The sequence below is a fragment of the Streptomyces griseoluteus genome (assembly GCF_004784465.1).
Classification (GTDB): Bacteria; Actinomycetota; Actinomycetes; order Streptomycetales; family Streptomycetaceae; genus Streptomyces; species Streptomyces griseoluteus.
The window spans coordinates 168,707-284,049 of record NZ_SRRU01000004.1 but is presented as its reverse complement, the minus strand read 5'-3'; the positions used below and the strand labels follow the sequence as shown (position 1 = coordinate 284,049).

Below are 115,343 nucleotides of genomic sequence, written 5' to 3'. Positions count from 1 at the left end.
GGCACACGCCAGCACACCGGTGGGCGACGCCATACTGGACGCACTCGGCAACGCGCTCCCGAAGATGGCCGGCCACGCCGCTCTGTACATCGGTCAGTTCTTGGACAGCGCCCTCGGGACGACTCCCGCGGGCGACAAGTGGAGGAACATCATGTCGTTCGTGAACCACTTCCCCGGTCGAGGCACCCTGCTGGAGCGCACGTTCAACGAGGGTGAGGCGATGGGTGAGGCGAAGGGCGTGCTACGGGTGCTGGAGGTGCGCGGCGTCCCGGTCCCGGACGATGTCCGCGAGCAGATCACCGCCTGCACCGACCTGGCCCGCGTGAGCGAATGGCTCGATCGTGCCGGGACTGTCGAACGGGCCGAGGATCTCCTCACCGACACCCCGGAGGCACCGGAGTCGGTCTGACCCGGTTCGGGTCTGGCAGAGTACGGGTGCCGTGAGCATCATCGAGACCCACGAGCGCCTCTTGGCCGACGTCGTCAGTGCGGGGAGCCCGTACGGGCTGGTGCTGGCCGGGGGGTATGCGCTGGAGGCGCACGGGGTGGTGGACCGGGGGCACGGCAATCTCGACTTCGCCACCGAGAGCGGCGAGGCGATGGAGGGGGTTGTCCGCGGGCTCGCGGCCGCGCTCGAGGCCCGGGGGCGGGCCGTGCGGGCCGGGGCCGTCGGGGTGCTCACCGGTCAGCTCGTCGTCGGTGATCCGCAGAGCGGGGAGGACCTCGACCTCGCGCTGCACAAGGAAGCCTTCTGGCAGCCGCCCGAGCTGACCCCGTACGGACCCGCCCTCTCGCTCGCGGACGCCGTCGGTACGAAGATCCGCGCGCTGTACGACCGGGGAGCCGCCGTGGACCTGATCGACGCCCGCGCCGCCGCCGAGCACTACTCGCTGCCCGAGCTGGAGGAGCTGGGCCGCAGGCACGCCCACGACGCCTTCGACCTGCCCACCCTCCAGTCCCGCCTCACCGGCACCGACTTCTACTCCGACTTCGAGTTCCTCCGTTACGGCCTTCCCCGTGAAGAGGTCGGCCCCCTGCGCGCCTGGGCCCAGCACTGGTCCGACGACATCGCGGACCGCCTGCTGGAGGACGGCGCCTCTCCGGACGAGGACGAGGAATAGAAACGGCCCGGCTCCCCAGAGGGGCCGGGCCGTCTCACACGCACCGCTTACTACTTCGGCTGCGGCTTCCTGATGCTCAGGTGCAGCTCGCGCAGGCGGGACTCGTCCAGCTCGGTCGGGGCGCCCATCATGAGGTCCTGGGCGTTGCCGTTGAGCGGGAAGGCGATGGTCTCGCGGATGTTGGGCTCGTCGGCGAGGAGCATGACGATGCGGTCCACACCGGGGGCGATCCCACCGTGCGGCGGGGCGCCGAAGCGGAATGCGCGGAGCATGCCGGCGAACTTGTCCTCGACCGTGTCCCGGTCGTAGCCCGCGATCTCGAACGCCTTGAGCATGATGTCCGGCTCATGGTTCCGGATGGCGCCGGAGGAGAGCTCCACACCGTTGCAGACGATGTCGTACTGCCAGCCCAGGATGTCCAGCGGGTCCTGGGTCTCCAGGGCCTCCAGGCCGCCCTGCGGCATCGAGAACGGGTTGTGCGAGAAGTCGATCTTCCCGGTCTCCTCGTCCCGCTCGTACATCGGGAAGTCGACGATCCAGCAGAAACGGAAGACGCCGTCCTCGAACTGGTCCGCGCGCTTGGCCGCCTCGACGCGCACCGCGCCCATGATCTTGGAGACCTCGTCGAACTCGCCCGCGCCGAAGAACACCGCGTGGCCGGGGGCCAGCGACAGGCGCTTGGTCAGCTCGGCGACATTGTCCTCGGTGAGGAACTTGGCGATCGGGCCGGTCAGCGAGCCGTCCTCGCCGACGCGCACCCAGGCCAGGCCCTGAGCGCCCTGCGAGACGGCGAACTCGCCGAGGCCGTCGAAGAACTTGCGGCTCTGGCCCGCGACGTCCGGCACCGGCAGGGCCCGCACGTGCTTGCCCGCGAACGCCTTGAACGCCGAGCCCTCGAAGACGTCGGTGATGTCCACGAGCTCCAGCTTGGCGCGCAGGTCCGGCTTGTCGGAGCCGTACTTGAGCATGGCCTCGCGGAACGGGATGCGCGGGAAGGGCGAGGTGACGTGGCGGCCGCCGCCGAACTCCTCGAACAGCTCGGTCATGAGCTTCTCGATCGGCTGGAAGACGTCCTCCTGCTCGACGAAGCTCATCTCGACGTCGAGCTGGTAGAACTCACCCGGCGAGCGGTCGGCACGCGCGTCCTCGTCACGGAAGCAGGGCGCGATCTGGAAGTACCGGTCGAAGCCGGAGATCATCAGCAGCTGCTTGAACTGCTGCGGGGCCTGCGGCAGGGCGTAGAACCGGCCCGCGTGGACGCGCGAGGGCACGACGTAGTCGCGGGCGCCCTCGGGGGAGGTGGCGGACAGGATCGGCGTGGCCATCTCGTTGAAGCCCATCGCGGACATCTTCTGGCGCATGGCGGAGATGACCGCCGTACGCAGCATGATGTTGCGGTGCATGCGCTCGCGGCGCAGGTCCAGGAAGCGGTACTCCAGGCGCCGCTCCTCGTTGACCCCGTCCTCGGCGTTGATCGTGAAGGGCAGCGGGGCGGCGGCGCCCAGCAGCTCGACCTCGGCGACCTCGACCTCGATCTCGCCGGTGGGCAGCTCGGGGTTCACATTCTCGGTTCCACGTGAAACAACGCGGCCGTCGATGCGGACCGTGGACTCCTTGGTGATGGAGTCCAGCGCCTCGTACGCGGGGGTGCCGGGGCGGGCCACGAGCTGCGTGATGCCGTAGTGGTCACGCAGATCGATGAAGAGGATGCCGCCCAGGTCGCGCCGATTGTGCAGCCAGCCACTCAGCCGGACGTCGGTACCGACGTCGGAGGCGCGGAGCTGGCCGCAGGTGTGGGACCTGTACCGATGCATCGTCGTTCATCGTCCTTCGTTGGGGGTTCTTCGCCGGGCTGTGCTCTCCCCGGCCAGAACGGGCACGGGGCCCGGACCCATCAAGGGTACCGGGCAGCCCATGATCGCCTCCCCACCATTACCACTGGCCGTACCAGGGTGGCAGTAGTGGGGACGACCTTCTTAAAGTGGGGCAATGCGTACAGGTGAGCCACTGCCGTCCCTGGGGGATGTCCTCGTCTCCCTCGCCACGGGGCTCTGGCAGTGGGACACGGCCACGGAGATGGTCACCGTGGACGCGGAGGCGGCGCGGTTGCTGGGGCTGCCGGCCCGCCCCACCACGCTCACCGAGAACCAGGCCCGTGCCCGGATGCACCCCTCCGACTGGCACGAGATCACCGGTGTCATCCCGCTCGCCGTGGCCCGCGGCACGCTCGCCGAGGTACGCATCCGGGTGGTGGACGCGGAGGGCCGTACCGTCCGGGTCGTGCGCAGCCGGTCGAAGCCCGCCTACGACCGGGAACGGGGGGCGTACGAGCTGGTCGGCACCCTTCAGGAGGTCATCGAGCCGGCGTCGGGCACGTCCTCGGCGCGCAGCGCGATCACCGGGGACTGGCGGCGCTCCCGCGAGGCGTTCCTGCTGGACGCGGGCCGGGCGCTGGCCGAGGCGCGGTCGACGGCAGAGGTGCTGCGGGTCGCGGCCACGCTGTCCATGCCGGGCTTCTCCCCGGACGGGCTCGCGGTGTTCGGCGTGGAGGGCGACCGGCTGACGATCATCGGCCAGCACGGCTACCTCCCCACCGACAGCGGCCCCTTCAGCCAGATGCCACTGAACACGGACTATCCGGCTGCCGAGGTGGTCCGCACCGGCCAGGCGGTCTATCTGTCCTCGCCCGGCGAGTACCGGGACCGCTATCCGACCACCTGGCCCCTGGTCGAGCGGTTCGGGCGCTGCTCGTGGGCGTTCCTGCCGCTGACGCTGGGCGGGCGGACGCGGGGCGCGTGGATGGCGGCGTTCAGCGACCGGGTGGCGTTCACCCCGGACGAGCGGGCGGTGCTGACCACGGTGGCCCGGATGCTGGCCCAGGCGCTGACGCGGGCGAGCGACGCGGAGACCCAGCGGGAGCTGTCCGAGGGGCTCCAGCGGTCGATGATGCCCTCGCTGCTCCCGGAGATCCCCGGCATGGGCGTGGCCGCGCGCTACATCCCGACCGGCGGCGGCCTCCAGGTGGGCGGCGACTGGTACGACATGATCCCGCTGCCCGGCGGGGTCTCCCCGACCACCGCGCAGGGCGGCAGGTTCGCGCTGGTCATCGGGGACGTGCAGGGGCACGACGTACGGGCGGCGGGCCTGATGGGCCAGCTCCGGATCGCGCTGCGGGCGTACGCGGCCGAGGGGCACCGCCCGGACGCGGTGCTCTCCCGCGCCTCCCGCTTCCTGCACGGCATCACCCATGGCGAGCACATGACCGATGTGCGCTTCGCCACCTGCCTGTACGCGGAGGTCGACCCCGCGACCGGGCGGCTGGAGGTGGCCCGCGCCGGACACCCGGAGCCGGTGATCCGCCTGCCCGACGGCACGGTGGTGCTCAGGCCGACGGCGGGCGGGCTGCCGCTGGGCGTCGACCCGGACGGGGACTACCCGACGACCCGGTTCACGCTGGAGCCCGGCGAGACGATGATGCTGTGCACCGACGGCCTCATCGAGACCGGCGGCCACGACATGGAGAGCGGCTGGCGGCGCATCCGGGCCATCCTGGAGCGGTACGGCGCCAAGGAGTCGGAGCGCGAGAACGGTCTGGAGGGGCTCGCGGACGCGCTGGTGCAAGGGGTGCACGGGCCTTCCTCCCACCACACCACCGGCCCGCTGACCGACCGCCGCGAGGACGACATCGCGGTGCTGCTGCTGTTCCGCTCCGGGGAGAGCTGGGGGCTCAGCGGCCCGGCGGCCACAGCCCGGAGCCGGGTGCGCAGCACGCTGCTGTCGGTGGCGCAGGACGAGCCGGAGCGGATCGCGGAGGCCCGCCAGCACCTGCGTGAGCTGCTGCACGACTGGACCCCGGCCGAACAGGTGGACTCGGCGGTGCTGCTGGTCTCGGAGATGACCACCAACGTGCTGGTGCACACCGACGACGACGCGCTGCTGCTCGCGGAGATCTTCGGCGAACACGCCCAGCGCCGGCTGCGCGTCCAGGTCACCGACGGCGGCGACGACCTCCCGCACAAGCGCCGCCCCGGCGAACTGGCCTCCTCCGGGCGCGGCCTGATGCTGATCGAGATGCTCGCCGACGCCTGGGGGGTCGAGCCGCGCGGCGAGGGCAAGAGCATCTGGTTCGAACTGTACGAGCGCCCCGGGGACGACGACGCGGACGAGACGGACGGCGCGGTCTAGGGCTGCTCGTGCGGGGTGCCGTACCGCTCGCGGAGTTCCTGGACGACGCCGAAGACGGCCGCGGTCAGGGGGACGGCGAGGAGCATGCCGAGGATGCCCGCTACGGAGGCGCCGGCGGTGATCGTCAGCATCACCACCGCCGGGTGCATCTGCACCGTGCGGCTCTGGATGGCCGGCTGGAGCACGTGCCCCTCCAGCACCTGGACCGCGAGCACCACCCCGAGCGCCCAGAGCGCGATCACGAAACCCCGGTCCGCGAGGGCGACCAGGACGGCGACCGCGCCGGAGAGGAAGGCGCCGAGGTAGGGGATGTAGGCGGAGACGAAGACGAGCGCGCCCAGGCCCACCGCGCCGGGTACGCGCAGGATCAGCAGGCCGACGGTGATGCAGACGGCGTCGATGAGCGCGATGATCGTCGTCCCGCGCATGAACCCCTCGACCGCCTCGAAGGCCCGGCGCGCCATGGCCTCCACCACGTCGGCGGTGCCCGCCGGGGCGAAGCCGCGCAGGGAGCGCAGGGCGCGGTGGGAGTCGCGGAGGAAGAAGAAGACCAGCAGCAGGGCGAGTACGGCGATGGCGACGGACTCGCCGACCACGCTGACGCCGCTGATGACGTTGGAGACGGCGGTGCCGCCGAACTTGCCCAGCAGTTCGCGGGCGTTGCCCGCCAGGTCGTCCAGGCCGGTGCCGGCGGCGCCGAAGTGCCGCGCGACGGCCTTGGCCGCCTCGCGGAGGGACGCCACGATCTCGTCGCCGGTGTCGACGAGGGCGGCGACCACGATGTAGACCGCTCCGCCGACGACTGCCACCACGGCCACGCAGGTCAGGGCGGCGGCGAGGCTGGCGTTCAGCTTCATCTTGAGCAGCCAGCGGTACAGGGGGCCCAGCAGGGCGGTACCGAGGAGAGCGAGCAGTACGGGGGTGACCGCGGTACGCAGCTCTCCGCACAGGCGGATGCCGACCCAGCCCAGCCCGGCGGCCAGCAGCAGTACGGCACACCAGGCGGCGAACCGGCGCACGGGTACGGGGAGAAGCTGCACGCTTCCAGCGGAGCACGCCGTGGGTTCGGGTGCCCTGCTGTGGCGGGCCGGGTGGGTGAGTGAAGCGGTGCCGGGGGTCCAGGGGGCTCCCGCCCCCTGGACCCCCGGCCTGTGCCCACCCACCACCCGAAACCGTCGGCCGAGTGGTGGGCGAACAGATCCAGGTCAGCCCTGCGGGCCCTTCTCCGTCATGCCGTGCACCGCCGGCACCGTGCCCAGGCGGCCCTTCTGGAAGTCCTCGAAGGCCTGCATGAGCTGGTCCTTGGTGTTCATGACGAACGGGCCGTAGTGGGCCATGGGCTCACGGATGGGCTGTCCGCCGAGAAGGACGACCTCGAGGTCCGGGGTGTGGGAGTCCTGCTTCTCGTCCGCGCGGACGGTCAGCGCGGACCCGGCACCGAAGACCGCGGTCTGCCCGGTGCGCACCGGACGGCGCTCCGCGCCCACCGAGCCGCGCCCGGCGAGCACGTAGGCGAGGCCGTTGAAGTCCTCGCGCCACGGCAGGGTGATCTCGGCGCCCGGCGCCACCGTCGCGTGGATCATGGTGATCGGCGTGTGGGTGATGCCGGGACCCGCGTGCCCGTCCAGCTCACCGGCGATGACACGCAGCAGCGCGCCGCCGTCGGGGGTGGTGAGCAGCTGGACGCTGCCGCCCCGGATGTCCTGGTAGCGCGGCGCCATCATCTTGTCCTTGGCGGGGAGGTTCACCCAGAGCTGGAGCCCGTGGAAGAGACCGCCCGACATGACCAGGTGCTCCGGCGGCGCCTCGATGTGCAGCAGGCCCGAACCGGCGGTCATCCACTGGGTGTCGCCGTTGGTGATGGTGCCGCCACCGCCGTTGGAGTCCTGGTGGTCGAAGATCCCGTCGATGATGTAGGTGACGGTCTCGAAGCCGCGGTGCGGGTGCCAGGGGGTGCCCTTGGGCTCGCCCGGCGCGTACTCCACCTCACCCATCTGGTCCATCATGATGAACGGGTCGAGGTGGCGGTAGTTGATCCCGGCGAAGGCGCGGCGCACCGGGAACCCCTCGCCCTCGAAGCCGCTCGGCGCGGTCGTCACGGTCAGCACCGGACGCGACACGGCATCGGCGGACGCGGTCACACGGGGCAGCGTCAACGGGTTCTCGACGGTCACTGCAGGCATGGTCGGTACCTCCTTGTGGACCCAGTTTAGTTGAGCGTTGAACTTTTCGCCAGCCACAACACGGGAGGCCCGGAGGTAATTCCCTCCGGGCCTCTCCACCGATGAGCAGGGGCTAGCCGTACATCCGGCGCATGGCGAACTCCACCATCTGCTCCACCGCCTTGGCGTCGAACACCATCCGGTGCTCGCCCTCCATGTCGACCACGAAGCCGTAGCCGGTGGGGAGCAGGTCGATCACCTCGGCGCCGGTGATCACGAAGTACTTGGACTCCTTGCCCGCGTACCGGCGCAGCTCCTTCAGCGAGGTGAACATCGGGATCACCGGCTGCTGGGTGTTGTGCAGGGCGAGGAAGCCGGGGGTGTCACCGCGCGGGCAGTACACCTTGGACGTGGCGAAGACCTGCTGGAAGTCCTCGGCGGGCATCTGCCCGGTGGTGAAGGCGCGCACCGCGTCCGCCAGCGAGGGTGCGGACGGCTCCGGGTAGAGCGGCGGCTGCTGGCCGTACCCGCCGACACCACCCGGCTGCTGCTGCGGCGGCACGTACTGCTGCTGGGCGCCCACGTTCTGGTCGTAGCCGTACATGGGCGCAAGAGTACCGAGCCCGGGCGGCGGGGTCAGGAGAGCGGTAGAGCCTTCTCACACCGGCCGGGGTTGCGTCTTATTACCGACGGGTAGCATCATCGTAGCCACTTGCTTGATACGTGATCAGCCGCGAGGAGTCAGTGCCTCGCCGAGTCCGTGATGGAGTCACCATGGGGCACTACAAGTCCAACCTGCGCGACATCGAGTTCAACCTCTTCGAAGTCCTCGGCCGCGAAAAGCTGTACGGCACGGGCCCGTTCGAGGAGATGGACACCGACACCGCCAAGTCCGTCCTCGCGGAGCTGACCCGTCTGTCGGAGAACGAGCTGGCGGAGTCCTTCGTGGACGCCGACCGCAACCCCCCGGTCTTCGACCCCGAGACCAACACCGCGCCGGTCCCGGCCTCCTTCAAGAAGAGCTACAAGGCCTTCATGGACTCGGAGTACTGGCGGCTCGGCCTGCCCGAGGAGATCGGCGGCACCAACACCCCGCCGTCCCTGATCTGGGCGTACGCGGAGCTGGTGCTCGGCGCCAACCCGGCCGTCTGGATGTACTCCTCCGGCCCCGCGTTCGCGCGCATCCTCTTCGAGGAGGGCACCGAGGAGCAGAAGCAGTGGGCGAAGATAGCGGTCGAGAAGACCTGGGGCTCCACCATGGTCCTCACCGAGCCGGACGCCGGTTCGGACGTGGGCGCCGGCCGCACCAAGGCCGTGCAGCAGGAGGACGGCTCCTGGCACATCGAGGGCGTGAAGCGCTTCATCACCTCCGGTGAGCACGACATGGAGGAGAACATCCTCCACTACGTCCTCGCCCGCCCCGAGGGTGCTGGCCCCGGCACCAAGGGCCTCTCCCTCTTCCTGGTGCCGAAGTACCACTTCGACGGCGAGACCGGCGAGCTGGGCGAGCGCAACGGCGTCTACGCCACCAACGTCGAGCACAAGATGGGCCTCAAGGCGTCCAACACCTGCGAGATGACGTTCGGCGACCGCCACCCCGCCGTGGGCTGGCTGATCGGCGACAAGCACGACGGCATCCGCCAGATGTTCCGCATCATCGAGTTCGCCCGCATGATGGTCGGCACGAAGGCCATCTCGACCCTGTCGACCGGCTACCTCAACGCGCTGGAGTACGCCAAGGAGCGCGTCCAGGGCCCGGACCTGGCGAACTTCATGGACAAGAAGGCGCCCAAGGTCACCATCACCCACCACCCCGACGTGCGCCGCTCGCTGATGACGCAGAAGGCGTACGCGGAGGGCATGCGCGCCCTCGTGCTGCACACGGCGTCCGTCCAGGACACCATCGCGGTCAAGGAGGCGAACGGTGAGGACGCCTCCGTCGAGCACGCGCTGAACGACCTGCTCCTGCCGATCGTGAAGGGCTACGGCTCCGAGAAGGGCTACGAGCAGCTCGCGCAGTCGCTGCAGACCTTCGGCGGCTCCGGGTTCCTCCAGGAGTACCCGATCGAGCAGTACATCCGCGACGCCAAGATCGACACCCTCTACGAGGGCACCACCGCGATCCAGGGCCAGGACTTCTTCTTCCGGAAGATCGTCCGCAACCAGGGCGCCGCGCTGAACGGTCTGGCCGAGGACATCAAGAAGTTCCTGGCGCTGGCCACCGGCGGCGAGGAGCTGGCGGGCGCCCGCGAGCACCTGGCCAAGGCGGCCGTCGAGCTGGAGGCGATCGTCGGCCTGATGCTGACCGACCTCGCGGCCACCGAGCAGGACGTCAAGAACATCTACAAGGTCGGCCTCAACACCACCCGCCTGCTGCTGGCCTCCGGTGACGTGATCGTCGGCTACCTGCTGCTGCGCGGTGCGGCCGTCGCCGCCGAGAAGCTCCAGACGGCCTCGGCGAAGGCTGTGTCTTCCAAGGATGTGGCCTTCTACACCGGCAAGATCGCGGCGGCGAAGTTCTTCGCGGCCAACGTCCTGCCCGGCGTCACCCTGGCCCGCAAGGTCGCCTCCGGTGTCGACCTGGACCTGATGGAGCTGGACGAGGCCGCGTTCTAGTCCGCGCCCTCCCTCCGAAGACCCCACGCGGGCCCGCTTCCTCCTTCCGGAGAGCGGGCCCGCGCTCGTCGTTAAGGTAAACGCCATGAGCGCACCGTCCCGTTTCGACCGCGGCCACACCGACGACCTGATGGCCTTCCTGGCGGCGAGCCCGACGCCGTACCACGCCGTGGCGAACGTCGCCGCGCGGCTGGAAGAGGCAGGCTTCACCCAGGTCACCGAGACCGAGGCGTGGGACACCCCCGCGGGCACCGGCAGCGGAGGGCGGTACGTGCTGCGCGGCGGCGCGGTCATCGCCTGGTACGTCCCCGAGGGCACCACCCCGCACACCCCGTTCCGGATCATCGGCGCGCACACCGACTCCCCGAACCTGCGGGTCAAGCCCGAGCCGGACAGCGGCGCGCACGGCTGGCGCCAGGTCGCCGTGGAGATCTACGGCGGACCGCTGATGAACTCCTGGCTCGACCGCGACCTCGGTCTCGCCGGCCGGCTCACCCTGCGCGACGGCAGCCCGGTCCTGGTCGACATCGACCGCCCGCTGCTGCGGGTGCCGCAGCTCGCCATCCACCTGGACCGCTCGGTCTCCGTGGACGGCCTCAAGCTCGACAAGCAGCGCCACCTCCAGCCCGTCTGGGGTCTCGGGAACGACGTCCGCGAGGGCGACCTGATCACCTTCCTGGAGGAGGAGGCCGGGCTGGAGCCCGGTTCGGTCGCGGGCTGGGACCTGATGACCTATCCGGTCGAGGCGCCCGCCTACCTCGGCCGGGACCGCGAGCTGGTCGCCGGGCCCCGGATGGACAACCTGCTCTCCGTGCACGCCGGTACGGCCGCGCTGATCGCCGCCGCCACATCGGGGGAAACGCTCACTCACATCCCCGTCCTGGCCGCCTTCGACCACGAGGAGAACGGCTCGCAGTCGGACACCGGTGCCGACGGCCCCCTGCTCGGCAGCGTGCTGGAGCGCTCGGTGTTCGCGCGCGGCGGCTCCTACGAGGACCGGGCCCGTGCCTTCGCCGGCACCGTCTGCCTCTCCTCCGACACCGGGCACGCCGTGCACCCCAACTACGCGGAGCGGCACGACCCCACGCACCACCCGCGGATCAACGGCGGCCCGATCCTCAAGGTGAATGTCAACAACCGCTACGCCACGGACGGTTCGGGCCGCGCGGTGTTCGCCGCCGCGTGCGAGCGGGCCGGGGTGCCGTTCCAGACGTTCGTCTCCAACAACTCGATGCCCTGCGGCACCACCATCGGCCCCATCACGGCCGCCCGCCACGGCATCAGCACGGTGGACATCGGCGTGGCGATCCTCTCCATGCACAGCGCGCGCGAACTCTGCGGCGCGGACGACCCGTTCCTCCTCGCCGAGGCCCTGACGGCCTTCCTGGAGGCGTAGTTGGCAACCCGGCCGGGTGGCTAACCGGCCGGATGGGGGGTACCCGCCGAACGGGACCGGAGATTCCGGAACCTTTTAGGGGAGGCAAGATCTCATGGGCCTCGGCGGATGCATCATCCTCATAGCCGTGGGAGCGATCCTCACATTTGCCACCGACTGGCACATGAGCGGCGTCAACCTCGACCTCGTCGGGGTGATCTTCATGGCTACCGGGCTCATCGGCCTGGTGACCTTCAGCGGGATCGCCCGGCGCAGGCGCGTGGTCGTGCCGCCCACCCCGGTCGTGGAGGAGGAGCGGCACCACCACACGCGCGACGGTTACACCGACGGCTACGGCGCCTGACTCAGCGCCCGTCGCCCGCGTCGAGCCCGGCCAGCACCAGCGGCAGCCGGTCCGCCGCGCCCGCGACGAGGCGCACCGGGACGCCCCAGTCCTGCTGGTGCACATGGCAGGCCGGGTACTCGTTCGCCGGGTCGTCGTCGCAGGAGGCGGCCATCGCGGAGACGTGCAGCACGCCCTCGGTGACGGCCGGGTCCAGCTCCAGCTCCCGGCTCAGGTCGGTGTCCGCGCCCTCGCCCTTGAGCAGCAGCTCGGGCGGGGTCGCGGAGACCAGCAGCCGGGTCGAGGGGCCGTAGCGGGTGTCCAGCTTCTGACCCGCCGGCGCCTGGAAGATCACGTCCAGCCGTAGCCGGCCGGGGGCCACCTCGGTGGCCGCGCGCTGCGTGCGGTGGGCGACGGCCTCCACACGCACCGCCTCCTCGGGCAGGCGCAGCCGGGTCAGCCGGTGGCGGGCGGACTCGACCACCACGATGTCGTCGCCGGCGAGCACCGCGTCGCTGGGCTCGCGCAGATCGGTGGCGAGCGTGGTGACCTCGCCGGTGGCGGGGTCGTAGCGGCGCAGGGCGTGGTTGTAGGTGTCGGCGACGGCGACCGAGCCGTCCGGCAGCGCGGTGACGCCCAGCGGGTGCTGAAGCAGGGCCTGCCCGGCCTCGCCGTCCCGGTGGCCGAAGTCGAACAGACCGGTGCCGACAGCGGTGTGCACGGCGCCGTCCAGGTCGACCCAGCGCAGCGCGGAGGTCTCGGAGTCCGCGAGCCACAGCCGTTCGCCGGCCGCCGCGAGCCCGGAGGGCTGCGCGAACCACGCCTCGGCGCCCGGCCCGTCCACCAGACCCTCGTTGGTGGTTCCGGCCGCGACCTGGACTGTCCCCGCCGCCGGGTCGTACGTCCAGAGCTGGTGCACGCCCGCCATGGCGATCCACACCCGGCCGCCGAAGAGGGCCACGTCCCAGGGTGAGGACAGCGCGACCTCGCGGGCCGGCCCCGAGGTGGGGGCGCCCTGCATCCACTGCCTGCCGGTGCCGGCCAGGGTGGTGACCGCGCCGGAGGCGAGGTCCAGGCGGCGCAGGGCGTGGTTCACGGTGTCGGCGACGACCACGGAGCCGTCGTCCAGCAGCGCGAGACCCTGCGGCTCGTTGAAGGACGCCTGCTCGGCGGAGCCGTCCGTGAAGCCGCGCGCACCGGTGCCGATCCGGCGCACCACGCTCTCGCCGTCCTCGGCCAGCTCGACCAGCTGGTGCCGGGTGGTGTCGCTGACCAGGAAGTTCCCCGAGGGGAGCAGCAGCGCCTTGCCGGGGAAGCGCAGCACGGTCGGCTCCGGCTCCGGCGCCACGTAGGGGCCGTCTCCCCGGCGCAGGGTGCCCTTGGCCTCGTGCTCGGCCTCCAGCTCCGCCACCAGCCGCTCGATGGCGTGCACATGCCCCTCACCGGCGTGCTGGGCGACCACGTACCCCTCCGGGTCGATCACCACCAGCGTCGGCCAGGCGCGTACCGCGTACTGCTTCCAGGTGGCCAGCTCCGGGTCGTCCAGTACGGGGTGCTCCACGCCGTACCGCTCGACCGCGTCCACGACCGCCTGGTGCTCCGCCTCGTGCACGAACTTCGGGGAGTGCACGCCGACCACGACCACGGTGTCCCGGTGCCGCTCCTCCAGCTCCCGCAGCTCGTCCAGGACGTGCAGGCAGTTGATGCAGCAGAACGTCCAGAAGTCGAGGATGACGATGCGTCCTCGCAGGTCGGCCAGGGTGTACTGCTGATCGCCGGTGTTCAGCCAGCCGCCCTTGCCGACCAGCTCGGGAGCGCGGACACGGACACGTCGAGAAGCGGAGTCGTTCATGCTCCAAGGGTGCCACCAGGAGGGGCGGCCATCAGTCCAGGGTGTGCCCGGTGGTGGCGTCCACATGATCCGGGACTTCTTCGTGTCGGTCGCCCACAGTCAGGGTGCCGGTGGGTTCGAGGAGCAGGATCTCGGTGGGGACCGGGGCGTACGGCTTGTGCTCGGTGCCGCGCGGGACGGTGAAGACCGAACCCTGACGCAGGACGACCGTGCGCTCACCGGCCGGCTCGCGCAGTGCGATGTGGAGCTCGCCGGTCAGGACGAGGAAGAACTCGTCGGTGTCGTCGTGCGCGTGCCAGAGGTGCTCGCCCTCGACCTTGGCCACGCGCACGTCGTAGTCGTTGACCGACGCGACGATGCGGGGGCTCCAGCGGTCCGTGAAGGAGGCGAGGACGTCGGGGAGGGAGCGGGGCTCTTCGGTTGCCATGTGCTCATCGTGGGGTGTGCGGGCGCCCCGCACGAGTGCTAGGAATCGCACATGGCGCAAGAATCCTCGCAGGCGCGGCGCACCCACCGGGTCGCCGTCCTGGTGGACGCCGGCACCAACCCGTTCGAGGTCGGTGTCGCCACCGAGCTGTTCGGCCTGCCCCGCCCCGAACTGGGCCTCGCCGCCCCGCTGTACGAGGTCACGGTGTGCGCGCCGACCCGTGAGGTGCGGATGAACCACGGCTTCTTCACCCTGACGGACGTGGCCGGGCTGGACACGGTGGACGGCGCGGACACCCTGATCGTGCCCGGCCGCCCGGACAACGTGGTCCCGCGCGAGGCCCCCGTACGGGACGCGATCCGGCGCGCGCACAAGCGGGGCACCCGGATCGTGAGCTTCTGCACCGGCGCCTTCGCGCTCGCCGAGGCCGGGCTGCTCGACGGGCGGCGGGCCGCCACCCACTGGCGCTGGGCCGACACCTTCCGGCGGCTGCACCCGAAGGTGCTGCTGGAGCCGGACGTGCTCTTCGTCGACGACGGGGACGTGCTCTCCGCCTCCGGCAGCGCGGCCGCGCTCGACCTCGGGCTGTACCTGTGGCAGCGGGACCACGGCGCCGAGATCGCCAACACGGTCTCCCGGCGCCTGGTCTTCGCCGCCCACCGGGACGGCGGACAGCGGCAGTTCGTGGAACGTCCGCTGCCCGAGGTGCCCGACGGCTCGCTCGGCCCGCTGCTGGCCTGGGCACAGGAACGGCTGGGCGAACCGCTCACCGTGGCCGACCTCGCCACCCGCGCGGCCGTCTCCCCCGCCACCCTGCACCGCCGCTTCCGCGAGCGCCTCGGCACCACCCCGCTGGCCTGGCTCACCGGCGAACGGGTGGCACTGGCCTGCCGGCTGATCGAGCGCGGGGAGACCAGGCTCGACGTGGTCGCCGCCCGCAGCGGACTGGGCACCGCGGCCAACCTGCGGGCGCGGCTGCGCCGGGAGACCGGACTGAGCCCCTCCGACTACCGGAAGCGGTTCGGACCCGCCCCTCGGTGAGGAACGCGTGCCACCGGGGAAGCGCTTCACCCATGAGACTCCTCGTGCGCGACCGGCTGCTGGGCATCGGCGACGACTACTGGATCGAGGACGAGAACGGCCGCAAGGTCTTCCTCGTCGACGGCAAGGCCATGCGGCTGCGGGACACCTTCGAGCTGAAGGACACCGCGGGCAACGTCCTGATCGACATCCACCAGAAGATGTTCGCCCTGCGCGACACCATGGTGATCCAGCGGGACGGCGAGGACCTCGCCACCGTCCGCCGCAAGCGGCTCTCCCTGCTGCGCAACCACTACCGCGTCGACCTGGTCGACGGCACCGAACTCGACATCAGCGGCAAGATCCTGGACCGCGAGTTCGCCGTGGAGTACCAGGGCGAACTCCTCGCGGTGATCTCCCGCCGGTGGCTCACCGTCCGCGACACCTACGGGGTCGACGTCGTACGGGACGACGCCGACCCGGCGCTGCTCATCGCGGTGGCGGTGTGCGTGATCCACCTGGCGGAGAAGGAACGGGAGGACGACTGAGGCCCATCGGCCGGGGCTCAGCGGCGGGGCGGTTCCAGGCCGAGGACACGGTCCTTCAGCGCGGGGAACTGCTCACGGGTCGCCGGGACCTTCGCCGGGTCGAACTCCACCCCCAGCACCTCCTCGTCCGGGCCCGCCTCGGCCAGCACCTCGCCCCACGGGTCCACCACGATGGAGTGACCCGCCTGGGGAACTCCGGCGTGCGTCCCGGCCGTTCCACAGGCGAGGACGTACGCCTGGTTCTCCACCGCGCGTGCCTGGGCCAGGAGCGTCCAGTGGGCGCGGCGGCGCTCGGGCCAGCCCGCGGAGACGACCAGGGTCTCGGCGCCGGCGTCGGTGAGGGCGCGGAAGAGTTCGGGGAAGCGGAGGTCGTAGCAGGTGGCGAGGCCGACGGTGGTCCCGGGCAGGGGGACGGTGACCGGTTCGCGCCCGGCGCCCATCAGCACGGCCTCGCCCTGGTCGAAGCCGAAGCGGTGGATCTTCCGGTAGGCGGCGGCGAGTTCACCGGAGGGCGAGAAGACCAGCGCGGTGTTGTAGAGGGTGCCGTCGGGGTCCCGCTCCGGGATGGACCCGGCGTGCAGCCAGACGCCCGCGTCCTTGGCCGCGCCCGCCATCGCCTCGTGGGTGGGGCCCTGAAGCGGCTCGGCCTCGGTGGCGAAGGTGTCGTAGGCGAATGCCCCGGTGGTCCACAGCTCGGGCAGCACCACGAGGTCCGCGCCCTCCTCGACGCGTACGAGATCCGCCGCGCGCGAACGCCGTTCGGCCACGGATTCGCCCTCGTCCACACGGATCTGGATCAGCGAGGCGCGCACACTACCACCGTCCTGGCATTCGAGTCGTTCCCACGGGCCTACGATCGTCACACGAAAGCACTGCCGAGGGGTATCGGAGCAGCGTAACTTGGGGGTCCCCCCTCCTCGCGCAAGCCGAGAGCGTGGGGGAGTTTCCAGACACCCGCCCAGTGCAGCCGCCGATTCTGCCCGTGTACCGACCGCCGAGGGGTCCTGTTCCGTGAGTCTGCATCCCACCCTCCAGCCCTACGCCGACGCCTGGAACCACTCGATCGACGCGATATCCGAGCTGGTGAACCCGCTGGCCGAGGCCGAGTGGAACCGGCGTACGCCGTGCCCCGGCTGGTCGGTGCGGGACGTGGTCTCCCACGTCATCGGGCTGGACTGCGAGATGCTCGGCGACCCCCGGCCGATCCACACGCTGCCCCGCGACCTCTTCCACGTCACCAACGAGGCGCAGCGGTACATGGAGATGCAGGTCGACGTGCGCCGCCATCACACGGCGCCGGAGATGACGTCGGAGCTGGAGTACACGGTCATCCGGCGCAACCGGCAGATCCGCAACGAGTCCCGGCAGCCCGACACCGTGGTCCGGGGGCCGATGGGCAAGGAGATCACCCTCGAACACGCCATGCGGATGCGGGCGTTCGACGTCTGGGTGCACGAGCAGGATCTGCGCACCGCCCTCGGGCGTCCGGGCAACCTCGACTCGCCCGGCGCGCTGGTCGCCCGTGATCTGCTGCTGGCCGGCCTGCCCATGGTGGTCGCCAAGAAGGCCGAGGCGCCGCGCAGTTCGGCGATCGTCTTCGACGTGCACGGGCCGGTGGAGTTCCTGCGCACGATCCGCGTCGACATCCAGGGCCGGGGCACGCTGGAGACGGCACCCGCGCTCGGGCCCGCCGCGAGCTTCAGCCTCGACTGGGAGACGTACTTCCGGCTGGCCTGCGGGCGGATCAGTGCCGAGGCGGCGGGCGACCGCGTCAAGACCGAGGGCGACCCGGACCTGACGGCGGCGATCCTGCGGAACTTCGCGGTCACGCCGTGACCCCTTAATCGGGTGCCGGTGGTCCGGGCCGCGGTTACGGTCCCCGCCATGACCACTCGACTCACCTTCCACGGCCCGCTCTCCTCCGCCCGCGCCGACACGATCGTCGGCCGCCTCTCCGCGAACCGCCCCCACACCGTCCTCGACATCGGCTGCGGCTGGGGGGAGCTGCTGCTCCGGGTCCTGGAAGCGGTCCCGGAGGCGCGGGGCACGGGCGTCGACCTGAACGAGACAGACCTCGGCCGGGGCCGCCGCTCGGCGGAGGAGCGGGGTCTGGCGGGACGGGTGGCCTTCCTGGCGGAGTCCGCCCGTGACACCGCCCACGGCCCCGCCGACCTGGTCCTCTGCCTGGGCGCGACCCAGGCCCTGTCCGACGCCGACTGCCCCACACCAGAAGCCCTGCGCTCCCTCCGCCGCCTGGTCACCGACCACGGCCGGGTCCTCCTGGGCGAGGGCGTATGGGACCGCCGGCCCACTCCCGCCGAGCTGGCAGGCATGTGGCCGGGCGCCGCCGAGTCCGACCACCTCACCCTCCCCGCCCTGCTGGACCTCGCGGTCGAGTCCGGCTTCCGCCCGGAGTGGACGGAAACGGCCACTCTCCCGGAGTGGGAGGAATTCGAGTCGGGTTGCCAGGCCGACCAGGAAGTCTGGCTGGCCGCCAACCCGGACGCGGTCGAGGTCCGCGAACGCCTGGACCGCCACCGGGCCCAGTGGATGAGCTACCGGGGAATCCTGGGAATGGCGTACCTGACGCTGGTCCCGGTCAGGGACTGGACCGCCTGACCGCCCGCAGTGGCGACGGCAAGCGCCCCTCACTCAGGCAGCAGCCACGGGCTCCGCACCCACCACCGCCGCACCCCATTGGGCCCCGTGCCACAGCGCGCCCGGCACGGCACCTCGCCCAGGGCCCGGCCGCGGGCCGGCAGCGGGCGGCGCAGCCCCGTTCAGCCCAGCCCCGCTGACATACCGGGCCCCGCCGAAGCCCCCCGCCGAAGCGCCGCAGGCTCACGCCGCGGGCACGTGCACGGTCTCCACCCTGCTCGCCACCAACCGCTCCCGCTCCCGGCGGGCCGCCCGGCCGCGCAGACGGAGGATCTGGGTGAGGCCGAGGGCCTGGACGACGAAGACGGCGCAGAAGGCCACGGAGTAGTCGTCGCCGGTGGCGTCCAGGAGGACGCCGATGGCGAAGAGGGTGGTCATGGAGGCGATGAAGCCGCCCATGTTGGTGATGCCGGAGGCGGTGCCCTGACGCTCGGGCGGGTTGGCGGGACGGGCGAAGTCGAAGCCGAGCATCGAGGCGGGGCCGCAGGCGCCGAGCACCACGCACAGCACCAGCAGCAGCGCCATCGGCGCGTGCGCGCCCGGCCAGGCGAGGGTCAGCGCCCACATGACGGCGGTCGCGGCGACCGTACCGAGGGCCAGCGGGAGCCGGGCCGCGTGGTGCCGGGCGACGACCTGGCCGTAGACGAGACCGACCACCATGTTGGAGAGCACGACCAGGGTGAGCAGCTCACCCGCGGTGGCCCGGCTGAGTCCCTGCGCCTGCACCAGGAAGGGCAGCCCCCACAGCAGCAGGAAGACCATCGCCGGGAACTGGGTGGTGAAGTGCACCCACATCCCCAGCCGGGTACCGGGCTCCCGCCACGCCTCCGCGATCTGCCGGCGTACGTACGCGGCGCCCTGGTGCGGGAAGGGCTCCGGCTCATGGCCCTCGGGGTGGTCCTTGAGGAACAGCAGCGCCAGCACCAGTACGACCGCGCCCGCGAGCGCGCTGCCCGCGAACGCCGGGGTCCAGCCGAGCCCGTGCAGGAGCCGGGCCAGCACCAGGGTGGAGACGAGGTTGCCCGCCATACCGACCAGCCCGGCGAGCTGCGCGACGAAGGGCCCGCGCCGGGCCGGGAACCACCGGGTGCCGAGCCGCAGCACGCTGATGAAGGTCATCGCGTCCCCGCAGCCCAGCAGCGCGCGGGACGCGAGGGCGGTGCCGTAGGACGGGGAGAAGGCGAAGCCGAGCTGCCCGGCCGTGAACAGCACCGCGCCCAGGCACAGCACCTTCTTCGTGCCGAGCCGGTCCACCAGCAGGCCGACGGGTATCTGCATGCCCGCGTACACGAGCAACTGCAGGATCGAGAACGTCGACAGCGCGGAGGCGTTCACATGGAAGCGGTCCGCCGCGTCCAGGCCGGCCACGCCGAGCGAGGTGCGGAAGATGACGGCGACGAAGTAGACCGCGACGCCTACGGACCACACGGCGACGGCGCGGCGGCCACCCGGAGGGTCACCCGGCAGGGTGGTCATGGCCCGGTTCACCGGACCTCCCCGCGCGCCAGCTCGGAGAACCAGCCGACGTGCCGGTGCACCAGCCCGACCGCCGCCTCCGCGTCCCCGGCACGCAGCGCGTCGAGGATCCCGGCGTGCTCGGTGAGGGTCTTGGCGATCCGGTCGGGGTGCGAGTGCATCACGGCGACACCCATCCGGAGCTGGCGGTCGCGGAGCTGGTCGTAGAGGCGGGAGAGGATCTCGTTGCCGCCGCTGCGCACGATCTCGGCGTGGAAGCAGCGGTCGGTGACGGCGGCGGCGGCGAAGTCGCCCGCCGCGGCCTGCTCCCGCTGCCGCTGCAGCAGCTCGGCGAGCCGGTCCAGCAGGGCGGGCGGCGCGGGCACCGCCTTGCGGGCGGCGTGCTCCTCGACCAGCAGCCTGGTCTCCACCACGTCGGCGATCTCCTGCGCGGAGACCGGCAGCACCAGCGCGCCCTTCTTCGGGTACAGCCGGATCAGCCCCTCGGCCTCCAGCCGCAGCAGCGCCTCGCGGACGGGGGTACGGGACACCCCCACCGCTTCGGCCAGCTCACCCTCGGTGAGGAGGGTGCCGCCCTCGTACCGGCGGTCGAGGACGCCCTGCTTGACGTGGGTGTAGACGCGGTCGGCGGCGGGTGGCTGCCTGGTGGCCGTTTGCATGCCTACAGGATAGATACAACAGACCGGGGCGGGACAACGCGGTCCAGCATGCGGACCCGACTGAAGGGGCGTCAGCGGAGCGCCGGAAATTTTCCTGTCAGGGGAGTGCAACCATGAGGGCCGATCACTTGTCACACAGGTGCGGCCCTCCTTTCAGGGCACCTCAACTAGGCCGCATTCCCAGGGCATTTCAGACAATCGAGGTATTTCGCTTTGATTACCGGCATCAAGGGCTCCTCCCTCCGCAGGGCCGCCGCCGTCGCCGTCGCGTCCGGCGCGCTGCTCACCACCAGTGCCCTCACCGCAGCGCCCGCGCAGGCCGCTTCCGCGCCTTCGATCGTGGCCGCGGGCGGTTACGCGATGAACAACTCCACCGGTGCGTCGCTGTACACCAAGGCCGCGGACACCCGCCGCTCCACCGGCTCCACCACCAAGATCATGACCGCGAAGGTCGTGCTGGCGCAGCCGAACCTGAACCTGGACGCCAAGGTCACCATCCCCAAGGGCGCCAGCGACTACATCGTCGCCAACAACGCGTCCTCGGCCGGCCTGATCGTCGGTGACAAGGTCACCGTCCGCCAGCTCCTCTACGGGCTGATGCTGCCGTCCGGCTGCGACGCCGCGTACGTCCTCGCGGACAAGTACGGCTCGGGCAGCACGCACTCCGCGCGCGTGACCTCCTTCCTCGGCAAGATGAACTCTGCCGCGAAGGCCCTCAACCTGAAGAACACGCACTTCGATTCCTTCGACGGCATCGGCAAGGGCTCGAACTACTCGACCCCGCGCGACCTGACGAAGATCGCCAGCAGCGCGATGAAGAACGCCAACTTCCGCGCCATCGTCAAGACCAAGTCATACACGGCGAAGACGGTCACCAAGACCGGCAGCACGCGCACGATGAAGGCGTGGACCAACACCAACACGCTGCTGAGCAGCTACAGCGGCGCCATCGGCGTCAAGACCGGCTCCGGCCCCGAGGCCAAGTACTGCCTCGTCTTCGCCGCCACCCGCAACGGCAAGACGGTCATCGGCACGGTCCTCGCGTCGTCCTCCGTCACCCAGCGCGGCACGGACGCGACGAAGCTCCTGAACTACGGCTTCACCAAGTAGGGCTGCGCCGCTTCGGCGAGACAGGGCCCGCCCGCACGGTTCACTCTGTGCGGGCGGGCCCTTTGCGTGGCGCTAACTCGCGCCGCTTCATGTGCTCAACGAGAGAATTCTGAGACTGTGAACGGGAGTCACAATCTCAGAATTCTCTGGCGACCAAGACCCTGACTGGAGGTCAGGGTCTCAGCCTTTCCGCAGGTGGAATGGCTCGCTACGCCCAGGAGATCAATCGCTTCGGCTGTTCCAGAATCGCCGCGACGTCTGCCAGGACCTTGGAGCCGAGTTCGCCGTCGACCAGGCGGTGGTCGAAGCTGAGGGCGAGGGTGGTGACCTGGCGGGGCTTGACCTTGCCCTTGTGCACCCACGGCTGGAGCTTGATCGCGCCGATCGCGAGGATCGCGGACTCGCCGGGGTTGAGGATCGGCGTACCGGTGTCGACGCCGAAGACGCCGACGTTGGTGATGGTCACCGTGCCGCCCTGCATCGCCGCCGGGGACGTCTTGCCCTCGCGGGCCGTGGTCACCAGCTCGCCCAGCGCCGCCGACAGCTGCGGGAGCGTCTTGTCCTGCGCGTCCTTGATGTTGGGCACGATCAGTCCGCGCGGAGTCGCCGCCGCGATGCCCAGGTTGACGTAGTGCTTGAGCACGATCTCCTGGGCGGCCTCGTCCCAGGACGCGTTGACCTCGGGGTTGCGCTTGATCGCGACCAGCAGGGCCTTGGCGATCAGCAGCAGCGGGTTCACCCGCAGCCCCTGGAACTCCTTGTCCTGCTTCAGCTCCTCGACCAGCTTCATCGTCCGCGTCACGTCCACCGTCACGAACTCCGTGACATGCGGCGCCGTGAACGCCGAGCCGATCATCGCCTGCGCGGTCGCCTTGCGGACCCCCTTGACCGGGATACGCGTCTCCCGCGCCGAGTCGTACCCGGCCACGGCGGGCGCGGGAGCGGGCACGGCAGCCGGGGCCGGGGCCTCCACCACGGGCTCCGCCGGAGCCACCGCCGCGTGCACGTCCTCGCGGGTGATGATGCCGTCCGGCCCGGACGGGACGACCCGCGCCAGGTCGACGCCCAGGTCCTTGGCCAGCTTGCGCACCGGCGGCTTGGCCAGCGGGCGCTCCTTCACCGGAGCGGGAGCGGGAGCGGCGGGGCCGTGCCCGTTCAGCTCGGCCGGTGCGGCGGCCACCGCCACCTCGGGTCCCTTGCGGGGACGCCGCTTGGTGGAGGAGGCGGCCACGCCGTATCCCACCAGCACCGGCGTACGGCCCTGCGGCTCGGCCTCTTCGGCGGGCGCGGCCGCGGGCTCGGCGGCCGCGGCCGGCGCCGGCCCGGGAGCCGCCCCGCCCGCCACGTCCACCGCGATGATCGCCGTACCCACGTCGACCGTCGTGCCCTCGGCGAAGCGCAGCTCGCGCACCACCCCGTCGTAGGGGATGGGGAGTTCGACGGCCGCCTTGGCGGTCTCGACCTCGCACACCACCTGGCCGTCGGTGACCGTGTCCCCGACCTGCACGTACCACTTGAGAATCTCGGCCTCGGTGAGCCCCTCGCCCACGTCCGGCATCTTGAACTCGCGCACGGAAGCTTCCGTCATCGTCGTCACGAAACCTTCCTCAGTACGCAAGGGCGCGGTCGACGGCGTCGAGCACCCGGTCCAGACCCGGCAGATACTCGTCCTCCAGGCGCGCCGGCGGGTACGGGGCGTGATAGCCGCCGACCCGGAGCACCGGGGCCTCCAGGTGGTAGAAGCACCGCTCGGTGATCCGCGCGGCGATCTCCGCGCCGGAGCCGAGGAACACCGGTGCCTCGTGGACGACCACCAGACGGCGGGTCTTCTCGACCGAGGTCTGGATGGTGTCGAAGTCCAGCGGGGAGACCGAGCGGAGGTCGAGCACCTCCAGGGACTTGCCCTCCTCGGCGGCCGCGTCGGCCACCTGCCGGCACAGCTTGACCATGGGGCCGTACGCGGCCAGCGTCAGGTCGGTGCCCTCGCGGACCACGCTCGCCCTGTGCAGCGGGCCGGGGATCAGCTCGGGATCGACCTCGCCCTTGTCCCAGTAGCGCCGCTTGGGCTCGAAGTAGATCACCGGGTCGTCGCTCTGGATGGCCTGCTGCATCATCCAGTAGGCGTCCGAGGAGTTGGACGGGCTGACCACCTTCAGGCCCGCCACGTGCGCGAACAGCGCCTCGGGGGACTCGGAGTGGTGCTCGACCGCGCCGATGCCGCCGCCGTAGGGGATGCGGATGACGACCGGCATCTTGACCTTGCCCAGCGAGCGGGCGTGCATCTTCGCGAGCTGGGTGACGATCTGGTCGTACGCCGGGAAGACGAAGCCGTCGAACTGGATCTCGACCACCGGGCGGTAGCCGCGCAGGGCGAGACCGATCGCGGTGCCGACGATGCCGGACTCGGCGAGCGGGGTGTCGATGACCCGCTCCTCGCCGAAGTCCTTCTGGAGGCCGTCGGTCACCCGGAAGACACCGCCGAGCTTGCCGACGTCCTCGCCCATGACGAGGACCTTCGGGTCGGTCTCCAGCGCGCGCCGCAGCGATTCGTTGATCGCCTTGGCCAGAGCCATTTTCTCCGCCATGTCAGTTGCCCCCCTGAGCGTCCGCGAACGACGCCTGGTAGGCGGCGAACTGGGCGCGCTCCTCGTCGACGAGCGCGTGCCCGTCCGCGTACACGTTCTCGAAGATGGCGAAGCGGTCCGGGTCCGGCATGGCGCGGACCGCTTCCCGCACCCGCTTGCCCAACGCCTCGGACTCGCTCTCCAGCTCCGCGAAGAATCCCTCGTCCGCGTGGTTCGAGGACTCCAGGTAGGCGCGCAGGCGCAGGATCGGGTCCTTCGCCTCCCAGGCGACGCGCTCGTCGTCATGGCGGTAGCGCGTGGGGTCGTCGGAGGTGGTGTGGGCGCCCATCCGGTAGGTGAACGCCTCCACGAGGGTCGGGCCCTCGCCGTTGCGGGCGCGTTCCAGCGCCCAGCGGGTCACGGCGAGGCAGGCCAGCACGTCGTTGCCGTCCACCCGGACGCCCGGGAAGCCGTAGCCCTGGGCGCGCTGGTAGAGCGGGACGCGGGTCTGCTTCTCGGTGGGCTCGGAGATCGCCCACTGGTTGTTCTGGCAGAAGAACACGACCGGGGCGTTGTACACCGCGGAGAAGGTGAACGATTCCGCCACGTCGCCCTGGCTGGACGCGCCGTCACCGAAGTAGGCGATCACGGCCGAGTCCGCGCCGTCCTTGGCCACACCCATCGCGTAGCCGGTGGCGTGCAGCGTCTGCGAGCCGATGACGATCGTGTACAGGTGGAAGTTGTTGCCGTTGGGGTCCCAGCCGCCGTTGTTCACACCCCGGAACATGCCGAGCAGGTTGGTCGGGTCGACCCCGCGGCACCAGGCGACGCCGTGCTCGCGGTAGGTCGGGAAGACGTAGTCGTCCTCGCGGGTGGCGCGGCCGGAGCCGATCTGGGCGGCCTCCTGGCCGAGCAGCGAGGCCCACAGGCCCAGCTCGCCCTGGCGCTGGAGGGCGGTCGCCTCCGCGTCGAAGCGGCGGGTGAGCACCATGTCGCGGTACAGACCGCGCAGCTCGTCGGGGGTGATGCCGGCGACGTAGGCGTCGAACTCGGCGTTCTTGACCCGCTTGCCCTCCGGCGTCAGGAGCTGTACCAGCTCCGGCTCGGTGCCCTGCTTCACGGTGCTGCGGGTGCTGCGCCCGGTACCGGCGGTACCGGTCTTGCCTGCGGCGCTGCGTCGCGGCTTGCGCGCGGCACTGCTCTCCACGGTCACGTGTGCTCCTCCGTCGTTCCGGCCCACGGGGTTGCCGGTGAGCCTGGGTTCCCCCTTGCTCGGTCGGAGCCGGGGGGAGCGGCCACCTCTTCTCGACCACCGGGCACGGGGTGGGTGCCGCTCGGCCGGGAACAGGCGTGACAGGTGCCCCGGCGAGCGCCTGCGGCTTTTAACGTTACCCAGTGCTCCACATTTCTGTGAAACCCCACCTGACCTGCGTTTTTGCTTGGATTTCCAAGTAAATCCACAAGTCCCGGAAGTTCGCTGGTCACAGCCTTGCAGGAGGCCGGAGCAACGGCACGTTATCCCGCCCACCCAGCTCAAAGGAAGAGTCCCGGCGCGTCACCGGGGACGGGCGGGGATTTCTTTCGCGCCGCGCGCGAATTGCACTTCCGTGTGCACCCGGACGTTCACCGGGGCACGCCGGGTGACCGAATGCGACCGCCGACGACTGCCTGTGACAACCCCCAGCTCACGGGGTCTTTTCGTGCCCTAGCATCGGCGCGTGCAGCGCCTCCGTGTACCACCCGCAGTGCCCCACGCGCCCCCGCTCGGCGCCTTGTTACCCCTGTACGAAGCCGGTACGGCCCTCGCCTGCGAACCGGTCGACCAAGGCCTGCTCAACCGGGGCTACCGGGTGCGCACCACGCGGGGCCGGTACTTCCTCAAGCACCACTTCGACCCCGACACCGCCGATCCCGACGCCATCGAGCGCCGTCATCTGGCCACCCAGCGCCTCGCCGAGGTCGGCGTCCCGGCCGTCCCTCCGCTCACCCACCGCGAGGGCCGTACGGTCGCGGTCGTCGGCGGACACGCCTATGCCCTGCACCCCTGGATCGAGGGGGGACATCTGCACGGCGGTCAGCTCACCCGCTCCGAGAGCGCGCGCCTGGGCGCGCTACTGGGCGCCGTGCACGCCTGCCTGGAGCGCGTGATGCCGCCGAAGGGGCGCACCCGCCCGGCCACGAGCCCGCACCCGGTGGAGAGCGCCGACCCGGCCGACACCTTCGCCCTCATCGACGACCTGCTCGGCCACGTCCACCGGCACAAACCCGCCGACGCCTTCGACGACCTGGCCCGTCACCGCCTGCTGGAACGCCGGTCGCTGCTGGAGCAGCACGCCCACCACCGCCCGCCGCGCGGCGGCCCGGTGGGCTGGGTGCACGGCGACTTCCACCCGTTCAACCTGCTCTACCGGGGTGGCACCCCCGCCGCCATCGTCGACTGGGACCGCCTGGGGGTGCAGCCCCGCGCCGAGGAGGCCGTACGCGCCGCCGCGATCTTCTTCGTACGGCCCGCGGGGATGCTGGACCTGCCCAAGGCGCGGGCGTACGCGCGGGCGTACCGCCGCGCGGCGCGCTCCACCCCCTCGGAGCTGGCGGCGGCCGTGCACCGGGTGTGGTGGGAACGCCTGAACGACTTCTGGATGCTGCGCTGGCACTACGAGCGCGGTGACACCCGCGCCGACTGCCAGTTCCCGGCCGCCTCCGCGCTCGCGGTGTGGTGGACACGGGAGTACGACGCGGTGTGCGACGCCTTCACGGGCTGAGCCGCCTCGGCCCGGTCAGCCGACGGGCCCGTCCGGGCCCGTTCCGGGGGCCGGCGACGTCGGCCTTCAAGTGCCGTTCGCGCCGGCCGCGTCCGCCCCGGCCGCCGCACCGGCGTCCGCACCGCCGGCACCGGCCGTGGTGCCCTGGTCGGTGCCGCCCGCGTTGCCCGTGCCGTCCGTGGTGCCCGCGTCCGTGCCGCCACCGCCGGACGCGTCGCCCGTGGCGGGCGGCGAGCTCTGCGGGGCGCTCGGCTGCTCGGAAGTCTGCTGGCCGGTCGGCTCGTCCGTCGGCTGGGCCGTACCGCGGTCGGTCGGCTGGTAGGACGGGGTGTAGTCCGAGCCGTTGTTCCAGCCCGAGCCGCCCTGGGTGGCCGGGTCGTCCGTCGGCTCCTTGGAGGTGTCGTCGGTCGGCGTCTTGGACGCCTTGTCGTCCTTTTGCGTCCGGGAATGCGTCGGGGTCGGCTTGGGGCCCTTGCCCTCGTCGCCGCCGGTGTTGTTCAGCGCGAGGGCGACACCGGCCACGACCGCCACCAGGGCGAGCGCGGCCAGCACCAGGAGCTTGCCCTTGCCGCTGCCCCTGTTGCCGTGGCCCTCGAAGCCGCCGTCGTCGCCGCTCCCGTACCCGCCGGGCAGGATCGGCTGCGGGATCTGCGTGGTGCCGCCGCCGTAGCCGCCGGACTGGGGCATCACGGTGGTGCCCGCGTAGCCGCCGGGCGGGGCCGGCGCGCCCGCGGCGGCGTCCACCGGGCCGGTGTTCCAGGTGCCGGAGTGGGCGCCCTGGTCGTACAGCATCTGCAGGCCGTACTGGATCAGGCCGCGCATCTCCTCGGCCGTCTGGAAGCGGTCGTCCGGCTCCTTGGCGAGGGAGCGCATGACCAGGCCGTCCAGCTCGGGCGGGCAGCCGGCGGTGACCTGTGACGGCGGCACCGGCATGTCCTGGACGTGCTGGTAGACCACCGACAGCGGGGTCTCACCGGTGAAGGGAGGCCGCAGCGCGAGGAGTTCGTAGAGCAGGCAGCCGGTGGCGTACAGGTCGGAGCGGTGGTCGACCGCCTTGCCGAGCGCCTGTTCCGGCGAGAGGTACTGCGGTGTGCCCATGACCATGCCGGTCTGGGTCATCGTCGTGGAGGCGCCGTGCAGGGCGCGGGCGATGCCGAAGTCCATCACCTTGACCGCGCCGTTGTCGGTGATGATGACGTTGGCGGGCTTGATGTCGCGGTGCACGATGCCGTGCTGGTGCGAGTAGGCGAGCGCGTCCAGCACCCCGGAGACGATGATCAGGGCCTGCTCCGGGCCCGGCGCGTCCGCGTCGACCAGCAGCTCACGGATGGTGCGGCCCTCGACCAGCTCCATCACGATGTACGGCACGGCCTGGCCGTTCACCTGGTCCTCGCCGGAGTCGTACACGGCGACGATCGAGTGGTGGTTGAGCCCGGCCACCGACTGGGCCTCACGCGTGAAGCGGGCCTTGGAGGTGGGGTCCTCGGCGAGGTCGGCGCGCAGCAGCTTGACCGCGACCGTGCGGCCGAGCCGGACGTCCTCGGCCGCGAACACCTCGGCCATGCCGCCCCGGCCGAGCCGGTGGGTGAGCCGGTAGCGGCCGTCGCCGACGAGCCCGCCGTTGCCCCAGTTCTCCGGCGCCTCCGCCATGCCGCCGCCGGCCGCCGCCTCGGGGTCGGACGGGCCTTGGGCGCCGTGCGTCTGTGCCATCGGTCCTCGCCGTCGTTTCTGCCCGCGATGCGCGCGGTGTTGATACGGACTCCGTCGGCCACGCTACAGCCTCGCCGGTGGCCGCCGGTCCCGATCCGGCACCGGGACGGGCCCAGGACGGACCGGCCATGAAACCCGCAGCACAGGCCCTCGTGCAAATTCCGTGCACCGGTCGTACCCCTGCTGTAACGCTTGCGCGACGCTTCTTTCGCGTACGGTCACGGAACGGGCACCGGGCTTGACGTGTCCGTGCCCTCGGGCAGACTTGGCCGGGAATGACACATTCGATCAAGACAGGTGCCGCGCGGCGCGTGTCCGGTCGATGACGGCTCCGACGGGCCAGTGGGGGACACGGAACGATGAGCCAGGACGGCGCACAGGGCGGCCGGTACACGGGGCGGGCACTGGCCGGTGGCCGTTACCGGCTCCAGGACCTGCTCGGCGAGGGCGGCATGGCCGCCGTGCACCTGGCCCACGACTCGGTGCTGGACCGCCAGGTGGCCATCAAGACCCTGCACACCGAGCTGGGCCGGGAGCAGGCGTTCCGCGAGCGGTTCCGCCGCGAGGCCCAGGCCGTGGCCAAGCTCACGCACACCAACATCGTCTCCGTCTTCGACACCGGCGAGGACGAAGCGGACGGCATGCCCTACATCGTCATGGAGTACGTGGAGGGCCGCCCGCTCGGCTCCGTGCTCGCCGACGACGTACGGCAGTTCGGCGCGATGCCCGCCGACAAGGCCCTGAAGATCACCGCGGACGTGCTGGCCGCGCTGGAAATCAGCCACGAGAAGGGGCTGGTCCACCGGGACATCAAGCCGGGCAACGTGATGACCACCAAGCGCGGCGTGGTCAAGGTGATGGACTTCGGCATCGCGCGGGCCATGCAGTCCGGGGTCACCTCGATGACGCAGACCGGCATGGTCGTCGGCACCCCGCAGTACCTCTCCCCCGAGCAGGCCCTCGGCCGCGGGGTGGACGCCCGCTCCGACCTGTACTCGGTCGGCATCATGCTGTTCCAGCTCGTCACCGGCCGGCTGCCGTTCGACGCGGACTCGCCGCTGGCCATCGCCTACGCGCACGTCCAGGAGGAGCCGGTCGCGCCCTCCTCGATCAACCGCGCGCTGCCCCCGGCGGTGGACGCCCTGGTGGCCCGCGCGCTGAAGAAGAACCCCAACGAACGCTTCCCCACCGCCGAGGCGATGCGCGAGGAGTGCCTGCGGGTGGCCGCCTCGCTCCAGCAGGCGGCGCCGAGCATCGTGCCGGGCGCGGGTCCGGCGCAGAGCGGCTCGGGCGTGGGCTCGGCGGTGTTCCCGCCGGTCGATCACACGGCCCCGCAGCCCCACCCCGGCCAGGTGCAGCAGCCGTACCAGCCGACGCCGAACCCGTACGGCACCCCGCCCCCGTCCTACGGCTACCCGCAGCAGGGCGGCTACCCCACCCCGCCCGTGTACGGCGGGCAGCCGGCGCCCGCCTACGGGGCCCAGCCGCCGACCGCGGTGCCCGCCTCCGGGGGCGGCGGCGGGCGGAACAACAAGCCGGTGCTGATCGGCTCGGTCGCGGTGGCCGCGGTGCTGATCGCGGGCCTGCTGATCGCGCTCAACATGAACAAGAAGGACGACACCACGGCGGGCGGTGACGACTCCCCCAGCGCCTCCATCTCCTCGCACGCCTCCGGTTACCGGGGCCCGGACACCTCGCGCACGATCGACGACACCGAGTGCACCGAGCCGCAGGAGTCGTACAACGACGAGAAGAAGATCCGGCTGCCCGACTTCCGGTACAAGAACATCGACTCCGTGAAGGCGTGTTTCCAGGCCGCGAGCTGGCAGTACAAGGTGAAGAAGGAAGACAACAACACCTGGGGCGACGGGACGGTCCTCGACCAGTTTCCCGCGCCTGGCACGGACGTCGACCCGAAGAACATGGGCGAGGTCTCGCTGAACGTCTCCACGGGCGAGCCGCCGCAGTAGGCGTCACACAAGAAGGGCCCGCCGGATCGCTTCCGCCGGGCCCTTCTCGTAAGACGTGTCTACAGGTACGGTCCGCCCGAGCGGCCGCCGGTGTGCTGCTCCTCGGGGCCGTCGGGGACACTGCCCGGCGGGAGCGCGCGGCGCATCTGCTCCAACTGGGCGCGGGCGGCCATCTGCTGGGCGAACAGCGTGGTCTGGATGCCGTGGAAGAGGCCCTCCAGCCAGCCGACCAACTGGGCCTGGGCGATCCGCAGCTCGGCGTCGCTCGGCGTCGCGTCGTCCGTGAAGGGCAGCGACAGCCGCTCCAGCTCCGCCACCAGCTCCGGCGCGAGGCCGTCCTCCAGCTCCTTGACCGAGCTGGCGTGGATCTCCTTCAGCCGGACCCGGCTCGCCTCGTCCAGAGGAGCGGCGCGCACCTCCTCCAGCAACTGCTTGATCATGCTGCCGATCCGCATGACCTTCGCCGGCTGCTCCACCTGGTCCGTCACCGGGATCTCGCGGGAGCCCCCGTCCGTGTCGCCACCGAGCGCCATCCCGTCCTGGCCCACGACGAGGATCTGGGGGTTCTCGGGCGACCGTTCGTTCCTCGGCATCTCCATGCCGTCATTCTCTCGCACCCGCCCACCCCATCGCCGCCGCACCCCCGCGCGCCGGTGATCCGGCGTACCGCCCCGTACGGCCCAACCCGGAATGCCGGGTGCGCCATGAAATGTGAGGCTGGATTCCTTCTTCCCCGGCATTTCCCCGGAGGTCACCGACGTGACTCCATGGCTGCGACTCATGCTCCGCATGGTGCGGGTGCTGCTCGTCCTGGCGACGACGGCCGCACCCGTGTGCGGCACCGCGACCGCGTACGGCGCGGAGAGCGCCCCGCCGGGTTCGCCCACCCCGTCCGGTCGCCCCTCCGTCCCCGCCGTGCGGGCCCGGAACGCCGCCGAAACCGCCTCGCCGTCCCCGACCGTCTCCAAGCCCGCGCGAGCCGGGAGCCGGGGCGGGGAGGGGCGGATGCGGCCGGGCCGCCCCGAACTGCCCGACCCGGCCCAGGACCCGACAGGCAGCGCCACACCCGCCACCCCGGAGGCCGCCTACCCGGAGGAGCCGGAGACCGCCGACAGCCCCGCCGCGCCCACGCCGACCGCCACCGCCGCCCCGGCCTCGCGGCCGGCGGCCGTACGCCAGGGGGAGAGCACCACGGCACGGGCGCCGCGTGTCCTCCCCCTGGGCAGCGGCCTGGTCCTGCTGGGCCTCGGCCTCGCGCTGGCCCGGCTGGGCCTGCGCATCCGCCGCACCTGAGGTTCAGTGAGGTTACGGCGCGACCAGCAGCACCTTGCCGATGTGGCCGCTGTCCTCCACCACCCGGTGTCCCTCGGCCGCGTCCGTCATCGGCACCTCGCGGTCCACGACGGGACGGACAACGCCCGACGCGATCAGCGGCCAGACATGCTCGCGTACGGCCGCCACGATGGCCGCCTTCTCGCTCAGCGGGCGGGCCCGCAGCGAGGTCGCGCTGACCGCGCCGCGCTTGCCCAGCAGCAGGCCGATGTTCAGCTCGCCCTTGGTGCCGCCCTGCATCCCGATGATCATCAGGCGCCCGTTGACAGCCAGTGTCTCCACGTTGCGGCCCAGGTACTTGGCGCCCATGTTGTCGAGGATGACGTCGGCGCCCTTGCCGTCCGTGGCCCGCTCGATCTCGGCGACGAAGTCCTGGTCGCGGTAGTTGATCAGGATGTCCGCGCCCAGCTCGGCACAGAAGTCCAGCTTCTCCTTGGTCCCGGCGGTCACCGCGACCCGCGCCCCGATGGCCTTGGCCAACTGGATCGCCATGGTGCCGATGCCGCTGGAACCGCCGTGCACCAGCAGCAGTTCGCCGGGCCGGAGGTGAGCCAGCATGAAGACGTTGGACCAGACCGTGCAGGCCACCTCGGGCAGCGCCGCCGCCTGCTTCAGGTCGATGCCCTCGGGCACGGGCAGCAGTTGCCCGGCCGGGACGACGACCTTCTGCGCGTAACCGCCGCCCGACAGCAGCGCGCACACCTCGTCGCCCACGGCCCAGCCGGAGACACCGGGGCCGAGGGCGGCGATCCGGCCGGAACACTCCAGGCCGGGGTAGGCGGGGGCGCCGGGCGGCGGGTCGTAGTGGCCCTGGCGCTGCATGATGTCGGCCCGGTTGACGGCGCTGGCCACCACCTCGACCAGCACCTCGCCCTCGCCGGGCACCGGATCGGGGACCTCGGTCCAGGTCAGGTTCTCGGGCCCGCCGGGTTCGGAAATCGTGATCGCATGCATGCCCGCGACGCTACTCCCCCGACCGCGCCAGGGGCCTGACGGCCCGCTCAGTCGCCCGGCAGTGGACGCGCGTGCGGGGCGACGTGCTCGGTGGGGGTGGCTCGCACGATGGTGATCAGCCGGTCGGTGAGCTGCAACTCCCCGATGGCCGGGTCGTCGTAGCCGAGGACACGGTGGCCGCGTACGACGCTGACGACGAGGTCCTCCGTCTCGCGCGGGCTGCGGCCCACCTCGGAGCGGACCACCGGGCGGTCCACGATGTCCAGGCCGCTGCCCTGCTGGATCAGGTCCTCCATCACCATGCCGGCGGCGGGGCTGAGCACGGAGAGACCCAGCAGCCGGCCCGCCGCTCCGGAGCTGGTGATGACCGCGTCGGCGCCGGACTGCTTGAGCAGCGGGGCGTTCTCCTCCTCGCGGACGGCGGCCACGATCTTGGCGCTTCGGTTGAGCTGGCGCGCCGTCAGGGCGACCAACACCGCGGTGTCGTCGCGCTGGGGGGCGATGATGATCTGCCGCGCCTTGTGCACCTCCGCGCGCCGCAGCACCTCACTGCGGGTCGCGTCCCCGGTGACGCCCGCGTACCCCTCGGCCGTGGCCGCCTCGATCGCCTTGGAACTGGGGTCGACCACGACGACCTGTTCCTTCTTCAGTCCGGTCGCGCAGACGGTCTGGACCGCCGAACGCCCCTTCGTACCGAAGCCGATGACCACGGTGTGGTCGCGCAAGGTGGACCTCCAGCGGTTGAGACGCCATTCCTCACGGGTGCGTTCGGTGAGGACCTCCAGCGTGGTGCCGACCAGGATGATCAGGAAGAGCACGCGCAGCGGGGTGATGACGAGGATGTTGATGAGCCGGGCACCGTCGCTGACCGGGGTGATGTCGCCGTATCCGGTGGTGGAGAGGGTGACCGTCGCGTAGTAGAACGCGTCGAGCAGGTCGACGGGACCGTCGGAGTTGTCGTGGTACCCGCTGCGGTCGGCGTAGACCACGAACGCGGTGGCCACCAGCACGACCAGCGCCATCACCAGGCGCTTGGCGACCTGGCGTATGGGGCGTTCCACCGCCTTCCTCGGCAGCTTCACCCGCGAAGGCACCAGATGTTCGCCGGCCTGGCGGGCTATGGCGTCATGGCCCGGAAGTTTCACGTGAAACACACCCCGATTCCGGCCGTGTCCCACGGCAGATCCAGCAGTTCCAGTCCGGCACCCTGCGCCGCCCCGCCCGGCGGGACGACGGCCAGCGCGTCGGCGGTGGCGATCCCGCGCAGCATGGCGGGCCCGCTGTAGCGCAGAGGGACGGCCCGCTCCCCACGCAGCACCACGGGCACCAGCCGCGTGTCGTGCGCGTGCCCCTGCACCGCTTCCCTGAGCGGCATCCGGTACGCCTCGGGCGCCGGGTGGGCGGCCAGCGCCCGCAGCAGCGGCTCGGCCAGCGTAAGCAGCCCGGAGACGGCCGCGAGCGGATTGCCGGGCAGCCCGACGAGGTGCTGGTCCGCCTTGGTACGGGCCAGCAGCATGGGGTGGCCGGGGCGCACCGCGACGCCGTCGACGAGGAGTTCGGCGCCGATCCGCGCCAGCGTGGGGTGGACGTGGTCCACGGGTCCGGCGGCGGTGCCCCCGGTGGTGACGATCAGGTCGGCGCGGGAGGTGGTGATCGCCCTGCGCAGCGCCTTGGCGTCGTCGCCGAGCCTGCGGACGGCGATGACCTCGGCGCCCAGTGCGCGCAGCCAGGGCGCAAGCATCGGGCCGAGCGCGTCCCGGATCAGCCCGTCGTGCGGGAGTCCCTCGGTGAGGAGTTCGTCCCCGAGGACGAGGACTTCGGCGCGCGGGCGCGGGACGACGGTGAGGGTGTCGTACCCGGCCGCCGCTGCGAGGCCCAGCACGGCCGGGGTGACCAGGGTGCCGGTGGGCAGCAACTGGTCGCCGCGGCGGCACTCCTGGCCGCGCGGGCGGATGTCCTGGCCGTGGCTCATCTCGCTGGTGGAGTGCAGCCGGTCCTGGGGCCCGGTGCGGCCGTGCTCGCTGCGCAGGACTGCGGTGACGCCGGTGGGGACGCGGGCGCCGGTGGCGATCCGCACCGCCTCGCCGTCGGTGAGGGGCTCGGGGGGCGCGTGTCCGGCGAGTACTCCGCCGTCGCGGATCTGCCAGGGTCCGGGTCCGGCGACGGCCCAGCCGTCCATCGCGGAGGTGTCGAAGGAGGGGAGGTCGCTGAGGGCGTCCAGGGGGGCGGCGAGGACCAGGCCGAGGGCGTTGCCCAGGGCGACGGAGACATGCGGGCGCCGTGTGGACCGGCGGGCGGCTCGGGCGGCGGTCTCGCGGGCCTCGGGCCAGGGGGTGGCGTGGCGGTGCGGGTGCTCGTGCCCGGCCGGGCGGGCGGGCACGTGGTCCGCCCGGCCGGTCCGGTCGGCCCGGTCGCTCTGGGGTGCACGGACGAGCGCCAAGGCCTCCTCCACGTCGAGGTCGTCGGCGTCGCCGCGCCCGGCGTGCGGTCCCGCGTGGGTGCCGGAGGCGGTCATCCGGCGTCCGGGGCGGACCCGCCCCCGCCGTGCTCGGCTTCCCAGCGGGTGGCCAGGTCGGCGACCTTGGCGGACGCCTCGGCGACGGACTCGGGGTCGCCCTTGCCCTGGGCGGCGGCGTAGCCGATGAGGAAGGTGGTGAGCGGGGCGGCGGGGCGGGCCACACCGTGGGCGACGTCGCGGGCCGCGTCCAGGAGGACGCGGGTGTCGACGTCGAGCTCGATGCCCAGCTCGTTCTTGACTGCGGTGATCCATTCGTTCAGCACGTGCCCATGCTCCCTGATCCGTGCCCTGGCGTGGGCGATGTCTTCCCAGGTGTCGCAGTCGAAGGAGGCCAGCGGGTCGGTGAGCCGGGTCAGACGCAGGGCGCCGGTCAGGCGGCGCAGGGGCAGCCCGGTCAGGCCGCCGTGCTCGGCATGCCCGCCCTGCCTGGCATGCTCGCCCTGCCCGGCGTGCCCGGCGTGCCCGGTGGCCAGGTCCGCGAGGGCGCGGCGCAGGGAGGCGGTGCGGTACGCGGCCACCAGCGGCTGGTCGCGGCCGTCGTCGTCGGTGAGCATCGCCCCGTCGGCATCGCCGTCCCGCAGAGCGGCCAGCAGCCGGTGCACGGTGTCCGCGCCGAGGAACGGCAGGTCGGCGGAGAGCACCACCGCGTACTCGGCCGTGGTGAGCCGCAGCCCGGCGTCGAGCGCGGCGACGGGTCCGCCACCGGCCGGCTCCTCCCGCGCCCAGCGCACCGGCCGGGCGGTGGCACGGGGGTCGGCCACGACGACGGTGGTGGCCGCGTCCGCGCAGGCGGCCAGCACCCGGTCGAGCAGCGCCCGGCCGCCGACCTGGACACTGGGCTTGTCGGCCCCGCCGAGCCGCCGGGCCCCGCCGCCGGCCAGCACGACAGCGTCGTACGGGGCGCCGGCCGCCGGGCCGGACCCGCTGGACGCGGAGGAGGCGGCCGGCGGGGGGCCGGCCGGGGCGTTGTCGGTCACCCTTCGAGTATGGCTGGTGGACCCTCGGGAGCGGATGCCGCCCGGCGGGAACCGGGCGGCGGGTGTCGAACGGCCGGGCTCACACGGTGCGCAGCAGTACGGCCGGCTGTTCCACGCAGTCCGCCACGTACCTCAGGAAGCCGCCCGCCGTGCCGCCGTCGCAGACCCGGTGGTCGAAGGTGAGCGAGAGCTGCACGACCTGGCGCACCGCCAGTTCGCCCTCGTGCACCCACGGCTTGGGGACGATGCGGCCGACGCCGAGCATGGCCGCTTCGGGGTGGTTGACGATCGGGGTGGAGCCGTCGACCCCGAAGACGCCGTAGTTGTTCAGCGTGAAGGTTCCGCCGGTGAGTTCACCCGGCGTCAGCCGCCCGGCGCGGGCGGCCTCGGTGAGCCGGGCGAACTCGGCGGTCAGCGACTCGGCGTCCCGCCTGTGCGCGTCCCGGACGACGGGCACGACCAGCCCGCGCTCGGTCTGCGCGGCGAACCCCAGGTGCACGCCGGGCAGTTGGACGACCTCACGGGCCTCGGTGTCGACGTAGGAGTTCAGCTCCGGGAACCGGGCGAGGGCCGCCGCGCAGATACGGGCGAGCAGGGCGACCAGGGAGATCTTCGGGGTTCCGGCGGCGTTCATCGCGGCCCGCGCGCGCAGGAGTTCGGTCGCGTCGGCGTCGACCCAGCAGGTGGCGTCCGGGATCTCCCGGCGGCTGCGGCTCAGCTTCTCGGCGACGGCGCCGCGCACGCCCTTGAGGGGGATGCGGGTGCCTTCGGGGTGGGCGTGGGTGGTGGGGGCCGGCGCCGGCGCGGTGGCTTCCACGCGGAGGGCCGCTTCGACGTCCGCGCGCAGGATGAGGCCGTCCGGGCCGGTGCCGCGCAGGGTGTGCAGGTCGACGCCGTTGTCACGGGCGAGCTTGCGGACGAGGGGGGAGATGACGGGGACGGGGCCCGAGGGGGTGGGGGGCTCCGGTGCGGCCGGTTCCGGCACGGGTGCGGGTGCCGGGGCCGCCGGTGCGGTGCCGTTGGCCGCGGTGAGCTGGGTGCGTACCCGGCGTCGGCGGCGGGCGGGGGCCTGGGTGCCGTAGCCGACCAGGACATTGCCGGAACCCTCGGCGGCGGCTTCCCCGGCCGGGCCGACGGAGTCGGGGGAGCCGACCGCGACGGTGATCAGCGGTGCGCCCACGGGCAGTTCGGTGCCCTCCTCGCCGTAGCGGGCGGTGACCACGCCGCCGTAAGGGCAGGGGACCTCCACCATCGCCTTGGCCGTCTCGACCTCGACGACCGGCTGGTCGACGGCGACCACGTCACCGACGGCCACCAGCCAGCGCACGATCTCCGCCTCGGTGAGCCCCTCGCCGAGGTCGGGCAGCTTGAACTCCAGGACCTGGGCCATCAGTTCTCCGCCTCCCACTGGAGACGGGCCACCGCGTCCAGTACGCGGTCGACACCGGGCAGGTGGTGCCGCTCCAGCATCGGCGGCGGGTAGGGCAGGTCGAACCCGGCCACACGCAGCACCGGTGCCTCCAGGTGGTGGAAGCAGCGCTCGGTGATCCGGGCCGCGATCTCGCCGCCGGGACCGCCGAACCCGGTGGACTCGTGGACGACGACCGCGCGTCCGGTGCGCCGGACGGAGGCGCAGACCGTCTCGTCGTCGAAGGGCACCAGCGAGCGCAGGTCGACGACCTCCAGGTCCCAGCCCTCGGCGCGGGCGGCCTCGGCGGCCTCCATGCAGACCGGCAGGGACGGCCCGTAGGTGATCAGGGTGGCGCTGGTGCCGGGGCGCCGGACGACCGCGCGCCCTATGGGCTCCACCTCGGTGGGGTGGTCGGCGTTCCAGGCGTCCTTGGACCAGTAGAGCCGCTTGGGCTCCAGGAAGACCACGGGGTCGTCGGAGGCGATGGCCTGCCGCAGCAGCCCGTAGGCGTCGGCGACGGTGGCCGGGGTGACGACGTGCAGGCCGGGCGTGGCCATGTAGTACGCCTCGGAGGAGTCGCTGTGGTGCTCGACGCCCCCGATGCCGCCGCCGTACGGGACGCGCACGGTGATCGGCAGGGGCATGCGGCCCCGCGTGCGGTTGCGCATCCGGGAGACATGGCTGATCAACTGCTCGAACGCCGGGTAGGCGAACGCGTCGAACTGCATCTCCACCACGGGCCTCAGGCCGTACATGGCCATGCCCACGGCGGCGCCGAGGATGCCCGCCTCGGCCAGCGGGGTGTCCGTGCAGCGGTCCTCGCCGAACTCGGCGGCGAGCCCGTCGGTGACCCGGAAGACACCGCCGAGGGTGCCGACGTCCTCGCCCATGACATGGACGGCGGGGTCGGCGGCCATCGCGTCGCGCATCGCGCGGGTGAGGGCCTGCGCCATGGTGGCGGGCTTGACGGCGACGGTGGTCATCGCGGGTCGCCTTCCTGGTCGTCCTGTTCGGCGGCCAGCTCGGTCCCGAGCAGCGCGCGCTGTTCGCGCAGCTGCGCGGTCGGCTCGGCGTACACGTGGTCGAAGAGGTCCATCGGGTCGAGCCGGGGGTCCTGGTTCATGCGTTCCCGCAGGTCGGCGGCCATCGCCTCGGCGTCCTGCCGGACCGCGTCGATCGCCGCCTCGTCGAGCAGCCCGCGCGCGGTCAGCTCACGCTCCAGGAGCTGGAGCGGGTCGTGCCGCCGCCACGCCTCGACCTCGTCGTCCTCGCGGTAGCGGGTCGCGTCGTCGGCGTTGGTGTGCGCCTCCATGCGGTACGTCACCGCCTCGACCAGGGTCGGGCCGCCGCCCGCGCGGGCACGCCGTACCGCGTCGGCGAGCACCTCGTGCACCGCGACCGCGTCGTTGCCGTCGACCAGGCGGCCCGGCATGCCGTACCCGACCGCCTTGTGGGCGAGGGAGGGCGCGGCGGTCTGCTTGGCGAGCGGGACGGAGATGGCGAAGCCGTTGTTCTGCACCAGGAAGACGACCGGGGCCTGCCAGACGGCGGCGAAGTTCAGCGCCTCGTGGAAGTCGCCCTCGCTGGTGCCGCCGTCGCCGACCATGGCGAGCGCGACCACGTCGTCCCCCTTGAGCCGCGCGGCGTGCGCGAGACCCACGGCGTGCGGCAACTGGGTGGCGAGCGGGGTGCTGAGCGGGGCGACGTGGTGGGTGTGCGGGTCGTAGCCGTTGTGCCAGTCGCCGCGCAGCAGGGTGAGCGTCTCCACCGGGTCGACGCCCCGGGCGACCACGGCGAGGGTGTCGCGGTAGCTGGGGAAGAGCCAGTCGCGCTCCTCCAGGGCCAGGGCGGCGGCGACCTCGCACGCCTCCTGCCCGGTGCTGGAGGGGTAGACGGCGAGCCGGCCCTGCTTGGTGAGCGCGGTCGCCTGCGTGTTGTAGCGGCGGCCGCGGACCACCTGGGCGTAGAGCCGGCGCAGCAGCTCCGGGTCGGCCTTGGCGGCCGTGTCGGTGCCGAGGACGCGATAGGGCTCGGCGTCGGGCAGCAGCGGCGCGGGGTCCGTGCGGGGTTGCCAGGCGGGCGGCGGCGATGGCCGGTACGCGCCCCGCTGCTCCATGACCGTCATGACGGCACCTCCTCGTGGGAGCGGCTACGAGAGGCGGGTCGGCTGTGACCCGTCTCACCTACCGATTGTTCGGTCGTCGGCGCATTTTGGCTACTGGCCCCCTCAGGCTGTGGACAAACGGTTTTGCACAGCCTGGAATGAATGCAGGACGTCCACGGCGATGAAGCGGGGGGACATGACACCTGAACAAATGGCCCAGGCGGTGGAGGCGAACGGCGCGCCCCCGCCCCGCCCGCTGGATGCCATAGATCAGGACATCCTCAAGATCCTCCAGGCGGACGGCCGCGCCTCCATACGCTCGGTCGCCGAGCGGGTCCATGTCTCCCGCGCCAACGCCTACGCGCGAATCAACCGGCTGGTCGAGGACGGGGTGATCCGGGGCTTCGGCGCCCGCGTCGACCACGAGCGGGCCGGGCACGGCACCTCGGCGTACATCACGCTGAACATCGTCCAGAACACCTGGCGCACTGTCCGCGAACAGCTTCGCCGCCTGCCCGGCGCGTCCCACATGGCGCTGGTCGGCGGCGACTTCGACGTGCTGCTGCTGGTGCACACGCCGGACAACAGGGCGCTGCGCGAGCTGGTGCTCACCCGGCTCCAGTCGATCCCCGAGGTGCTGGGCACCCGCACGCTGCTGGTGTTCGAGGAGGAGGACCTGGAGCCGGACGCGTGACCCGCGTGCGCGGCCCCTACTCCCTGCGCAGCCCGGCGAAGACCAGCCGCACCACCGCGTCGGCCACCTCGCGCCCGCTGGCCCCCCGGATCTCGGGCCGGTACCACTCCACGATCGAGTTGATCATTCCGAAGACCAGCCGGGTCGCCAGCCGGACCTCCACGTCGCCGCGCACGTCCCCGTCCTCGGCGGCCGCCCGCAGCAGGTCGGCCACCCGGTGGTCGAAGTCCCGGCGCCGCTCCAGCGCCCAGCGCTCCGCCTCGGTGTTGCCCCGGACACGCAGCAGCAGCGTCACATAGGGCAGCTCGGCCATGAGCACCTCGACCATGCGCCGCACGACGTGCTCCAGCCGGTCCACCGGCCGCCCCACGCGCGCGTGCTCCTCGTCGAGGATGGCGAACAGCCCGTCCAGCGCCCGGCTGACGGCGCGGCGCAGCAGTTCCTCCTTGCCGCTGACGTGGTGGTAGATCGAGGACTTGGATATGCCCGCGGCTCTGGAGAGGTGCTCCATGGAGGTGCCGTCGTAGCCGCGCTCGTTGAACACCCCCACGGCGACCGAGAGGAGGGTCTCGGGGGTGTACGTGTCGCGCTTGGCGGTGGTCATGAGGTGCCCTCCCGCTTGTCGGTGGCGTACGCGTGGCGGTAGAGCGCGAGGGACGGCGCGTACCGGCCGGAGGGGTCGCGCAGGTGCAGGTCGTCCAGCAGCTCGTAGGCCCAGCTCCGGCCGAGCCTGCGGCTCCACTCGAAGGGCCCGAGAGGGTAGTTGACGCCCAGGCGCATCGCCGTGTCGACGTCCTCCTCGGTGGCCACGCCCGTGGCGACGGCGTCGTGCGCGAGGTCGACGATCCGGGCCACCGTGCGGGCGACGATCATGCCGGGCACGTCCCCGATGACGCTGACGTCCTTGCCGAGCGCCTGGAAGAGGCCGATGGCCTCGGCGAGGGTGCGCGCGGAGGTGTCCTGGGAGGCGGAGAGCGCGATCCGGGTGGCGGCGCGGTAGTCGAGGGCGAGGTCGAAGTAGACGACGTCCCGGAACTCCACGGCGGTCTGGCCGTCGGCGAGGACCAGCTGGCCGCCGCTCGGCAGGGCCAGCCGGCTGCCCTGGTCCTCGTCCTCCTCGTGGACGGCGATGCCCGCCTCGCGGATCAGCGGGAGCAGCCCGGCGGCCGGGCCCAGGTCGCCCTCCACCGTGACGTGCGCCGGCGGCTTCTCCTTCTCGGCGGTGTGCGGCTCGGGACGCTCGGCGTCCTCGGCGTAGTCGTACCACCCCTGGCCGCTCTTGCGGCCGAGCCGGCCGGACTCCACCAGGCGGCGCTGGGCGAGGGAGGGCGTGAAGCGGACGTCCTGGAAGAAGGAGTTCCACACCGAGTGGGTGACGGATTCGTTGACGTCCTGCCCGATGAGGTCGGTCAGCTCGAACGCGCCCATGCGGAAGCCGCCGCTCTCCCGCAGTACCGCGTCGATGGTCGCCGGGTCGGCGCCCTGGGCCTCCAGCACGGCGAACGCCTCGGCGTAGAAGGGCCGGGCGATCCGGTTGACGATGAAGCCGGGGGTGTCCGCGCAGGCCACCGGGGTCTTCCCCCAGGCGCGGGCCGTCTCGTACGCGCGCGTTACGGAGGTGACGTCCGTGGCGTACCCGGAGACGACCTCCACCAGGGGCAGCAGCGGGGCCGGGTTGAAGAAGTGCAGGCCCAGGAAGCGGCCGGGAGAGGCGAGCGCGCCGCCGACGGCGGTCACCGACAGGGAGGAGGTGTTGGTGGCGAGGAGGCAGTCCTCGGAGACGATCCCCTCCAGCTCCCGGAACAGCTCCTGCTTGACGTCCAGCCGCTCCAGCACGGCCTCCACGACCAGCGCGCAGCCGGCCAGTTCACCGAGGTGCTCGACGGGGGTGAGCCGGGCGCGCGCCGCGTCCCGTTCGTCCGCGCCGAGACGGCCCTTGGCCACGAGCCGGTCGAGGCGGGCGCCGATGGCCTCGGCGGCCTCCTGCGCCCGGCCGGGCAGGGCGTCATGGAGCAGGACGGGGTGGCCGGCGGTCAGCGCGACCTGGGCGATGCCCTGGCCCATGGTGCCGGTGCCGACCACGGCCACGGGGCTGCTGAGGTCGATAGCTGTCATGTGCGCGATCCTCCCGCACGACGTTGTCCACAGATGCGGCGGACCCCCTTGTCCCGACCGATCGTTCGGTTACTCTAGCCCTGACCGCCCGCAGCCCACCACCGTCCGGCGGAAGGCTGCGCGGGCCGCGCCCGCCGCAACCCTGCCGTCTCTCCAAACGCCCAGGTCACGAGCTCGACGACGAGTTCACGCAGACGAGGAGTTGGTCCCGGATGACCGCCCGACCGACCGCACACGAGCTGATCGCCAAACACCGCCCCACCCTCGACCAGGCCCTTGAGGCGATCCGCACCCGCGCGTACTGGTCCCCCCACCCCGAGCACCCCAAGGCGTACGGCGAGCACGGCAGCCTGGACGCGGGCGCGGGCAAGGCCGCCTTCGACGCGCTCCTCGGCACCCGTCTCGACCTGGACCAGCCCGGCACGGACGACTGGGTGGGCGACGAGGTCTCGCCGTACGGCATCGAGCTGGGCGTGAGCTACCCGCACGCCGACCTCGACGTACTGCTCCCCGCGATGCGCGCCGGGCAGGCCGCCTGGCGCGACGCGGGGCCGGAGACCCGCGCGGCAGTCTGTCTGGAGATCCTGAAGCGGATCAGCGACCGGACCCACGAGTTCGCGCACGCGGTCATGCACACCAGCGGCCAGGCGTTCATGATGGCGTTCCAGGCGGGCGGCCCGCACGCCCAGGACCGCGGCCTGGAGGCGGTGGCGTACGCGTACGCGGAACAGACCCGCACGCCCGAGACGGCGGAGTGGAGCAAGCCGCAGGGCAAGCGCAACCCGCTGACGCTGACCAAGAGCTTCACCCCGGTCCCGCGCGGCATCGCCCTGATGATCGGCTGCAACACCTTCCCGACGTGGAACGGTTATCCGGGCCTGTTCGCCTCCCTGGCGACCGGCAACGCGGTTCTGGTCAAGCCGCACCCGCGCGCGGTGCTGCCGCTCGCGCTCACCGTCCAGGTGGCCCGCGAGGTGCTGGCCGAGGCCGGGTTCGACCCCAACCTGGTCGCACTGGCCGCCGAGCGGGCCGGTGAGGGCATCGCCAAGACCCTCGCCACCCGCCCCGAGATCCGCATCATCGACTACACCGGCTCCACCGCCTTCGGCGACTGGCTGGAGGCCAACGCCCGCCAGGCACAGGTGTACACGGAGAAGGCCGGCGTCAACACGGTGATCGTGCAGTCCACCGACGACTACCAGGGCATGCTGGCGAACCTCGCATTCTCGCTCTCCCTGTACAGCGGCCAGATGTGCACCACTCCGCAGAATCTGCTGATCCCGCGCGAGGGCATCAGCACCAACGAGGGCCACAAGTCCTTCGACGAGGTGACCGGCGACCTCGCCCGCGCGGTCGACGGCCTCCTCGGGGACGACGCCCGCGCCAACGCCCTGCTGGGCGCCATCGTCAACCCGGACGTGAAGGCCCGCCTGGAGGCCGCCGCCGACCTCGGCGAAGTCGCCCTGGCCTCCCGCGAGATCCCCAACCCGGACTTCCCGGACGCGGTCGTACGCACCCCGGTGATCGTGAAGCTGGACGCCGCCAAGCCGGACGACGAGGCCGCCTACCTCGGCGAGTGCTTCGGCCCGGTGTCCTTCGCGGTGGCCGTCGACTCGGTCACCGACGCGGTGGACCTGCTGCGGCGCACCATCCGCGAGCAGGGCGCCATGACGGTCGGCGCCCACACCATCGACCCGGAGGTCGCGCGGGCCGTCGAGGAGGTCTGCCTGGAGGAGCCCGCCCAGCTCTCCCTGAACCTGACCGGCGGGGTGTACGTCAACCAGACCGCCGCCTTCTCCGACTTCCACGGCTCCGGCGGCAACCCGGCGGCGAACGCGGCCCTCACCGACGGCGCGTACGTGGCCAACCGCTTCCGCGTGGTGGAGGTCCGCAAGGAGGCGTAGGCGCGCGGCTCAGGCGGTGCGCAGGCTCCAGTGGTACAGCGTCATGGCCACGCTGGTGGCCAGGTTGTAGCTGGAGACCTGCGGCCGCATGGGCAGCGCCAGCAGCCGGTCGGCGCGGGCCCGCAGCGGCGCCGAGAGCCCGCTGCGCTCCGAGCCGAACGCCAGCACCGCGTCGTCGGGCAGCTCGACCCGCCGGATGTCGTCGCCCTCGGGGTCGAGGGCGAACAGCGGTCCGGCGGGCAGCTCGTCGACGCCGAGACGCTCCACGGCGGTGGCGAAGTGCAGCCCCGCCCCGCCGCGCACCACGGTGGGGTGCCAGGGGTCGAGGGTGCCGGTGGTGACGACCCCGGTCGCGCCGAACCCGGCGGCCAGCCGGATCACCGCGCCCGCGTTGCCGAGGTTGCGCGGCTCGTCCAGCACCACCACGGGCGCCGTGCGCGGCAGGTGGGCCAGCGCCTTGAGGTTGGCCGCGCGCGACGGCCGTACGGCGAGCGCCGCCACGCCGGTCGGGTGCGGGCGGGGCACCAGGGAGGCATAGACCGCCCGGGGCACCTCCGTCAGCAGCGCGTCCAGCGGGTCCCGGACGTCTTCGGCGAGTTCACCGGCGAGGGCGAGCGTGGCCTCCCGGTCGGTGGTGACCGCCACGGGCACCTCGGCCCCGAAGCGCAGCGCGTGCTTGAGGGCGTGGAAGCCGTCCAGCAGCACGGCATCCCCGGCGCGCTCGCGCCAGCGGTTCAGGGGGTCGGTCATGCCCTGAACCCTACGTGCCCGGCGGTGGACTCCTCCGGGGCGCGGGGCGGGGGCACCCGGCGCGTCCCGCCGCGCCGTATCAGCCGTCCACGCGCGCGTGAGGCCCAGCCGCCGAGGAACAGCAGGAAGGCGGTGGGCAGGAAGACGGCGTCCGCCGTGATCATCGCCAGGGAGAAGAAGGGCAGCCCGAGGACGACGGCGATCACCGCGTGCTCGGCCATCATCAGCACCAGCAGGACGTTCTTGACCCGCCGGTTGAACAGGGTGAAGGGGAAGGCGACCTGCACCATGACCGTTCCGTAGGTCACGATCATCATGAGGACGCCGCTGGCGGACATCAGGTCGGCGAGGGCCGGCCAGGGCGAGAAGTAGTCCAGGTGCAGCGGGTAGTAGACAGCGGTGCCGTCCTGCCAGCGCGAGCCCTGGATCTTGTACCAGCCGGCCGTGGCGTAGATCAGACACGCCTCCGCCATGATCACGACGAGACCGGCGTTGTGCAGCACGTTCGCCAGCACGTCGAGCAGCATCCAGGGCTGCTGCGACCGCGTCCAGCGGCCCGCCGCCCACCAGAGGCCGAGCCCGGCCCAGACCGCCCACAGCAGCGCCGGCACCAGCCAGCCGCCGCCGAACCGGCCGGTCACCGCGGCCGTGACCAGCACCGCGCCGGACAGCGCCCACAGCACCGGGCCCACCCGGTCGCCGGGAACGCGCTCCCCACGCGCGCGTGCCGCCTCAGCGCGACCGGCCCGGCGCGCGTCCAGCGACCAGACCTGGCCGCAGCGGGTGAACACCAGGTAGAGGGACATCAGGTGCAGCACGTTGTCGCCGCCGTCCCCCATGAACACGCTGCGGTTCTGGAGCGAGAGCACTCCCACCATGAACAGCACGGCGGCGGTCCGGGTGCGCCAGCCGACCAGCAGCGCGGCACTGGCCAGAAGAGCGAGGAGGTAGCAGACCTCGAACCAGAGCCGGCTGTCGGACCACATCAGCACGGTGAAGGCGTGGTTGTCGGCGATGAGCTGGTGGGCCAGGTTCCAGCTCCAGGGCCCGGCCGGCCCGTACAGCTCCTGGCGGTGCGGGAACTCGCGCAGCAGGAAGAGCAGCCAGGTCCCGGCGAACCCGATCCGGATCACGGCACTCTGGTACGGGCCGAGGGCCGCGCCGGTGACGCGTTCGAGGCCCTGGGCGAGGGTCTGGGAGAGCCGGTTCACCGGGCACCCGCCTCGGTCTCGTCACCGGTCACCGTCCACCAGGGCAGCACACGGTAGGCGGGACTGGTGGAGACCTTCTCCCGGCTCCACGCGGGCGGGGGGACGTTGACGGTGCGGGAGCGCACTTGCACGCGCTCGATGGTTCCGGCGCGGTCGAGGTCCTCGTCCCGCCGCAGACGCAGCACCACTATCCGGCGCACGTACTGCTCGGAGAGCGCCCCGCGCACGCCCACGGGCCGGTTGTCGGTGCCGTGGGTGGTGCCGAGGAAGTCCCAGGCGCGGCGCAGCTCGTTCTGCTGCGTGTGGCTGGGCAGCAGGTTGCCGTCGATGGCGGCGCCGTCCTCGGCGGACAGGTCGGTCCAGCCGGTGGTGCGCAGATCACCGCCTTCGCCCCGGATCTGTGCGCGGACCTGTACGGCGACGTTCTGCTGCAGCGGGTTCGGCGCGAACAGCTTCCAGTTCTGCTCGAACTCCGGGTACACCCATCCCTCCACCGCCTTGGCATGCCGCTTGCTCACCGTGTTGGCGGGGGCGAGGCTCAGGAACACCATGCCGAGGTGCACGGCGGCGACGGCCGCCACGACCGCGAGCGCGCCGCCCGCGACGAGGCGGTAGCGGGGGGAGAGGGCGGCGAGGCCGGCCCGCGGGGCCGGGTCCGGAGCGTCGGCGCCTCCGGTGTCCTCGGTTCCGGTGCCCGTGGGTCCTGGGCCCTCCAGTCCGGTGTCCTCACCCGATGTGCCGGGGCCGCCCGCGCGACGCGCCCCGGCCGGGCCGGCCGGCCCGCCCAGGGCCTCCGGCTCCTCGTCGTACGCGTCCATCCCCGCCCCGTCCCGCTTCCGCTCCGGCATCGACGCGCCCGTGGCGGGCGCCCCCTGGTCCTCGGACGCCTTTGCTTCCGCTTGGCACCCGCACGGAACGGTACTCAGCCCCACCCACCCCGCGCAGCCCCGGCCCCGGCCTTCGCCGCGCGACTGCGGCCGCCGCGCACCGGCCCGGCATCGCCGGGGACGCAGACCGGCCACGGCGGTTTTCCACAGGCGCCCCACGGCGTTGTCCACAGCGGTTGACACCCGACGACGCCCCGGCACACCATTGACACGCACGAACCGAACGATCGGTCGGGGCGTGTTTCCGGCAGAGTCCTAGGTCAGGGGGACCGCATGGCCACAGCAGCCGCGCCTCGCACGGACCGCACACCCGCGGACGGCGCACCCGGCGCCACCGCGGACACCGCGGCACACCAGCACGCCTTCGACACGGCGGTGGCCGCCGAGGAGCGCATCGAGCCACGCGACTGGATGCCGGACGCCTACCGCGCCACCCTCGTCCGCCAGATCGCCCAGCACGCGCACTCCGAGATCATCGGCATGCAGCCCGAGGCGAACTGGATCACCCGCGCCCCCAGCCTGCGCCGCAAGGCGATCCTGATGGCCAAGGTCCAGGACGAGGCGGGCCACGGCCTCTATCTCTACAGCGCCGCCGAAACCCTCGGCACCAGCCGCGAGGAGCTGCTCGACAAGCTGCACAGCGGCCGCCAGAAATACTCCTCGATCTTCAACTACCCCACCCTGACCTGGGCCGACGTGGGCGCCATCGGCTGGCTGGTGGACGGCGCCGCCATCACCAACCAGGTCCCGCTGTGCCGCTGCTCCTACGGCCCGTACGCCCGCGCGATGGTCCGCATCTGCAAGGAGGAGTCCTTCCACCAGCGCCAGGGGTACGAGCTGCTGCTCGCCCTGAGCAAGGGCACCCCCGAGCAGCACGCCATGGCACAGGACGCGGTCGACCGCTGGTGGTGGCCCTCGCTGATGATGTTCGGCCCGCCCGACGACTCCTCCCAGCACTCGGCCCAGTCCATGGAGTGGAAGATCAAGCGCCATTCCAACGACGAGCTGCGCCAGCGCTTCGTCGACATCGCCGTCCCCCAGGCCGAGTCCCTCGGCCTCACCCTCCCCGACCCGGACCTCAAGTGGAACGAGGAGCGCGGGCACCACGACTTCGGCGCCATCGACTGGACCGAGTTCAAGGAAGTACTCAAGGGCAACGGCCCCTGCAACGAACAGCGCATCACCCAGCGCCGCCGCGCACACGACGAGGGCGCCTGGGTCAGGGAAGCGGCCGCCGCCCACGCGGCCAAACATGCCGGGAGCACCGGCCGGACAGGAGCGACGCGCGCATGACCCACACCGACTGGCCCCTGTGGGAGGTCTTCGTCCGCTCCCGCCGCGGCCTCTCCCACACCCACGCCGGCAGCCTGCACGCCCCCGACGCCGAGCTGGCCCTGCGCAACGCCCGTGACCTCTACACCCGGCGCGGCGAGGGCGTCTCCATATGGGTCGTCCCGGCCACCGCCGTCACCGCCTCCTCGCCCGACGAGAAGGACCCGTTCTTCGAGCCGTCCGCCGACAAGCCCTACCGGCACCCGACCTTCTACGAGATCCCGGAAGGGGTGAAGCACCTGTGACCGCCACCGTCCCCGCCACCGCAGCCCTGGCCCTCGGCGACGACGCCCTGGTGCTCTCCCACCGCCTCGGTGAGTGGGCCGGGCACGCCCCCGTGCTGGAGGAGGAGGTCGCCCTCGCCAACATCGCGCTCGACCTGCTCGGCCAGGCCCGCGTGCTGCTCTCCATGACCGGCGACGAGGACGAGCTGGCGTACCTCCGCGAGGAACGTGCGTTCCGCAACCTCCAGTTGGTGGAGCAGCCGAACGGCGACTTCGCGCACACCATCGCCCGGCAGCTCTACTTCTCCACCTACCAGCACCTTCTGTACGCCGAACTGGCCGCCCAGGAAGGCCCGTTCCAGCCGCTCGCCGGCAAGGCGGTCAAGGAGGTCGCCTATCACCGCGACCACGCTGAGCAGTGGACCCTGCGCCTCGGCGACGGCACCGGCCTCAGCCACGACCGGATGAGCCGGGCCTGCGACGCGCTGTGGCGCTTCACCGGCGAGATGTTCCAGCCGATCCCCGGCGTGGACATCGACTGGGCCGCCCTGGAGACGAGTTGGCTCGCCTCCGTCACGGACGTGCTCGGGCGCGCCACCCTGACCGTGCCCGAGGGTCCCCGCACGGGAGCGTGGGCGGCGGGTGCGGGCCGGCAGGGCCTGCACACCGAGTCCTTCGGGCGGATGCTCGCCGAGATGCAGCACCTGCACCGCAGTCATCCGGGGGCGTCATGGTGACCGCCACCGCGCTGGAGACCGAGCTGCTGGAGCTGGCCGGCTCCGTGCCCGACCCCGAACTCCCCGTGCTCACCCTGCACGAGCTGGGCGTCGTGCGCGCGGTCCACCTCACGGGCACCGGCGCGGTCGAGGTCGACCTCACCCCGACCTACACGGGCTGCCCGGCGGTGGAGACGATGCGCGCGGACATAGAGCAGGTCCTGCGCACCCACGGCATGCGAGAGGTCACCGTCCGCACGGTCCTCAGCCCCGCCTGGTCCACGGACGACATCACCCCCGAGGGCCGTCGCAAGCTCCAGCAGTCCGGCATAGCCCCACCGCGCACCCAGCACTCCGCGGGACCGGTCACCCTCACCCTCGGCCCGACCCGCACCGGGCACGCCGGAGAAGCGGAGACCGGGACGGCGCCGGAGGCCATCCGCTGCCCCCACTGCGACTCCGCCGACACCGAGCTGCTGAGCCGCTTCTCCTCCACGGCCTGCAAGGCGCTGCGCCGGTGCCTCGCCTGCCGTGAACCCTTCGACCACTTCAAGGAGCTGTGATGGCACGCTTCCACCGGCTCCGGGTGGCCGAGATCGACCGGCTGACCGACGACTCGGTCGCCGTCACCTTCGCCGTGCCGCCCGAGCTGCGCGAGGAGTACCGGCACAAGCCCGGCCAGCACCTCACCCTGCGCCGCCGCGTGGACGGTGGGGACATCCGCCGCACCTACTCCATCTGCTCCCCGGCCCCCGACCCGGCCGGGCCCGGCCCGAGCACGCTGCGGGTGGGGGTGCGGCTGGTCGACGGGGGCGCGTTCTCGACGTACGCGTTCAAGGAGATCGCTGCCGGGGACGAGCTGGAGGTGATGACCCCGGCCGGGCGCTTCACCCTGGACCCGGCGCCGGGTCTCTTCGCGGCCGTCGTCGGCGGCAGCGGCATCACCCCGGTGCTGTCGATCGCCGCCACGCTGCTGGCCCGTGAACCGGGCGCACGGTTCTGCCTGATCCGGGCCGACCGTACGGCCGCCTCGACCATGTTCCTGGAGGACGTGGCCGACCTGAAGGACCGTTACCCCGAGCGGTTCCAGTTGGTCACGGTGCTCTCCCGTGAGGAACAGCAGGCGGGCCTGCCCTCCGGCCGCCTCGACCGGGACCGGCTCACCGGCCTGCTGCCCGCGCTGCTGCCGGTGGACCAGGTGAAGGGCTGGTTCCTCTGCGGCCCCCACGGCCTGGTGGAGGACGCAGAACGGGCCCTGCGCGGCCTCGGCGTGGATCGCTCGGGCATCCACCAGGAGATCTTCCACGTGGACGGCGGCACCGCCCCGGCCACCACCGCCCCGGCGGCCGCCCACAGCACGGTCACCGCGCGCCTCGACGGCCGCGGCGGCAGTTGGCCGGCCCAGCAGGGCGAATCCCTCCTGGACACCGTCCTGCGCAACCGCCCCGACGCCCCCTACGCCTGCAAGGGCGGCGTCTGCGGCACCTGCCGCGCCTTCCTGGTCACCGGCGAAGTCCGCATGGACCGCAACTTCGCCCTCGAACCCGAGGAAACCGAAGCCGGCTACGTCCTCGCCTGCCAGTCCCACCCCATGACAGAGAGGGTGGAGGTGGACTTCGACCGGTGAACGGGCCGGGGGTCAGGCGTCGTGATGCGAGGCGGCGCCGTCCCACCAGGCGCGCAGGCGGGCGGCCATCGACTCCGTGCCCAGGAAGCGCGGATCGAGCCGGAAGTGGTGCGTCAGATCGTCGCGCAGGTACCCGGCGATCCGCGCCTGGTCCGCACCGGTCCGGAGCAGCAGGAACAGATGGCCGAGCATGCAGTCGTACTCGTCCTGCACGTCCTCGGCGACGTCGAGCGGGTCCCACTCGTTGAGCAGACGACGCAGGCCGTCCTCGTACGCCTCCGGCACGACTGTCATCGCCGGACCCCAGCTGCTGGCAGCACCTGCTAGATCACAACCCCGGCCTGCCCCGCATCCGTGACCACCGGGCGCCCCGCGGCCTCCCAGTGCTTCATGCCGCCGTCGACGTTCACCGCGTCGATGCCCTGCTGGACGAGGTACATGGTGACCTGGGCGGAGCGGCCGCCGGAGCGGCAGATGACGTTGACGCGGCCGTCCTGGGGGGCGGCCTCGGTCAGCTCGCCGTAGCGGGCGACGAACTCGCTGATCGGGATGTGCAGCGCCCCCTCGGCATGACCGGCCTGCCACTCGTCGTCCTCGCGGACGTCCAGCAGGAAATCGCCGTCCTTGAGGTCCGTGACCTCGACCGTGGGCACACCAGCTCCGAAACTCATGCCCCCGACGCTACCCGAAGCGCCGCATACGGCGCGGGGACCTCACTCCTGCGTCAGCAGCGCCGCGAGGTCGGACTCGCGGCGGGCGATGTCGCCGTGCAGCCGCTCGGCGATCTCGGTGAGGAGGCTGTCGGGGTCGTCCGGGGCGAGACGGAGCATGCCGGCGATGGCGCCGTTCTCCAGTTCCCGCGCGACCAGGGTGAGGAGTTCCTTGCGCTGGGCCAGCCACTCCAGGCGGGCGTACAGCTCGTCGCTGGGACTGGGCTGCCGCTCGGGCGGCACCGGGCCGGCGGCCCACTCCGCGGCGAGTTCCCGCAGCAGGGCCTCGTCACCGCGGGCGTAGGCCGCGTTGACGCGGGTGATGAACTCCTCGCGGCGGGTGCGCTCGGCGCTCTCCTGGGCGAGGTCGGGGTGGGCCTTGCGGGCGAGATCGCGGTAGAGCTTGCGGACCTCCTCGCTGGGCCGCACCCGCTGCGGCGGCCGCACCGGCTGATCGGTGAGCATGGCGGTGGCCTCGGGGAACAGCCCCTGGCCGTCCATCCAGCCGTGCAGCAGTTCCTCGACACCGGGGATGGGCGACAGGTTGGCGCGGGCCTCGGCGGCGCGCCGGATGTCCTCGGGGTCCTGGGTACGGGCGGCCCGCGCCTCGGCGATCGAGGCGTCCAGCTCCTCGATGCGGGCGTAGAGCGGGCCGAGCCGCTGTTCGTGCAGCCGGGCGAAGTTCTCGACCTCGACGCGGAAGGTCTCCACGGCGATCTCGAAGTCGATCAGCGCCTGCTCGGCGACCCGGACGGCCTTTTCCAGCCGTTCCTCGGGCCGCGGCGACTGGGACTGCTCGGTCTGCTCAGCTTCCGGGGTCGTCACCCGACCAGCCTAGGCCACGCCCACAAGGCCCTACCGCGACGGAACGGAACGACCGCCCCAACTCGCCGTCCCCGCCTAAGAACCCGTCTCCGGGCAGGCAGCCGGAACCCACTCGGCCACCAGATCCCGGCAGGCCACCACCAGCCGGCCGGGACGGCAGGCCACCTCATGAGTACAGCCACCCGGCAGCGGCAGGATCTCGTCCAGGATCACATCGCCCAGCGAGGCCGGATCGCACACGTCCAGCACATCCGACTGGAAGTCGGACACACCGGTGTAGCGGACCAGCAGGTCCTCCTCGTGCCGGAAGCAGTTGTGCCGGAAGCGGATCTCGACGTCACCGTCGGCCGTGCGGTTCACCCGCGTGGGCAGCAGGTCGCGGACGCACCGCTTCGCCTCCGGGTCGTAGTGCGCCGGGTCGGTGGCGAAGGCACGGGCGCCGGGCGGCAGTCCCGCGGCGATGCCGGGCAGCCGGGCAAGATAGGGGCGTGGGTCGGCGAGCAGGGGCTCCTCGCTCCCACCGCCGCGCAGTTCGACGTACTTCATCTCAGCACTCCGGGCACCCTCTTCCCCACCACGGCGGCCGCCCCTCTCGTCCCCGCATCCCCGCTCACAACCCTGTCTCGGCCGCGATCCGCCCGGAGCGCACCGCCTCCACCAGTCGCGCGTGGTCGGCCTCGGTGAGGTCGGCGTAGGCGGTGGCGAAGTCGGCCACGGCGTCGTCCAGTTCGTCGTTCTTGCCGCAGTACCCGGCGATGAGGCGGGGGTCGGCGTTGTGGGAGTGGGCGCGGGCCAGCAGGGCGCCGGTCATCCGGCCGTAGTCGTCCACCTGGTTCGGCGCGAGGGCCACGGGGTCGACGCTGCCCTTGCGGTTGCGGAACTGCCGTACCTGGTAGCCCCGTTCGTCGACGGTGGTCCAGCCCAGCAATATGTCACTGACCACCTGCATCCGCTTCTGCCCCAGCACCACGCGCCGACCCTCGTGCTCGGCGGGCGGCACCGGGAAGCCCGCGGTGGCCAGATGCGGGGCGAGCGCGGAGGGCCGGGCCTCCTTCACCTGGAGGACGAGCGGCTCACCGCGGTGGTCGAGGAGCAGCACGACATAGGACCGGGTGCCCACACTGCCGGTGCCGACGACGCGGAAGGCGACGTCCTGCACCGCGTACCGCGCGAGCAGCGGCAGCCGGTCCGCGCCCAGCGTCGACAGATACGGCTCCAGCGAGGCGGCGACAGCGGCGGCCTCGGCGTCCGGGACACGGCGCAGCACCGGGGGCGCGTCCACGAAGCGGCGCCCGCCGTCCTCGCACTCCTCGGTCGACCGGGCGGCGAAACGGCCGCTGGTGTTGGCCCGTGCCTTCACCGAGACCCGCTCCAGGGTGCCGAGCAGGTCATGGGCGTCGGTGTGGGAGACGAGTTCCTCGTCCGCGATGGCGTTCCAGGCGTCCAGCGCGGGCAGCCTGGCCAGCAGCCGCATGGTGCGCCGGTACGCGCCCACGGCGTCCCGCGCGGCCGCGTGACAGGTGTCCTCGTCGGCCCCCGCCTCGCGCCCGGCCAGCACCAGCGACGCGGCGAGCCGTTTCAGGTCCCATTCCCAGGGGCCGTGCACCGTCTCGTCGAAGTCGTTGAGGTCGATGACCAGGCCGCCGCGCGCGTCCCCGTAAAGGCCGAAGTTGGCCGCGTGGGCGTCGCCGCAGAGCTGGGTGCCTATGCCGGTCACCGGGGTGCGGGCCAGGTCGTACGCCATGAGGCCGGCCGAGCCGCGCAGGAAGGCGAAGGGGGAGGCGGCCATGCGGCCCACCCTTATCGGGGTCAGCTCGGGAAGGCGCCCGGCGTTGGACTCCTCGACCGCGGCCACCGCGTCCGGACGCGCGTCGTCCACCACGAGGTCCCGGTGGGCGGCACGGGGCACCTCGGCCCGCAGCGCCTTGCCCTGATGCTTGGCGGACCCGGCCGGCGGCCACTCGGCGAACCCACGCAGCCTCGGCACCCTGCCCACCGGCCTCACCTCGGCCGGCTCCGCCCCGACTCCGGCCACCACGACCGCCTCCCCCGCACCCCGAACGCCCCCGCACGAGCGTCTCGAACATCAACTCGTGCCGAAGGTACATGCGGTGGCCGAAACGCGTCAGACCCTGTGGACAACTCACCACTTGTGGACATCCACGGCGTCTTCCGCGCGCAGCACACGCCGCAGCACGGTGGCCACGCTCGGACCGGTCGCCGCCTTCTGATCGCCACATGCCTGCCCAAGCACCCTCCGCAGAAGAAGGAGACTCACTGCCGGCGCCACCGCCGGCCGCCGACTCCATAGATCAGACCGCCATGCCAGGGAAGGAGACGGCGAGGAAGCGGACCGTCAGCCGTTGCACGTCGCCCTCGCCGCCGCCCACAAGCAGCGTGTCCACCGGAGGGTTCGATGAGTCCGGAGAGCAGCTCGCATGAGAGGGGGACACCGAGCCCCAGCAGCGCCCGGCGGGCGGCGGCGGAGTACCGGGGGCGGACGGCCAGCCGGGTTCCTCCCACGCGCCGGGGCCCGGTACGCATCGCCGACGAGTCCGACCCGTACCGCAAGGGGATGCTGGTCATGGCCAGAGCGGCCCAGCGGGCGGAACGCGCCTGGCTGGAAGAGGCTCTCCGGGAACTCGACCCCCCGCCGACCCCATAACCCCGAGGCGGTCCGGCGCACATGCCCCCGACCTCCGGGCACTCTTCGCCAACTCCGTTGAAAGGGACGCCGACGAAGCCCCCACCTCCTGAGACCTTCCTCACAGAGGGCCGCCTCCAGGCCCAAGCCCCGAGCGACCCTGGAAACGCCGAAGTGGGCGGCATCTAAACGATGCCGCCCACTTGGGTGTTGTGCGCGAGGGGGGAGTTGAACCCCCACGCCCTTTCGGGCACTGGAACCTGAATCCAGCGCGTCTGCCTATTCCGCCACCCGCGCATTGGGTGTGTCTTCCGGTTCCGCCCTTGCGGGCTGGCCCCTTCCGACATGCAGAACATTAGCACGGCCCACGGGGTGGAATCACATCCCTTCCCCAGGCCCCCCACCAGGCCATCTGCCCCGCCGCGCCCGAGAACCGCACCGCACGGGCGCCCCGCCGGGACCTCCCGCAACCCCCGCCCCTGTGGACAAAGCTGTTCAGGTATCAACCTCGTACCGGTCCCGGCCATCTCATCCACAGGGGGACCGGACCGGACGCCGGGTGCGGGACACTGGACCGGGACCACCTCTACGATCCTCCTCCGAAGGAGTTCGAAGGGGGTCCGCTGGGGGAACCGGCTGATTGCCGGGCGCGTAGATACGATCAGTGAGCAGTACCGGCGAGGCTGCCGCGCCGAGCACGGCACGGCAGAACGGCAGCGACGGAGGAGGTGCCCCATGGGAGTCCTGAAGAAATTCGAGCAGCGTCTCGAAGGTCTGGTCAACGGCACCTTCGCCAAGGTGTTCAAGTCCGAGGTCCAGCCGGTGGAGATCGCCGGCGCGCTCCAGCGGGAGTGCGACAACAACGCGACGATCTGGAACCGCGACCGGACCGTCGTGCCCAACGACTTCATCGTGGAGCTGAGCACGCCCGACCACGAGCGGCTCAGCCCCTATTCCGGACAGCTCGGTGACGAGCTGGCCGGAATGGTGCGCGACTACGCCAAGCAGCAGCGCTACACCTTCATGGGGCCGATCAAGGTCACCCTGGAGAAGGCCCCCGACCTGGACACCGGTCTGTACCGGGTGCGCAGCCGCACCCTCGCCTCCTCCAGCAGCCAGGAGCCCCAGGCCCCGCACTCCGGCGGTCCGGGCCCCGCGGCACCCCATGCCCCCCAGGGCGGATACGGCTACCCGCCCGCCGGAGCCCCCCCGATGCCGTCCGCGCCGCCCCCCGGCGCCCGGCCCGGCGGCTACGGCTACCCCCAGCCCGCCACCCAGCGCCCCGCCGCCGCCCCGATGGGCGGCGCCGCGACCCGGTACTGGATCGAGGTCAACGGCACCCGCCACCAGATCTCCCGTCCGACACTCGTGATGGGCCGCAGCACCGAGGCGGACGTACGGATCGACGACCCCGGCGTCTCCCGCAGGCACTGCGAGATCCGCACCGGGACGCCCTCGACGATCCAGGACCTCGGGTCCACCAACGGCATCGTGGTGGACGGGCAGCACACCACCCGCGCTACGCTCCGCGACGGCTCGCGGATCGTCGTGGGCAGCACCACCGTTATCTATAGGCAAGCCGAAGGGTGAAGCGGGGGCAATGTCAGAGCTGACCCTCACGGTCATGCGGCTGGGTTTCCTGGCCGTACTGTGGCTGTTCGTGATCGTGGCCGTGCAGGTCATCCGCAGCGATCTGTTCGGTACGCGTGTCACACAGCGCGGAGCGCGCCGGGAGGCCCAGCGACCGCAGGCCGCCGCCCGGCAGCAGTCCGCGCCCCCGCAGCAGCGCGGCCAGCGCGGACAGCGGGCCCAGCAGAGCGGCGGTGGCCGCCAGCGGCGCAACGCGCCCAGCAAGCTCGTCGTCACCGAGGGCACCCTCGCGGGGACCACCGTGGCGCTCCAGGGCCAGACCATCACCCTGGGCCGCGCGCACGACTCCACGATCGTGCTGGACGACGACTACGCCTCTAGCAGGCATGCCAGGATCTACCCCGACCGCGACGGCCAGTGGATCGTGGAGGACCTCGGCTCCACCAACGGCACCTACCTGGACCGGTCCCGGCTGACGACCCCGACACCGGTCCCGCTGGGCGGGGCGATCCGCATCGGCAAGACCGTCATCGAGCTGCGGAAGTAGTGCTACACCAATGAATGAGCGCGAGCGGAGCGAGCACGCGGCGGCGGATCGCAATCCGGTCCCCGGCGCGCTCCCGACCGGAGGGTGGGCAGTGTGGCTCGACACGACCGGCTGTACCCGGAGCCGACTGGCGAGGTGCGCATGAGCCTGTCACTGCGCTTCGCCGCCGGATCGCACAAGGGCATGATCCGGGAGGGCAACGAGGACTCCGGTTACGCCGGTCCACGCCTGCTCGCCATCGCCGACGGCATGGGCGGCCAGGCCGCCGGTGAGGTCGCCTCCTCGGAGGTCATCTCCACCCTGGTCACGCTCGACGACGACGTGCCCGGCTCCGACATCCTCACCTCGCTCGGCACCGCCGTGCGCCGCGCCAACGAACAACTGCGCTCCATGGTCGAGGAGGACCCCCAGCTCGAAGGCATGGGGACCACCCTCACCGCGCTGCTGTGGACCGGCCAGCGGCTCGGCCTCGTGCACGTCGGCGACTCGCGCGCCTACCTGCTGCGCGACGGCATGCTCAGCCAGATCACCCAGGACCACACCTGGGTGCAGCGCCTGGTCGACGAGGGCCGGATCACCGAGGAGGAGGCGGACGCCCACCCGCAGCGCGCCCTGCTGATGCGCGCCCTGGGCAGCGGCGACCACGTCGAGCCCGACCTCTCCATCCGCGAGGTCCGCGCCGGCGACCGCTACCTGATCTGCTCGGACGGGCTCTCCGGCGTCGTCTCCCACCAGACGATGGAGGAGGCGCTCGCCAGCTACCAGGGCCCGCAGGAGACCGTGCAGGAGCTGATCCAGCTCGCGCTGCGCGGCGGCGGCCCCGACAACATCACGGTGATCGTCGCCGACGTGCTCGACCTGGAGACCGGCGACACCCTCGCCGGGCAGCTCTCCGACACCCCGGTCGTGGTCGGCGCCGTCGCCGAGAACCAGCACCACCTGAACCACGACAACGGCATCATGCAGACCCCGGCCGGCCGCGCCTCGCACCTCGGCCGCCAGGGCCGCAGGCAGTCCGGCGGCGGCCGGCACGGCGGGCCCTCCGGTGACACCGAGGAATACGCCCCCGAGGGAAGCTTCGGCGAGTACTCCGAGGAGGACTTCACCAAGCCCCGCAAGGGCCGGCGCTGGCTGAAGCGTTCCCTCTGGAGCGCGCTGGCCCTCGCGGTCATCGGCGGCGCCGTCTACGGCGGCTGGCGCTGGACCCAGACCCAGTACTACGTCGGGGCGAACGGCGAGCACGTCGCGGTCTACCGGGGCATCAGCCAGGACCTCGCCTGGGTCTCGCTGTCCAAGGTCGAGCAGGACCACCCCGAGATCGAACTCAAGTACCTGCCGTCGTACCAGCAGAAGCAGGTCAAGAACACGATCGTGGTGGCGGGCGGTCTGTCCCAGGCCCGCTCCAAGGTGCAGGCCCTCTCGGTGCAGGCGTCCGCCTGCCGCAAGCAGGCCGAGCGCACCGCCGCCGAGCGCGAGCAGCAGAACTCCAAGACGGGCCAGGGCGCGACCGGCGGCACCACCGGTGCCACCAAGACCGCCTTCACCAAGGCCAGCCCCTCGCCGGACCCCTCGGCCTCCGGGTCGAAGTCGCAGGCGTCGCCCTCGAAGTCCCCGACCGCGTCCGCCACTCCCCGGCCCGGCCCCAGCCTCTCCGAGGATGAGCAGAAGGTCGCCGATCAGTGCGGCAAGCAGTAGGCAAGCCGTGAGAGGCCCCGTCACACGATGAGCAGTACTACCAACACGCCGACGCACCACACGTCCACGATCGGCTCGATCGGTGCGCCGAGCCGCCGCAACACCGAGCTGGCCCTGCTGATCTTCGCCGTGGCCATCCCGGTGTTCGCCTACGCCAACGTCGGCCTGGCCCTCAACGACCAGGTCCCCGCGGGCCTGCTCGGCTACGGCCTGGGCCTCGGCCTGCTGGCGGGCGTCGCCCACCTCGCGGTCCGCAAGTTCGCGCCGTACGCCGACCCGCTGCTGCTGCCGCTGGCCACCCTGCTCAACGGGCTGGGCCTGGTGGCGATCTGGCGCCTGGACCAGTCCAAGCGGCTCCAGGCCATGCACGCGGCCGGCGACAAGGCGACCAACCAGTTGATCTACACGGCCCTGGGCATCGCGCTCTTCGTGGTCGTGCTGATCTTCCTCAAGGACCACCGCACGCTCCAGCGCTACACCTACATCTCCATGGTGGTCGCGCTGTTCCTGCTGCTGCTCCCTCTGGTCCCCGGCCTCGGCGCGGACGTCTACGGCGCCAAGATCTGGATCCAGATCGGCAGCTTCACCATCCAGCCCGGTGAGTTCGCCAAGATCGTGCTCGCGGTCTTCTTCGCCGGATACCTGATGGTCAAGCGGGACGCGCTCGCGCTGGCCAGCCGCCGCTTCATGGGTCTCTACCTGCCGCGCGGCCGCGACCTCGGCCCGATCCTGGTCGTCTGGTTCATCTCGATCCTGATCCTGGTCTTCGAGACCGACCTCGGCACCTCGCTGCTGTTCTTCGGCATGTTCGTGATCATGCTGTACGTGGCCACCGAGCGGACCAGCTGGATCGTCTTCGGTCTGCTGATGTCGGCGGCCGGCGCGGTGGGTGTCGCCAGCTTCGAGCCGCACGTCCAGACCCGTGTCCAGGCGTGGCTCGACCCGATGGGCGAGTTCAAGGCCAGCCGGTCCGGCATCCAGGACGGCATCATCCACTCCGAGCAGGCCATGCAGGCGCTGTGGGCGTTCGGCTCCGGCGGCACCCTGGGCACCGGCTGGGGCCAGGGCCACTCCGAGCTGATCGGCTTCGCCGCCAACTCCGACTTCATCCTCGCCACCTACGGCGAGGAGCTGGGTCTGGCCGGCATCATGGCGATCCTGCTGATCTACGGTCTGGTCGCCGAGCGCGGTGTGCGCACCGCGCTGGCCGCCCGCGACCCGTTCGGCAAGCTGCTCGCCATCGGCCTCTCCGGCGCGTTCGCCCTCCAGGTGTTCGTCGTCGCCGGCGGTGTGATGGGCCTCATCCCGCTCACCGGTATGACGATGCCCTTCCTCGCGTACGGCGGTTCGTCCGTCATCGCCAACTGGGCACTCATCGGCATTCTGATCCGCATCAGCGACACCGCCCGGCGTCCGGCACCCACCCCGGCCGCCAACCCCGACGCCGAGATGACGCAGATCGTGCGGCCCGGCACCACCGGGCCCGACCCGCAGTGAGCGCGACGGGCGGCGGGACCGTACCTCAGGGCGGGTCCCGTCGCCGGGCATCGGGGACGTCCTCGTCCACAGGCAGTGCCCCTAGACTGTGGGCGGCCAAGGACGGGGGCCAGCCCCAGCGACACCGAGAGACCGAAGCGACAGGCGCCCCTGTCAGCTCGTGGAAAGGCCGGACGTGAACAAGCCCCTGCGCCGCATCGCCATCTTCTGCGGACTGCTCGTGCTGGCCTTGCTGATCCGCGACAACTGGCTCCAGTACGTCCAGGCCGACAAGCTCCGCACCGCGAGCGACAACCGCCGCGTCGCCATCGAGCGCTACGCCGCCCCGCGCGGCGACATCATCGTGGACGGCGAGCCGATAACCGGTTCCGTGTTGACCAAGGCCGGCGACTACAAGTACAAGCGCACGTACAAGAACGGGCCCATGTGGGCGCCGGTCACCGGATACTCCTCCCAGGCGTTCGACAGCACCCAGCTCGAGAAGATCAACGACGGCATCCTCACCGGCAACGACGACCGGCTGTTCTTCCGCAACACCCTGGACATGCTGACCGGCAAGCCGAAGCAGGGTGGCAACGTCGTCACCACGCTCAACTCCGCCGCGCAGAAGGCCGCGTACTCCGGGCTGAAGAACCAGGGCGGCAAGGGCGCGGTGGTCGCGCTGGAGCCCGCCACCGGCAAGATCCTCGCGCTGGCCTCCTACCCCTCGTACGACCCGTCGTCCTTCGCGGGTTCCCGTGACAGCGACGCGGCGGCCTGGTCGAAGCTGCAGAAGAAGAGTGACGCCTCCGACCCGATGCTCAACCGGGCGCTGCGCGAGACCTACCCGCCCGGCTCGACCTTCAAGGTGGTCACCGCCGCCGCGGCGCTGGAGAACGGCAAGTACTCCTCGGCCGACCAGAAGACCGACAGCCCGCTGCCCTGGGTGATGCCCGGCACGCAGACCGAGCTGAAGAACGAGGGCAACATCCCTTGCAAGGACGCGACGATGCGGGTCGCGCTCCAGTACTCCTGCAACACCGTCTTCGGCAAGATCGGCGCCGACCTCGGCAACGACAAGATGCTGGCCGAGGCGAAGAAGTTCGGCTTCGACTCCGAGCAGTTCACGCCGATCCGCGCCAACGCCTCGGTGTTCGGCAAGAACATGAACGACTCCCAGACCGCGCTGTCCTCCATCGGCCAGTTCGACACCGCCGCCACCCCGCTGCAGATGGCCATGGTCGCCTCCGCGGTCGCCAACGACGGCAAGCTGATGAAGCCGTACATGGTCAGCTCCCTCCAGTCCAACCTGGACCCGGTGGAGCGGTTCGAGCCGGAGGAGATGAGCCAGCCGCTCTCTCCGAGCAACGCGCAGATCCTCCAGTCGATGATGGAGACCGTCGTCAAGGACGGCACCGGTAAAAACGCGCAGATCAACGGCGTGACGGTGGGCGGCAAGACGGGTACCGCGCAGCACGGCGTGGAGAACAGCGAGAACCCTTACGCGTGGTTCCTCTCCTACGCCAAGCTGCCCGACCACAGCTCGCCGGTGGCCGTGGCCGTGGTCATCGAGGACGACAACGCGGTCCGCGACGACATCTCCGGTGGCGGCCTGGCCGCCCCGATCGCGAAGAACGTCATGGAGGCGGTCATCAACTCCAAGAAGTGAACCCGCTCACGTGCCCTTCACATCGCCGCACGTTGCGATACCGGTCCGGTATCGGGTTATCGGCTTGGCCAGGTCACACAGAGCGAGCCGGGTACGGTAGGCCCGGACGGAAGCTCCGGCCGCGCACACCCGTGCCGGGCGGGACCGACGGAGAGGGCTGGTAAGTAGCTATGGAAGAGCCGCGTCGCCTAGGCGGCCGGTACGAGCTGGGCCACGTACTCGGCCGTGGTGGCATGGCAGAGGTCTACCTCGCGCATGACACCCGCCTCGGCCGCACCGTGGCGGTGAAGACGCTGCGCGCGGACCTCGCGCGTGATCCGTCCTTCCAGGCCCGGTTCCGCCGGGAGGCCCAGTCTGCCGCCTCGCTCAACCATCCTGCGATCGTCGCGGTCTACGACACGGGCGAGGACTACATCGACGGGGTCTCGATCCCGTACATCGTGATGGAGTACGTCGACGGCTCCACACTCCGTGAGCTGCTGCACTCCGGGCGCAAGCTGCTGCCCGAGCGGTCGATGGAGATGACCATCGGCATCCTCCAGGGTCTGGAGTACGCCCACCGCAGCGGAATCGTCCACCGGGACATCAAGCCGGCCAACGTCATGCTGACCCGCAACGGCCAGGTCAAGGTGATGGACTTCGGCATCGCCCGCGCCATGGGCGACTCCGGGATGACGATGACGCAGACCGCGGCCGTGATCGGCACCGCCCAGTACCTCTCGCCGGAGCAGGCCAAGGGCGAGCAGGTCGACGCCCGGTCCGACCTGTACTCCACGGGCTGCCTGCTCTACGAGCTGCTGACCGTCCGTCCGCCGTTCGTGGGCGACTCCCCGGTGGCCGTGGCCTACCAGCACGTGCGCGAGGAGCCGCAGCCGCCGAGCGTGTTCGATCCCGAGATCACGCCGGAGATGGACGCGATCGTCCTCAAGGCGCTGACCAAGGACCCGAACTACCGCTACCAGTCCGCCGACGAGATGCGCGCCGACATCGAGGCGTGCCTCGACGGCCAGCCCGTCGGCGCGACCGCGGCCATGAGCGCGGTCGGCTACGGCTACGCGGACGACCAGGCGACCACCGCGCTGCGGCAGGAGCCGGCCGGGGCGACGACGATGCTCCCGCCGATGAACCCGGACGACGGCGGCTACGGCTACGACGACCGGCCCGACCGGCGGCGCCAGCAGAGGAAGAGCAACAACACCTCGACGATCCTGCTGGCGGTCGCGGGTGTGCTGGTGCTGGTCGGCGCGATCCTCATCGGCATGTGGATCTTCTCCGGCAAATCCGAGAAACCGTTCCCGGCGCCGAACTTCGTGGGCAACACCGTCGACGATGCCCGGAAGATGGCGGAGGCGTCGGATCTGAAGCTGGGTGACATCACGCGGAAGCCGTGTGAGAACCAGCCCAAGGACAAGATCTGTAAGCAGACCCCGACGGCCGGCTCGGACGTCAACAAGAACGACACCATCGACCTGGTCGTCTCCACGGGCGCGCCGAAGGTGACGATCCCGAGCGTCATCGGACTCCCCTTCGACGAGGCACGGGAGAAGCTGGAGGGCGACGACTACCAGCTCACGGTGAAGAAGGAGACCCGCGTCTCCAGCGACACCCCGGACAACGTCCTCGACCAGGACCCCACCGGCGGCAAGCAGGTGCAGAAGGGGTCCACGATCACCCTGATCGTCGCCAAGGCCGAGGAGAAGGTCACTATCCCGGACGTCAGGGGCAAGTCCTGCGACGAGGCCAAGGCCGACCTCCAGAACGCGGGCCTCGTCCCGACCTGCAACGACCAGCCCGTGGCCGACCCGGCTCAGAAGGACAAGGTCCAGGGCACCAACCCCGAGATCGGCCGTCAGGTCAAGAAGGGCACCCCGGTCTCCATCAGCGTCGGCAAGAACGATGCCCCGGAGCAGGTCCAGGTCCCGGACGTCACCAAGCAGTCCCTGAAGGACGCCCGCAACACCCTTCAGGGCCTCGGCCTCCAGGTCAACGCTCAGGGCCCGGGAGCCGGCGACGAGAAGTCAACCGTCCTCACGCAGAGCGTCCCCCCGAACACCACGGCCAACAAGGGCGACACCATCACCCTCATCGTCGCCAGCCAGGACAACGGCAACGGCGGCGGAGGCGGCCTCGGCGGAATCTTCGGCGGCCCAAACGGCTGACCCCCGCTCCGCTCTGATCAACACACAGTCCCCCGGCACCCAAGGTGCCGGGGGACTGTGTCGTTTTCCGATCGTGCCCTCATATGCCCGCAGGTCGTTGGCAGTGCATGATCGACGAAAACGTACTCCTGGAATCCCGGACGCTGCGCACCAGCGCGCTGGACCGCATCGAGGTACTGGACCGGGTGAAGACCCTCTCCCTGCTTCCGGACGGCCTGCACGTGACGACGGCGATGGTGGCGACCTACTTCGGGGTTACCACCGAGGCTGTGCGCCAACTGACCCGTCGGCACCGGGAGGAACTCGCCACCAATGGCATGGCCGTGCTGCGCGGCGCTGACCTGCGGCAATTCGAGAGTGACAACGTGTCACTCTCGCTGGGAAGTTATCCACAGGCCCGTCGGAGCCTCACGGTCTACTCCCGCCGCGCCGTCCTCAACATCGCCATGCTCCTGCGCGACAGCGAGGTCGCCCGGCGGGTGCGCACGTACCTTCTGGACGTGGAGCAGGCGTCCCGTGCCGAACTCGACGGCTCCGCGCTGGACGACCGTATCGACCAGCGGATCGCGCACGTCCTCGGCAAGACGGTCGTGCCGATGTTCAACGTGCTGATCGAAGCCTCGGGTGAGCATCGGCGGGAGCTGGTGGCGATGCGGGACGGGGTGGGGCGGATCGAGCAGCGGCTGCGGACGCATCAGGCGCGGCTGCGGCGGTTGGAGTACCGCAGGCCGTGATCAGCGAAGTTCCGCCGGAGGGGTGCGTTTGGCGTCAACCTTCTCCGTGCGGACCAGCTCGGCCCAGACCACGTAGCGGTAGCGGCTGGTGTAGACCGGGGTGCAGGTGGTCAGGGTGATGTAGTGGCCCGGCTTGGTCCTGCCGGACTCCTTCGGGACCTGGGCCAGGACGTCGACGTTGTACTTCGAGGTCTCGGGGAGGATCGAGTAGACCTTGTAGACGTACCACTTGTCCTTGGTCTCGAAGACGACCGGGTCACCCTCGTGGACCTTGTCGATGTTGTGGAACTTGGCGCCGTGGCCGTCGCGGTGGGCGGCGAGGGTGAAGTTGCCCTTCTTGCCGGTCGTCGGTAGCACGGCCTTGGCCGGGTCGGTGTAGTAGCCGGCCACACCCTCGTCGAGGACGTCGGTTGAAGTGCCCTTCTCCACCAGCACAGCACCGTTGCGCATCGCCGGGACGTGCAGGAAGCCGATGCCGTCCTTGGTGTCCAGCGCGCCGGGACCGGTCGCGGAGTCGGCCCAGTGGTCGCGGACCCGGTCCGCCTGCCGGTCGGCGTGCCGGTCGGCGACGACGTTCGTCCACCACAGCGAGTAGACGACGAACAGCCCGAGCACCACCCCGGCGGTGATGAGGAGTTCCCCGAGGAAGCTGACCGCCCGCGCGATCGGCCCCTGCCCCCGCGGCGGACCACCGCCCGTACCGGACGCGGCCGTGTGCTCTTCGGTGCCGTCGGCGGTCGCTGCCACAGATCCCCTGCCCATGTTCGGCTCTTCGGCTGGTGAGACGGACCGCCGCTACTGGATGAGCGCGTCCGGCTTGCCCTTGCTGCGCGGGCGTTCCTCGACCATCTTGCCCCAGACGATCAGCCGGTACTTGCTGGTGAACTCGGGCGTGCAGGTGGTGAGGGTGATGTACCGCCCCTGCCGGGTGAACCCGGACCCCTGCGGCACCGGATTCAGCACGCTGGTGTTGGACGGCGGGGTCACCGGCAGCATCGACGCCACCTTGTACACGAAGTACTCGTCCTGGGTCTCCACCACCACCGCGTCGCCCGCCACCAGCCGGTTGATGTAACGGAACGGCTCCCCATGGGTGTTGCGGTGCGCCGCGAGCCCGAAGTTACCGGTCTTGTCGTACGGCATCGCCGTCTTCAGCGGCGCTTCCCCGTAGTGCCCGACCATTCCCTTGTCGAGCACCTTCTTATTGCTGACGCCCTCCGCGATCGGGGCGACCACGTCCAGCTTGGGGATGTGCAGGATGGCGAACCCCTGCCCCGGCTCGAACGCTCCCGGCGCCCGCTTGCCGTTCGCCCAGTCGTCCTGGAGCTGGCTGGTCTCGCTGCCGGCCTCCGCGTGGGCCCGGACGTTGGTCCACCAGAGCTGGTAGGTGACGAACAGCAGCATGACCACGCCGGTGGTGATGAAGAGTTCGCCCACCGCCCGGCTCACCAGGACCGCCGCCCCCGGCTTGCGCGCCCGCGCCTGCTGCCGGGCCTCCACCCGCGACAGCGGCCGCGCCGCGCCGTCAGCAGAGACAGACGCCCCCTCACGACCCCCGCCACGCCGTCCGCCGCCGCGCTTGGCGGCCTTCCTGCGGGCCGCGCGCCCCCCGGTGGCTCCCCCCGCGCCCGCCACGCCCGCGGAGGCGCTCAGCGAGCCGTACGCGCCCTCCGCCGCACCGGGCACCCTGAGTGCCATCGTCCGGTCGTCCAGGGGGAGTTCGGGATGCTGATCGCCGTACTCGCCGTACTGGTCCACGGCCGGCATCCGCGCCGTCCCCGGATCGCCCGCGCCCACGAACGCCGGGCCGTAGGAGCCGTACGGCACCCCGCCGTACGCGTCCTCGCGTTCCGGGCGCGGGGTGGTCACGCCGTGGCCCTGCCCACCACCGGGGCGAGCCCCGCCGACCTCGCCACCGCGTCCCGGTCGCCGCACTCGGCGAGCCAGTTGGCCAGCATCCGGTGGCCGTGCTCGGTCAGTACCGACTCGGGGTGGAACTGCACGCCCTCGACCGGGAGTTCACGGTGGCGCAGCCCCATGATGATCCCGTCCTCGGTGCGGGCGGTGACCTCAAGCTCGGCGGGCACGGTGGCCGGCTCGGCGGCCAGCGAGTGGTACCGGGTGGCGATGAACGGCGTCGGCAGGCCCGCGAAGACGCCCCGCCCCTCGTGGATCACCGGCGAGGTCTTGCCGTGCAGCAGCTCGGGCGCCCGGTCCACCACCCCGCCGTAGGCCACCTGCATCGACTGCATGCCGAGGCATACCCCGAACACCGGGACACCGGTCGCCGCGCAGTGCCGGACCATGTCCACACAGACCCCGGCCTCCTCGGGCGTACCCGGTCCGGGCGAGAGGAGGACGCCGTCGAAGCCGTCCTGCGCGTGCGCGGTGGTCACCTCGTCGTTGCGCAGCACCTCGCACTCGGCGCCGAGCTGGTACAGGTACTGGACGAGGTTGAAAACGAAACTGTCGTAGTTGTCGACGACGAGAATCCGGGCGCTGCTCACTGGTTGTCCACCGTCACATCGTTGAAGGGCAGCAGCGGTTCCGCCCACGGGAACACGTACTGGAACAGGACGTAGACCGCGGCCACGACGAGCACGAGCGAGATCAGTGCCCTCACCAACGCGTTGCCCGGCAGATGCCGCCAGATCCAGCCGTACATGCCGTCCCTTCCGTTCCTCCACGGCTCCTGACTCACGCCGTACGGCACCAGACTAACGGCGCCGGGTCCGTCACCGGCGTGCCTGGAGCACACCTGGACTTACGGGGCCGGGCGCCGATCACCTCAATGACGGGCGGAACGGTTTCGCGCCGCGAACACGCGGTCGGCGGGTGAGGTGCGGCTCCTCCACGGGCCCCCGCTCCACACGCGCCTACTTCACGGGCGTCGCGTAGTGGAGGTCGACGGTGCCGGTGTAACCGGGCAGCGTGACGGTGCCCTCGTCGGCCACGTCCCAGCCGAGGCCGTAGACATTGACGTACACCATGTAGTTCTGGATCGCCTTGCTCGCGGCGAGCGCCTGCTTCAGCCGCTCCGGGTCACCCACGGCGGTGATCTTGTAGGGGGGCGAGTAGACGCGGCCCTGGAGGATCAGGGTGTTGCCGACGCAGCGGACCGCGCTGGTGGAGATCAGCCGCTGGTCCATGACCTTGATGCCCCGGGCGCCGCCGTGCCACAGCGCGTTGACGACCGCCTGGAGGTCCTGCTGGTGGATGACCAGGTAATCGGGCTGCGGCGGGGGATAACCGGGGAGCTTGGCGGTGGCGTTCGGCGGGGCGTCGTTGAGGGTGACGGTGACCGCCTTGCCGGTGAGCCGCTCGGTGCCCGCGCTCTTCTCGAGTCCGCCGAGCCGCCGGTCCTGGGCGCGGGTGCTGCCGTCGTCGCCCTCGGCGAGCGACTCGACCCTGTGCCGCAGTGTGGCGTTGGACTCGTCCAGGCCCTGGTTCTTCCGGCTGCGCTCCTGGATGAGGTCCGACAGCTTCAGCAACGAGGTGTCGGTGCGCAGGTCGGTGCCCTTGGCGGTGTTGAAGCTGGTGACGAAGATGAGCCCGGCCAGAGCGAAGACACCGGCGGTGAGAATCCGCACCGGCCGGAAACGGGGACGACGGGCGGGCGCGGAACCCATTGCTCCCGTCCCTGGGGAGTCGGCAGAATTGCTCAACGTACCCTTATCTCCTTCGGCGCCGCGGAAGCACTACGCTAACGGACGTCCGGGGGAGCACCCGGTGTGCCCTTGCCGTCCCCCTTGTACGCTGCCCCGAGCTCGACCCAGACACCTGCGCGGCCACGCAGCGCATCGACAGGAGAGACCTTCGTGCCGAAGTCACGTATCCGCAAGAAGGCCGACTACACGCCGCCGCCGGTCAAGCAGGCGCAGGCCATCAAGCTCACCAACAGCGCCTGGGTCGCGCCCGTCATGCTGGCCATGTTCCTCATCGGCCTGGCGTGGATCGTGGTGTTCTACGTGACCGACGGCTCGCTGCCGATCGACAGCCTGGACAACTGGAACATCGTCGTCGGCTTCGGCTTCATCGCGGCGGGCTTCGGCGTCTCCACCCAGTGGAAGTGACCGGGCCCCGCACCCGGTTCCGGCGACCTCTGCCCACGGCTCTCCACTGAGTTATCCACAGGCCAACGAAGTATCCACACCCTCCTGGGGAAAAGGAATACGATCTGTGGATAACTAATCGCCGGTTGACGCCGGAAACACCATCCGACGACCGGCGCTCCGCCTAACGCCCCCTGTCTGACCTGCGGATTCACATCCGAGCGGCAGGGGGCACGGTTGTTCCCGCACCGTGTGCACAAGATCGGGCACAGACTGTGGACAACGGTTCGGGCTCAGGTGAGCTGGAGCGTCCTCACCAGGGTGAGAACGGCCACCACCAGGAGCACCAGCGCACAGGCCCCGTACTGGATCAGCGCCCGCCGCTCCCGTGGGGCGTGGATCATCGCGTACCCCACGACGACACCGGCGACGAGACCGCCGATGTGCGCCTGCCAGGCGATGCCCGGCACCCCGAACGTGATGATCAGGTTGACCACCAGCAGCACGATGACCGGCCGCATGTCGTACCGGAGGCGGCGCATCAGCACCGCGGTGGCGCCGAACAGCCCGAAGATCGCCCCGGAGGCGCCCAGCGAGGGCTGATTGGGCGCGGCCAGCAGATAGGTCAGCGCGCCGCCGGCCAAGCCGCAGACCAGGTACAGCGTGAGGTAGCGGGCGCGGCCGAGGGCGCCTTCGAGCGGGCCGCCGATCCACCACAGGCTGAGCATGTTGAACAGGATGTGCACATAGCCGCCGTGCAGGAACATCGAGGTCAGCAGGCGGTACCACTGCCCCTCGGCCACGCCCTGGATGCCGGTGAGATGGGGGGCGTAGGCCCGGCCGATCAGGTCGAGCTGGTTGGTGAAGACGTCGCCCAGGGAGAGCTTCACCAGGAAAAGGGCCAGGTTCAGCCCGATGAGGACCTTGGTGACCAGGCGGGGGTCGCGGGTGAGGGTGCCGCCCGCGAGGGTGCGGGGACGGGTGTCGGCCGACGCGGATGCGGTGCCGCCCGAGGCGGGGGTGCCGCCGCGCGCGCAGTCGGGGCACTGGAAGCCGACGGAGGCGTCGACCATGCACTCCGGGCAGATCGGCCGGTCGCAGCGGGTGCAGCGCACGCCGGTCTCCCGGTCCGGGTGCCGGTAGCAGACGGGCACGCTGCGGGCGCCCGGGGCGTCAGCCGCTGCCTGTTCCATGAGTTCCCCTTCGTCCCTCGCGTCGTCCGTCGTCACTCCGGGGGCGCGGCACCGCCCCCGCCCATCCTTACGGACGAGCGGGGCGTTTGGTTCCCTATGCGGAATTCACCGGGCGCCGGTCAGTCCTCGGTCTTCTCCACCACCACGGACTCGATCACCACGTCCTCGACCGGGCGGTCGTTGCGGCCGGTGGGGACTGCGGCGATGGCGTCGACGACCTTCTGGCTGGCCAGGTCGGCGACCTCGCCGAAAATGGTGTGCTTGCGGTTCAGCCAGGTGGTCGGGGAGACCGTGATGAAGAACTGCGAGCCGTTGGTGCCCGGCCCGGCATTGGCCATGGCGAGCAGATAGGGCTTGTTGAAGGACAGGTCGGGGTGGAACTCGTCCGGGAACTGGTAGCCGGGGCCGCCGATGCCGGTGCCGAGCGGGTCGCCGCCCTGGAGCATGAAACCGCTGATCACCCGGTGGAAGGTGGTGCCGTCGTAGAGCCGGTCCGTGCTCTCGACGCCGGTCCCCGGGTGCTTCCAGGAGCGCTCGCCCTGGGCCAGCTCGACGAAGTTCCTGACCGTGGCCGGCGCGTGGTTCGGGAACAGCCTGATCTTGATGTCGCCGTGGTTGGTCTTCAGGGTGGCGTAAAGCTGCTCGGCCACGGTCTGCCTTCCGTTGTCTTTCCGTTCGCCCCCGATCCTCGCACGCTCACGGCGGGCCCGAACCGGGCGGGTGACGGCGAGTTCGGCCCGTATGGGCGGCGAGCGGCGGCGAATCGTGGCAGGGTCGTTAGCGGGGCCGGTTGCCCGGAATTTCACCGCTTCGCCAGAGATCGGCACCCGTATGCCCGTCCACACATGCCGTGTGGGCCACCGACAGGCATGATCCGTAACAGGGTGGACAGTCGAAATACCGTACCGCCACCGAGGAGGAGGTTCCCGTGACCCGCATCGACAGCGTGCGCGCCGCGACCGGTTCGGCCAAGGACAGCGTGCTGCACGCAGCGGACGTGGTGGCGCCCTATGCCGACACGGCCAAGGAGCGTGCCGCTCATTACACGCAGGAGGCACGTGTACGGCTGGCGCCCGTGGTCTCGCAGGCGGCCGACCAGGCCCGCCTTCAGTACGACGCCAAGCTCGCCCCGCAGGTGGAGCGAGCACTCTCCCACGTGCCGCCGAAGGTCGATCAGGCGGCACAGGACGCCGCCAAGCTGACCCGCAAGGCCGCCAAGCAGGCGGCGGTGTACTCCCGACCCAAGATCGAGCAGGCCGTGGCCGCCGCCACCCCGGTGTACGACGAGGCCGCGGCGCGCAGCGCTGCCGCCCTGGTCGCACTGCGGGGCAATGTGTCGGCCAAGGAGATCAAGAAGCTGGCCCGCCGCAACGAGCGCCGCGGCCGCACCGGCCGGGCGCTGAAGTACGTGGCCCTGGCCAGCCTGCTCGCGGGCGGCGCCTACGCCGTCTGGCAGTGGTGGGACCGCCAGGCCAACCCGGACTGGCTGGTCGAGCCCCCGGCCGCCACCGAAGTGCCGGACTCCGCCCGCCTCCACTCGGTCGACGGCACCGGCACCTCCGTCCTGGACCCGGAGGTCCAGGCGAAGCAGGTCGAGGACGACGTCGAGGGCGACGAGAACCGCTGACCTGACGCCCCAAGTCACGGGCACCGCAGGCTGTTTCACGTGAAACAGCCCTCGCCATGCCCGGAGCCCCCGTCCCCCACGGCGGCACGAGAAAACCCCCTCCGCACTGCGTTTTCGCAGGTCGGAGGGGGTTTTTCGGTGTGGAGCCTAGGGGAGTCGAACCCCTGACATCTGCCATGCAAAGACAGCGCTCTACCAACTGAGCTAAGGCCCCGGAAGGGAACGACCGACGGGAGAACGGGCTCCTGGCGGGCGTCGCAGACCAGAGTACCGGTTCACCCCCCGTATCCCGCAAAAAGATTGGGGGTCCCCGCGAATCACCCCGCTCCGTAGGATGCTCGACGTGGTTCGCTTCAGCGAACCACGGTTTCTGGGGAAGCGATGGGGAGACGCAATGGATGCCGCACAGCAGGAAGCCACCGCGAGAGCGCGGGAGCTCCAGCGGAACTGGTACGGGGAGCCGTTGGGGGCGCTCTTCCGTAAGCTCATCGACGATCTCGGGCTCAACCAGGCCCGGCTCGCCGCCGCGCTGGGGCTGTCGGCTCCGATGCTGTCGCAGCTCATGAGCGGCCAGCGGGCCAAGATCGGCAATCCCGCGGTGGTGCAGCGGGTGCAGTTGCTGCAGGAGCTGGCCGCGCAGGTGGCGGACGGCAGTGTGAGCGCGGCCGAGGCGACCGACCGCATGGATGAGATCAAGAAGTCCCAAGGGGGCTCGGTGCTGAGCAACACCACCGCGACGACGAGCAGTTCGGGCGCGCCCACGGTCAAGCGGGTCGTGCGCGAGATCCAGTCGCTGCTGCGTTCCGTCGCCGCCGCCGGGGACATCATCGACGCCGCGGACACCCTCGCCCCGACCCACCCCGAACTGGCAGAGTTCCTCCGGGTCTACGGCGCGGGCCGCACCGCCGACGCGGTCGCGCACTACCAGTCCCACCAGAGCTGACCCCCGGCCCGGTCCGGAGGAGGTCCGGCACCGGGCCCGGTCGTACGGCCGGGGCAGCGCACCAGGGGGAGGAGCTGCACGGTCATGGGTGAGGTGTTCGCGGGCCGGTACGAGCTGGCCGACCCGATCGGGCGTGGCGGTGTCGGCGCGGTGTGGCGCGCCTGGGACCACCGCAGACGGCGCTACGTCGCCGCCAAGGTGCTTCAGCAGCGCGACGCCCACACCCTGCTGCGCTTCGTGCGCGAGCAGGCGCTGCGCATCGATCATCCGCATGTGCTCGCGCCGGCGAGCTGGGCGGCCGACGACGACCAGGTCCTCTTCACCATGGACCTGGTGGCCGGGGGCTCCCTGGTCCATCTGATCAACGACTACGGCCCTCTTCCGCCGGTGTTCGTGTGCACCCTGCTGGACCAGTTGCTGTCCGGGCTGGGTGCCGTGCACGCCGAGGGGGTCGTGCACCGGGACATCAAGCCCGCCAACGTGCTGCTGGAGGCCACCGGCACCGGCCGGCCCCGGCTTCGGCTGTCCGACTTCGGCATCGCCATGCGGTTCGGGGAGCCCCGGCTGACCGAGACCAACCTCGTGGTCGGTACACCGGGCTATCTGGCGCCCGAGCAACTGCTGGGGGCCGAACCCGACTTCCCCGGTGACCTGTTCGCCGTGGGGCTGGTCGCCCTGTATCTGCTGGAGGGGGCCAAGCCGGACGGCAAGGAGATCGTCCGCTACTTCCTCGAGCACGGGACGCCGGGCGCGCCCGCGCGGGTGCCCGAGCCGCTGTGGCAGGTGATCGCCACCATGCTCCAGCCCGACCCCGCGGCCCGCTTCCGCACCGCCACGGGCGCCCGCAAGGCCCTCGCCGCCGCCCGTGAACTCCTCCCCGAGCCCGGCCCCGACGACGAGCCGATAGAAATCTTCGACCAGCTGGGCCCTCTGCCCCCCGGCTTCAGCCCGGAGGGCCCCCACAAACCCGCCGCCGCGGTGGACACCCGCTGGGGCCACCGCCGCGTCGGCACCCCGGACACCAGCGGCACGACGACCGACGCCCCCCTGCCCGCCTCCTCCCCGACAGCCGACCTGGGCACCCGCCCCCCGGCCGTCACCGCCCCGTCGATGTCCGACACAGGCAGCTTCCACCTCCCGCCCCCACCTCCGCCCCGTCCCACGACCGAGCCCCACACCGCCGCGTACACGGCCCGCGACCCCCGCACCCCCGGCCTCCCCACCGAGACCCCCCGCGCCCCCGGTCACCGCGCCCGCTCCCGCCCCCGGCCGGGCCCTTCCGCCAAGGTCGCGGTACCGGTGCTGCTCCTGGCGCTGGTCTGTTATGCCGTCGGCTTCTGGGCCCTGACCCGCGTCTGAGACCGCCGAGCGGCATCCGGGCGCCCAGCGCCCACATCGCCAGGGCTCGCAGTGGCCTGTCTTGCGACTGCCGGTGTGGGCTCCAAGCCCCGGACTACACCCGAGACCGCCGAGCCAGCAGCGTCCACGCCCCCAGCGCCAGCAGCAGCGCCGTACCGGCACCGAGCCCGCCGTACGCCAGCACCCGCATCGTCGGATCACCGCTCCTGGTGCCCCTGGTGCCCCCGGTGCCCTCACCCGGAGCCGGCCCCCAGTCGCCCGTGCTCACAGAGAAGAGGTCCGTCGGCTCGGTGCGCCCCCGGTACTTCGGGCCGGCGTGGGCAGTCCCGTCCAGCCGTACCCGGAGCGTCACCCCGAAGGGGCCCGTGCCGAAGGAGTCCGCCAGGCGTTCGCTGAGGTGGAGGACGACGTAGTAGTCCCCCGCGAACCGCACCCCGTTCTCTCCGCTCGGCACCGCGTAACGGTTGGCGTACTCCACCGGCGGGACCGGGGCGAGGGACACCGCGCGGCGGGTGCCGGTGTAGCCGAGGGCCACGTCGTCGACGGGGGCGCGGGCCGGGTTGAGCAGGGAGAGGGTGAGGGCGCCGCCGACGTAGCCGTGGCCGGTGGCGGCGGACAGTTCCGCGCCGGCGTGCACCTGGCGTCCCCAGTCGACCGGCACCCTGTAGAAGGCGGTGTCGCCGGGGGCCAGGCGGGTGCGCCAGACGCCTTGGCCGAGCAGGCGGGCGGAGGAGAAGCCCTCACCCCCCTTTCTCTCCCGCGGGGCGTCGCCGGGCGGGAGGGGCGTGGCGGAGTTCCAGGCGCCCGGCGGCGTGGTGGGGCCGGTGGCGGCGAGGCCCGGTTCGGTGGCGGGGGCCAGTTCCAGGTCCCAGCGGCCGGGATCGGAGTTCTTGGCGTCCAGCCGCTCCACCAGCAGGTAGTACACGGCCGCGCTCTGGCACAGCGACTTGCCGGTGTCCCGCTGGCCGACGGCCGTAACGGGCCGGGGGCTGAGTCCGGCGCCGAAGGACGCGGAGGAGTAGAAGCAGGCGTTGCCGTCGGCGTCCTGGAGCGAGACCCGTATGCCGTCGGTGGCGGCGACGGTCGCGCCGCGCGGAGGCACGGCGGTGACGGGAACGTAGGCGTTCGCCGCGGCGGTGAGGGTGAGCCGGTAGTAGAGCCGGCCGTGCGCGGGGAGCGAACTGCGGTAGGTGTGGCCGGGCACGAGCGTCCGGGCCCCGGCGGTGTCCGGAGACCCGGCGAGGTTCTCGGCACCCGGCGTGAAGGCGTATCCGTCTGGGACGGCCACCGCGGGTGTCCCGGCGAGGGCCCACACCACGGCCCCCGCGCACAGCCCCCGTACCGCGTTCCGCAACCCCCGCCGCATCAGCCGCCCCCTGCCCCTAGGTCACCGCGCCGGGGCCCATACTGCCCGGTACCGCTTGCGCCATCAGGGTTTTCGCGTGGCCGTCCGAAACGCCGGGGCTCTCCGGGACGAGGCGTACCTCACGTTCCGGGGTCCGGCAACACAGAACCCCGGCCGCTCGAGCGACCGGGGTTCGTTCAGACCGTGGTGCCGGGGTTTCAGGAACCGGTGGGCACGGAGTCGGTGGCCTCCGTCCACAGGTCCTGCTCGGCGCGATCCGCCTGGATCTGGCGGTACACAAGGAGACCGCCGATGGCGGCCAGTGCGACCAGGAGCAGCTTCTTCACCGCGCGACCTCGTCTTTCGTTGACGTAGGGGACCTCTGGCGCCCGACTATACACACCGGCCGAGACCGATCGGTGACCTGCGCGGGCCCCCAACTCCCGTCTCCCGGCGGCCCGGAGCCGTTGCGATCGGAGGGTGATCACACCCGCACAGAGGGTTGTGTTCCTCCCGTTTAGGGACAGCTACAGGGGTTTTCCACCTCCTTGCGCCCATCCGAGTGGTGTTCATCTGAACATCAACGCGCCACGGGCGTCGGTCCACCACTTCGCCGCCCACGTACACATCATGAGGAAAGTACGCAAATCGCCCAACCTGAAAGTGAGGGGCCATGGCCAGGAACAAGGTCATGACGCTGTGGACCGCCATCGTCACCGCCTTCCTCGCGCTGTGCACGGCGCTCGGACTCGTCACCGCGACCGCCCCGGTCGCCTCGGCCAACACCGAGAGCCCGAGTCACGGCAGCACGGAGCACAGCGCGCCGGAGGCACCGGCGGCCGTCAGCCACCAGGTCTGGCCACAAGCCAGGTCCCTGCCCCCCACGATGAAGCAGCGCATCCGGGCCGAGGCCCACGGGAAGTCCCCCAACTGCCGGCACCGCTCACTGGCCGGACGGGAAGCAGGCGCCCTCGCCCCGTACCGCGTGAACGCCCCGGACCGCACCGAGACCACGCACCGGCAGGAGAGCACCGAGCAGTACGCGTCCCACCTGGACTGCTGAGACCGCCGAGCCCCACGGCAGGCATCCAGTACCGCGGACGTCTCGACACACCGGCGACTTGCGTACCCGACCGTCGACACGGAACGCCCCCCGGCCACCGGCCTGGGGGCCCGCACCGCGTCCGCCTCATTCCCCCAGCAGCACGGCCTGCGAGGGACACTTCTCCACGATCTCGCGCACCAGCGGATCGTCCCCGGAATCCTCCCGGCCGGGCCTGACCACGCCGTACCCCTCGACGAAGTCGAAGACCTCGGGAGCGCGGTACGCGCACTCGGCCGAGCCGTAACAGACCTCGCGGTCCACGGACACCTTCATGCGTCCTCCCCTGCTCGCACGGGCGGCCCCGGGCCCCTCGACGGCCCGCGCCCACGACGTCCCTGCCCCGGAGGCACGCGCCCGAACCGGTCGCGCCACCGCCCGTCCGGCACCGGTCCCTCCCCTCGTGGGGACCGGTACCGAACGGAGCGGGGGGTCTTCGTCCCGAGCCGTGCCGGTGTGCCCGGCGCGGTGGGTCCGTGGATCTCGTGGCGTCCCGCCACGCCGTGCGCCGCTCCCGGCGAACTTTGACCGAGAACGTTCGGCGTGCGGCGGGGCCCGCTCGCGGACCGGGCCGGTGGCCTGTCCGGACGGTGTGTGACAGCTCCGCTACCGCGATGCGATCCTGCCATCTGTGGCAACCGGCGAGGAGATCCGGACCACCGAGCCAGGGCTTTCCCGCAGGTCAGCCGTATAGGGTGAGTTTTCCGGTCCGGACGCATCAGATGGGGGAAGTGAGGGGTGGGACCTTGGGTTCCGACTCAGGGGCACGCACAGCCTTCGCCGAACGCCTCGCCCTGCTGTACAGGGAAGCCGGGAATCCGCCCCTGAAAAGCGTCGCGGAGGCGGTCGTCCGGCTCCAGCGGGTCGACGAGCGGGGCCGCCCGGTACGGGTCTCCGCGCAGCGCATCAGCGACTGGCGACGGGCCAAGAACGCGCCCGCCCAGTTCGCCGCCCTGGCCGCAGTCCTCCAGATCCTCATCCCCGAGGCCCGCCGCGCCAGCCCCACCCCGGTCTCCAGCGGCCTGTACGACCTGGCCCAGTGGCAGCGGCTGTGGGAACGCGCCCTGGCCGACCCGGTGGGCGAGCGCCCCGAGGGCCCCGCGGCCGAACCACCTCCCGCCGAGTCGCCGGTGTGCCCGTACCGGGGCCTCGCCCCCTACCGGCAGCAGGACGCCCGGTGGTTCTTCGGCCGGGAGCGGGGCACGGAGGCGCTGGTGGCCCAGTTGCGGGCCGCCGAGCGCGGCGGGGGACTGGTGATGCTGGTCGGTGCCTCGGGCGCCGGGAAGTCGTCCCTCCTCAACGCCGGCCTGGTGCCCGCGCTGGAGGAGGAGGGCGCGCACACGGTCCTCCAGCTCGTGCCGGGCGCCGATCCGCTGGGGGAACTGACCCGCCTGGTCCCGGCCCTCGCCCCGCTCGCCGCCGAGGCGCGGGCCGCCGGGGAGGAGGACGGGATCCCGGCCGCCGGGGCGATACGGGAGGCGGTCACCGAGTGGGCCCTCGACCGGCGGCCGCCGGGCACCGTCACCATCCCCGGCCCCCGCTCCTCACCCGAGTCCCCGGCGCCCGCCGCCCGCAGGACGGCCCGGCCGGTGCTGATCGTGGACCAGTTCGAGGAGACCTTCACCCTCTGCCCGAGCGAGGCAGACCGCCGGGCCTTCGTCCAGTTCCTGCACGCCGCCTGCACCCCCGGACCCGCCGGCCCCGCTCCCGTCCAGGTCGTCCTCGGCATCCGCGCCGACTTCTACGAGGAGTGCCTCGGCTACCCCGAGCTCGCCGACGCCCTCCAGCACCGGCACATGGTGCTCGGCCCGCTGACCACCGCCGAACTGCGCGAGGCGGTGACCGGACCGGCGCGGGCGGTGGGGCTGGAGCTGGAGGCGGGCCTGACCGAGCTGATCGTCCGCGAGGTCAGCGCCGACGGCCCGCGCGGCGCCCATGACGCGGGCGTGCTCCCACTGCTCTCCCACGCCCTGCTCGCCACCTGGCAGCGCCGCAAGGCCGGCCGGCTGACCGTGGCCGGGTACCGGTCGGCGGGCGGCATCCAGGGCGCGGTCGCGGCCACCGCCGAGCGCGCCTGGTCCGGGCTCGACCCGGCCGCCCGCACCGCCGCACGGCTGCTCCTGCTGCGCCTGGTCCGGCTCGGCGAGGACACCCAGGCCACTCGCAGGCGCGGCACCCGGCGCCAGTTGGCGAGCGAATCCACGGACCCGGACAAGACCGAGGAGTCGCTGGAGGCGCTGGTCCGCGCCCGGCTGGTCACCCTCGACGCGGAGACCGTGGAGATCACCCACGAGGCGCTGCTGCACGCCTGGCCCCGGCTGCGGCACTGGATCGACGACAACCGGGGCGACCATCTGCTGCGCCAGCGGCTGGAGGAGGACGGCCGGGCCTGGGAGGACTCCGAGCGCGACAGCTCCCTGCTGTACCGGGGTTCCCGTCTCGAGCAGGCGCGCGGCTGGGCGGAGACGGCCGGGGACACCTATCTGACGCGGGGCGCACTGGACTTCCTGGCCGCCTCGGTACGGCTGCGCAAGCGCACGGTGCTGATCAGCAGGGCCGCGGTGGCCGCGCTCACCGTGCTGGCGGTGCTCGCCGCGGGGGCCGCGGTGGTGGCCTGGCAGCAGCGGAACGACGCGGTGTTCGAGCAGGTCCTCGCGGAGGCCGACCGGGTCCAGCACACCGACCCCTCGCTCGCGGCGGGCCTCGACCTGGTCGCGCACCGGCTGCGCCCGGACGACGAGGGCGCCTACAGCAGGCTGATCTCCATCGTGAACGCCCCGCTCGCCACCCCGCTCACCGGTCACACCGGCGCCGTCTACCTGACCTCCTTCAGCCCGGACGGCAAGGTCCTCGCCACCGCCAGCTACGACCGCACCGTCCGCCTGTGGAACGTCGCCGACCGGGGTGCCCCCAAGCCGCTGGGCGCCCCGCTGCACGGGCACCGGTCCTGGGTGAGCAGCGCGGTGTTCAGCCCGGACGGGCACACCCTGGCGAGCGCGGGCGACGACGGCACGATCCACCTCTGGGACGTCACCGACCCCGCTCACCCGAAGCCCCTGGGGGAGCCCCTCACGGGTCACGACGGCACGATCTACCTGGTCGCCTTCAGCCCGGACGGCCGCACCCTGGCCAGCGCGGGCGAGGACCGCACCGTACGGCTGTGGAACGTGGCCGATCCGCACCGGGCGAAACCGCTTCAGGCGCTGCGCGGGCACAGCGCGCCGGTGCGCTCGGTGGCGTTCAGCCCGGACGGGCGGACCCTCGCCTCGGCGGGCGACGACGACACCGTACGGCTGTGGGACGTGGCCGACCCCCGGCATGCCAAGGCTCGGCGCGGGGTGTTGCGGGGGCACACCGATCTGGTGCATTCGGTGGCGTTCAGCCCCGATGGCAAGGTGCTGGCCAGCGGCAGTGCGGACGACACCATCCGGCTGTGGAACGTGGCCGACCCGGCACGTCCCGCCCCGCTGGGCGCGCCGCTGACCGGGCACACCGGGCCGGTGTGGTCGGTGGCGTTCAGCCCGGACGGGGGCAGGCTGGCGGCGGCCAGCGCCGACTCCACGGCCAGCCTGTGGAACGTCACCGACCCCGCCTCCCCGTCCCAGGTGGGCGAGCCGCTCGCGGGGAGCAGCGGGGAGATGTACGCGCTGGGGTTCAGCCCGGACGGCCGCACCCTCGCCACCGGCAGCGGGGACGGCCGGGCCCGGCTGTGGGCGGTGCCGACCTCGGACATGACCGGGCGCAGCGCCGCGTTCCGCCGGGACGGGAAGGTGCTGGCCACTGCGGCGCGCGACGGCCGGGTCCGGCTGTGGTGGGTGACGGCACCGGGGCGGCCGGTGGCGCTGGGCGCGCCGTTCATGCCGGCGGACGGCGGGCAGCGCACCCTGATGTTCGCCCCCGACGGCCGCACCCTCGCGGTGCTGACCGGGAACCGCTCGGTGTACCTGTGGAACGTCTCGGACCCCGCTCATCCGGTGGTCGCCGGGCCCCCGCTCAAGCTGATGACCCGCTTCATGGGCTCCGACGCGCTCGTCTTCAGCCCCGACAGCCGCGTCCTGGCCACCGCCTACGACGACCACCGTTTCCGCCTGTGGAACGTCGCCGACCCGGCCCGCCCCGCCCCCTACGGGCCGCCCCTGGCCGGGCACCGGGGATACATCAACGCGCTGGAGTTCACCCCGGACGGGCACACCCTGACCAGCGGCAGCGCGGACGGCACGATCCGGCTGTGGAACGTGGCCGACCCGGCCCGGCCGGTCCTGCGCGGCCGCCCGCTCACCGGCCACTCGGGCCCGGTCAACGCGCTGGAGTACAGCCCGGACGGCCACACCCTGGTCAGCGGCGGGGACGACGACACGGTCCGCCTCTGGGACGTCACCGACCCCGGCTCGGCCGCACCCCTCGGGCACCCCCTGACCGGCCACACGGAGTCGGTGACCTCGCTGACCTTCAACGCGGACGGCCACACCCTGGCCAGCGGCGGCAACGACAACACCGTCCGCCTCTGGGACGTCACCCACCCCGGCTCGGCGACGCCGATCGGCCAGTCGATGAGCCCGTACGCCAAGACGGGCAACTTCCTCGCCTTCAGCCCCGGCAGCCACGTCCTCGGCGTCTCCAGCGGCGCGGACACCGTACGGCTGTGGAGCCTGGACGCGGACGAGGCGGTCCGGCACATCTGCGCGGTCACCCGAGGTGTCCTCACGCCCCAGAAGTGGCACGAGTACCTCCCCCGCCTCTCCTACGACCCCCCGTGCCCCCGCTGACCCACCAAGATCAGCCAACTCCCCCATCGATCAAGCCCGTTGGCCCCGCAACGCCCCCAACCTTGTTACCCTTGGCCATAGCCCGATCGCTGGTGCATCCCCCGTCGCCAGCGATCGGGTCTTTTGCGTGCGCGGCCCCCCAAACCTTCCCGGACGAAACATCCGCGAACGCCGAAGACCCCCAGTCGGTACCGACTGGGGGTCTTCGAAAATGTGGGGCTAACAGGATTTGAACCTGTGGCCTCATCCTTATCAGGGATGCGCTCTAACCAACTGAGCTATAGCCCCGCCCGCTTCGCGGGGTGTGTCCCGCGCGCTGACTCCTGAAGATTAGCGCACGACCGGGGCAGTCCCAAAATCGGTTGTCGGGGGATCGTCAACCGAGGCGGGAGACACCCTCACTCGTCCTCCGCGAGGGTCAGCTCGACGCCGCCCACGAAGCCCGCGGAGAGGTTGTAGATGAAGGCGCCCAGCGTCGCCAGGGCCGTGGCCAGGACGACGTCGATGACCGCGATGATCGTCGCGAACATCAGGACGTGCGGCAGCGAGAGGTAGGACTGGAGGTCGAAGCCGGTCGCCTCGGTCGCCCCGGTCGCCTCCGAGATCGTGCCGCCCACGGTGGAGAACACGCCCATCGCGTCCAGCACCATCCACAGCACCGCGGACGCCACGATCGTGCAGATGCCGAGTGCGATGGAGAGCAGGAAGCCGACCTTCATCACCGACCACGGGTCCGCCTTGGCCACCCGCAGCCGCGCCTTGCGGGTGCGCGGCGCCGTGCCGACCCCCGTGCGCGGACGGCGTACCGCCCCGGCCGGCGGCTGCGCCGCGTACGCCTGCGGCGGGTGGTAGGGCCCGGCCGGCTGCTCGGGGCCGCGCTCACCGGGCAGCGGGGAGGCCGCCATGCCCTCGGTCGTACCGGCGTCGGCCCGCGCACCACGGGTGTCCGTCACGGTTCCCCCCTGGGAACTCGAAGAATCAGGAGTAGAAGCAGAAGAAGTATCGGCTGAGGCCGCCTGCGCGGCGGAGCCACGGCCGCCGTCCGTCTCCGTACCCGTGGAGGTACCGGCCGATCCGGCGTCCGTGGCTCCGCTCACGTGATTCACTCCTCGTGCTACTCGGCCGAGGGCGCCTCACCCTCGTCCGTGGTGATCTCGGCGGTCTCGTCGCCGACGATCTCGCCGTCGACCTCCTCCGCCTCACGCCCCGCTTCGGCGTTGCGAGCGATGCCGACCACGGCATCACGCTTGCCCAGGTTGATCAGTTGGACGCCCATGGTGTCACGGCCCGTCTCCCTGACCCCGCTGACGCGCGTACGAATCACACCGCCGCCGAGGGTGATGGCGAGGATCTCGTCACTCTCCTCGACGATGAGCGCGCCGACGAGCGAGCCCCGGTCCTCCACGATCTTGGCAGCCTTGATGCCCAGACCGCCACGTCCCTGGACGCGGTACTCGTCCACGGCCGTCCGCTTGGCGTAGCCGCCGTCCGTCGCGGTGAACACGAACGTACCCGGCCGCACCACGTTCATCGACAGCAGCTCGTCGCCCTCGCGGAAGCTCATGCCCTTCACACCGGAGGTGGCACGGCCCATCGGGCGCAGCGTGTCGTCCGACGCGGTGAACCTGATCGACTGCGCCTTCCGGCTGACGAGGAGCAGGTCGTCGTCGGCGGAGACCAGCTCCGCGCCGATCAGCTCGTCGTCCGTGCCGTCCTCGCCCGCCCGCAGGTTGATGGCGATGACACCGCCGGAGCGCGGCGAGTCGTAGTCCTTCAGCGGAGTCTTCTTGACCAGGCCCGCCTTGGTGGCCAGCACCAGGTACGGCGCCGCCTCGTAGTCGCGGATCGCCAGGATCTCCGCGATCGCCTCGTCCGGCTGGAAGGCGAGCAGGTTGGCCACGTGCTGGCCGCGCGCGTCCCGGCCGGCGTCGGGCAGCTCGTACGCCTTGGCCCGGTAGACCCGGCCCTTGTTGGTGAAGAACAGCAGCCAGTGGTGCGTGGTGGAGACGAAGAAGTGGTCGACGATGTCGTCCTCCTTCAGCTTCGCGCCCCGCACCCCCTTCCCGCCGCGCTTCTGCGCCCGGTAGTCGTCCGTCTTGGTGCGCTTGATGTAGCCGCCGCGCGTGACGGTGACGACGATGTCCTCCTCGGCGATCAGGTCCTCGATGGACATGTCACCGTCGTAGGGCACCAGCGTGCTGCGCCGGTCCTCGCCGAACCGCTCGACGATGGTGGCCAGCTCGTCGTGGACGATCTGCCGCTGCAGCTCCTCGGAGGCGAGGATGCGGTTGTACTCGTTGATCTTCGCCTGGAGCTCGTCGTGCTCCTGGACGATCTTCTGACGTTCCAGGGCGGCCAGCCGGCGCAGCTGCATCTCGAGGATGGCGTTGGCCTGGATCTCGTCGATCGCGAGGAGGTCCATCAGGCCGCTGCGGGCGATCTCGACGGTGTCACTGCGCCGGATCAGCGCGATGACCTCGTCGATGGCGTCCAGGGCCTTCAGCAGACCGCGCAGGATGTGGGCGCGCTCCTCGGCCTTGCGCAGCCGGAACCGGGTCCGGCGGACGATGACCTCGATCTGGTGCGTCACCCAGTGCCGGATGAACGCGTCCAGCGACAGCGTGCGCGGCACCCCGTCGACCAGGGCCAGCATGTTGGCGCCGAAGTTCGTCTGCAGCTCGGTGTGCTTGTACAGGTTGTTCAGCACGACCTTGGCGACCGCGTCCCGCTTGAGGACGATCACCAGACGCTGGCCGGTGCGGGACGACGTCTCGTCGCGGACGTCGGCGATGCCGCCGATCTTGCCGTCCTTCACCAGGTCGGCGATCTTCTGCGCCAGGTTGTCGGGGTTCACCTGGTACGGCAGCTCGGTGACGACCAGGCACTGCCGGTTCTGGATCTCCTCGACCTCGACCACCGCGCGCATCGTGATGGAGCCGCGCCCGGTGCGGTACGCCTCCTCGATGCCCTTGCGGCCCACGACCAGCGCGCCGGTCGGGAAGTCCGGGCCCTTGATGCGCTCGATGAGGGCGTCCAGCAGCTCCTCCTGCGACGCCTCCGGGTGCTCCAGGTGCCACTGGGCGCCGGCCGCGACCTCGCGGAGGTTGTGCGGCGGGATGTTGGTCGCCATGCCGACCGCGATACCGGCCGAGCCGTTGATCAGCAGGTTGGGGAAGCGGGCGGGCAGGACGGTCGGCTCCTGGGACCGGCCGTCGTAGTTGTCCTTGAAATCGACGGTCTCCTCGTCGATGTCGCGGACCATCTCCATCGACAGCGGCGCCAGCTTGCACTCGGTGTACCGCATGGCGGCCGCGGGGTCGTTGCCCGGGGAGCCGAAGTTGCCGTTGGAGTCGACGAGCGGCATGCGCATCGACCACGGCTGGGCGAGGCGGACCAGGGCGTCGTAGATCGAGCTGTCGCCGTGGGGGTGGTAGTTGCCCATGACGTCACCGACGACGCGCGCGCACTTGTAGAAGCCGCGGTCGGGGCGGTAGCCGCCGTCGTACATCGCGTACAGCACACGGCGGTGGACGGGCTTGAGGCCGTCCCGGACGTCGGGCAGCGCGCGCGACACGATGACGGACATCGCGTAGTCGAGGTACGAGCGCTGCATCTCGGCGTCGAGGCCCACCGGCTCGATCCGGAGGGTGACGGTCTCGCCCGTCTCCTCCTCCGGGGTCACCGGTTCGGGCGTGAACTCGGGGGTTTCGTCGGTCATTGCTGGTGAAGATCCTTCCCTGGTGCGGTCAGCCGGGACCGACTCAGATGTCGAGGAAGCGGACGTCCTTGGCGTTGCGCTGGATGAAGAGGCGGCGGGCCTCGACGTCCTCGCCCATCAGGACCGAGAACAGGTCGTCGGCCTGGGCGGCGTCGTCGAGGGTGACCTGGCCGAGGACGCGGTGCTCCGGGTCCATCGTGGTCACGCGCAGCTCCTCCGCGTTCATCTCACCCAGACCCTTGAAGCGCTGGATGGAGTCCTCGCGGATGCGCTTGCCGCGCTGGCGGCCCATCTCGATCAGCGCGTCGCGCTCGCGGTCGGAGTACGCGTACTCCACGTCGTCCCGGCCCCACTTGATCTTGTACAGCGGGGGGCGGGAGAGGTACACGAACCCGGCCTCGACCAGCGGCCGCATGAAGCGGAACAGGAAGGTCAGCAGCAGGGTGTTGATGTGCTGGCCGTCGACGTCGGCGTCCGCCATCAGGATGATCTTGTGATAGCGGAGCTTCTCGATGTCGAAGTCCTCGTGCACACCCGTGCCGAAGGCCGAGATCAGCGCCTGGATCTCCTGGTTCTGCAGGATCTTGTCGATCCGCGCCTTCTCGACGTTGAGGATCTTGCCCCGGATCGGGAGGATCGCCTGGTACTGCGGGTTGCGGCCGGACTTGGCCGAACCGCCGGCGGAGTCGCCCTCGACGATGAAGATCTCGCACTTGGACGGGTCGTTCGACTGGCAGTCGGACAGCTTGCCCGGCAGCGCGCCGGATTCCAGCAGACCCTTGCGCCGGGTGAGATCACGGGCCTTGCGGGCCGCCACACGCGCGGTGGCCGCCTGGATGCCCTTGCGGATGATGTCCGCCGCCTCGACCGGGTTGCGGTCCAGCCAGTCGTTGAGGTGCTCGTAGACCGCGCGCTGCACGAAGGTCTTGGCCTCGGTGTTGCCCAGCTTGGTCTTGGTCTGGCCCTCGAACTGCGGCTCGCTCAGCTTGACCGAGATGATCGCGGTCAGGCCCTCGCGGATGTCGTCACCGGTGAGGTTGTCGTCCCGCTCACGCAGCAGCTTCTTGTCGCGCGCGTACTTGTTGATCAGGGAGGTCAGCGCGGCCCGGAAGCCCTCCTCGTGGGTGCCGCCCTCGTGGGTGTGGATGATGTTGGCGAAGGAGTAGACACCCTCGCTGTATCCGCCGTTCCACTGCATGGCGACCTCGAGGGACAGGCTCTTGTCCTTGTCCTCCGCCTCCAGCGAGACGACCGTGGGGTGCACGACGTCGCCCTTGCGGGAGTTCAGGTACGTCACGAAGTCGACGATGCCGCCGTCGTAGCGGTACGTGACCGACTTGACCTCGGCCTTCTCGTCCGCGCCCGCCTCGTCCGCGCCGCTCGTGGCCTTCGCCGACTCGCGCTCGTCGGTGAGCCTGATCGTCAGGCCCTTGTTGAGGAACGCCATCTCCTGGAAACGCCGGGACAGCGTCTCGAAGGAGTACTCCGTGGTCTCGAAGATCTCCGGGTCGGCCCAGAAGGTGACCGACGTGCCGGTCTCCTCGGTCGCCTCGTTCTTCACCAGCGGCGCCGTGGGGACGCCCATCTTGTAGTCCTGCGTCCAGCGGTAGCCGTCCGTCTTCACCTCGACGGCGACCTTCATGGACAGCGCGTTCACCACGGACACGCCCACACCGTGCAGACCGCCGGAGACGGCGTAGCCGCCGCCGCCGAACTTGCCGCCCGCGTGCAGCACGGTCAGCACGACCTCGAGGGCCGGCTTGCCCTCGGAGGCCACGATGCCGACCGGGATGCCTCGGCCGTTGTCCACCACGCGCACCCCGCCGTCGGGCAGGATCGTCACGTCGATGGTGTCCGCGTGCCCGGCCAGCGCCTCGTCGACGGAGTTGTCGACGACCTCGTACACCAGGTGGTGCAGACCGCGCTCACCGGTGGAACCGATGTACATGCCGGGGCGCTTGCGGACCGCGTCCAGCCCTTCGAGCACGGTGATGGCACTGGCGTCGTACGAGGCGGCGACTGCCTCGCCGGTGACGCCGGCGTCGGTGGAAGGAATGTTCTCGTTGGGGTTGCCGGAATCGGCCACGAAGCGCCCTTTCTGGCACAGCACGAGCGCTCCTTGCGGGTGCGCGCCCTCCGGAAGGAGGGTTGCCGGAGCGGCTGCGGCATGTTGCGTTGGTAAGCCCTGAATCAGCGTTGCTCAGCTTTTCCCGGACGGTCCCCACGAATGGGGCGGGATCGCCTTCCAGTCTACCGGTAGCACTGACAATGATGGGGGCTTGCGGGCACCTGAGTACGCATGTGCCGCCCTGAACCGGCCCCGACCGGGTCCCGATATGGGGAAGGGGGCTGCGAGGGGCTCACAGCGGCGCTCAGGGCTTCGGGCCGTCAGCCCTTGTCCGTCGGGGGGTCGGCCCATGATCGGCCGCCGATCCGTACACCCGTACGGCTGCGGAGTGCCCTCACGCCTCACTGGTCAGACGTGAGGTACGTCACCCGTAGGTGTCGCCCGGACCGGCGCTTCCCGGCGCCCTGAGAGGCCCGTAACGGCGCACCGGGGCACCCGGACCGTTCACCTTGATCATCCGGACCGTGCCGTGACCGAGGTCCTCGTTCAGCCGGGCCACGAGCGTCGGCGCCAGCAGGCGGAGCTGCGTCGCCCATGCCGTCGAGTCACAGGAGACCGACAGCACCCGCTCGTCCTCGTCGTACCGCTGCGGCACGCAGTGCTTCGCCAGGTCCTCGCCCACGATCTGCGGCCAGCGGCCCATGACACCGCCGACCGCCGCCGGGGCCTCCCAGCCGCGCTCGTTCAGCAGCCGGTTGATCGCCGCGCCCAGCGCCATCGGGTCCCGGCCGTCCGCCCGAGCGCCCGAGCGCAGGCCACCGCCGCGCCGCGCCTGCTTCTTCTGCCGCGCCGCGTCCCCACGCGCGCGTGCCTGCTCCTTCGCCGCCCGCAGCGCCACGCGCGCGAGGTCGACACCGGACGGCTCCGGCGCCTTGCGGTCCTGCCCGTCCCCGTCGCTCATACCGGCTCCACCGTGCCGTCGGACACCGCGTACCGGGCGCCCGCCAGGACGTGCGGCACGTCGTCGTCGACCGCGGCCGTCACCAGCACCTGCTCGCCGGGCGCCACCAGCTCGGCCAGCCGCTCCCGGCGGCGCGCGTCCAGCTCGGCGAAGACGTCGTCCAGGATCAGCACCGGCTCATTGCCCTCGGCCCGCAGCAGGTCGTACGAGGCCAGGCGCAGCGCGAGCGCGTAGGACCAGGACTCGCCGTGCGAGGCGTACCCCTTGGCGGGGAGACGGCCCAGGCGCAGCACCAGGTCGTCGCGGTGCGGGCCGACCAGGGTCACGCCCCGCTCGATCTCCTGCTTGCGCGCCTCGGCGAGCGCGCCCAGCAGCTGTTCGGCCAGCTCCTCGCGGGTGTGCGCGGTGCCCGGCGCGGAGGCCTTGTACTCCAGCGCGACGGGTCCGCCACCGGGGGCGAGCTGCTCGTACGCCTTGTCGGCGAGCGGCTGGAGCACCCCGATGAGGTCCAGGCGCTGGGCCAGCAGCTCGGCGCCCGCGCGCGCGAGGTGCTGGTCCCACACGTCGAGCGTGGAGAGGTCCATGGAGCGGCCGCCGTGCCGGCGCGCGAGGGCGGCCGACTTCAGCAGGGTGTTGCGCTGCTTGAGCACCCGCTCGTAGTCGGAGCGGACGCCCGCCATGCGCGGGGCGCGCGCGGTGATCAGCTCGTCCAGGAAGCGGCGGCGCTCGCCGGGGTCGCCCTTGATCAGCGCCAGGTCCTCGGGCGCGAACAGCACGGTCCGCACGATGCCCAGCACGTCACGCGGCCTGACCTGCGAGGACCGGTTGATCCGGGCCCGGTTGGCGCGGCCGGGGTTCAGCTCCAGCTCGACCAGCTGCTGCCGCTCGCCCTGGCGGACCTGCGCCCGCACGACGGCACGCTCGGCGCCCATGCGGACCAGGGGGGCGTCGGCGGAGACCCGGTGGCTGCCGAGGGTGGCCAGATAGCCGACGGCCTCGACGAGGTTGGTCTTGCCCTGCCCGTTGGGGCCCACGAAGGCGGTGACGCCCGAGCCGAGCGGAACCTCGGCCCGGGCGTACGAGCGGAAGTCGGCCAGCGAAAGATGCGTGACGTGCATGGTCGTCCGCCGACCTCCCTCAACAGCCTGTGGATCGCCGGAACGACCCTGTGGACTACTTCTTGTGCCGGTTACGGCTTCTTCTCGACGGCGTGGCCGCCGAACTGGTTGCGCAGCGCGGCGATCATCTTCATCTGCGGCGAGTCGTCCTGCCGCGAGGCGAACCGCGCGAACAGCGACGCGGTGATCGCCGGCAGCGGCACCGCGTTGTCGATCGCGGCCTCCACCGTCCAGCGTCCCTCACCGGAGTCCTGCGCGTAGCCGCGCAGGCCGTCCAGGTGCTCGTCGTCGTCCAGGGCGTTGACCGCGAGGTCGAGCAGCCAGGAACGGATGACCGTGCCCTCCTGCCAGGAGCGGAAGATCTCGCGGACGTTCTCCACGGAGTCGACCTTCTCCAGCAGCTCCCAGCCCTCGGCGTACGCCTGCATCATGGCGTACTCGATGCCGTTGTGGACCATCTTGGAGAAGTGGCCCGCGCCGACCTTGCCGGCGTGTACGGAGCCGAAGTCGCCCTCGGGCTTCAGCGCGTCGAGGACAGGCCGCACCTTGGCGACGTTCTCCTCGTCACCGCCGTACATCAGCGCGTAGCCGTTCGCCAGGCCGTGGACGCCGCCGGAGACGCCGCAGTCGACGAAGCCTATGCCCTTGGCCGCCAGCTCCTCGGCGTGCTTCTCGTCGTCCGTCCAGCGGGAGTTGCCGCCGTCCACGACCACGTCGCCGGGCTCCAGCAGCTCGCCGAGCCGGTCGACGGTCGCCTGAGTCGCCTCGCCCGCCGGAACCATCACCCAGACCACGCGCGGGGCGCTGAGCTTGCCCACAAGCTCTTCGAGGCTGTGGACGTCCGCGAGGTCCGCGTTGCGGTCGTATCCGATGACGGTGTGGCCTGCGCGGCGGATGCGCTCACGCATGTTGCCGCCCATCTTGCCGAGGCCGACGAGACCGAGCTCCATCAGTTGTTCCTTAGGTCGCTGTGTGGCGTGCCGGGCACGTGGGTGCCCGGCACCGAGCCTAACGGCGACCCGTCATGCACAACTGTGGGTATACGCGCTCATACGTACGCCCCCACCTGGGCTTTTGCCACCGGTCCCGCACTCGGTCCGGTGCCGGGGAGCCCGGCTCAGCCGCTCAGGCGCACCGGCATGATCAGGTACTTGTAGGCGTCGTCCGCCTCCGCGTCCAGCGCGGGCTTGCCGCTGAGCAGCGCCGGCTTGGTGGAGGTGGTGAACGACAGTTGGGCCACAGGGGAGTCGATCGCGCTCAGACCGTCCAGCAGGAAGGTCGGGTTGAAGGCGATCGAGATGTCGTCGCCGTCGAGCTGGGCGTCGACCCTTTCCACAGCCTGTGCGTCGTCGCTGGAGCCCGCCTCCAGGATCAGCACGCCCTGCTCGAAGCTGAGCCGCACCGGGGTGTTCCGCTCGGCGACCAGGGCGACGCGCTTGACGGCCTCCACGAAGGGGGCGGTCTCGATCACTGCGACCGAGTTGAACTCCGTCGGGAACAGCGTGCGGTACTTCGGCAGGTCGCCCTCGAGCAGCCGCGTGGTGGTGCGGCGGCCGGCGCCCTCGAAGCCGATGAGGCCCTCGCCCGAGCCGGAGCCGGAGAGCGCCAGGGTGACGCTGTCACCGGCGCCGAGCGACTTGGCGGTGTCCAGCAGCGTCTTGGCCGGGACCAGGGCGACCGCGGAGGCGTCCGGGTTCTCCGGCTTCCACAGGAACTCGCGGACCGCGAAGCGGTAGCGGTCGGTGGAGGCCAGGGTGACGGTGTCGCCCTCGATCTCGATGCGCACACCGGTGAGGACGGGCAGCGTGTCGTCACGCCCGGCGGCGATGGCCACCTGGGACGCGGCGGCCGCGAAGACCTCGCCGGGGACGGTGCCCGTGGCGGTCGGCATCTGCGGCAGCGCCGGGTACTCCTCCACCGGCAGGGTGTGGAGGGTGAACCGCGAGGAGCCGCAGACCACGGTGGCCCGCACACCGTCGGTGGAGATCTCCACCGGGCGGTTGGGCAGCGCGCGGCAGATATCGGCGAGCAGGCGGCCGGAGACCAGGACGGTGCCCTCCTCCTCGACCTCGGCCTCGACGCCCACCCTGGCGGAGACCTCGTAGTCGAAGCCCGACAGGCTGAGCTGGCCCTCCTCGGCCTTCAGCAGCAGGCCGGCGAGGACAGGCGCCGGCGGACGGGCCGGGAGGCTGCGTGCCGCCCACGCCACTGCCTCCGCGAGTACGTCGCGTTCCACCCGGATCTTCACCGTAAGCCGCCTCCTGCTGTTGCCTTCTGAGTCCTCCGACTCGGTGTCGCCTCCCGTTGCGAGGGGAAGGACACCGGTGACCAGTCTGACGCACCGCGCTGACAGCAGGTGCCGGTCGGGGTCAAGTCGGGCCGAGCGGCAGCCGAGGGCGAAGCAGCAAGTTGTGCACAGGCCCCGCTTCGAAACGGATTCCTAGCTCTCTCTAGTCGGGAGTAGTAGTAGGGCCTGTGGATACCGTGGATAACCCCGTTTTCCCAGGTCAGGCCCCAAATTTTATCCACTGCCCCTGTGGGCGGACCCCGTGGACAACTTGGCCCATCTGTGGAGAACAGAAAGTTCTGCACACACCGTCCCCAGGACAGGGCGAGTTCTCCCCAGCTGCGTCCCCAGGTTTGGCGCCGTTTCCCACAGGGGCTGTTGGCAGTTCCGTGTGACGGCTTTCACTCGACGCAGTGACCGGCCCCGTGATGTTGCCGAACAGTGGACAGTGATGTGGAGAAGCCAGCTTCCGCTGGGGACAACCGCCCCCAACCTGTGGGGCCAGCCGTGGACAACGTTACGCACAGGGTGTGGACGGAGTCTTTGTCCACACCCTGTGGAGATCGTTCGTCCACGAATCCACAACCCTCTGAGCAGGGCAGATGCCCAACCCCCAGCTTCCCTGTGGACGCAGCTTGGGACAACTTCGCAGTCCCCACCCTGTGGGCGAAAGAAAGTCGGGCAATCTGTGGAGGGAGGCCGTAACTCGCCAGGGAATCGAACACAAGGTTGCTGGTGGGACACGGGGGTTGGGGGGTGGGGACGGGGCCAGCGGCTCGGATCGGAGGGTTGGGCGGGGCTCCCGGTGCCCTTACGGGGTTCCCACGCGCGTCGGCCGCCGTGCTGTTCACCCGCCGGCTCCTCTTCGGCCCCGCGCGGCTGCCGGACCCCCGGACCCACCCGCATCGCAGCCGTCTCTCCCCCGGACGCTTCCCGCAGGAACGCCGAAGGGCGCCCCGGAGAACTCCCGGAGCGCCCTCATGGGCCCGTACGCGGCCGGCGTCAGCCGTTCTTGATGCGGTTCGTCAGCTCGGTGACCTGGTTGTAGATCGAGCGCCGCTCGGCCATCAGCGCCCGGATCTTGCGGTCCGCGTGCATGACGGTGGTGTGGTCGCGGCCGCCGAACTGCGCGCCGATCTTCGGCAGCGACAGATCCGTCAGCTCACGGCACAGGTACATGGCGATCTGCCGGGCGGTGACCAGCGCGCGGCCGCGCGAGGTGCCGCAGAGGTCGTCCACCGTGAGCCCGAAGTAGTCCGCGGTGGCCGCCATGATGGCCGTGGCCGTGATCTCGGGCGCGGAGTCCTCGCCGCCGGGGATCAGGTCCTTGAGGACGATCTCGGTGAGCCCCAGGTCCACCGGCTGCCGGTTGAGCGAGGCGAAGGCCGTCACCCGGATCAGCGCGCCCTCCAGCTCACGGATGTTCCGCGAGATCCGGGAGGCGATGAACTCCAGCACCTCCGGCGGGGCGTTGAGCTGCTCCTGCACCGCCTTCTTGCGCAGGATCGCGATCCGCGTCTCCAGCTCGGGCGGCTGGACGTCGGTGATCAGGCCCCACTCGAAGCGGTTGCGCAGCCGGTCCTCCAGCGTGACGAGCTGCTTGGGCGGCCGGTCGGAGGACAGCACGATCTGCTTGTTGGCGTTGTGCAGCGTGTTGAAGGTGTGGAAGAACTCCTCCTGCGTCGACTCCTTGTCCGCGAGGAACTGGATGTCGTCGACGAGCAGGATGTCCATCTCCCGGTACCGCTTGCGGAAGCTGTCGCCCTTGCCGTCGCGGATCGAGTTGATGAACTCGTTGGTGAACTCCTCCGAGCTGACGTACCGCACCCGCGTACCGGGGTAGAGGCTGCGCGCGTAGTGCCCGATCGCGTGCAGCAGGTGCGTCTTGCCGAGCCCCGACTCCCCATAGATGAAGAGGGGGTTGTATGCCTTCGCCGGCGCCTCGGCGACGGCCACCGCGGCCGCGTGCGCGAAGCGGTTGGAGGCGCCGATGACGAAGGTGTCGAAGAGGTACTTCGGGTTCAGCCGCGCGGTCGGCTCACCGGGGCCCCCTGCGCTCGGCGACGGGGAGGACGACGAGCCGGAGCCGCCGCGGCCGGTGGACGGCAGCTCGGGACGCCCGGTCCCGCCGCCGCGCCGCCCCGCACCGCTGTCGGACGGCGGCTCGGGCCGCTCCCGCCGGACCGGGTCGCGCTGGTCGTACTCGGCACGGGGCGCGCCGTACTCCGGGCGCGGGGCGTCGTAGTCGGGGCGCTGCTGCTCGTATCCCTGGCGCTCGCGGCCGGGCGCGCGGTAGTCCGGCGCGCGGCCGTAGGAGTCCTGGGACGGGGAGGCGTAGGGGTCGCGCTCGGGGTAGCCGAGGCGGGGCTGCTGCCAGCCGTAGTCGTCCTGCCCGGAGCGCGGCCAGGCGCCCGGCTCGGGGCGCTGGTACTCGGACGGATAGGTGGGGCGGGCCGTCGGCATCCGCTCCTCGCGCGCGGTCGGCGGGCGTTCGCCGCGGCCGGCCTGGCTGTCGCCCGGGCGCTGCTGGTCGTCGGCGCGGTGGCGGCCGTAGCCCTCGTAGGGGCCGGAGGGCAGTTCCGGCTCCTCGTAGCGCGGCGGGGCGCCCTGTTCGCGCTGGTCGCGGTCGCGGGAGTCGGGCTGCTCGTGGCCGCCGGACGGCTGGGGGGCCGGGGGGCCGCCGACGGAGTCGTCCACCGTGATGGCGATCCGGATGGGGCGGCCGCACTCGCGGCTCAGGGTCTCGCTGACGACCGGGGCCAGGCGGCCCTCGAGCACGTTCTTGGCGAATTCGTTCGGCACGGCCAGCAGCGCGGTGTCCGCGACCAGGGCCAGCGGCTGGCAGCGCCTGATCCAGTGCTCGTCCTTGGTCTCGACGCCCTGGCCCCGGCCCTCGCCCAGGAGTTCCTCCAGTACGCGTGGCCACACTGCGGCAAGATCGGCAGGTACGTCAGCCACAGGGCACGCTCTCTCGCAGGTCCCACGAACGTGTGGTTGTGGGATGGGTCGGGATGAACATCAGGTGGACGGGCCGGACTGGGCCGGGCAATCCCGGTGGTGCGGGGACAAGGGAACGAATCGGAGTCCAGCCACGGTAGTCAGCGCAGCGGGTAGGGTTCAAGTTGTTGTCCCCAGCCTGTGGACAGTCTCCCCCGACGGGCGCCGGTTTGACCGGATGGCGTAGCCGCGCGTACCGTAACCAGGTCGAGTTGTCGATGGCTGCTGCCGCCTGCCTCCGATGGGCACAGATCGCTTCAGGTGATCGGGAAGCGGTGCACTCGGGCGTGACGCGAGCTACTCGTGGGCGCACGGTGACAGCCAGGACGGCACCCCGCCACTACCGATTTCTTCTGGAGCCCCCGAGTGAGCAAGCGCACCTTCCAGCCGAACAACCGTCGTCGCGCGAAGACCCACGGCTTCCGGCTGCGTATGCGTACCCGTGCCGGCCGCGCCATCCTGGCGACCCGCCGCAGCAAGGGTCGCGCCCGTCTGTCCGCCTGATCCCGATCAGGTCATGACATCGTGCTGCCCCTCGAAAACCGGCTGAGGCGGCGCGAGGACTTCGCATCCGCGGTACGACGAGGACGCCGGGCCGGTCGCCCGACTCTCGTCGTCCACCTTCGCAGCGGTGCCACGGACCCGCACGCGCCTGGGGAGAGCGCTCCCCCGACGCGTGCGGGTTTCGTCGTGAGCAAGGCCGTGGGCAACGCGGTCGTCCGCAATACCGTCAAGCGCAGACTGCGTCACCTGATGCGTGACCGAGTCGCCCTGTTTCCCCCCGGTAGCCTGGTAGTCGTACGCGCGCTGCCCGGATCGGGCGACGCGGACCACGCACGGCTGGCCCAAGACCTGGACGCCGCTATCCAGCGGCTACTGGGAGGGGGCACGCGATGAAGTACCCGCTACTGGCTCTGATCAAGTTGTACCAGTGGACGATCAGTCCGCTGCTGGGGCCGGTGTGCAAGTACTACCCGTCGTGCTCCCACTACGGCTACACGGCCATCGACCGGCACGGTGCCATCAAGGGAACAGCTCTCACGGCCTGGCGCATTCTCCGCTGCAATCCGTGGTCGCTGGGCGGTGTGGACCATGTCCCGCCGCGCAAGCGTCCGCGGTGGCACGAAATGCTGCGCAACGCCTGGGGCGCACGCAAGGGCGGGAACTCCGCCGAACCGGCCACCGAGGCGAAGCTTTCTTCCGAGCCACCTTCGGGCCCGGCCGCAGAGACCTCGTCCCATGCCCAAGGAGCATGATTAGTGGACACGATTGCCAGCTTCTTCAGCTTCATCACGACACCCGTCTCCTGGGTCATCGTCCAGTTCCACACGGTGTACGGGTCCATCTTCGGCCCTGACACGGGTTGGGCCTGGGGCCTGTCCATCGTGTCCCTGGTGGTCCTGATCCGCATCTGCCTGATCCCGCTCTTCGTGAAGCAGATCAAGGCGACGCGTGCGATGCAGACGCTCCAGCCGGAGATGAAGAAGATCCAGGAGCGCTACAAGAACGACAAGCAGCGCCAGTCCGAAGAGATGATGAAGCTGTACAAGGAGTCGGGTACCAACCCGCTCTCCTCGTGCCTTCCCATCCTGGCGCAGTCGCCGTTCTTCTTCGCCCTGTACCACGTGCTCAACGGCATCGCGTCGGGCAAGACCATCGGCGTCATCAACGACTCGCTGCTGGAGAGCGCCCGTAAGGCGCACATCTTCGGTGCCCCGCTCGCGGCGAAGTTCAAGGACAACGCGGACACCCTGCACGCCCTCGGTGCCACCGTCACCGATGTGCGGGTCGTCACCGCCATCATGATCGTCCTGATGTCGGCGTCGCAGTTCTACACGCAGCGCCAGCTCATGACGAAGAACGTCGACACCTCGGTGAAGACCCCGTTCATGCAGCAGCAGAAGATGCTGATGTACGTCTTCCCGATCATGTTCGCCGTCTTCGGCATCAACTTCCCGGTCGGTGTCCTCGTCTACTGGCTGACCACCAACGTGTGGACCATGGGCCAGCAGATGTACGTCATCCGCAACAACCCGACTCCGGGCTCCAAGGCGCAGGCCGCCTACCTGGAGCGCCTGACCGGTCACGTCACGCACCACGGCAAGGTCCGCAGCCGCAGCGCCCGGGTGATCGTCAAGGCGATCGTCGCCAAGGGCCGCGACCGCAACGAGGCCGAGCGGAAGTTCATCAACTCCCTCACCAAGGCCGGTCTGGTGGCCCAGGCCGACGGCAACGTGGTCAAGAGCGACAGCCAGGCCGTCGCTCAGGCCGAGGACGGCACGCCCACCGCGGCCGTCGGCGCCCCGCGCCGTCAGCAGCCCAAGCGGCAGAGCAAGTCCCAGCGCCAGGCGGGGCCCAAGCAGCCGCACGAGGCCGAGCCGGCCGATGAGCCCGCCTCTTCGCCCTCGCTGACCAAGTCCGAGGAGCCGCAGGACGCCAAGCCCGCGCCTCCCAAGCAGACTCCGAAGCCCGGTTCCGGCACCCGCAGCAAGGCCCAGTCCGGGCAGCGCAAGGGTGGCCAGCGGCCCAAGTCCCCGTCCAAGAAGTAAGAAGGAGCCCATCCCGTGACGGAAGGCACCACCACCGCCGCCGCCGAGGGTGCAGACACCCTCACCCGCCTGGAGCAGGAGGGTGAGATCGCTGCGGACTACCTCGAGGGTCTGCTGGACATCGCCGATCTCGACGGCGACATCGACATGGACGTGGAGGCCGACCGCGCCTCCGTCTCGATCATCAGCGACGCGCCGGGCCGCGATCTGCAGAAGCTGGTCGGCCGGGACGGCGAGGTGCTGGAGGCCCTTCAGGAGCTGACGCGCCTGGCCGTGCACCGCGAGACCGGTGACCGCAGCCGGCTGATGCTGGACATCGCGGGCTACCGGGCGCAGAAGCGCACCGAGCTGGCCGAGCTGGGCGCCAAGGCGGCCGCCGAGGTCAAGAGCACCGGGGAGCCGGTCAAGCTCAAGCCGATGACCCCGTTCGAGCGCAAGGTCGTCCACGACGCAATCAAGGGCGCGGGACTGCGCAGCGAGTCCGAGGGCGAGGAGCCCCAGCGGTTCGTCGTCGTGCTGCCCGCCTGATCGGCCCCATGGTTCCATCGGCCCCGTCTGACCAACAGACGGGGCCGAACTTTGTCAGCCTGGTAGTTCTGAGGGCCGGTGCGTGAAGCACCGGCGCGGTACGGAAGGACGGTCCCCGTGACGGAGGCAGCGGAGCTTCCCCCCGCGCCCGAAGAGGCGCGGGAAGTGTTTGGCGATCGCTTCGATGACGCGGTCCGCTATGCGGAGCTGCTCGCCGAGGCAGGCGTCCAGCGTGGCCTGATCGGCCCGCGGGAGGTGCCCCGGCTGTGGGAGCGGCACCTGCTGAACTGCGCGGTGCTCTCCGAGGCCGTCCCCGAGGGGGTGACGGTGTGCGATGTCGGCTCGGGTGCGGGACTGCCGGGCATTCCGCTGGCCCTGGTGCGGGACGACCTCAACATCACCCTGCTGGAGCCCCTGCTGCGGCGGACCACGTTCCTCACCGAGGTCGTGGAGCTGCTGGGCCTGGACCACGTCACCGTGGTCCGGGGGCGCGCGGAGGAGATGCTGGGCAAGGTGCCGCCGGTCCATGTGGTGACCGCGCGTGCCGTGGCTCCGCTGGACCGCCTGGCCACCTGGGGCATCCCGTTGCTGCGGCCCTACGGCGAGATGCTGGCGCTCAAGGGCGACACCGCCGAGGAGGAGCTGAAGGCGGCGTCCACCGCGCTGAGCAAGCTCGGTGCGGTCTCCACCTCGGTGCTCCAGGTCGGCGAGGGCGTGGTGGACCCGCTGTCCACGGTGGTCCGGGTGGAGGTCGGGGAAAGCCCCGGCGGTGTCCGCTTCGCCGCCAAGCGCGCCAAGGCGGCCCGTACGAGCCGGACACGGCGGCGCCGCTGAGTCGTGGGCTTCTCCGTCCCGGGCTGGTCCTGGGCCCTTGAGCCCTGAGAGTGCGTCCCTGGCCGAGGCTGGGGGCGCATCTTTCTTTCCCGGCCGGGTTAGTCGGCCGGGCGAGCCGGAGTGTCGCAGAGCACCGGTCCTCCGGGCTGTGCATCGTGTTTCACGTGAAACGTCGCTCCTTGCTGCACGGCATCATCAGCCGCGGTCGCGCCGCGGCAGAACCCCTCGACCGGCGGCCTCTTGGTTCACTCGGAGGGGTTCCGAAGTTGTCCACAGAGGTGGACTTCTCCACAGAAGGACAGGGCTCACTGGTTCACGCCCCCGAAGGCATGGGAGGCTCTGTTCATTGCGAGCCTGTAGTCGAGGAGAGTGAATCCTTGCGGTCCGACGCCAACATCGCGGGACCGATGACCGATCCGGTCCCCGGTCCCCGTACCGAATCGAGGGGGACGGATGTTTCACGTGAAACACCGCCTCCGATGGACGACACTCCCATCGGTCGTGCGGCCCAAGTGGCGGTCGACGCCCTGGGCCGTGCCGCTGAAGGCATGCCGAGGCCGGAGCAGACCCGAGTCATCGTGGTCGCCAACCAGAAGGGCGGCGTCGGCAAGACCACGACGACCGTCAATCTGGCCGCCTCCCTCGCGCTGCACGGCGGCCGGGTCCTGGTGATCGACCTCGACCCGCAGGGGAATGCCTCCACGGCACTGGGGATCGACCACCACGCGGAAGTTCCCTCCATCTACGACGTGCTGGTGGACAGTCGGCCCCTGGCCGAGGTCGTCCAGCCCGTCCCCGATGTCGAGGGCCTCTTCTGTGCTCCCGCCACGATCGACCTCGCGGGCGCGGAGATCGAGCTGGTCTCCCTGGTGGCCCGCGAGAGCCGGCTGGAGCGCGCCATCCAGGCGTACGAGCAGCCGTTGGACTACATCCTCATCGACTGCCCGCCCTCGCTGGGCCTGTTGACGGTCAACGCACTCGTGGCCGGCCAGGAAGTCCTCATCCCGATCCAGTGCGAGTACTACGCCCTGGAGGGCCTGGGCCAACTCCTGCGCAACGTCGACCTGGTGCGGGGCCATCTCAACCAGTCCCTGCATGTGTCGACGATCCTGCTCACGATGTACGACGGCCGGACCCGCCTCGCCTCCCAGGTCGCGGAAGAGGTGCGCACCCACTTCGGCGACGAGGTGCTGCGGACGAGCATTCCTCGCTCGGTCCGTATCTCCGAGGCGCCGAGCTACGGGCAGACGGTACTGACCTACGATCCAGGATCGAGCGGTGCGCTCTCCTATCTCGAGGCGGCCCGAGAGATCGCGCTGAGGGGTGTGGGGGTCAGCTATGACCCGACCCAGGCCCATCTCGGCACCCAGAACGACCCGAACATGGTGGAGGGGATGCAGTGAGTGATCGACGGAGGGGGCTGGGCCGAGGACTTGGCGCACTGATCCCCGCAGCACCGACCGAGAAGATCCCGGCTTCGGCCGTGCTGGGTGGCGGTTCGTCCGCCGGCTCGGCATCGGGTCCGGCGCTGTCGCCCGACCGCAGGTCCGCCGGCATCGGCCGGGGCGGTGCCCTGTCGTCGGCGCCCCAAGAGCCGGAGGGCGCCCCGGCAAGCCCGGCCGACGAGCGCCCCGCGCCGCCCGCCGGTGCCTACTTCGCCGAGCTGCCGCTCGAGTCCATCACGCCGAACCCGCGCCAGCCGCGCGAGGTCTTCGACGAGGACGCGCTGAACGAACTGGTCATCTCCATCAAGGAGGTCGGCCTGCTCCAGCCCGTCGTCGTACGGGAACTGGGCGACGACCGCTACGAACTGATCATGGGTGAGCGCCGGTTGCGCGCCAGCCGTGAGGCGGAGCTGGAGTCCATTCCGGCGATCGTCCGTGCCACGGACGACGAGAAGCTGCTGCTGGACGCCCTGCTGGAGAACCTGCACCGCGCGCAGTTGAACCCGCTGGAAGAGGCACACGCCTACGACCAGTTGCTCAAGGACTTCAACTGCACGCACGACCAGTTGGCCGACCGCATCGGGCGCTCCCGGCCGCAGATCTCCAACACTCTGCGGCTGCTGAAGCTTTCGGCGACCGTGCAGAAGAGGGTCGCCGCGGGCGTGCTCTCGGCCGGTCACGCGCGAGCGCTGCTGTCGGTGGAGGACTCCGAGGAGCAGGACCGGCTGGCGCACCGCATCGTGGCCGAGGGGCTGTCGGTGCGGGCGGTCGAGGAGATCGTGACGCTGATGGGTTCGCGCCCCCAGCGGGCCCAGCGTGCCAAGGGCCCTCGGGCCGGTGCTCTGGTCTCCCCGGCGCTGAGCGATCTGGCGACGCGGCTCTCCGACCGGTTCGAGACCCGGGTGAAGGTCGACCTCGGCCAGAAGAAGGGCAAGATCACCGTCGAGTTCGCCTCGGTGGACGATCTGGAGCGCATCCTCGGCACGCTGGCTCCGGGTGAGGGGCCGATCCTGCCGAAGGGGCTCCAGGAGGAGGACTCCGAGGAGTAGCCCTCTGTCAGGGCGTCCTCACCAGGGCCGCAGGGGCGGGCCGTGTCCGGTGTGTACCGGAACACGGTCCGCTCTTTGCTTTGCGCCGGTATCTAGGCAATCGCATCGTGGATACGATGCCAGCGGATATGACCCGGCGAAGGAAGCGAGGAACGTCTTTTATGGGGCGTCGGCTCGTACCGCTCACGCTGGACAATCTCAAGGACCTCCCCCAGCGGTGCCGCTCCTGCGTGTTCTGGGAACTGGACCCGGTCACCGCCGAAGCGGCCGTGCGCGAGGGGACCGCGGAGGTGGAGAAGGAGTCCTGGATCTCCGCCGTCCTGCTGGACTGGGGCTCCTGCGGCCGCGTCGCCTATGTCGACGACGTACCGGTCGGCTTCGTGCTCTACGCCCCGGCCGCCTACGTCCCGCGTGCGACGGCGTTCCCCACGAGCCCGGTCTCTCCGGACGCCGTTCAGCTCATCACGTCGTTCATCATGCCCGGCTACCAGGGGCAGGGGCTGGGCCGGATGCTGGTGCAGGCGGTCGCCAAGGATCTGCTGCGCCGGAACTTCAAGGCCATCGAGGCGTTCGGGGACACCCGCTGGAAAGAGCCCGCCTGCCTGCTGCCGGCCGACCATCTCCTTGCCGTCGGCTTCAAGACGGTGCGCCAGCACTCCCGCCACCCCCGTCTCCGTCTGGAACTGCGTTCCACGCTGTCCTGGAAGGAAGACGTCGAGATGGCACTCGACCGGCTGCTGGGCGCGGTGCACAAGGAACCGGCGCTACGGCCGCTCTGACGGTCGGCGCGGACTCCGGATCACGGACACGACGAAGGGGCCGGCCCGAGTGGGCCGGCCCCTTCGTGAGCCGTGTTTCACGTGAAACGTCAGCCGGTGATGAAGTCGTCCAGGTCGCGGACGAGCGCCGCCTTCGGCTTGGCGCCGACGATCGTCTTGACGACCTCGCCGCCCTGGTAGACGTTCAGCGTCGGGATGGACATGACGCCGTACTTGGCGGCCGTGGCCGGGTTCTCGTCGATGTTCAGCTTGACGATCTGGATCTTGTCGCCGTGCTCGGCGGCGATGGCCTCCAGGGACGGAGCGATCTGGCGGCACGGGCCGCACCACTCGGCCCAGAAGTCCACCAGGACGGGCTTGTCGCTCTTGAGGACGTCCTCGTCGAAGGAGTCATCAGTCGTTTTCTTCACGGTGCCGGCCACAGCGGGCTCCTCACTTGATCATTCGGTGGGGGAAGGGGGTATCAGACAGCGGTCTTCTCGGGCTCGGCGTGGCCGCCCTCGTCCAGCAGGGCCGCGAGGTAGCGCTCGGCGTCCAGGGCCGAGGCACAGCCGGTGCCGGCCGCGGTGATCGCCTGGCGGTAGGTGTGGTCGACCACGTCACCTGCGGCGAAGACGCCGGGCAGGTTGGTCCGGGTGGAGGGCGCCTCGACCTTGAGGTAGCCCTCCGCGTCCAGGTCGAGCTGGCCCTTGAACAGCTCGGTGCGCGGGTCGTGGCCGATGGCGATGAACAGACCCGTGACGGGCAGGTCCGACAGCTCGCCGGTCTTGAGGTTGCGCAGCTTCAGCCCGGAGAGCTTCTGCTCGCCCAGGATCTCGACAACCTCGCTGTCCCAGGCGAACTTGATCTTCGGGTCGTTGAAGGCGCGCTCCTGCATCGCCTTGGAGGCGCGCAGGGTGTCCCGGCGGTGGATGATCGTCACGGACTTGGCGAACCGGGAAAGGAAGGTCGCCTCCTCCATCGCGGTGTCGCCGCCGCCGATGACGGCGATGTCCTGGTCCCGGAAGAAGAAGCCGTCACAGGTGGCGCACCACGAGACGCCACGGCCGGACAGCGCGTCCTCGTTGGGCAGCGCGAGCTTGCGGTGCTGGGAGCCGGTGGCGACGATGACGGCCCTGGCCCGGTGGACCGTGCCTGCGGTGTCGGTGACGGTCTTCACGTCGCCGGTCAGGTCGACGGAGACGATGTCGTCCGGCAGCAGCTCGGCGCCGAAGCGCTCGGCCTGCGTCCGCATGTTGTCCATCAGCTCGGGGCCCATGATGCCGTTGGGGAAGCCCGGAAAGTTCTCCACCTCGGTGGTGTTCATCAGCGCGCCACCGGCGGTGACGGCACCCTCGAACACCAGGGGCTTCAGGGACGCACGCGCGGTGTACAGCGCCGCCGTGTAGCCCGCGGGCCCGGAGCCGATGATGATCACATTACGGACGTCGCTCACGGCTTGGTTCCTCGTCTCTGGTCTGTGTCGGCCGACCGGTGGGAGCCCCTGCCGGGACTCTCACACCACCCAACCGATCCTAAGGGGCGCACATTCCCCTGATGTCCGGCCACGCGACGGCTCACACGGTACGGGCGAGGAGAGGGTGGGCGGAGACGACGTCCGCGCCGTTTCAGGAACGGACGAGACTCTGCTTGAGGAGCACACTCCCGGCGGCGGCGGTCCGCTTGGACGCACAGGACGCGTCGACCACGTAGGCCGTGACGCGCTTGCTGTCAGCCTTGTCCGGCACCACCACGAGGTAGGCGCTCTTGTCGGCATAGGTGCCGCTCTTCGCCCCCAGAACCGTTTCACCGGAGTGGAGTGCCCGGCGGACACAGTCCGGTACCGGGGCCGCCGTCTGGATCAACGTGTTCGCGCTCTGCGTAGGCCCCGAGGGGGTGAGGTCCGGCTCGGTGTCCTGCTGCGGGTGCTGACTCCCTCGCTGCAGTCCCTCCCTGGCGGTGAGCAGGTCCGACACCTGGCTTTTCACGCTGGCCCCGGAGAACGTGCCGACGGCGGACGCGGCCGTGCTCCGCGCCGCCTTGTCGGACGCGTTGTTACTGACGGACTGCATGAGCAGAGAGCCGGCCCCGAGGACGGCAGCGGTGAGTACGGCGCCCAACGCGGCTGTGCGGCGACGACTTCGAGAGCGCTCTTTCCGGCCGGGACCAGTGGCGGCCCGGGGGAGCTTGCCGGGGCGGGCCGGGGGGATCGGTGTTTCACGTGAAACATGACGGCCGGGGCCTACGGAATCCGCCTGCTCAGTCTGCCCCGCTGCCTCGGCGGCGAGGGCGGCGTCGATCCGATCCGCGATGTCCGTGGGCATCGGGGGCACATCCGGGACGTCGCGCAGCAAGCCCTGGATCTCCGTCAGCGCGGTATGGACCTCGGTGCACGCTTCGCAGCCCTCGAGGTGGTGCCGCAGCTCCGCGCTGCGGGACGGTGGGAGGAGCCCCTCGGTCAAGTCGGAGATCTCGGCGACATCCGGGTGCCCGGTCGTGTCCGTCGAGGACGTCATGCTCGCCCACCTCCGCCCTTCACGACGGCTGAACCATTCGGCCCGGAGTCTTCGGTTCCCTCGCCCGCAGATCCTGTCGGAGGTGGGACGGATGCCCCGTGCACCCGGTTCCGTCCCGCCACGGGTTCTTTCCCACCCTCACCGGCGTCGCCCGGCCGCAGGTGGGTGAGCAGGGGGAGGAGTCTGGCCCGGCCTCGGGCGCAGCGGCTCTTCACTGTCCCGGTGGGCACGTCCAGGACCCGCGCGGCCTCGGCGACGGGGTAGCCCTGCATGTCCACCAGGACCAGCGCCGCCCGCTGTTCCGCGGGAAGGGTGCCGAGGGCCTCCAGGAGCTGGCGGTGGAGGTCGTTGCGCTCGGCCGGAGCGGAGGCCGCCTCGTGCGGCTCCAGGAGCTGTTCCAGGCGTTCGGGGTCGTCGACGGGCGCGGTCTTCCGCGAGGCGGCCTTGCGGATGCGGTCCAGACAGGCGTTCACCGTGATCCGGTGCAGCCACGTCGTGACGGCCGACTGCCCGCGGAAGGTGTGCGCGGCCCGGTACGCCGACACCAGCGCGTCCTGCACCGCGTCGGCGGCCTCCTCGCGGTCCCCCAGCGTCCGCAGCGCGACCGCCCACAGCCGGTCCCGGTGCCTCCGCACGATCTCCCCGAAGGCATCCGGGTCACCCTGCACATGACGGGCGAGCAGGTCCTCGTCCCGCACCCCGCCGTACCGACTGGCGCCTGCCATCGTCCCCCTCCGGTGTGGATGAGACGTCAGCTGGTGACTTTGACGTCAGCGACCCTGCCTCGCCAGTGGCCCTGACCGTCCGGCGGCAGGTGGGTCAACCACACCAGGAGGTACCGGGTCTGGAGGGGCTTGCCGGGCTTGAGGTTGACCGTGGTGCCCGAGCCGGAGGCCACCTTCTCGTAGGCGGACAGGTTCGTCGGCTCAGACGCGGCGTCCGAGCTCGCGGCGCGCAGCTCGACCGAGGTCTCTCCCAGGAAGCTGACCGTGACCCTGCTGACGGACTGAACCTTCTTCAGGTCCAGGATGACGCCGACGCCGGACTTCAGACGGCCGAAGTCGGAGCTCAGGTAGTAGTCCGTCTGCCAGTACGAGCTCGGGTCTCCGTCGTAGACGCTTCCGACGGTGGCAGGCTTCTCGGAGTTGTCACCGAGCGGGTCGAAGTCCCGTGCGCCCCCAATGGTGATCGGCTTGCTGATCACCTGTTGCTGACCCTTGTCGCCCCCGTCCTGCGTCTGCGTCGTGTTGGTGTCGTCGGAGTTCTTGCCGCGGTCCATCAGGGCGTCCGCGAGCTGCCAGCTTCCGAGGCCGAGTGCGGCGATGAGGAGGGCGGAGACGGCCCACTTCAGGGCCTTGCCGGTGCGGCTCTGGAGGGGGGCGGGCGGAGGCACGACGGGCTGGGTGACGCCCGCGTGGGCCGAGGGTCGGCCGTAGGTTCCCTGCTGGTAGGTCGTGCGCTGGTACTCCGGCGGGCCGGCGAACGCGGGCTCCGGCGGCCGCACACGCGGCATCTCACCGATCGCCTTGACCAGCTCCTCCGGCGTGGTGCAGGCGGCCTCGTGCCGGGAGGCGGTGGCGCCGTCGTTGACGAGCGCGCGCATGGCCAGCTCGGACAGGCCCCGGTGGACTCCGGCCCGCACTTGGTCCGGCGCGATGAGACCGATGTCCTTGGGCAGCCCGGCCAGGCCGTACGCGTCGCTCTCGTAGGGCCAGCGCTGCGTCAGCGCGGCGTACAGGAGGGCGCCGATCGCCTCGGTGTCGGTGCGCTGCGGGGTGTCGGAGCCGACGCCGCGCAGGGCGGCGTTCACGGCGAGGCCGCGGATGCGCCACTGTCCGGAGGAGGTGCGCAGGACAGCGTTCGGGTTCAGCCGAAGATGGGCGAGGCCCTCACGGTGGGAGGCGGCCATGGCGGCCGCGACCTGACTGACCATCTGGTAGGCGTCGTGCGGCTCCAGCGGGCCGGCAGCGAGCAGCGCGGTCAGCTCGGTGGCGTCGGGCAGCCACTCGTGGACCACGTAGACGAGGTCGTTCTCCTCGACCGCGTCGAGGACCTGGACGAAGCGCGGGTCACCGAGCAGCGCCGCCGAACGGGCGGCCGCCAGCACGGCACGGGCACGTACGTGGTCGGCGGGCAGGATGTGCACACCGACGGCACGGCGCAGTTTCTCGTCGACCGCACGCCAACTGCTGAATCCGTCCAGACGGGTGACGCACTCCTCCAGACGGTAGCGCTTGGCGAGCTTGTGACCGCTGTGCAACTCGGTGGGCGAAGACTCCTTGCCGGACTCCTTCGCGCCGCCTCTCCCCTGCGTCTGGTCGATGTCCGTGTCCCGCTCCGGGTTCTTGGCCACCCCGTCGGCCGTGGCCTGATCCGCCTTGGCGGTCAGCGGCTCGTCACCGCTGTTGTCTGCCACGTCGACGGCAGCCGTGCTGCGTTCCGCCACCGTCGTCCCTGCCTCCCCATCCGTTGCACGCTGTCCGACGCCGAACCCAATTGTGCCCACAGTCCGCCGCTATGCACGACACGCAGAGGGGGACGATGGTTGTGCGACTACCCCCGGCTCATCGCCCCAGCCGCCCGCGCACCATGCCGACGAGCGAGTTCAGCTCGTCGATCCGCATGCGGCGCGCGGCCACGAAGAAGACTCCGAGCAGTACCGCCCCACCTGCCACCAGGGCCACGAGAGAGCCGAAGACGCCCTGTCCGAGTGAGTGTCCGATGCCGTAGCAGACCGCGCCGCTGAGCAGTGCCGCCGGGACCGAGGCGATCGCCAGGCGGGCGTACGTCCGCAGCACCCGGGAGCCGTCCAGGTCGCCGCCCAGCCGCTTGCGCAGCCGGCGCCAGGCGACACCTACGCCGATGGCGTAGGAGAGGCCGTACACGGCCGCCATGCCCGCGACCGCCCAGCGGGACGGCAGCAGGAAGTAGCAGAGCGCGGAGGCGCCCGCGTTGACCGCCGCCACGATGACCGTGTTGTAGAAGGGGGTCCGGGTGTCCTCGTACGCGTAGAAGGCGCGCAGGACGACGTACTGCACCGAGTACGGGATCAGGCCGAGGCCGAAGGCCATCAGCATGAAGCCCATGTTGGTGGCCGAGCCGGTGCCGGAGGAGCCGAAGATCAGCGTGCACATCGGGATGCCGAGCGAGACGAAACCGAAGGCGATGGGCACGATGGCCACCGCCGTGGTGCGCAGGCCCTGCGAGATGTCGTCGCGGACGGCGCCGCCGTCGCCCTCGGCGGCCGAGCGCGACAAACGCGGCAGCAGCGCGGCCATCAGGGACACGGTGATGATGGCCTGCGGCAGACCCCAGATGAGCTGGGCGTTGGCGTAGGCGGCGAAGCCGGTGCCGTCGACCCTGGCGGCCTTGCCGGCGGCGGTGGAGAGCTGGGTGACGACCATGGCGCCCGCCTGGTTGGCGAGCACGAACAGCACCGTCCACTTGGCGAGCATCGCGGCCTTGCCCAGGCCGTGGCCCCGCCAGTCGAACCGGGGCCGGATACGGAAGCCGGTCTCGCGCAGGTAGGGGATCATCGCCAGGGCCTGCACGGCGAGACCGAGCAGGATGCCGATGCCGAGGAGCCGCTGGCCCTCCGACGGGATGTTGTGGACGGTCATGTGGGAGTCGGCCGCGGAGCCGTAGACCCACAGGAACATGCCGAGCGTGACGATGATGACGATGTTGTTCAGGACGGGGGTCCACATCATCGCGCCGAACTTGCCGCGCGCGTTGAGAACCTGACCCATCACCACGTGAATGCCCATGAAGAAGATCGAGGGCAGGAAGTAGCGGGTGAAGGTGACCGCCACCTGGTTGGCCGCCGGGTCGGAGGCGATCGGGTCCGACAGGACCCGCACCAGGTACGGCGCGCCGAGCATGGTCAGGGCGGTCAGCGCGGCGAGCGCGACCATGACGAGGGTCAGCAGCCGGTTGGCGAAGGCTTCCCCGCCGTCCTCGTCCTCCTTCATCGAGCGCACGAGCTGGGGCACGAAGACCGAGTTGAGGCCGCCGCCGACGGTCAGGATGTAGATCATCGTGGGCAGCTGGTAGGCGATCTGGAAGGAGTCGCCGAGGATGCCGGTGCCCAGCGCTCCGACGATCATCGCGGAGCGGACGAAGCCGGTGAGGCGCGACACCATCGTGCCCGCGGCCATGACGGCGCTGGAGCCGAGCAGTCCGGAGGCGCGCCCCTTCGCCGGGGCCGGAGCCGGCGGTGCCGGGGTCGCCGCGGGACCAGAAGGACCGGCCGGGGCGGGTACGGGTGGCTGCATGGGGTTCCCGGAGGCTGCCTGATACGGGGTTCCGCCGCCGCCGTACTGCGCGGGGCTCTGGGCGCGGGGCGGCGGGTAGGAGCCGCCGGCTCCCTGGCCCACGTGGGCCGATGCGGCGGAGCCGGTGTGCTGCTGGTCCCGCAGAAGGTGCGCGAAGGCGTCCGGCTCGTGGTACTCCTCGCCGGAGTGCGACACGAGGTCGTCCACGCCCACGAACTGGGTGGTGCGCGGATGGTCGCCGTACGGGAGGTGTTGCGTGGCGTCACCCTCCGGCTCGGGCGCCGGGGTCTTGGCCCACACGCGGGGGTCGGGGGAGTACGAGGACTGCGACGGCGGTGCGTAGAGCGGCTGGCGCGGCTCGTAGCTGCCCGGAGGGGGCGGCGGGTGCGCGGCGCGGTCATAGAGCGCCTCGGCGACCGGGTCCTGGGCGGAGAGGTCTCGCGCCCGGTAGGGGTCCTGGTCGTAGGCGTCCTGGAGGTACATGTCCGCTGCGGGCTGCGACGGCTCCTGGCCGGGCTCGGGCGGGGTCTCGGGACCGTGGCCCGAGTCGGCGGCGTCCTGGCCGCGGTCACCGTCGTACGGCGCGTTCATGGTTACCCCACCTCATCGTCCCTGGCCACACGGGCCGCGGCGTCGCTCAACGGTCCACTCTCTCACCCGTGCCGGACGGGTCGGTGCTTTCCGGTGCGGTGTCCGGCGCAGGGTCACCCGGCTGGTCCGGCCCGGCTGTCCCGGCGGGGGGACCGGACTCCTCGGGAAGACGGTCTCCGGCGTCGTCCGGGTTCCCGGCCTCGTCACCGGAGTCCGCCTCCGCCTCGTCCGGGCCCTCTTCCTCGGCCTGGCGGGCGGCCGCGCGCTTGCGCTGGGTGTACATCCTGAAGCCTGCGAGGACCAGCAGCAGCACCCCGCCGCCGATCACCAGCATGACGGTGGGCGTGACCTCGGTGACCTTCACGTCGAAGCTGACGGGGTCGCCGTACTCCTGGCCGTCCTCGGTGTAGAGCTGAGCGAGGACCGTGGCCCGGCCGTTGGCGTTGGCCGAGGTGGTGAACTTCACCGACTGGCTGTGGCCGCCGGAGACCTCGACGGGCTGCTCGTCGTACGCCTTGCCGGCGATCTTCAGCCGGGTCGGCTGGGTCGAGCTGAGCCGCAGATACAGGTGGCCGACGGGCTGGACCAGGTTGTTCTGCACGGTCACCGGGATGGTGGCGCTGCGCCCGGAGAGCTTGGTCTCCGACTTGTCGATCAGCTTGACCTGGCCGCCGAGGTTGTCGAGATAGCCCAGCACGTCGGTGCGGAAGCCGTCCGCCTTGGCGGCCTGAGCCCGCCACGACGTGGACATTCCGCGGTTTATGGCCCGGCCGAAGGGTGTGACCACACGGGACTGGTCGGTGAGGATCACCTGGAAGTTGTCGAGCTTGTCCTGCGTGTCCGCGATCTGCTCGAACGCGCTCCTCGGCAGTTCCTGCTTGCGCAGCGAGGAGGGGTAGGCCGACGTGGAGGGGATGCGCGTGGTGGCGTCCGGGTCGGGCTTGGCGTTGGCGGCGCCGGTGAGGGTCTCGGGCTGCGACCAGTTGCCGTCCTGGAGTGCCTTCACGGCGGTGGCCATCGCCTGCGCCTGGCTGGCGGTCGGCGTGCGCTGCGGGGCGACCACGAAGCTGCGCTGCTCGTCTTTCTGTACGTTCGCCTCGAGGCTCTGTGCCAGGAACTGCTGCACCGCGAGCGTGGAGGTGTCCGCCTTGGTGAGGTCGCCCTCGAAGGCCGTGGACATCCGCGCGTCCGCGACCACCGCCGTGGTGCCGCCGCCGATCGGGCGGGCGGCGGACGGCGTGTAGGGCAGCCCGGCGGACTCCCGGAGGCTGTCGCTGCGGGCGATGACCCGGTCGGCGCCGGCGGAGGTGGCCACCTTGATGATCGAGGGGTCGACGGCGCCGTCCACCGGCCACGCGAAGTCGGTGGTCGGCGTCACATGGAGCACGGTCTTCACCGTGAGGGCGGCGACGTCGGTGGCGTCCTTGAGGTGGCTGAGCGAGCCGGTGACGCTGGTGCCGGTGTGGGCGAGCGAGGCGAGGTCCGGGTCGGCGAAGGGCAGCGCGACGACCTCCTTGTCCGCCACGGCCTTCTGGAGACCGGCCAGCCACTGCTTGGCGACGTCCTGGTTCTCGCGGGAGCCGGCCTTGCTGGTGCCGTCGGGCTGCTGGAGCCGGTAACCGTTGGCCATGGCGTCCACCGCGGCCAGCAGGTCCGGGTCGATCACCCAGGTGACGTCGAGATCGCGGCCCAGGTCCATCATCTGCGCCAGGCGGCCGCCGGGGGCGATCTCCTTGGCCAGCTCGTCGTCCTGGAAGACGGGGGTCTGCCGTTCTCCGGCGCCCGTGCGGGCGGTCATGTGGACGGAGGAGATCAGCGGCCACATGACCGTCGTACGGCTCTTGGTGTCGGCCTCGGACGACTGCCAGGGCAGGAAGGTCCGCTCGATGCCGAGCATCTGGTCCCAGGGCCGTGCCGAGGTCTTGCCGGACACGGAGACGCCGAACGAGTAGACGCCGTCCTTCCCGAGGTCCAGCTCGTCCACGGGCACGGAGATGCTGAAGTGCTCGGCGACGCCCGGAATCAGCTTGCTGAACTTCTGCGTGTACTTGCCGCCGAGCTCGTCGCCGGCACCGCCGCGGAGATCGTCGGGGTGCTGGGCGATGCCGTCGATCGCGGAGCGGGTGTTCAGCAGGGGACCCACCCGGAGGCCGACGTGGGCGCCGGTCACGGACTGCCTACCGTTGTTGATCACGGTGCCGGACACGGTCAGCGTGTCGTCCTCGGTGGGCGCGCTGGGCGTCAGTGAGTCCAACGCCACGGACACCGAGTCCGCCGGCGCCGCCTGCGCGGGCTCGGCCACGGTCAACTGGAGCAGCCCGGCCAGCAGCGGTGCGCCCGCCAGCAGCGCTCCGGCGCGCCGCAGTCGGCGGCGGGCAGGAGAGGCACTGGGCCCCTGGATTTCAGCCGCGTCGGCCACGCGCTAGCCCGTCCCTCGTCGTCGTCATCAGTGGTCGTCAGAATGTGCGTCCCCGCATGGTAACGATGACCGCAGAGGCTGAGTGCCACGGACCGTTCCCCAAGATCGTCACGGAACGGCCGCCTGTCCTCTATATCCATTAAGGAGCGGAGAGCCGGTGTCCGCCGCTAGGGGAGCCCTTGTGGGGGTATGGCAGGGAGCCTCCGCGCCGGTCAAACGGGTGCGGTCCCGGGCGGCCGGGCCACGTACCCTCTTCTGTTGTGCCGAACCCCAACGATGACAATCCCGCTGCCCTCAGCCAGGTGCAGCAGAGCGCGGTCAGCGAGCTGCTGCGGGTGGCCCCCGTCGCCGACGACCTCGCCCGCCGTTTCAAGGAGGCCGGGTTCTCGCTCGCCCTGGTCGGCGGCTCGGTCCGTGACGCGCTGCTGGGCCGGCTCGGGAACGACCTGGACTTCACGACCGACGCGCGCCCCGAGGACGTGCTGCGGATCGTCCGGCCCTGGGCGGACGCCGTCTGGGAGGTCGGGATCGCCTTCGGCACGGTGGGCGCCCAGAAGGACGGCTACCAGATCGAGGTCACCACCTACCGCTCCGAGGCGTACGACCGCACCTCCCGCAAGCCCGAGGTGTCCTACGGCGACTCCATCGAGGAGGACCTGGTCCGGCGCGACTTCACGGTCAACGCGATGGCCGTGGCCCTGCCGGAGAAGGAGTTCATCGATCCGCACGGCGGTCTGGACGACCTCGCGGCACGGGTGCTGCGTACGCCCGGCACTCCGGAGGAGTCCTTCTCCGACGACCCGCTGCGCATGATGCGTGCCGCCCGTTTCGCCGCCCAGCTCGACTTCGAGGTGGACCCGGCGGTCGTCACCGCGATGACGGAGATGTCCGCGCGGATCGAGATCGTGTCGGCCGAGCGGGTCCGGGACGAGGTGAACAAGCTGCTGCTCTCCGCGCACCCCCGCAAGGGCCTCACCCTGCTGGTCGACACCGGGCTCGCCGCCCATGTGCTGCCCGAGCTGCCGGCACTCCGGCTGGAGCGTGACGAGCACCACCGCCACAAGGACGTCTACGACCACTCACTCATCGTGCTGGAGCAGGCGATCGACCTGGAGGAGAACGGCCCGGACCTCACCCTCCGGCTCGCCGCGCTGCTGCACGACATCGGCAAGCCCCGGACGCGGCGCTTCGAGCAGGACGGCCGGGTGTCCTTCCACCACCACGAGGTGGTCGGGGCCAAGATGACCAAGAAGCGCATGACGGCGCTGAAGTACTCCAACGACCTGGTGAAGGACGTCTCCCGCCTGGTCGAGCTGCACCTGCGCTTCCACGGCTACGGCACCGGGGAGTGGACGGACTCCGCGGTCCGGCGCTACGTCCGCGACGCGGGCCCGCTGCTGGACCGGCTACACAAGCTGACCCGCTCCGACTGCACCACCCGGAACAAGCGCAAGGCGGCCGCGCTGTCCCGCGCCTATGACGGGCTGGAGGCGCGCATCGCCGAGCTGCAGGAGAAGGAGGAGCTGGACTCCATCCGCCCCGACCTCGATGGCAACGAGATCATGACGATCCTCGGCGTCGGACCGGGCCCCGTCATCGGCCAGGCGTACAAGCACATGCTGGAGCTGCGCCTGGAGAACGGCCCGATGGAGCACGACGCTGCGGTCGCGGCCCTCAAGGAGTGGTGGGCGCAGCAGCAGAGCTGAACGCTTCCGGGACGTGGTTTCACGTGAAACATGACTCAGCGGCGGGACGGTGTTTCACGTGAAACACCGTCCTCCTCGCTGTCCCGGCGCCCCTCGAAGCGAGCCATGGCCGCAGTGACGGCGGCATAGAGCAACGCCACGAGGATCACCAGCAGCGGCGACCGGCCGTCCGGCGGGAGCATCAGGGCGGCCACCCCGGCAGCGCCGACGAAGGCGACGTTGAAGAGGACGTCGTAGACGGAGAAGACCCGACCGCGGTAGCCGTCCTCGACCGACGCCTGGACGATCGTGTCCGTGGCGATCTTGGCGCCCTGGGTGACCAGCCCCAGCAGGAAGGCCGCGATCAGCAGCGGCACCGTGGCGAACGGAAGCCCGAGCGCCGGCACCAGGAGGGCGGCGACGCCCGCACAGACCGCGATCCACCGCCCGGCACCCAGGCGTCCCGCGCTCCAGGGCGTCACCACGGCCGCCGCGAAGAACCCCGCGCCGGACACCCCCAGCACCAGCCCCAGCAGACGGAGCCCGTCCTCCGGGGTGCGGGAGAGGCCGTAGCGGCACAGCATGAGCAGCAGGACCAGCAGGGCGCCGTAGCAGAAGCGCATGCAGGTCATCGCCGCGAGCGCCCAGACGGCTTCCCCGCGCCGGGGCTCGCCCAGGTACCGCACGGCCGCGAGGAGACCGCGTGCCGTGTCGGCGAGGACGGTGCGCAGCCGGGGCAGCACCGGTGGCCGGTCGGGGCCGAGCAGGGAGGGGGCCATGGTCAGGGCGGTCAGACCCGCGCAGAGATACAGCTGGGCACCGAGCAGTACCACCGCCGCGTCCGAGTCCGCCGCGACGAACCGTACGCCGAGGGCCAGGGCGGCACCGAGGGTGGCGGCCAGGGTTCCGGCGGTCGGGCAGAGGGAGTTGGCCAGCACCAGACGCTCGGTACCGACCACACGGGGAAGTGCCGCCGAGAGGCCCGCGAGGACGAACCGGTTGACGGCCGTGACACACAGCGCGGAGGCGTAGAACAGCCAGTCCGGCGCGTGCACGGCGATCAGTACGGCGGTGGCGGCCGCCAGCAGGGCGCGCAGCACATTGCCGTGGACGAAGACCTGACGCCGGCGCCAGCGGTCCAGCAGCACCCCCGCGAAGGGGCCGACCAGCGAGTAGGGCAGCAGCAGGACCGCCATCGCGGAGGCGATCGCCGGGGCCGAGGTCTGCTTCTCGGGGGAGAAGACGACGTACGAGGCGAGGGCGATCTGGTAGACGCCGTCCGAGCCCTGGGAGAGCAGGCGGACGTACAGCAGGCGCCGGAAGTTCCGCTCGCGCAGCAGCAGGCGCAGATCACGGACGACGGGCATGGGCACAGCCTCACACATGCGGAGGGTCCCTGGGGCCGGCAGACCCCAGGGACCCTCACAGCCCTGGCAGGAGCGTTGTCGGGCGAGCGGCGCCTAGCGCTCGACGTCGCCGCGGATGAACTTCTCGACGTTCTCGCGGGCCTCGTCGTCGAAGTACTGAACCGGCGGGGACTTCATGAAGTACGAGGAGGCCGACAGGATCGGGCCGCCGACACCCCGGTCCTTGGCGATCTTCGCGGCACGCAGGGCGTCGATGATGACACCGGCGGAGTTCGGGGAGTCCCAGACCTCCAGCTTGTACTCGAGGTTCAGCGGAACATCGCCGAAGGCACGGCCCTCAAGGCGGACGTAGGCCCACTTGCGGTCGTCCAGCCAGGCCACGTAGTCGGACGGGCCGATGTGGACGTTCTTCTCGCCGAGGTCCCGGTC

102 protein-coding genes and 3 tRNA genes (2 of these 105 running past the window's edge) are annotated in these 115,343 nt (G+C 71.2%); 44 read left to right on the top strand and 61 right to left on the bottom strand.

Translation table 11 applies throughout. The features are described 5' to 3' along the window. Together E5082_RS13210 and E5082_RS13205 are read left to right on the top strand one after the other, a co-directional pair. Positions 1-409, top strand: partial view of a hypothetical protein gene (locus E5082_RS13210; protein WP_190045269.1) — the 3' portion only. It extends 20 nt beyond the left edge of the window; 409 of the gene's 429 nt are visible here — the last part of the coding sequence; its start codon lies off the left edge, out of view; its stop codon occupies positions 407-409. A gap of 31 nt (positions 410-440) precedes the next feature. After that, positions 441-1,121: a nucleotidyl transferase AbiEii/AbiGii toxin family protein gene (locus tag E5082_RS13205; protein ID WP_135791432.1), complete on the top strand. Its 681-nt coding sequence runs from the start codon at positions 441-443 to the stop codon at positions 1,119-1,121. A gap of 50 nt (positions 1,122-1,171) precedes the next feature. On the opposite strand, the gene aspS is transcribed toward E5082_RS13205, so the two are convergent. Then, positions 1,172-2,935 (bottom strand): aspartate--tRNA ligase, encoded by a 1,764-nt coding sequence (aspS, locus tag E5082_RS13200; RefSeq protein ID WP_135791431.1) that lies wholly within the window; start codon positions 2,933-2,935, stop codon positions 1,172-1,174. Positions 2,936-3,110: 175 nt separating this feature from the next. Between aspS and E5082_RS13195 the strand changes: the two genes are divergently transcribed. Continuing rightward, a complete protein-coding gene (locus E5082_RS13195) occupies positions 3,111-5,306 on the top strand; it encodes a SpoIIE family protein phosphatase (protein ID WP_135791430.1) in 2,196 nt (731 codons plus the stop codon). Here E5082_RS13195 and E5082_RS13190 read toward each other — a convergent pair. From E5082_RS13190 to E5082_RS13180, 3 genes are all read right to left on the bottom strand, one after another. Beyond that, positions 5,303-6,346, bottom strand: a complete 1,044-nt coding sequence (locus tag E5082_RS13190; RefSeq protein WP_135791429.1) for an AI-2E family transporter — start codon at positions 6,344-6,346, stop codon at positions 5,303-5,305. The two genes, E5082_RS13195 and E5082_RS13190, sit on opposite strands and share 4 nt — an antisense overlap. 165 nt (positions 6,347-6,511) lie before the next feature. After that, positions 6,512-7,489, bottom strand: a complete 978-nt coding sequence (locus tag E5082_RS13185; protein ID WP_135787275.1) for a pirin family protein — start codon at positions 7,487-7,489, stop codon at positions 6,512-6,514. A 112-nt stretch (positions 7,490-7,601) separates the two neighbouring features. Beyond that, a complete protein-coding gene (locus E5082_RS13180; protein WP_135791428.1) occupies positions 7,602-8,072 on the bottom strand; it encodes an SseB family protein in 471 nt (156 codons plus the stop codon). A 170-nt stretch (positions 8,073-8,242) separates the two neighbouring features. Between E5082_RS13180 and E5082_RS13175 the strand changes: the two genes are divergently transcribed. From E5082_RS13175 to E5082_RS13165, 3 genes are all read left to right on the top strand, one after another. Next, on the top strand, positions 8,243-10,084 hold the full coding sequence (locus E5082_RS13175) for an acyl-CoA dehydrogenase (RefSeq protein WP_135791427.1): 1,842 nt from the start codon (positions 8,243-8,245) through the stop codon (positions 10,082-10,084). 85 nt (positions 10,085-10,169) lie between these two features. After that, entirely contained in the window at positions 10,170-11,480 is a 1,311-nt protein-coding gene (locus tag E5082_RS13170) for a M18 family aminopeptidase (RefSeq protein WP_135791426.1), read from the top strand. 94 nt (positions 11,481-11,574) lie between these two features. Continuing rightward, positions 11,575-11,823, top strand: a complete 249-nt coding sequence (locus tag E5082_RS13165; protein WP_135791425.1) for a DUF6458 family protein — start codon at positions 11,575-11,577, stop codon at positions 11,821-11,823. A 1-nt stretch (position 11,824) separates the two neighbouring features. Here E5082_RS13165 and E5082_RS13160 read toward each other — a convergent pair whose 3' ends face one another. Both E5082_RS13160 and E5082_RS13155 read right to left on the bottom strand, forming a co-directional pair. Further along, the gene (locus E5082_RS13160; protein WP_135791424.1) at positions 11,825-13,654 is read right to left on the bottom strand and encodes a thioredoxin-like domain-containing protein; all 1,830 of its coding nucleotides are present in this window, start codon (positions 13,652-13,654) and stop codon (positions 11,825-11,827) included. Between the two features lie 31 nt (positions 13,655-13,685). After that, positions 13,686-14,081 carry a cupin domain-containing protein gene (locus E5082_RS13155; protein WP_135791423.1) on the bottom strand — a complete coding sequence of 132 codons (396 nt, stop codon included), beginning with the start codon at positions 14,079-14,081 and terminating at the stop codon, positions 13,686-13,688. A 51-nt stretch (positions 14,082-14,132) separates the two neighbouring features. Between E5082_RS13155 and E5082_RS13150 the strand changes: the two genes are divergently transcribed. Together E5082_RS13150 and E5082_RS13145 are read left to right on the top strand one after the other, a co-directional pair. Continuing rightward, the gene (locus tag E5082_RS13150; protein WP_135791422.1) at positions 14,133-15,122 is read left to right on the top strand and encodes a helix-turn-helix domain-containing protein; all 990 of its coding nucleotides are present in this window, start codon (positions 14,133-14,135) and stop codon (positions 15,120-15,122) included. 32 nt (positions 15,123-15,154) lie between these two features. After that, on the top strand, positions 15,155-15,649 hold the full coding sequence (locus tag E5082_RS13145) for an LURP-one-related/scramblase family protein (protein ID WP_135791421.1): 495 nt from the start codon (positions 15,155-15,157) through the stop codon (positions 15,647-15,649). Between the two features lie 17 nt (positions 15,650-15,666). Here E5082_RS13145 and E5082_RS13140 read toward each other — a convergent pair whose 3' ends face one another. Next, positions 15,667-16,461 carry a carbon-nitrogen family hydrolase gene (locus E5082_RS13140; RefSeq protein ID WP_135791420.1) on the bottom strand — a complete coding sequence of 265 codons (795 nt, stop codon included), beginning with the start codon at positions 16,459-16,461 and terminating at the stop codon, positions 15,667-15,669. 199 nt (positions 16,462-16,660) lie between these two features. Between E5082_RS13140 and E5082_RS13135 the strand changes: the two genes are divergently transcribed. Together E5082_RS13135 and E5082_RS13130 are read left to right on the top strand one after the other, a co-directional pair. Continuing rightward, on the top strand, positions 16,661-17,485 hold the full coding sequence (locus E5082_RS13135; RefSeq protein WP_086690287.1) for a maleylpyruvate isomerase family mycothiol-dependent enzyme: 825 nt from the start codon (positions 16,661-16,663) through the stop codon (positions 17,483-17,485). A gap of 48 nt (positions 17,486-17,533) precedes the next feature. Continuing rightward, positions 17,534-18,268 carry an SAM-dependent methyltransferase gene (locus E5082_RS13130; RefSeq protein ID WP_135791419.1) on the top strand — a complete coding sequence of 245 codons (735 nt, stop codon included), beginning with the start codon at positions 17,534-17,536 and terminating at the stop codon, positions 18,266-18,268. 222 nt (positions 18,269-18,490) lie between these two features. On the opposite strand, the gene E5082_RS13125 is transcribed toward E5082_RS13130, so the two are convergent. Next, entirely contained in the window at positions 18,491-19,783 is a 1,293-nt protein-coding gene (locus tag E5082_RS13125; protein ID WP_135791418.1) for an MFS transporter, read from the bottom strand. A gap of 8 nt (positions 19,784-19,791) precedes the next feature. After that, entirely contained in the window at positions 19,792-20,442 is a 651-nt protein-coding gene (locus tag E5082_RS13120) for a GntR family transcriptional regulator (protein ID WP_086690293.1), read from the bottom strand. Positions 20,443-20,655: 213 nt separating this feature from the next. Between E5082_RS13120 and E5082_RS13115 the strand changes: the two genes are divergently transcribed. Then, positions 20,656-21,552 carry a D-alanyl-D-alanine carboxypeptidase family protein gene (locus tag E5082_RS13115; RefSeq protein ID WP_135791417.1) on the top strand — a complete coding sequence of 299 codons (897 nt, stop codon included), beginning with the start codon at positions 20,656-20,658 and terminating at the stop codon, positions 21,550-21,552. Positions 21,553-21,760: 208 nt separating this feature from the next. Here the strand turns inward: E5082_RS13115 and E5082_RS13110 are convergent, their stop codons facing one another. Genes E5082_RS13110 through pdhA (E5082_RS13100) form a run of 3 tightly spaced genes read right to left on the bottom strand, consistent with a single transcriptional unit; the run spans position 21,761 to position 25,329 of the window. Further along, positions 21,761-23,149: a dihydrolipoamide acetyltransferase family protein gene (locus E5082_RS13110; protein WP_135791416.1), complete on the bottom strand. Its 1,389-nt coding sequence runs from the start codon at positions 23,147-23,149 to the stop codon at positions 21,761-21,763. Positions 23,150-23,159: 10 nt separating this feature from the next. Then, the gene (locus E5082_RS13105) at positions 23,160-24,137 is read right to left on the bottom strand and encodes an alpha-ketoacid dehydrogenase subunit beta (RefSeq protein WP_086690300.1); all 978 of its coding nucleotides are present in this window, start codon (positions 24,135-24,137) and stop codon (positions 23,160-23,162) included. Between the two features lies 1 nt (position 24,138). Next, positions 24,139-25,329 (bottom strand): pyruvate dehydrogenase (acetyl-transferring) E1 component subunit alpha, encoded by a 1,191-nt coding sequence (pdhA, locus tag E5082_RS13100; RefSeq protein WP_135791415.1) that lies wholly within the window; start codon positions 25,327-25,329, stop codon positions 24,139-24,141. Between the two features lie 505 nt (positions 25,330-25,834). On the opposite strand from pdhA (E5082_RS13100), the gene E5082_RS13095 reads away from it, so the two are divergent. Beyond that, positions 25,835-26,878, top strand: coding sequence for a phosphotransferase (locus E5082_RS13095; protein WP_135791414.1), 1,044 nt, complete (start codon positions 25,835-25,837; stop codon positions 26,876-26,878). A gap of 66 nt (positions 26,879-26,944) precedes the next feature. Here the strand turns inward: E5082_RS13095 and E5082_RS13090 are convergent, their stop codons facing one another. Beyond that, the gene (locus E5082_RS13090) at positions 26,945-28,588 is read right to left on the bottom strand and encodes a protein kinase domain-containing protein (protein ID WP_135791413.1); all 1,644 of its coding nucleotides are present in this window, start codon (positions 28,586-28,588) and stop codon (positions 26,945-26,947) included. Between the two features lie 359 nt (positions 28,589-28,947). On the opposite strand from E5082_RS13090, the gene E5082_RS13085 reads away from it, so the two are divergent. Further along, positions 28,948-30,558, top strand: a complete 1,611-nt coding sequence (locus E5082_RS13085; protein ID WP_135791412.1) for a protein kinase domain-containing protein — start codon at positions 28,948-28,950, stop codon at positions 30,556-30,558. 59 nt (positions 30,559-30,617) lie between these two features. Here E5082_RS13085 and E5082_RS13080 read toward each other — a convergent pair whose 3' ends face one another. Next, on the bottom strand, positions 30,618-31,157 hold the full coding sequence (locus E5082_RS13080) for a bacterial proteasome activator family protein (protein ID WP_135791411.1): 540 nt from the start codon (positions 31,155-31,157) through the stop codon (positions 30,618-30,620). 112 nt (positions 31,158-31,269) lie between these two features. Here E5082_RS13080 and E5082_RS13075 point away from each other — a divergent pair, with 112 nt between their 5' ends. After that, positions 31,270-31,851, top strand: coding sequence for a hypothetical protein (locus E5082_RS13075; protein ID WP_229918820.1), 582 nt, complete (start codon positions 31,270-31,272; stop codon positions 31,849-31,851). A 12-nt stretch (positions 31,852-31,863) separates the two neighbouring features. Here E5082_RS13075 and E5082_RS13070 read toward each other — a convergent pair whose 3' ends face one another. The 7 genes from E5082_RS13070 to pdhA (E5082_RS13040) all read right to left on the bottom strand — a co-directional run bounded on the left by E5082_RS13070 (position 31,864) and on the right by pdhA (E5082_RS13040) (position 39,875). After that, positions 31,864-32,844, bottom strand: a complete 981-nt coding sequence (locus E5082_RS13070; RefSeq protein WP_135791410.1) for an NAD(P)H-quinone oxidoreductase — start codon at positions 32,842-32,844, stop codon at positions 31,864-31,866. 47 nt (positions 32,845-32,891) lie between these two features. Next, positions 32,892-33,989 (bottom strand): potassium channel family protein, encoded by a 1,098-nt coding sequence (locus E5082_RS13065; protein WP_135791409.1) that lies wholly within the window; start codon positions 33,987-33,989, stop codon positions 32,892-32,894. Next, positions 33,986-35,359 (bottom strand): molybdopterin molybdotransferase MoeA, encoded by a 1,374-nt coding sequence (locus E5082_RS13060; protein ID WP_135791408.1) that lies wholly within the window; start codon positions 35,357-35,359, stop codon positions 33,986-33,988. The genes E5082_RS13065 and E5082_RS13060 overlap by 4 nt, the downstream gene beginning before the upstream one ends. Next, positions 35,356-36,339, bottom strand: coding sequence for an NTP transferase domain-containing protein (locus tag E5082_RS13055; protein WP_135791407.1), 984 nt, complete (start codon positions 36,337-36,339; stop codon positions 35,356-35,358). Before E5082_RS13055 ends, E5082_RS13060 begins: the two co-directional genes overlap by 4 nt. Before the next feature lie 79 nt (positions 36,340-36,418). After that, entirely contained in the window at positions 36,419-37,729 is a 1,311-nt protein-coding gene (locus E5082_RS13050) for a dihydrolipoamide acetyltransferase family protein (RefSeq protein ID WP_135791406.1), read from the bottom strand. Continuing rightward, positions 37,729-38,733 (bottom strand): alpha-ketoacid dehydrogenase subunit beta, encoded by a 1,005-nt coding sequence (locus E5082_RS13045; RefSeq protein ID WP_130337936.1) that lies wholly within the window; start codon positions 38,731-38,733, stop codon positions 37,729-37,731. Before E5082_RS13045 ends, E5082_RS13050 begins: the two co-directional genes overlap by 1 nt. Continuing rightward, positions 38,730-39,875, bottom strand: coding sequence for a pyruvate dehydrogenase (acetyl-transferring) E1 component subunit alpha (pdhA, locus tag E5082_RS13040; RefSeq protein WP_135791405.1), 1,146 nt, complete (start codon positions 39,873-39,875; stop codon positions 38,730-38,732). Before pdhA (E5082_RS13040) ends, E5082_RS13045 begins: the two co-directional genes overlap by 4 nt. Before the next feature lie 175 nt (positions 39,876-40,050). On the opposite strand from pdhA (E5082_RS13040), the gene E5082_RS13035 reads away from it, so the two are divergent. After that, a complete protein-coding gene (locus E5082_RS13035) occupies positions 40,051-40,548 on the top strand; it encodes an Lrp/AsnC family transcriptional regulator (protein WP_373310032.1) in 498 nt (165 codons plus the stop codon). A gap of 16 nt (positions 40,549-40,564) precedes the next feature. Here the strand turns inward: E5082_RS13035 and E5082_RS13030 are convergent, their stop codons facing one another. Beyond that, positions 40,565-41,152, bottom strand: coding sequence for a TetR/AcrR family transcriptional regulator (locus E5082_RS13030; RefSeq protein ID WP_086692427.1), 588 nt, complete (start codon positions 41,150-41,152; stop codon positions 40,565-40,567). Beyond that, on the bottom strand, positions 41,149-42,663 hold the full coding sequence (locus E5082_RS13025) for a 3-hydroxyacyl-CoA dehydrogenase (RefSeq protein ID WP_135791404.1): 1,515 nt from the start codon (positions 42,661-42,663) through the stop codon (positions 41,149-41,151). Before E5082_RS13025 ends, E5082_RS13030 begins: the two co-directional genes overlap by 4 nt. Before the next feature lie 212 nt (positions 42,664-42,875). On the opposite strand from E5082_RS13025, the gene paaN reads away from it, so the two are divergent. Beyond that, positions 42,876-44,567 (top strand): phenylacetic acid degradation protein PaaN, encoded by a 1,692-nt coding sequence (gene paaN, locus E5082_RS13020; protein WP_135791403.1) that lies wholly within the window; start codon positions 42,876-42,878, stop codon positions 44,565-44,567. A 9-nt stretch (positions 44,568-44,576) separates the two neighbouring features. On the opposite strand, the gene E5082_RS13015 is transcribed toward paaN, so the two are convergent. The 3 genes from E5082_RS13015 to E5082_RS13005 are packed head-to-tail and all read right to left on the bottom strand — an operon-like array spanning position 44,577 to position 47,376. Then, entirely contained in the window at positions 44,577-45,317 is a 741-nt protein-coding gene (locus E5082_RS13015; protein ID WP_135791402.1) for a TrmH family RNA methyltransferase, read from the bottom strand. Then, positions 45,314-46,528 (bottom strand): HTTM domain-containing protein, encoded by a 1,215-nt coding sequence (locus tag E5082_RS13010; protein ID WP_135791401.1) that lies wholly within the window; start codon positions 46,526-46,528, stop codon positions 45,314-45,316. The genes E5082_RS13015 and E5082_RS13010 overlap by 4 nt, the downstream gene beginning before the upstream one ends. After that, entirely contained in the window at positions 46,525-47,376 is an 852-nt protein-coding gene (locus E5082_RS13005; RefSeq protein ID WP_373310031.1) for a DUF5819 family protein, read from the bottom strand. The genes E5082_RS13010 and E5082_RS13005 overlap by 4 nt, the downstream gene beginning before the upstream one ends. Before the next feature lie 312 nt (positions 47,377-47,688). Between E5082_RS13005 and paaA the strand changes: the two genes are divergently transcribed. Genes paaA through paaE form a run of 5 tightly spaced genes read left to right on the top strand, consistent with a single transcriptional unit; the run spans position 47,689 to position 51,314 of the window. Beyond that, a complete protein-coding gene (paaA, locus tag E5082_RS13000) occupies positions 47,689-48,708 on the top strand; it encodes a 1,2-phenylacetyl-CoA epoxidase subunit PaaA (protein ID WP_135791400.1) in 1,020 nt (339 codons plus the stop codon). Continuing rightward, positions 48,705-48,992 (top strand): 1,2-phenylacetyl-CoA epoxidase subunit PaaB, encoded by a 288-nt coding sequence (gene paaB / locus E5082_RS12995; RefSeq protein WP_030805879.1) that lies wholly within the window; start codon positions 48,705-48,707, stop codon positions 48,990-48,992. Before paaA ends, paaB begins: the two co-directional genes overlap by 4 nt. After that, positions 48,989-49,708 (top strand): 1,2-phenylacetyl-CoA epoxidase subunit PaaC, encoded by a 720-nt coding sequence (gene paaC / locus E5082_RS12990; protein WP_135791399.1) that lies wholly within the window; start codon positions 48,989-48,991, stop codon positions 49,706-49,708. The genes paaB and paaC overlap by 4 nt, the downstream gene beginning before the upstream one ends. Beyond that, positions 49,702-50,250 (top strand): 1,2-phenylacetyl-CoA epoxidase subunit PaaD, encoded by a 549-nt coding sequence (gene paaD / locus E5082_RS12985; RefSeq protein ID WP_135791398.1) that lies wholly within the window; start codon positions 49,702-49,704, stop codon positions 50,248-50,250. Before paaC ends, paaD begins: the two co-directional genes overlap by 7 nt. Further along, entirely contained in the window at positions 50,250-51,314 is a 1,065-nt protein-coding gene (gene paaE / locus E5082_RS12980; protein WP_135791397.1) for a 1,2-phenylacetyl-CoA epoxidase subunit PaaE, read from the top strand. Before paaD ends, paaE begins: the two co-directional genes overlap by 1 nt. 12 nt (positions 51,315-51,326) lie before the next feature. Here paaE and E5082_RS12975 read toward each other — a convergent pair whose 3' ends face one another. From E5082_RS12975 to E5082_RS12945, 6 genes are all read right to left on the bottom strand, one after another. Next, positions 51,327-51,608, bottom strand: a complete 282-nt coding sequence (locus tag E5082_RS12975) for a hypothetical protein (RefSeq protein ID WP_135791396.1) — start codon at positions 51,606-51,608, stop codon at positions 51,327-51,329. A gap of 29 nt (positions 51,609-51,637) precedes the next feature. Continuing rightward, positions 51,638-51,967 (bottom strand): rhodanese-like domain-containing protein, encoded by a 330-nt coding sequence (locus E5082_RS12970; RefSeq protein WP_135787515.1) that lies wholly within the window; start codon positions 51,965-51,967, stop codon positions 51,638-51,640. Positions 51,968-52,027: 60 nt separating this feature from the next. Further along, the gene (locus E5082_RS12965; RefSeq protein WP_135791395.1) at positions 52,028-52,849 is read right to left on the bottom strand and encodes a J domain-containing protein; all 822 of its coding nucleotides are present in this window, start codon (positions 52,847-52,849) and stop codon (positions 52,028-52,030) included. A gap of 75 nt (positions 52,850-52,924) precedes the next feature. Beyond that, positions 52,925-53,395: a hypothetical protein gene (locus tag E5082_RS12960; protein ID WP_135791394.1), complete on the bottom strand. Its 471-nt coding sequence runs from the start codon at positions 53,393-53,395 to the stop codon at positions 52,925-52,927. A 64-nt stretch (positions 53,396-53,459) separates the two neighbouring features. Then, complete coding sequence (locus tag E5082_RS12955; RefSeq protein ID WP_135791393.1) at positions 53,460-54,887, bottom strand: DUF2252 domain-containing protein; 1,428 nt, start codon at positions 54,885-54,887, stop codon at positions 53,460-53,462. An 819-nt stretch (positions 54,888-55,706) separates the two neighbouring features. Then, positions 55,707-55,790, bottom strand: a tRNA-Leu gene (locus E5082_RS12945). 438 nt (positions 55,791-56,228) lie between these two features. Here E5082_RS12945 and E5082_RS12940 point away from each other — a divergent pair. The 7 genes from E5082_RS12940 to E5082_RS12910 all read left to right on the top strand — a co-directional run bounded on the left by E5082_RS12940 (position 56,229) and on the right by E5082_RS12910 (position 65,363). Further along, the gene (locus tag E5082_RS12940) at positions 56,229-57,083 is read left to right on the top strand and encodes an FhaA domain-containing protein (protein WP_135791392.1); all 855 of its coding nucleotides are present in this window, start codon (positions 56,229-56,231) and stop codon (positions 57,081-57,083) included. A 10-nt stretch (positions 57,084-57,093) separates the two neighbouring features. Then, entirely contained in the window at positions 57,094-57,630 is a 537-nt protein-coding gene (locus E5082_RS12935) for an FHA domain-containing protein FhaB/FipA (protein ID WP_086693586.1), read from the top strand. Between the two features lie 141 nt (positions 57,631-57,771). After that, positions 57,772-59,325 carry a Stp1/IreP family PP2C-type Ser/Thr phosphatase gene (locus tag E5082_RS12930; protein WP_190045268.1) on the top strand — a complete coding sequence of 518 codons (1,554 nt, stop codon included), beginning with the start codon at positions 57,772-57,774 and terminating at the stop codon, positions 59,323-59,325. A gap of 27 nt (positions 59,326-59,352) precedes the next feature. Beyond that, positions 59,353-60,822, top strand: a complete 1,470-nt coding sequence (locus tag E5082_RS12925) for an FtsW/RodA/SpoVE family cell cycle protein (RefSeq protein WP_135787231.1) — start codon at positions 59,353-59,355, stop codon at positions 60,820-60,822. Between the two features lie 175 nt (positions 60,823-60,997). Beyond that, on the top strand, positions 60,998-62,470 hold the full coding sequence (locus E5082_RS12920) for a peptidoglycan D,D-transpeptidase FtsI family protein (RefSeq protein WP_135791391.1): 1,473 nt from the start codon (positions 60,998-61,000) through the stop codon (positions 62,468-62,470). A 170-nt stretch (positions 62,471-62,640) separates the two neighbouring features. Further along, on the top strand, positions 62,641-64,629 hold the full coding sequence (pknB, locus tag E5082_RS12915) for a Stk1 family PASTA domain-containing Ser/Thr kinase (protein WP_135791390.1): 1,989 nt from the start codon (positions 62,641-62,643) through the stop codon (positions 64,627-64,629). Positions 64,630-64,736: 107 nt separating this feature from the next. After that, positions 64,737-65,363: a restriction endonuclease gene (locus tag E5082_RS12910; RefSeq protein ID WP_135791389.1), complete on the top strand. Its 627-nt coding sequence runs from the start codon at positions 64,737-64,739 to the stop codon at positions 65,361-65,363. Here the strand turns inward: E5082_RS12910 and E5082_RS12905 are convergent, their stop codons facing one another. The 5 genes from E5082_RS12905 to E5082_RS12885 all read right to left on the bottom strand — a co-directional run bounded on the left by E5082_RS12905 (position 65,364) and on the right by E5082_RS12885 (position 69,028). Further along, the gene (locus E5082_RS12905) at positions 65,364-66,110 is read right to left on the bottom strand and encodes a class E sortase (RefSeq protein ID WP_135791674.1); all 747 of its coding nucleotides are present in this window, start codon (positions 66,108-66,110) and stop codon (positions 65,364-65,366) included. 48 nt (positions 66,111-66,158) lie between these two features. Next, on the bottom strand, positions 66,159-67,232 hold the full coding sequence (locus E5082_RS12900; protein ID WP_135791388.1) for a class E sortase: 1,074 nt from the start codon (positions 67,230-67,232) through the stop codon (positions 66,159-66,161). Then, positions 67,229-67,870 carry an aminodeoxychorismate/anthranilate synthase component II gene (locus E5082_RS12895; protein WP_031179054.1) on the bottom strand — a complete coding sequence of 214 codons (642 nt, stop codon included), beginning with the start codon at positions 67,868-67,870 and terminating at the stop codon, positions 67,229-67,231. The genes E5082_RS12900 and E5082_RS12895 overlap by 4 nt, the downstream gene beginning before the upstream one ends. Then, entirely contained in the window at positions 67,867-68,028 is a 162-nt protein-coding gene (locus E5082_RS12890) for a hypothetical protein (RefSeq protein ID WP_030805941.1), read from the bottom strand. The genes E5082_RS12895 and E5082_RS12890 overlap by 4 nt, the downstream gene beginning before the upstream one ends. A 211-nt stretch (positions 68,029-68,239) precedes the next feature. Continuing rightward, entirely contained in the window at positions 68,240-69,028 is a 789-nt protein-coding gene (locus E5082_RS12885; RefSeq protein ID WP_135791387.1) for a DUF881 domain-containing protein, read from the bottom strand. A gap of 153 nt (positions 69,029-69,181) precedes the next feature. On the opposite strand from E5082_RS12885, the gene crgA reads away from it, so the two are divergent. Then, a complete protein-coding gene (crgA, locus tag E5082_RS12880; protein ID WP_030805947.1) occupies positions 69,182-69,436 on the top strand; it encodes a cell division protein CrgA in 255 nt (84 codons plus the stop codon). A gap of 272 nt (positions 69,437-69,708) precedes the next feature. Here crgA and E5082_RS12875 read toward each other — a convergent pair whose 3' ends face one another. Then, positions 69,709-70,608: a rhomboid family intramembrane serine protease gene (locus E5082_RS12875; protein WP_135791386.1), complete on the bottom strand. Its 900-nt coding sequence runs from the start codon at positions 70,606-70,608 to the stop codon at positions 69,709-69,711. A 119-nt stretch (positions 70,609-70,727) separates the two neighbouring features. Next, entirely contained in the window at positions 70,728-71,258 is a 531-nt protein-coding gene (locus E5082_RS12870) for a peptidylprolyl isomerase (protein WP_135791385.1), read from the bottom strand. Between the two features lie 278 nt (positions 71,259-71,536). On the opposite strand from E5082_RS12870, the gene E5082_RS12865 reads away from it, so the two are divergent. Beyond that, on the top strand, positions 71,537-72,235 hold the full coding sequence (locus E5082_RS12865) for a DUF5324 family protein (protein ID WP_135791384.1): 699 nt from the start codon (positions 71,537-71,539) through the stop codon (positions 72,233-72,235). Positions 72,236-72,376: 141 nt separating this feature from the next. On the opposite strand, the gene E5082_RS12860 is transcribed toward E5082_RS12865, so the two are convergent. Further along, positions 72,377-72,449 (bottom strand) — tRNA-Ala (locus tag E5082_RS12860). A 180-nt stretch (positions 72,450-72,629) separates the two neighbouring features. Here E5082_RS12860 and E5082_RS12855 point away from each other — a divergent pair. Both E5082_RS12855 and E5082_RS12850 read left to right on the top strand, forming a co-directional pair. Beyond that, complete coding sequence (locus E5082_RS12855) at positions 72,630-73,178, top strand: helix-turn-helix domain-containing protein (RefSeq protein WP_135791383.1); 549 nt, start codon at positions 72,630-72,632, stop codon at positions 73,176-73,178. An 84-nt stretch (positions 73,179-73,262) separates the two neighbouring features. After that, a complete protein-coding gene (locus E5082_RS12850; RefSeq protein ID WP_135791382.1) occupies positions 73,263-74,537 on the top strand; it encodes a serine/threonine-protein kinase in 1,275 nt (424 codons plus the stop codon). A gap of 94 nt (positions 74,538-74,631) precedes the next feature. Here E5082_RS12850 and E5082_RS12845 read toward each other — a convergent pair whose 3' ends face one another. Beyond that, positions 74,632-75,903 carry a hypothetical protein gene (locus E5082_RS12845; RefSeq protein ID WP_229918818.1) on the bottom strand — a complete coding sequence of 424 codons (1,272 nt, stop codon included), beginning with the start codon at positions 75,901-75,903 and terminating at the stop codon, positions 74,632-74,634. Between the two features lie 197 nt (positions 75,904-76,100). Beyond that, positions 76,101-76,229, bottom strand: coding sequence for a DLW-39 family protein (locus tag E5082_RS32920; RefSeq protein WP_003999697.1), 129 nt, complete (start codon positions 76,227-76,229; stop codon positions 76,101-76,103). 326 nt (positions 76,230-76,555) lie between these two features. Between E5082_RS32920 and E5082_RS12835 the strand changes: the two genes are divergently transcribed. Next, positions 76,556-76,945 (top strand): DUF6344 domain-containing protein, encoded by a 390-nt coding sequence (locus E5082_RS12835; protein WP_135791379.1) that lies wholly within the window; start codon positions 76,556-76,558, stop codon positions 76,943-76,945. A gap of 126 nt (positions 76,946-77,071) precedes the next feature. Here the strand turns inward: E5082_RS12835 and E5082_RS12830 are convergent, their stop codons facing one another. Beyond that, positions 77,072-77,260: a ferredoxin gene (locus E5082_RS12830; RefSeq protein WP_030805981.1), complete on the bottom strand. Its 189-nt coding sequence runs from the start codon at positions 77,258-77,260 to the stop codon at positions 77,072-77,074. Between the two features lie 446 nt (positions 77,261-77,706). Between E5082_RS12830 and E5082_RS12825 the strand changes: the two genes are divergently transcribed. Beyond that, on the top strand, positions 77,707-81,750 hold the full coding sequence (locus E5082_RS12825) for an nSTAND1 domain-containing NTPase (RefSeq protein ID WP_135791378.1): 4,044 nt from the start codon (positions 77,707-77,709) through the stop codon (positions 81,748-81,750). A gap of 214 nt (positions 81,751-81,964) precedes the next feature. Here the strand turns inward: E5082_RS12825 and E5082_RS12820 are convergent. The 9 genes from E5082_RS12820 to dnaA all read right to left on the bottom strand — a co-directional run bounded on the left by E5082_RS12820 (position 81,965) and on the right by dnaA (position 94,860). Continuing rightward, positions 81,965-82,038, bottom strand: a tRNA-Ile gene (locus E5082_RS12820). A 110-nt stretch (positions 82,039-82,148) separates the two neighbouring features. After that, positions 82,149-82,847, bottom strand: a complete 699-nt coding sequence (locus E5082_RS12815; protein ID WP_135791377.1) for a DUF3566 domain-containing protein — start codon at positions 82,845-82,847, stop codon at positions 82,149-82,151. Positions 82,848-82,864: 17 nt separating this feature from the next. After that, positions 82,865-85,468: a DNA gyrase subunit A gene (gyrA, locus tag E5082_RS12810; protein WP_135791376.1), complete on the bottom strand. Its 2,604-nt coding sequence runs from the start codon at positions 85,466-85,468 to the stop codon at positions 82,865-82,867. A 43-nt stretch (positions 85,469-85,511) separates the two neighbouring features. After that, positions 85,512-87,578: a DNA topoisomerase (ATP-hydrolyzing) subunit B gene (gyrB, locus tag E5082_RS12805; RefSeq protein ID WP_135791375.1), complete on the bottom strand. Its 2,067-nt coding sequence runs from the start codon at positions 87,576-87,578 to the stop codon at positions 85,512-85,514. 382 nt (positions 87,579-87,960) lie between these two features. Beyond that, entirely contained in the window at positions 87,961-88,497 is a 537-nt protein-coding gene (locus E5082_RS12800) for a DciA family protein (protein ID WP_135791374.1), read from the bottom strand. Next, a complete protein-coding gene (recF, locus tag E5082_RS12795) occupies positions 88,494-89,615 on the bottom strand; it encodes a DNA replication/repair protein RecF (protein ID WP_135791373.1) in 1,122 nt (373 codons plus the stop codon). The genes E5082_RS12800 and recF overlap by 4 nt, the downstream gene beginning before the upstream one ends. A gap of 71 nt (positions 89,616-89,686) precedes the next feature. Then, complete coding sequence (gene gnd / locus E5082_RS12790) at positions 89,687-90,565, bottom strand: phosphogluconate dehydrogenase (NAD(+)-dependent, decarboxylating) (protein WP_086690353.1); 879 nt, start codon at positions 90,563-90,565, stop codon at positions 89,687-89,689. Between the two features lie 167 nt (positions 90,566-90,732). Further along, positions 90,733-91,863: a DNA polymerase III subunit beta gene (dnaN, locus tag E5082_RS12785; RefSeq protein ID WP_030806004.1), complete on the bottom strand. Its 1,131-nt coding sequence runs from the start codon at positions 91,861-91,863 to the stop codon at positions 90,733-90,735. A 1,041-nt stretch (positions 91,864-92,904) separates the two neighbouring features. After that, positions 92,905-94,860, bottom strand: coding sequence for a chromosomal replication initiator protein DnaA (gene dnaA / locus E5082_RS12775; protein ID WP_135791372.1), 1,956 nt, complete (start codon positions 94,858-94,860; stop codon positions 92,905-92,907). Between the two features lie 405 nt (positions 94,861-95,265). On the opposite strand from dnaA, the gene rpmH reads away from it, so the two are divergent. From rpmH to E5082_RS12725, 9 genes are all read left to right on the top strand, one after another. Continuing rightward, positions 95,266-95,403 carry a 50S ribosomal protein L34 gene (rpmH, locus tag E5082_RS12765; protein WP_003975051.1) on the top strand — a complete coding sequence of 46 codons (138 nt, stop codon included), beginning with the start codon at positions 95,266-95,268 and terminating at the stop codon, positions 95,401-95,403. Between the two features lie 21 nt (positions 95,404-95,424). After that, positions 95,425-95,796, top strand: a complete 372-nt coding sequence (gene rnpA, locus E5082_RS12760) for a ribonuclease P protein component (RefSeq protein ID WP_135791371.1) — start codon at positions 95,425-95,427, stop codon at positions 95,794-95,796. Then, positions 95,793-96,155, top strand: a complete 363-nt coding sequence (yidD, locus tag E5082_RS12755) for a membrane protein insertion efficiency factor YidD (protein WP_086691980.1) — start codon at positions 95,793-95,795, stop codon at positions 96,153-96,155. Before rnpA ends, yidD begins: the two co-directional genes overlap by 4 nt. A gap of 3 nt (positions 96,156-96,158) precedes the next feature. After that, entirely contained in the window at positions 96,159-97,448 is a 1,290-nt protein-coding gene (yidC, locus tag E5082_RS12750; protein WP_135791370.1) for a membrane protein insertase YidC, read from the top strand. A 15-nt stretch (positions 97,449-97,463) separates the two neighbouring features. After that, positions 97,464-97,976, top strand: coding sequence for a Jag family protein (locus tag E5082_RS12745; RefSeq protein WP_086691986.1), 513 nt, complete (start codon positions 97,464-97,466; stop codon positions 97,974-97,976). 117 nt (positions 97,977-98,093) lie between these two features. Then, positions 98,094-98,810, top strand: a complete 717-nt coding sequence (rsmG, locus tag E5082_RS12740) for a 16S rRNA (guanine(527)-N(7))-methyltransferase RsmG (RefSeq protein ID WP_086691989.1) — start codon at positions 98,094-98,096, stop codon at positions 98,808-98,810. A 329-nt stretch (positions 98,811-99,139) separates the two neighbouring features. Next, the gene (locus tag E5082_RS12735) at positions 99,140-100,213 is read left to right on the top strand and encodes a ParA family protein (protein WP_078858378.1); all 1,074 of its coding nucleotides are present in this window, start codon (positions 99,140-99,142) and stop codon (positions 100,211-100,213) included. After that, the gene (locus E5082_RS12730) at positions 100,210-101,304 is read left to right on the top strand and encodes a ParB/RepB/Spo0J family partition protein (RefSeq protein ID WP_135791369.1); all 1,095 of its coding nucleotides are present in this window, start codon (positions 100,210-100,212) and stop codon (positions 101,302-101,304) included. The genes E5082_RS12735 and E5082_RS12730 overlap by 4 nt, the downstream gene beginning before the upstream one ends. A 161-nt stretch (positions 101,305-101,465) precedes the next feature. After that, positions 101,466-102,083, top strand: coding sequence for a GNAT family N-acetyltransferase (locus E5082_RS12725; RefSeq protein WP_135791368.1), 618 nt, complete (start codon positions 101,466-101,468; stop codon positions 102,081-102,083). A gap of 89 nt (positions 102,084-102,172) precedes the next feature. On the opposite strand, the gene trxA is transcribed toward E5082_RS12725, so the two are convergent. The 7 genes from trxA to E5082_RS12690 form a co-directional block, all read right to left on the bottom strand. Beyond that, positions 102,173-102,505, bottom strand: coding sequence for a thioredoxin (gene trxA, locus E5082_RS12720; protein ID WP_030806038.1), 333 nt, complete (start codon positions 102,503-102,505; stop codon positions 102,173-102,175). A 41-nt stretch (positions 102,506-102,546) separates the two neighbouring features. Beyond that, positions 102,547-103,518, bottom strand: a complete 972-nt coding sequence (gene trxB, locus E5082_RS12715) for a thioredoxin-disulfide reductase (protein ID WP_135791367.1) — start codon at positions 103,516-103,518, stop codon at positions 102,547-102,549. Positions 103,519-103,690: 172 nt separating this feature from the next. Next, positions 103,691-104,578 (bottom strand): zf-HC2 domain-containing protein, encoded by an 888-nt coding sequence (locus tag E5082_RS12710; protein WP_135791366.1) that lies wholly within the window; start codon positions 104,576-104,578, stop codon positions 103,691-103,693. Beyond that, positions 104,575-105,303, bottom strand: a complete 729-nt coding sequence (gene sigM / locus E5082_RS12705; protein WP_135791365.1) for an RNA polymerase sigma factor SigM — start codon at positions 105,301-105,303, stop codon at positions 104,575-104,577. Before sigM ends, E5082_RS12710 begins: the two co-directional genes overlap by 4 nt. A gap of 26 nt (positions 105,304-105,329) precedes the next feature. Next, positions 105,330-107,024 (bottom strand): protein kinase family protein, encoded by a 1,695-nt coding sequence (locus E5082_RS12700; RefSeq protein WP_135791364.1) that lies wholly within the window; start codon positions 107,022-107,024, stop codon positions 105,330-105,332. Between the two features lie 118 nt (positions 107,025-107,142). Continuing rightward, complete coding sequence (murJ, locus tag E5082_RS12695; RefSeq protein ID WP_135791363.1) at positions 107,143-109,443, bottom strand: murein biosynthesis integral membrane protein MurJ; 2,301 nt, start codon at positions 109,441-109,443, stop codon at positions 107,143-107,145. A 46-nt stretch (positions 109,444-109,489) separates the two neighbouring features. Beyond that, positions 109,490-111,862 carry a DUF6049 family protein gene (locus E5082_RS12690; protein WP_135791362.1) on the bottom strand — a complete coding sequence of 791 codons (2,373 nt, stop codon included), beginning with the start codon at positions 111,860-111,862 and terminating at the stop codon, positions 109,490-109,492. 260 nt (positions 111,863-112,122) lie between these two features. Between E5082_RS12690 and E5082_RS12685 the strand changes: the two genes are divergently transcribed. After that, positions 112,123-113,568, top strand: a complete 1,446-nt coding sequence (locus E5082_RS12685; RefSeq protein WP_135791361.1) for a CCA tRNA nucleotidyltransferase — start codon at positions 112,123-112,125, stop codon at positions 113,566-113,568. A 35-nt stretch (positions 113,569-113,603) separates the two neighbouring features. On the opposite strand, the gene E5082_RS12680 is transcribed toward E5082_RS12685, so the two are convergent. Both E5082_RS12680 and E5082_RS12675 read right to left on the bottom strand, forming a co-directional pair. Continuing rightward, entirely contained in the window at positions 113,604-114,914 is a 1,311-nt protein-coding gene (locus E5082_RS12680; RefSeq protein WP_135791360.1) for an MFS transporter, read from the bottom strand. Between the two features lie 93 nt (positions 114,915-115,007). Continuing rightward, a protein-coding gene (locus E5082_RS12675) for an inositol-3-phosphate synthase (protein WP_086692024.1) crosses the window boundary here: on the bottom strand, positions 115,008-115,343 show its 3' end. The gene runs 747 nt beyond the window's last position; 336 of the gene's 1,083 nt are visible here — the last part of the coding sequence; its start codon lies beyond the right edge, outside the window — the gene reads right to left on this strand; it ends in the stop codon at positions 115,008-115,010.

Bases quoted from the DNA above. Each gene is read 5' to 3' on its own strand.
- aspS (WP_135791431.1), bottom strand. From the start codon at position 2,935: ATGCATCGGTACAGGTCCCACACCTGCGGCCAGCTCCGCGCCTCCGAC.
- E5082_RS13195 (WP_135791430.1), top strand. From the start codon at position 3,111: ATGCGTACAGGTGAGCCACTGCCGTCCCTGGGGGATGTCCTCGTCTCC.
- E5082_RS13185 (WP_135787275.1), bottom strand. From the start codon at position 7,489: ATGCCTGCAGTGACCGTCGAGAACCCGTTGACGCTGCCCCGTGTGACC.
- E5082_RS13180 (WP_135791428.1), bottom strand. From the start codon at position 8,072: ATGTACGGCTACGACCAGAACGTGGGCGCCCAGCAGCAGTACGTGCCG.
- E5082_RS13175 (WP_135791427.1), top strand. From the start codon at position 8,243: ATGGGGCACTACAAGTCCAACCTGCGCGACATCGAGTTCAACCTCTTC.
- E5082_RS13170 (WP_135791426.1), top strand. From the start codon at position 10,170: ATGAGCGCACCGTCCCGTTTCGACCGCGGCCACACCGACGACCTGATG.
- E5082_RS13165 (WP_135791425.1), top strand. From the start codon at position 11,575: ATGGGCCTCGGCGGATGCATCATCCTCATAGCCGTGGGAGCGATCCTC.
- E5082_RS13160 (WP_135791424.1), bottom strand. From the start codon at position 13,654: ATGAACGACTCCGCTTCTCGACGTGTCCGTGTCCGCGCTCCCGAGCTG.
- E5082_RS13155 (WP_135791423.1), bottom strand. From the start codon at position 14,081: ATGGCAACCGAAGAGCCCCGCTCCCTCCCCGACGTCCTCGCCTCCTTC.
- E5082_RS13150 (WP_135791422.1), top strand. From the start codon at position 14,133: ATGGCGCAAGAATCCTCGCAGGCGCGGCGCACCCACCGGGTCGCCGTC.
- E5082_RS13145 (WP_135791421.1), top strand. From the start codon at position 15,155: ATGAGACTCCTCGTGCGCGACCGGCTGCTGGGCATCGGCGACGACTAC.
- E5082_RS13130 (WP_135791419.1), top strand. From the start codon at position 17,534: ATGACCACTCGACTCACCTTCCACGGCCCGCTCTCCTCCGCCCGCGCC.
- E5082_RS13125 (WP_135791418.1), bottom strand. From the start codon at position 19,783: ATGACCACCCTGCCGGGTGACCCTCCGGGTGGCCGCCGCGCCGTCGCC.
- E5082_RS13120 (WP_086690293.1), bottom strand. From the start codon at position 20,442: ATGCAAACGGCCACCAGGCAGCCACCCGCCGCCGACCGCGTCTACACC.
- E5082_RS13105 (WP_086690300.1), bottom strand. From the start codon at position 24,137: ATGGCGGAGAAAATGGCTCTGGCCAAGGCGATCAACGAATCGCTGCGG.
- E5082_RS13090 (WP_135791413.1), bottom strand. From the start codon at position 28,588: ATGGCACAGACGCACGGCGCCCAAGGCCCGTCCGACCCCGAGGCGGCG.
- E5082_RS13085 (WP_135791412.1), top strand. From the start codon at position 28,948: ATGAGCCAGGACGGCGCACAGGGCGGCCGGTACACGGGGCGGGCACTG.
- E5082_RS13080 (WP_135791411.1), bottom strand. From the start codon at position 31,157: ATGGAGATGCCGAGGAACGAACGGTCGCCCGAGAACCCCCAGATCCTC.
- E5082_RS13070 (WP_135791410.1), bottom strand. From the start codon at position 32,844: ATGCATGCGATCACGATTTCCGAACCCGGCGGGCCCGAGAACCTGACC.
- E5082_RS13060 (WP_135791408.1), bottom strand. From the start codon at position 35,359: ATGACCGCCTCCGGCACCCACGCGGGACCGCACGCCGGGCGCGGCGAC.
- E5082_RS13050 (WP_135791406.1), bottom strand. From the start codon at position 37,729: ATGGCCCAGGTCCTGGAGTTCAAGCTGCCCGACCTCGGCGAGGGGCTC.
- E5082_RS13045 (WP_130337936.1), bottom strand. From the start codon at position 38,733: ATGACCACCGTCGCCGTCAAGCCCGCCACCATGGCGCAGGCCCTCACC.
- pdhA (WP_135791405.1), bottom strand. From the start codon at position 39,875: ATGACGGTCATGGAGCAGCGGGGCGCGTACCGGCCATCGCCGCCGCCC.
- E5082_RS13035 (WP_373310032.1), top strand. From the start codon at position 40,051: ATGACACCTGAACAAATGGCCCAGGCGGTGGAGGCGAACGGCGCGCCC.
- E5082_RS13030 (WP_086692427.1), bottom strand. From the start codon at position 41,152: ATGACCACCGCCAAGCGCGACACGTACACCCCCGAGACCCTCCTCTCG.
- E5082_RS13025 (WP_135791404.1), bottom strand. From the start codon at position 42,663: ATGACAGCTATCGACCTCAGCAGCCCCGTGGCCGTGGTCGGCACCGGC.
- paaN (WP_135791403.1), top strand. From the start codon at position 42,876: ATGACCGCCCGACCGACCGCACACGAGCTGATCGCCAAACACCGCCCC.
- E5082_RS13015 (WP_135791402.1), bottom strand. From the start codon at position 45,317: ATGACCGACCCCCTGAACCGCTGGCGCGAGCGCGCCGGGGATGCCGTG.
- E5082_RS13005 (WP_373310031.1), bottom strand. From the start codon at position 47,376: ATGCCGGAGCGGAAGCGGGACGGGGCGGGGATGGACGCGTACGACGAG.
- paaA (WP_135791400.1), top strand. From the start codon at position 47,689: ATGGCCACAGCAGCCGCGCCTCGCACGGACCGCACACCCGCGGACGGC.
- paaB (WP_030805879.1), top strand. From the start codon at position 48,705: ATGACCCACACCGACTGGCCCCTGTGGGAGGTCTTCGTCCGCTCCCGC.
- paaD (WP_135791398.1), top strand. From the start codon at position 49,702: ATGGTGACCGCCACCGCGCTGGAGACCGAGCTGCTGGAGCTGGCCGGC.
- paaE (WP_135791397.1), top strand. From the start codon at position 50,250: ATGGCACGCTTCCACCGGCTCCGGGTGGCCGAGATCGACCGGCTGACC.
- E5082_RS12975 (WP_135791396.1), bottom strand. From the start codon at position 51,608: ATGACAGTCGTGCCGGAGGCGTACGAGGACGGCCTGCGTCGTCTGCTC.
- E5082_RS12960 (WP_135791394.1), bottom strand. From the start codon at position 53,395: ATGAAGTACGTCGAACTGCGCGGCGGTGGGAGCGAGGAGCCCCTGCTC.
- E5082_RS12940 (WP_135791392.1), top strand. From the start codon at position 56,229: ATGGGAGTCCTGAAGAAATTCGAGCAGCGTCTCGAAGGTCTGGTCAAC.
- E5082_RS12935 (WP_086693586.1), top strand. From the start codon at position 57,094: ATGTCAGAGCTGACCCTCACGGTCATGCGGCTGGGTTTCCTGGCCGTA.
- E5082_RS12930 (WP_190045268.1), top strand. From the start codon at position 57,772: ATGAGCCTGTCACTGCGCTTCGCCGCCGGATCGCACAAGGGCATGATC.
- E5082_RS12925 (WP_135787231.1), top strand. From the start codon at position 59,353: ATGAGCAGTACTACCAACACGCCGACGCACCACACGTCCACGATCGGC.
- pknB (WP_135791390.1), top strand. From the start codon at position 62,641: ATGGAAGAGCCGCGTCGCCTAGGCGGCCGGTACGAGCTGGGCCACGTA.
- E5082_RS12910 (WP_135791389.1), top strand. From the start codon at position 64,737: ATGATCGACGAAAACGTACTCCTGGAATCCCGGACGCTGCGCACCAGC.
- E5082_RS12890 (WP_030805941.1), bottom strand. From the start codon at position 68,028: ATGTACGGCTGGATCTGGCGGCATCTGCCGGGCAACGCGTTGGTGAGG.
- E5082_RS12875 (WP_135791386.1), bottom strand. From the start codon at position 70,608: ATGGAACAGGCAGCGGCTGACGCCCCGGGCGCCCGCAGCGTGCCCGTC.
- E5082_RS12855 (WP_135791383.1), top strand. From the start codon at position 72,630: ATGGATGCCGCACAGCAGGAAGCCACCGCGAGAGCGCGGGAGCTCCAG.
- E5082_RS12850 (WP_135791382.1), top strand. From the start codon at position 73,263: ATGGGTGAGGTGTTCGCGGGCCGGTACGAGCTGGCCGACCCGATCGGG.
- E5082_RS12845 (WP_229918818.1), bottom strand. From the start codon at position 75,903: ATGCGGCGGGGGTTGCGGAACGCGGTACGGGGGCTGTGCGCGGGGGCC.
- E5082_RS12835 (WP_135791379.1), top strand. From the start codon at position 76,556: ATGGCCAGGAACAAGGTCATGACGCTGTGGACCGCCATCGTCACCGCC.
- E5082_RS12830 (WP_030805981.1), bottom strand. From the start codon at position 77,260: ATGAAGGTGTCCGTGGACCGCGAGGTCTGTTACGGCTCGGCCGAGTGC.
- E5082_RS12825 (WP_135791378.1), top strand. From the start codon at position 77,707: ATGGGGGAAGTGAGGGGTGGGACCTTGGGTTCCGACTCAGGGGCACGC.
- gyrA (WP_135791376.1), bottom strand. From the start codon at position 85,468: ATGACCGACGAAACCCCCGAGTTCACGCCCGAACCGGTGACCCCGGAG.
- E5082_RS12800 (WP_135791374.1), bottom strand. From the start codon at position 88,497: ATGAGCGACGGGGACGGGCAGGACCGCAAGGCGCCGGAGCCGTCCGGT.
- recF (WP_135791373.1), bottom strand. From the start codon at position 89,615: ATGCACGTCACGCATCTTTCGCTGGCCGACTTCCGCTCGTACGCCCGG.
- gnd (WP_086690353.1), bottom strand. From the start codon at position 90,565: ATGGAGCTCGGTCTCGTCGGCCTCGGCAAGATGGGCGGCAACATGCGT.
- yidD (WP_086691980.1), top strand. From the start codon at position 95,793: ATGAAGTACCCGCTACTGGCTCTGATCAAGTTGTACCAGTGGACGATC.
- E5082_RS12735 (WP_078858378.1), top strand. From the start codon at position 99,140: ATGGGAGGCTCTGTTCATTGCGAGCCTGTAGTCGAGGAGAGTGAATCC.
- E5082_RS12725 (WP_135791368.1), top strand. From the start codon at position 101,466: ATGGGGCGTCGGCTCGTACCGCTCACGCTGGACAATCTCAAGGACCTC.
- E5082_RS12710 (WP_135791366.1), bottom strand. From the start codon at position 104,578: ATGACGTCCTCGACGGACACGACCGGGCACCCGGATGTCGCCGAGATC.
- sigM (WP_135791365.1), bottom strand. From the start codon at position 105,303: ATGGCAGGCGCCAGTCGGTACGGCGGGGTGCGGGACGAGGACCTGCTC.
- murJ (WP_135791363.1), bottom strand. From the start codon at position 109,443: ATGAACGCGCCGTACGACGGTGACCGCGGCCAGGACGCCGCCGACTCG.
- E5082_RS12680 (WP_135791360.1), bottom strand. From the start codon at position 114,914: ATGCCCGTCGTCCGTGATCTGCGCCTGCTGCTGCGCGAGCGGAACTTC.